Source organism: Bacillus sp. Xin1, assembly GCF_013314535.1.
Classification (GTDB): Bacteria; Bacillota; Bacilli; order Bacillales; family Bacillaceae_G; genus Bacillus_A.
Genome location: NZ_JABUAE010000002.1, coordinates 1 through 115,343 on the forward strand (window position 1 = coordinate 1; position 115,343 = coordinate 115,343).

Consider the following 115,343-nt stretch of genomic DNA (forward strand, 5'->3'; position numbering starts at 1 on the left):
ATTTGGCGGTTTTTTAATTTTGTCTAGCTTGAGGAGGCGACTGCTCTTTTTTTTGTAGTAATCCAGCTCCGGCTCCTAGCCCTTCGCGTCTAAGAACCTTCCCCACGAGAAGGCAAAAAGCGCCTTCTGTGGGAAAGAACCTTAGCCACCCAGGGCTAAGCAGTCGCCTCCGCTTTTTGTTATTACCTACGTTTTCTGCTTAGTCCCATTGCATTTTCTACTTTGCGTAGTTGTTTGAAGGCAACGCGGTTTGCTTTTTCGGCACCTTTGTCAAGGATTTCATCTAATTCAGGAGAATTGATGAGTTCGTTATATTTTTCTTGAATTGGACGAATTGCTTCTACGACTACTTGAGCTAAGTCGCCTTTAAAGTCGCCGTATCCTTTTCCTTCATATACAGCTACTATTTCTTCAATTGTTTTGCCTGAGAAGGAAGAGTAGATTGTTAATAGGTTGGAAATGCCAGGTTTGTTTTCTTTATCGTATTTTACAATGCCGTCAGAATCAGTTACGGCACTTTTAATTTTCTTTTCGATTGTTTTTGGATCGTCAAGCATGCTAATCATTGATTTTGGATTTGGATCAGATTTACTCATTTTTTTCGTAGGCTCTGTTAATGACATAACACGTGCGCCTACTTTTGGAATACGGATTTCTGGAATTGTAAATACTTCGCGGAAACGTTTGTTAAAACGCTCTGCTAAATCGCGTGTTAATTCCATATGTTGTTTTTGATCGTCACCAACTGGCACAATCTCAGTGTTGTACAGTAAGATGTCAGCTGCCATTAATGGTGGATACGTAAGTAATCCAGCTGGAACAGATTCTTTGCCAGATGATTTGTCTTTGTATTGCGTCATGCGCTCTAATTCTCCAACATATGCGATAGATTGCATAATCCATCCAAGCTGAGCGTGTGCAGGCACCTCTGATTGTACAAATAAAGTTGCCTTTTCAGGATCAATACCGCAAGCTACATACAGTGCAGCTAGGCTACGAATATTTTTACGAAGTTGTACAGGATCTTGAGCTACTGTAATGGCATGTTGGTTTACGATGCAGAAATAACAATCATGTTCGTTTTGTAATTCTGTAAATTGTTTCATTGCTCCTAAATAGTTTCCAAGCGTAATTGTTCCGCTCGGCTGAATACCAGAAAAAATAACTGACATCGGTAATTCCTCCTTGAAATTTGTATGTATTGGTGAAGGGTGAGGGAAGTGGATCAATATGAGCCGCTTCCGCTTTTTTAATACAAAAAAGCCCATTCATCCCCAATGTATCTAGGGACGAATGGACCGCGGTACCACCCTAATTATTTCACAAATCGTGAAATCTCTTTTATCCATTATAACGTCTGGATGTAACGCCAAAGCCTACTTCTTTCGGTTCGGTTTGGTGCTCAAAAGCCCATTCCATACTGTACAATTACTTGTTCGCACCGACCACAAGCTCTCTGAAATTGCTGCAATATGTACTCTTCTTTTTCATCGCATACATATGAATTTATTGTAAGCTAGTTCGTATTTCGAACGAGCTACTTGCGCTTTTTATGTAATCCAACCCCAGTGGCAAGAATACTCGGTGGCTTCGCGCCTTTCTGCGAGGCAAAGAGCGCCTCTACGTTAGGAGCTCCATCCTCCTCGCATTCTGAGCGAGCCACTTGCGCTTGTTTATAACAAAATGTTTTGCAAGTAATTATATCATATGGAAAATTGTTTGCAAACTACATCAAAATAGTAAAGCTAATGATTGTAGAGGCGATGCCTAGAAGGACACCTGTCATGCAGATTGGGTATGTCCAGGCGAAAGAGTACGTTTTATAGATGCGTTCTTTTTTATCTACTGCTGGTTCTTCTCCTTCAATTAAAGACTCTACTTTTTTATTTGTTCCAAACACTCTTTGGAAAGCGTACATCGTTATATTGAAAAATCCCCTTTGAAATAGAAATAAAAAACCGCCTAAAATAATAAAAAATAACGCAATATAAAACATAATATTGACAAAATTCAACAAATAATGCGTTGAAGCCAGGAATGCTCCGATGATAGAAGCGATTATTGCCAATAATAGTAATATGCTAGTGCGAAAATAAATTCTATTCAAAATGTTCACCTCCGTCAAAATATTACTAGAATTATTATACTATAAAAGTTATAATAAGTACTAGAAATAATTTTTTGAAAATTATACGCAATTATGTATTTTATTTCAATATGATGGGAGCAATGTTAAGTTAACCCTTTACAAAAAATAAAAAAAATAAATAATTTATTAAAAATTTTAACAAAAAAACAAAAAACTATATTCACAATCGTCGTATTATATGTATAATGAAAATTGTAGAAACTTGGAGATTATTCTTTCAATTCTATCTTTTAACAAGTGAGAGTACAGGAAGTGCAAATAGGGGAGGCAGTACAACATGAAGAAAAAGATACCGCTATTACTTGCATCGACATTGACGGTCAGTATGCTTGGCGCTTGCAGCTTGCAGCTATCAACAAGAAGATACGAAAGCAAGTGTAAAAGGATCAAGTAGCTCAGGTAAGCAAGTGCTAAATTTACCTGAAACTGCTGAAATTCCGACAATGGATACAACGTTATCAACAGATGCAGCATCTTCCAATATAATGAATAACACAATGGAAGGATTATATCGCCTTGGGAAAGACGATAAACTCGTTCCAGGTGTGGCAAAGTCTTACGAGAAAACGGAAGATGGCAAGAAATATGTATTTAAATTACGCGATGATGCGAAGTGGTCTAATGGGGAACCTGTAACAGCTAAAGATTTCGTCTATTCTTGGAGACGAGCTGTTGATTCAAATACAGGTGCGAAATTTGCTTACATATTATTCGATGTAAAGAATGCCGAAAAAATTAATAAAAAAGAGTTGCCAGTCGAAGAACTTGGCGTAAAAGCAATTGATGATTACACACTAGAAGTGGAGTTAGACAACCCTGTTCCTTACTTTGTTAGCTTAACAGTATATCCAACATTCTATCCATTAAATGAAAAGTTCGTAAAAGAACAAGGAGATAAATTTGGATTAGAATCTAATACGACGCTCTATAACGGTCCATTTGTTTTAAATGAGTGGAAACATGAACAAAGTTTCCAGCTTAAGAAAAATGAGACATACTGGGACAATAAAGTAGTGAAGCTTGAAGAAGTAAACTTCAATATTGTAAAGGATCGTTCAACTGCAATAAACTTATATGAGACAAAAGCAATTGATCGTGTCGTATTGACATCAGAATTTGTAGATAAATACAAAAAAGATTCTGATTTTAAGACAATTAAGAAACCTTCCGCGCAGTTTATTCGTTTAAATGAAAAGAACAAGTTCTTAGCAAATAAGAACATCCGTAAAGCAATATCGATGGCCTTTGAACGTGAAAACATCGGAAAAGTTATTTTAAATGATGGTTCACAGGGGATATACGGTTTTGTTCCGAATGGTTTAGCGAAAGGGCCAAGTGGAAAAGACTTCCGCGAAGAAAATGGTAAGCTTATAAAAGAAGATATAAAAGAGGCTCAAAAATATTGGGAAGCTGGTAAAAAAGAACTTGGTGTTGATAAAGTAGATCTAGAGTTGCTGAACTTTGATACAGATGATGCTAAGAAAATTGGCGAGTATTTAAAAGGGCAGTTTGAAAAGAATTTACCAGGCTTAACAATTTCAATGAAAATGCAGCCATTTGCACAAAAATTAAAACTTGAAGCAAGTGGAGATTATGCAATGTCATATGCAGGATGGAGTCCAGATTATATGGATCCAATGTCATTTCTAGATATGTATACAACAGGAAATGCACAAAACAAAGTCAACTATGCAAATCCAGCTTATGATGAATTAATTAAGAAAGCAAAAGTGGAGACAGATGTACAAGCTCGTTGGGATACACTGCTAAAAGCAGAAAAACAACTGCTTGAAGATGCAGCAATTGCTCCAGTATATCAACCAGGAAAAGCATATTTACAACGCAGCTCGATTACAGGGCTGTTAGAACATAAATATGGTGGCGAATTTAGCTACAAATGGGTTGAAGTCAAAAAATAAAAATGGTTTCCATCATGAATAAGGGTATATGCCTATGATGGGCATATACTCTTATTTTAAAAAAATAAAAGTTAGAATATTTGAAACTATCTTATTGCTTTTGAGAAAATGGGGAGGTGCTTGACTATGGGACGTTATGCATTAAAACGTTTCGTGTATATGGCTTTGACATTATTTTTAATTACTACGCTGACATTCTTTTTAATGAAATTACTGCCGGGTTCTCCACTTAAGAACCAAGAGAAATTATCTCCGGCGCAAAAAGAAATCATCTTGGAGAAATATGGTTTGAATGATCCAGTACCAGTGCAATATGCACGCTACTTAGGAAACTTAGCAAAAGGTGATTTAGGAGTATCATTCCAGTACGATAACCGTCCTGTAACGGATATGATTGTCGATCGTATCGGACCATCAGCACAGCTTGGTTTACAGGCAATCATGTTAGGAACATTTATCGGTTTAATCTTAGGGATTATTGCAGCGCTTCGTAATAATACATGGGTCGATTATGGGGCAACCATTATTTCTGTACTCGGAATGTCGGTACCATCATTCGTATTCGCAGCATTACTACAATACTTTGTAGGGGTAAAACTTGGATGGTTCCCAGTAGCATTCTGGAAAGGACCTGAATTTACAGTCATGCCTACAGTTGCTTTGTCAATGGCTGTTACTGCAACAATCGCGCGTTTTGCTCGTGCAGAGTTAATCGAAGTTATGCAAGCTGATTACATTTTAACAGCAAAAGCAAAGGGAATTAGTCAAGGTGTTATTATTATAAAACACGCGCTTCGTAACGCATTGATTCCAGTTGTTACAATTTTAGGGCCAATGGTTGCAGGATTAATTACAGGGACACTAGTTATTGAGCAAATTTATGCTGTACCTGGACTTGGGGAACAATTCGTTAAATCGATCCAATTAAATGACTATACAGTTATTATGGGGACAACAATTTTCTATAGTGCAATCTTTATTTTAGTTATCTTTATCGTGGATATTCTATATGGAATTATTGATCCTCGTATTCGTTTAGCGGGAGGGAAAAAATGATGAAAGATTTACAAAAATTATCTCCAGATTTATTTCAACCAGCCAATCAAAGTAATGTTGATAATGAAGTCATTGCCCGTCCAAGCTTAACGTTTTGGCAAGATGTAAGAAGACGCTTGTTTCAACATAAAGGAGCAATGTTTGGTCTAATCCTATTGGTTTTGATTGCGCTTATGGCAATTTTTGGACCAATGATGAGTAAGTATTCTTATAAAGATCAAGATTTAGGCCGTGCAAAGATGCCGCCTAAAATTCCAGTATTAGAAAACATTCATTGGTTACCATTTGATGGTACAGATCAATATGGTGTTGATCAATATGAGAAACGTGATATTAAAGAGTATTTCTGGTTCGGTACAGATGATCTTGGTCGTGATCTTTGGACAAGAACATGGGAAGGTACACGCGTATCATTATATATCGCTCTTTTAGCAGCAGCAATTGACCTAGTAATTGGGGTTGCATACGGTGGTATTTCAGCGTTCTATGGCGGACGAGTAGATAACATTATGCAGCGTATTATGGAGATTATCAATGGTATTCCATATTTAATCATCGTTATTTTAATGGTAATCATTATGGATCCGGGTATTTTATCAATCACATTCGCGATGGCAATTACAGGTTGGATTGGAATGTCGCGGATTGTACGTGGACAAGTATTAAAATTAAAAACTCAAGAATATGTATTAGCATCTCGTACATTAGGTGCAACAAATACACAATTAATTGTGAAACACTTAATTCCGAACGTAATGGGACCAATTATCGTTATGACAATGTTTACAATTCCTACAGCGGTGTTTGGTGAAGCGTTCTTAAGTTTCATCGGGCTAGGTATTCAGCCACCAACTGCATCACTTGGGTCTCTTGTAAATGATGGATATAAGTCAATTCAAACGTATCCACATATGATGTTCATCCCTGCGGTTGTTATCAGTATGTTAATTTTAGCATTTAATTTAATGGCAGATGGATTACGCGATGCGTTAGATCCAAAAATGCGTAAGTAAACGAGAAAGGAGAAGTAAAAATGAAAACATTGTTAGAGGTAAAAGATTTACAAGTCTCCTTTGATACACATGCTGGTGAAGTACAAGCTGTTCGCGGAGTTACATTTGATTTGAAAAAGGGAGAAACATTAGCGATTGTAGGAGAATCTGGTTCTGGGAAATCAGTTACTTCGAAAGCGCTAATGGGATTAATCCCTAACCCTCCAGGACGTATTAAAAATGGAGAAATTGTATTTGATGGTCGTGATTTAACAAAATTAACGGAAAAAGAAATGCAGGCTGTGCGTGGGAAAGAAATTGCAATGATTTTCCAAGATCCGATGACATCATTGAACCCAACGATGACAATTGGTAATCAAATTATGGAAGGTCTTATTAAACACCAAGGCATGAGCAAAGCGGATGCTCGTAAAGTGGCTTTAGAGCTTCTTGACCTTGTTGGAATTCCAAACCCAGAAGCACGTTTAAAGCAATATCCGCACCAATTCTCTGGTGGTATGAGGCAGCGTGTTGTTATTGCGATGGCGCTAGCTTGTAATCCGAAATTATTGATTGCGGATGAGCCGACAACAGCACTTGACGTTACAATTCAAGCACAAATTTTAGAGCTTATGAAGGATATTCAACAGAAAACAGAAGCGGCGATTATTTTCATTACGCATGACTTAGGCGTAGTGGCAAACGTTGCTGATAGAGTTGCGGTTATGTATGCTGGTAAAGTTGTTGAGATTGGTACGGTTGATGAGATTTTCTACAACCCGAAACATCCATATACATGGGGATTAATCGCATCTATGCCAAGTTTAGATGGTTCAGAAGCAGAGTTGTACGCAATTCCTGGAACACCTCCAGATTTATTAAAACCGCCGAAAGGGGATGCATTTGCACCACGTAACCCACAGGCACTGAAAATTGACTTTGAAATGGAACCACCATTCTTTAAAGTAAGTGACACACATTATGCGGCAACATGGTTACTTCACGAGCAAGCTCCAGAAGTAGATCCGCCAGAAGTCGTTAAGAAACGAATTCTTCAAATGAAAGCAGGTGAACAACATGACTAAGCAACGTGAAAAATTAATTGAAGTTAAAAATGTGAAGCAGCACTTTAACGTGAGTGGTGGTGTTGTAAAAGCGGTTAACGATATTTCATTTGATATTTTCCGCGGTGAAACATTTGGACTTGTAGGAGAATCTGGTTGCGGAAAATCAACAACTGGAAGAACAATTATCAGGTTATACGATGCAACTGCTGGTGAAGTGTTGTTCGATGGTGAAAACGTACATGGTAAAAAATCACGTGGAGAATTAAAGAAATTTAATCGTAAGATGCAAATGATTTTCCAAGATCCATATGCATCATTAAATCCTCGTATGACAGTTGGAGATATTATTGCAGAAGGCATTGATATTCACGGTTTAGCAAAAAGCAAAAAAGAACGTATGGATCGTGTGCATGAATTATTAAACACAGTTGGTTTAAATAAAGAGCATGCGAACCGTTTCCCACATGAGTTCTCTGGTGGACAACGCCAACGTATCGGAATTGCTCGCGCACTTGCGGTAGAACCAGAATTTATTATTGCGGATGAACCGATTTCAGCACTTGACGTATCGATTCAAGCGCAAGTTGTAAACTTATTGAAACAACTGCAAAGAGAAAAAGGTTTAACATATTTATTCATCGCCCATGATTTATCCATGGTAAAATACATCAGTGATCGCATCGGTGTTATGTACCGCGGTCAAATTGTTGAATTAACAAGTAGTGATGAGTTATACGAGAATCCAATTCATCCGTATACAAAATCACTATTATCAGCAATTCCGCTTCCAGATCCAGATTACGAGCGCAATCGTAAGCGTATCGTATATGATCCATCTCAGCATCAATACGGAAATGAAGAGCCAAAGATGCGAGAAATTCGTCCAGGACATTTCGTTCTTTGTTCTGAAGCAGAATACAAGAAATATAAAGAAATCTACCAATAATAGAAAGAAGCGGCCGGAGAGGTCGCTTCTTTTCTATTTTTTTCTATTTATTGATAGAAAAACCTTTCTTTTTGGGAGGGAGAGGATCCGCCCAAGCATAGAAGTGGTCAGTGCCTTTTTTAGCGCTCTATGCCGAGTGAAAACAAAAGGAGAGAATAAGTGGAATCTACTATTGGTTTCAAATAGTAAATGAAATTTTATCGACGCAAACTCAAATATATCGACTGTTTCTCATAATATATCGGCGCAAATTGAAATATATCGAGGATTTGACAAGGGATATCGACGTTCCGACAAAGAACGACATAAAAAAACGGATTGGAGAAGGCTTTCTCCAATCCGTTTTCATTAATATTAAGCTTAAGCTGACTCTTCAGAAGTCTCCGGTTTAACAAGCGCATAATTTTCCCAGGCTCTGCTCTTCCAGCGGAAGAACATGATGATGGCACGCGTCCATTCATCAATAGCAATCGCTAACCATATACCTGGAAGTCCCATATCTAAATGAAAAACAAAAAAATAGCCGAGTGGTAAGCTCATTAAAACCATTGAGAATGCTCCAATTAAAACAGGATATTTCGCATCACCTGCTGCACGCAGTGAATTAATGATGACAATATTCATCGTCCGGCCAGTCTCTAACAGAATGCTTAATAAAAGAACAGTTGATCCTAAAGTGATAACGTGAGGATTATCTGTAAATAACCCCATTAACTGCGTGCGGAATGTCATGACAAGAATAACCATACATAACGTAACACTGATGGCCCACTTTACACTTTTCCACACGCGTACATATGCTTCGTCCTTCTCATTGCCGCCAACTAAACGACCGACAATGATCGCAGTCCCCATTCCAATCGCGATAGCGAATAGGAAAGTAAACATGGAAATGTTTGTTGCGTATTGTCTTGCAGCTAATGATTCTGCTCCTAAGTATGTTGCGTAATATAGGAAGACAATTTGACATGCTTGGTACATAACTTGTTCAAAAGCTGATGGGATACCAATTTTTAAGATCTTTCCTACATATTCTTTTGATAAAGTGAAGTAGTATTTTAATTTTACACGGTATTCCATGACGCGATATAGTAACCAGAAGAAAACAATGAGTGCGATAAGTCGGCTAAAAGCAGAGGAAATAGCAGCCCCTTGAACACCGAGTTCAGGCATGCCAAACTTTCCGAAAATAAGTATATAATTTCCGACAATGTGAAGAATATTCATTCCGAGTGAAATAAACATTGCTTGTTTCGTAAATCCATGTACACGGATAATTGCTGCTAATGAATTAATAATAGCTTGTAGAAAAATAGCTCCTCCAACAATGGATAAATAATTTTGTGCGTAGGTTAATACGTCACCTTGTAAATTCATCGCCATCATCATATGTTTTGAGAATAGAAGAAAAATAGCGCTTATGATGAGCCCAACTACTAAATTTAAGGTTACTGCTAGTGCTGATATTTTTGAAGCTTCCATATATCGTTTGGAACCAAGATATTGAGAAACAACAATCGCGGCACCGTTTCCGAGTACTTCTAGTACTAATATTGCGATATGAAGGTATTGATTCGCAGCTCCAACACCTGATACTGCGTCATCTGATAATGCACTTAGCATAAAAGTATCAGCAATCCCCATTAACATAAAAAGAAAAACTTCTAAAAAAATGGGCCATGTTAAGAAGAATAAATTTAACTTTTGTTCTTGTTCTTTTTTGGATGTGATCTCTGTCATATCATCCCTCACTTTTCCGATATCCATTTTGAAACAAAATGTATCTTAACACACTTTAGCAACACTTGCATTTATTTTGTAACGCGGTTAACAACTATTTATTAGAGTTGTATTTTTTAAATATATAAGTATGAATTAAAACCTTGACAGAGACCCTCTTTCTTTTAGGTGGGAGAGAGGATCCATCCAAACATAGAAGCGGTTAGATCCTTTTTTTGCCTCATGCCGCATGAAACGAAAAGGAGAAAAGGAGTGGTGTGAATTGACAATAAAGTTATTTAAAATACAAACTCAAATAAGCATAACCCCGTTCTAAATTTAGGACGGGGTTAAAATATAGTTATTAAACAGTATATGTGGGAGTCAAGAAAATAAGTTTCATAAATGCTTTCTAATCAAATAAGTGACTAATATTAATAATGTTTATGACCTTAGGTAATGCTGTTATACCAATATCCTTCTTCAACTATTCTGCCAGTTAGCTCAATAAGTCTCACTCCATTAAATGGTCTGATTATTGAATAGCATGATTGGCGTTTTTTAAATGTAGTGTTTTCAAAATAAACTATTATTATTAAACATAGAAGAATCCCCGGGTTTTGTTTTCAAAGCTGTGATTTGTTTGTTAGAAAATCGTGATAGTTTAATATAAGATGCAGGAGAAAACGATAGAGTCGCTACAGATTGATTTTATTTTAAAAGAGAATAATTATACAAAAGATATTATGTGATATAAAATTAATTATACTTTTATAATTTTGATAATTATAAAAATTGATAAATTTAGTATTTAAAGCACAAAAATACGCAATATAAAACGTTTACAGAAAATGAAATGTTAACAGAAAATTTTAATAAAATAGAAATATAAATATACAAAGAATATATTTATATGTATAATATGAATTATTAGAACATACATATATTTCTTTTTGTTTGAAAATGAAAGGGTTAACATTTTTGGGAGGGGTAGCAGAATGAAGAAAAAAGTACCAGTTTTTGTAGCATCGACATTGGCAATGAGCATGATGTTAGGGGCATGTAGTTATCAAAAAGATGAGCCAGGGGCGAAAGCAAAAGGGGAGAAAAATACAGGAAAACAAGTCATCAATATGACGGAAACACAAGAAATTCCAACGATGGATCCAGCGTTATCAGCTGATGCGGTATCATCACGCGTGATGAATAATACAATGGAAGGGCTATACCGTCTTGAAAAAGGAGATAAGCTCATTCCAGGTGTAGCGAAATCAAGCGAAAAATCAGCAGATGGTAAAAAGTATACGTTTAAATTACGCGAAGATGCGAAGTGGTCTAACGGAGACCCTTTAACAGCGAAAGACTTTGTATATGGATGGCAACGAGCGATTAATCCTGATAAAGCAGCGGTATCAGCATATATTATGTTTGATGTAAAGAACGCGCAAAAAATTAATAAAAAAGAAATGACGCCAGATCAACTAGGTATAAAAGCCATTGATGATTATACATTAGAAGTAGAACTTGAGCATCCAGTTCCTTATTTTGAAAACTTAATGATTTATCCTCTGTTTTATCCTGTAAATGAAAAGTATGCGAAAGAACAGGGAGACAAGTTTGGTTTAGAAGCAAATACAACATTATATAATGGACCGTTCGTATTAAGTGAGTGGAAGCATGAGACAAGTTTCCAAATTAAGAAAAACCCTTCATATTGGGACAATAAAACAGTGAAGGTAGAAGAAGTGAATTTTAATATTGTTAAAGACTTAGCAACAGCGATCAATCTATATGACACAAAAGCAATCGATCGTGTTACTTTGAGATCTGAGTTTGTTGATAAATATAAAGGGGACAAAGATTTTAAAACTGCACAGGAAGCTTCTGTATTCTTCCTTCGTTTCAATCAGAAAAACGAAGCTTTAGCAAATAAAAACATACGTAAAGCAATCTCTCTTGCTTTTGATCGTAAACCGCTTGTTGAAACGATTTTAAATAACGGCTCTACTGAAGCGACAGGATTAATTCCAAGTAAATTTATTACAGGACCAAATAAAAAGGACTTCCGAGCTGAAAATGGCGAGTTAGTAAAAGCAAATGCAAAAGAAGCCAAGAAATATTGGGAAGCAGGTAAAAAAGAATTAGGGAAAGACAAAATTGAAATTGAGTTATTAAATGAAGATGTAGATTTATCTAAGAAAACAGGAGAATATTTAAAAGGAGAACTAGAAAAGAACTTACCAGGTTTCACGCTGAAAATTAAGCAACAGCCATTTGCACAAAAGCTTAAACTTGAGGAAAACGGAGACTATGACATGACATTTGCTGGATGGAGCCCAGATTTCCCAGATCCAGTAACGTACCTTGATCTGTTTGTCACAGATGGTGCGCAAAATAAAATGAAATATTCTAATCCGAAATACGATGAAATTATTATGAAGGCGAAGACAGATGGTAGCGATGTAAAAGCGCGCTGGAATAGTTTACTGGAAGCAGAAAAACTGCTGATGGATGATGCGGCAATTGCGCCTGTATACCAACGTAGTGTGGCTTACTTACAAAGAGGAACGGTTAAAGATATTTATAAGCATAATTACGGCGGAGACTTAAGCTTCAAATGGGCATCAGTTGAATAATTATCAAAAAAAGAAGCAGGTATGTTCCTGCTTCTTTTTAATACGTACTTTTTTTATAAATCCCTTTTCCGCCAACTTGCTTCCAACCAGATTGCACTTCTGCACTTTTATTAACAAATTTCATTTTTTCTTTCCGGCCAAATAATTTTTCACCAATACCATTTGTAATGACGCCAATCAATGCTGTGATTCCAATGACGAGGGTAGCGACAATGGCAAAATCAATAAAAAAAGCAACCATATGGAATCCCCCTTTGCCTGTCTATATTTTTATTGTATGAGAAAAAAAGTTAAAAAGAAAGAAAAGTTAGAAAATAAATATTTTACTTGAAAATGGTATAGACAGTAACTGGGAGATTTGATAAAATGAAACGGGAACAAATGTTCTTTTTGAGGTAATGTATCAATGGATATGTCTTACATTTTACTGCGGTTTTGTGATGAAAAGGGTAAGAAAACGTTATCTTTAGCAACTGGTTGATTGGATGGACAGCTTCTATGAACATGTTAAGAAGTAGCAGGAAAGGTATATATGTTAATAAAACAGAAGGATTTGTTCCATGGAAAGTCCATGAAAATTTCAGCTTAATGAAAGATGAGTTTTCCTGTTGGAAAGGAAATTTACTGTATATTTCTTTCAGAATCTATTGTATAATGATTATAGAAGTTACTTATTTAAAGTAATTGTTGTTTAATAAGAGTTACTTGCTTAAAAGTTGTTGTTTACATGTAAGGCGATTTTTCATTTTGCTGTAAGACAAGTCATAGTGAAGAATTGCTGGAAAATAGAAATTTAAACTGTAATTAGTACAGAATTTGTACTCTTTAAGGAGAGTGAGTCTTGTATGGTAACACTATATAGTTCTCCAAGTTGTACGTCTTGTAGAAAGGCGAAATTATGGCTAGAGGAAAATCATATTCCTTATACAGAACGTAATATTTTCTCCGATCCATTAACGATTGAGGAAATTAAAGAAATTTTACGCATGACAGAAAGCGGAACGGATGAGATTATTTCAACTCGTTCAAAAGTTTTCCAAGAGTTGAATGTTAACTTAGAATCTTTACCACTTCAAGATTTATATAAGATGATTCGTGACTACCCAGGCATTTTACGTCGCCCGATTATGATTGACGAAAAACGCCTGCAAGTAGGTTATAACGAAGATGAAATTCGTCGCTTCTTACCACGTACAGTAAGAACCTTTCAATTACGTGAAGCACAGCGTCTAGTAAATTAACAATACAAGTTATGTATATGAAAACCTTCTACCTTACAGTAGAAGGTTTTCGCATATATATATTCATTACAGGGTTTGTGAGCTGGAAAGCCGACGCGCTTCAGCCGTGGGAGTGGTCAATTTGCATTCCCTAATCTGATATGCTGAACAATAAAACCAATAGCTAATACTGTGAAAATAAAGAGGAAGGGTATACTTGTTGTAAAGGTAGGGTTATGCTGGAAAAAGTTTGCAAGCCTCACTTCATGGGTGACCATTCTTCCGGCTGTGTAAGCAAGAATTGCTCCCCCGCAATAAATAAGAAAAGGAAACCGCTCCATAAATAGTAAGATGAGTTTGCTTCCCCAAATGATAATGGGAATGGAAATTAATAATCCGATGATGACGAGTGTGAAATTTCCATGAGCCGCTCCAGCGATCGCAAGGACATTATCAAAACCCATAACGAGATCGGCAAATACAATTGTACGAATTGCTTGAAATAATGTCGTCTTTCCTTGTATAGAAGAAAGATTATTGCTATTATCAGTAAGTAAATTTACGGCAATTAGTGTAAGTAAGATGCCGCCAATAAGTTGTAAGAAAGGAATGTCTAGTAAGTACACGGCCAGTATTGTAAGGAGAATTCGCAGTACGATTGCTAGGACCGTACCAATTAAAATAGCTTTATTCCGTTTAGATTCAGGTAAGTTTCGGCTTGCAAGCGCGATTACAATTGCATTATCACCGCCTAATACAACATCGATACCGACAATCATTAGTATAGATGTCAAAAAATCTAACTCCATCATTTTGCCTCCATTTATTCCGTTTTAATAAAGAGTACAGTTTGGATATATGTATGAAACGAAAAAGCTTGACCCGCTCTATTACAATTGTACGGTGCTAGGTGTAATTGTATGTCCAATTTTTTATTCCGCTATTTGCAAGATATAAGACTCCCACCTCAAAATTCAGCAGAAGTAAACAAGGCTGGTGTGGGCTGATTAAAGTTTCCCCGTATGAATGAGGAATGATGAAGTTTATCCCGCAAAACCCCCACTGATAGAAGTTTCACTTTATATCATGAGTGTATATAATGGAATATATAAGGGTAAGGAATTATAATGATTAGTGCAGGATAATCTAGGTGAATGACTGTTTTTGTAAAATAAAACAATTTTATTTCCATTCTGGAGAATCTTATCATAAAATGAAAGTACAAGAATCTATTGATTTGTCATATGAGTGGGGAGTCCCTTCATAACAATTCCAAATAGGAAGGGAGAGTTGGATTTTGGACATTGAAAGAATTAACGATCATACGATGAAATTTTTTATTACGTACGTTGATATAGAAGATAGAGGGTTTAATCGAGAAGAAATTTGGTACAATCGTGAACGAAGTGAACAATTGTTTTGGGAAATGATGGATGAAGCTCGTGATTACGATGATTTCTTTATTGATGGGCCATTATGGATTCAAGTACAAGCGATGGATAAAGGGATTGAAGTGCTTGTAACGAAAGCGCAGCTTTCAAAAGATGGACAAAAATTAGAATTACCAATAGGTCTAGATAAAATTATCGATATCCCTCTAGATGAGCGAATTGAATCGCTATTTCAACAAGAGTTAGAGGAAGAGGTAGAAGCGGGAACACCTTTTAACGAAGACGGAACGTTTGGCTTTTTAATTAAATTTGACGATTTTGAAGACGTTATTTCGTTAAGTCATCGTCTTGTATTTGAAGATATAAAAGATGAACTATATTCGTTTGAAGACCGCTATTATGTATATGTTGAATTTGACGAAGTGCTACACGATGAAGAAGAAATTGACCGTATTTTAAGTATTATTTTAGAATATGGAGAAGAATCTACTTTAACGGTTCACCGCGTGAGTGAATACGGCAAACAAGTTGTTAAAGAACATGCACTTGAGACGATTCGCAGTCATTTTCCTTCTAAGACGTAGGCCGATTTCAATATTATGAAATCGGCTTTTTATATGATGGGGCATGCTAATAGTGCGTGCGAAAGATAAAGTGAAACTTTAATCAGTGGGGGTTTTTCTCATTCCCCACTGATTATTAGTTGAACCAATCGGGCCTTTACGGGCAGTAATACTCCCACCTAACTTCTTTGCTTTCACCGAATTTTGAGGTGGGAGTATTACTGCCCGTTAGTGCGGAATAAAGGGAGAAGAGAAAGTATGGGATGTAGATGAAACTACATGAGTACCGGACTTTTTGAGCATCCTCTAATAGTAGAAAAGCTTTATAAGTGAGGGGGGTAGGAATGAAAAACACGCTAAAGTTACTTTTCTTTTTTCTAGGTCTATTCGCAGTGTTTGTTTCGTTACGAATGTTTATTGATGTAGCATTTTATTCGGATGTTATAGGCATAAAAGATATTTCATTTTTAGGAATTATAAGTATTGTATTTACTGTTTCTGCTTTTTTAATTGGTTGTGTTATTTTCTTGGAAAACAGGCATCCATCTAAAACGTTGACATGGTTAATCGTACTCGGTATCTTTCCTGTATTTGGCTTCTTTGCGTACTTATTGTTTGGACAAAATTTCCGCAGAAAACGAATGTTTCAAAAGAAGGCTCTTTTGGATGAACAAGCTTTCTTACAGTACAAAGGGCATGAAGATTACCAAGAACGCATTTTACAGAATCATAAACATCAAGAACTACTATTTCGTCTCGCAGATAGGTTGGGCGCCTTAAACATTTCATTTCAGACAGAAACGAAAGTGTTAACGAATGGTGATGAAACGTTTCAAGCCATTTTAGCAGGATTGCAAAAAGCGAAGCATCATATTCATATGGAATATTACATCGTACGTGACGATAAGCTTGGTATACAAATTAAAGAGATTTTAATTGAGAAGGCTAGGGAAGGGGTTACTGTCCGTTTTTTATATGATGCGGTTGGAAGCTTTAAGCTATCAAATGCTTATATTGATGAATTAAACGATGCAGGCGTCGAGATGATTCCGTTCTTTCCGGTAAGGTTTCCAATTTTAAACGATAAAATTAATTATCGAAATCACCGAAAAATTGTTGTCATTGATGGGAATGAAGGATTTGTAGGCGGACTTAATATTGGTGATGAGTATTTAGGAAAAAATAAATATTTTGGATTTTGGAGAGATACGCATTTATATTTACGAGGTGAGGCGGTTCAAAGCCTGCAGCTCATATTCCTGCAAGATTGGTTTTATATGACAGGGGAAGCGGTATTAGCACCTGAGTATTTACAAGCAGAAGCAGTAGATGGGGATCATTGGGGCGGTGTACAACTTATCGCAGGTGGGCCAGATAATAAATGGGAGACGATTAAGCATCTTTATTTTGCGATGATTGCTTCGGCAAGGAAGTCCATTTGGATTGCTACACCTTATTTTATTCCAGACGATGATATTTTATCTGCATTAAAAGTGGCAGCTCTTGCTGGTATTGATGTCCGTTTATTAATGCCGAGTAAACCGGATAAACGAACTGTGTTTTATGCATCAAGGTCTTATTTTCCGGAGTTATTAGATGCAGGGGCAAAGATATACGAATATGAAAAAGGTTTTTTGCACAGTAAGATTGTCATTGTTGATTCTGATTTAGCTTCAATTGGGACAGCTAATATGGATATGAGAAGTTTTCATTTGAATTTTGAAGTGAACGCCTTTTTATATGATACAAATAGTATTCGAAAGCTTGTTAAGGATTTTGAAGAGGATTTACAAGTATCAAGTGAAATCCATGTGGATCGCTTTCATAAGCGCCGTCTTCATAAGCGAATTGTGGAATCGGCATATCGTTTATTATCACCATTACTATAAAGAAGATGTTCTTACGAGGGCATCTTCTTTTTGCTTAGAAAGGAATTTGTAACAAATTGTAGAATAAAAAGCTGTATAGAAAGGATGTGGTATGATGTTTGTCGCAAGGAGAGAGAACGGTGAAAAGGTTCATCTTCTTCATAACCAAGATGAAAAGAATCTGCAAACTATGCGAAAGAGGGAACGCTTTTTTTGTCCAGTTTGCAAGCGAGAGGTACAACTCAAGTTAGGAAAGCAAAAGAAATGGCATTTTGCTCATAAACAAGTAAATCAGTGCTTCATTTCATCTGAGCCAGAATCTGCTTACCATATGCGCGGGAAGGAACAATTATATAGATGGCTTAGATCACAGGGGTTCCATGTAGAAATTGAACATTATCTTCCGGTGATTCGGCAAAGACCTGATCTCTTTATTGAAAGGAATGGGAGACAGATGGCAATTGAATATCAATGTGCTTCTTTATCTACCCAGCAATTATTAAAACGAACTTCTTCATATTGGAAGAAAGGGATACAAGTCATCTGGATATTAGGTGGAAATCAACTGAAAAGGCACTCTGCTCATTGGATTTCATTATCCTCGTTTCATTTTCTCTGCATACAATCTTATCCTCAGCCTTCGCTTCTCTTTTTCTGTCCAAATGAAAAGTCATTTATAAAATGCGAACTTCTTACTCCGTTCTCTACAAATGTTTATTTTTCTCATAGCATGTATCTTCCGCTGCGTACTGTTACTTTTGAGGAACTCTTTTGCCAAACACCAATTACGAAAGAACGATTAGAGCGGGAATGGCAAAATAAAAAGACCTACTTTCGAACGAATGTCCTTCCAATCTGGAATTATAGTCATAAATCACTTTTACACCTCTTATACCGATATCATCTTTCACCTTCTTGTTTTCCATCTGAAATTGGTGTCCCTCTCCCGTCTGCATTTGCATTTCAAACACATCCTTTTATATGGCAAGCTCTTCTTTGTATAGATTTCATTGGGAAATTTAAAACTGGAGAATACTTTTCATTACATGCTGTTTTTTCATATGTAAATAACAGGCGGAGTATTCAGCGGCGTACGTTACCGTATTTTCCGCAATATGTATGGCAATTTGCAATCGTAGAATATGTAACATTTTTATGTAAAGTAGGGATGGTTGAGAAATTAGACATGTATAAGTACCGAAAAACGAGGCAATTTACGATGCCGAAAACAGAAGGAGAAATAAAAGAGTATGATGCGATTTGTTTGTCGCATGCACTATCTTTGTTTGAAACAAAGTACAACATGGGAAAAGGAAAAGCGGATATATTGAACTACCCCCACTTACCGTCTAACGACGTTTGAAGTGGGGGATTCTTATCGTCTTCGACCAATTTCAGAAACCTAAGAACCCCATACGTTCAACGATATGAGTTAGCTATACAAGAATAGGGAAGCGTTCTTACTGAACTTCTCTAAATAGGCGTAAACTACACACCTACTGAGAGAAAAACCTCTTTCTTTCGTATAGAATAGAGCCTGACAGACACGTTGTAATGCATCTATTCCTTAGACATGAAGGCTGTTGCTCGATAGCCCGGCATCTGCTCTGGTGACGTGAATAAGGAGATAGTACAAGTGTCTGCGATCGTATTATGATAGTTTCATGATGATTTTTGCTTCAAAATCTGCCATTTCGTGACTATGGATCTGTTTTCCTGTAAATAACTTGTAAAACAGATGCGTACGAACTTTCAATATCTTGTTTAACGCACTCCATTGACTCCAATGGTGTGCGTTTTGATTTTTTATATAGGTTTGAAGTGCGGTCGGCAATTTTTCTTTATATCCTAAACCGCGACGGCCAATGGTATATGCAGCGGACTGGTGAATGGATATGCCTAATTTCCTCATATATTTCATCTTTCCAGAGATAGACGTATAAGCTGGATTTACTTGAAAGACAGCTACGCCCATTTTATCCGCACGGTTAACAATGGCACTTGTCATTTTTTGATACACAAACATACTCTTCATACGGTTCGCTTTCTTACTTCCGTAACGATCACCCGTCTTCGACTGGGTTGTATCGAGTTTTTCCATCACAATTGGTTTGTTATATTGCTTCGCTAAGTCTACTAAGCGAATAACTTCCGCTTCGATGATTTTCGTCACTTGCCCTGTTGATTTTCCCATAACCGAAAATTTGAGAGACCCACTTCCTTTGTAGTTCCCGTCTTTTGTAACATTCGCCCATGCAAAATGGTCTAGGTTACAATCCACACCAATGACACCGTCAGACTTACTATAATTCATGTGAGGGTTGCCTGGTACATTCACTAAACACTTCATAATATAATAATCCCCATGGTCTTCCACAGACCAAGCGATTGGTTTCCCATGCGCTTTCTTATCCTTACACTCCAATTGATTCGTAATGACCGTTTCAACCGTTTCTTGCCCGTATGGGAATGTAACACCAGAAAATTTTACGACCTTTCCTTCACTTGTTGTCATCCATAACTCATGATTCTCCAAAACATATTGAAATACAAAGTTTCCATGCTTCGCATCCTTACGACCAGATACAATCAATTGTTTGTTTCGCGCACGGGAAAACAACATTTTCCATTTATCATGGTTTTGAATCATCTCATCTTTTGTGAATTGAGAACGGAATAGCTTTTTGCTCCCAAACACTGCGCTTGGAATATGCACTTCATACGATGCAAGCTTTTGTTCTAAGCGATATTGTCGATGAGTCAAACGACCGATTTTCGCCTTCGTCCATTTGATTTGCACATCGAGATACTGCTGCTCAAATAGGTATTGGCTAAACCAAATCAACGTATCTTTTTTACGAGATACCGCAATAACCTTGTTTTTCTTCGAAAAGTGAGAGTTTTTCGGAAAAATGATTTTACCTTTGACACAACTTTGTTTGATTTTGCGGAGTTGTGTCAGTTTTGTGCGTTCTGTTTTCAGCTTCTTTTTGAGCTTATTCAACTTCTCTTGTGTTTGTTTCTTATACATCGTTTGTAACTCTGTTAAACCTGAAAACAAAGCTTTTGCCTCTTGTGCCGCGCTATTTGCATAGTAATCGTTTAATTGAAATTTCCGCTTGAGAACAAGATGAAGACTATCTGTATGCATCTTACGGTTCCAACGTTTTTCTCTTACGATTGTTTGAAACGCAAATCGTTTCGCGGTATTAAATGTTTCCAATGTTCGAGTTAACGTATCCACCGTTTCATGCGATAAATCCGTTTTATAGATTCGTTTTGAAAAATACGCCTTCTTCATCTGTTCTCACCTCGATTTGTTTGATAAGGTGATTATATAACAAATCGAAACATACGTTCCACCTAAAAGGTTGGTTTTACTTAAAAAAGAAAAAACCGATTCATCTCCCACCTTCACTTCGTTTAGAGGAGGGAGTCTTCTCGGTTAAATCATAAAAGAGTACATGGAAGGATTTACATAAAAAGAATCGAATTGTACTATTAGGTAGAGAATTAAAAGGAGGTATATTTTATGTCTGAACAAACAACAGCAAAAACATTGCCAGACCGCAGTGAGATTGAAGAAATGAACACATGGAGATTAGAAGACATTTTCCAAACAGATGAAGAATGGGAAAAAGAATTTCAAGCAGTGAAAGAGTTACTACCGAAGTTAGCTGAATTTAAAGGAAAACTTGGTGATTCTGCTGATTCATTATTAGAAGCTTTACAATATGAAGATGAAGTCTCAATGAGACTGGGAAAATTATATACATATGCTCATATGCGTTACGATCAGGATACAACAAATTCTGTTTATCAAGCGCTAAATGATCGAGCAACAAACTTATATTCGCAAGCCACTAGCGGCATGGCGTATATCGTTCCTGAAATTTTAACAATTTCAGAAGAAACATTACAATCATTCTTACAAGAAAATAAAGAATTAAGCGTATATGAACATGCATTAGAAGAAATTACACGTCAGCGTCCACACGTACTATCAGAAGCTGAAGAAGCATTGTTAGCTGAAGCGTCTGAGGTCTTGAGTGCATCAAGTAATACATTTGGTATGCTGAATAATGCGGACTTAAAATTCCCATCTATTAAAGATGAGAATGGGGAAGAAGTAGAAGTCACACATGGTCGTTATATCCAATTTTTGGAAAGTGATGATCGTCGTGTGCGCGAGGATGCATTCCGTGCGGTTTATGAAACGTATGGGAAATATAAAAATACATTTGCAAGCACACTTAGTGGTGCGGTGAAACGTAATAATTTCAACGCTCGTGTTCGTAAATATGATTCTGCACGTCAAGCTGCGTTAAGCAATAATAACATTCCTGAAACAGTATATGATCAACTTGTTGAGACAGTAAATGATAATTTACATTTATTGCATCGTTACATTGATATTCGTAAGCGTGCATTAGGTCTTGATGAACTGCATATGTATGACTTATACACACCGCTTGTACCAGAAGTGAAAATGAATGTGAAATATGAAGAAGCTCAAGAAATTTTATTAAAATCATTAAACGTTCTTGGTGATCAATATGTTGAAATTTTGAAAGAAGCATATGAAAATCGCTGGGTAGACGTGTATGAAAACAAAGGGAAACGAAGTGGAGCATATTCATCTGGTGCATATGGAACAAATCCGTATATTTTAATGAACTGGCATGATAATGTAAATAATTTATTTACCCTTGCACATGAGTTTGGGCATTCTGTGCATAGCTACTATACAAGAAAAACACAACCACATGTGTATGGTGACTATTCGATCTTTGTTGCTGAAGTTGCATCAACTTGTAATGAAGCAATTTTAAATGATTATTTATTAAAAACGACAGAAGATAAGAAAGAACGTTTATACTTATTAAATCATTATTTAGAAGGATTCCGCGGGACTGTATTCCGTCAAACGATGTTCGCTGAATTTGAACATATTATTCATAAAAAAGTACAAGAAGGCCATGCAGTTACGCCAGATATGTTAACTGAACTCTACTATGATTTAAATAAAAAATACTTTGGTGATGCTTTAGTCATCGATAAAGAGATTGGTTTAGAATGGTCTCGTATCCCGCACTTCTATTACAACTATTATGTATATCAATACGCAACAGGATTTAGTGCGGCAACAGCGTTATCAAAACAGATCTTAGAAGAAGGACAACCAGCAGTAGAGCGTTACATTAACGAATTCTTAAAAGCTGGAAGTTCTGATTATCCAATTGAAGTGCTGAAAAAGGCAGGAGTAGATATGGCATCGCCGGAGCCTGTTAAAGAGGCATTACAAGTATTTGAAGAGAAGTTAAATGAATTAGAGGCGCTATTATTTGAGGGTAAGTAATAGTGAAACAGGAGCCAGCAAGCTCCTGTTTTTTGTTGTTATTTGTCGTGAAATCGATATCTCTTGTCGAATCGCCGATATATATTGAGAAACGGTCGCTATATTTGAATTTGCGCCGATAAAATTTCATTTACCACTTTATAGAAACAACCTCTATTACGAAAACATCTGTTTTTTCTTCTCTTACTAGCCTGTTTTATAATGTTCCCTAAAAACCTTTGAATCGCTTTCTATGATTAAAATAAGAGAGGCTAATAACAATGATTGCGAATAAAAGCGGAAACGCAATAATCTTTGGAAATGCTTGTAATAGGGAAAGAATGTACAGGAAAAAAGAAATACAAATACAAAAAAGTAGAAAGAAGATATGCGTTTTTTTCATAAAATCCCTCCTAAAAAGCTTCTTTTTAAAGCTTATTCATGAATGAAAACGTTTAGAATGTGACAAAAATGTGAAATTCGACAAAAAGGGTTGTCATCTGATGTCGGACCATGTAATATAATAGGCGTGAACGAATTCACATACAAACATATACCCCTTTGTTTGAACGTGAAAATTTCTCCCATCCCCTTTAATATTTTTATAAGCCGTAAAGAAAAAGACCTGGTATTTATACCAGGTCTTTTTCCTTTGCAATCCATTTCCAAAAACGCTCACATTTTACTTCAATCATTCGTACTTTTCTTTTTAATGATAATTTTTTGAGCTCTCGTTCGATTTCTTGCTGCGGGCAGTCATAGATAAATGCAATTTCTTTAGAAGACATAAATTGCATCGTTTCTAGTAATACTTCTAGCGGTGGTAATGGTGCTGGCTCAATATCACATTTTACAATTTCTTTTAAGAGTTGCACGTATACATCATACGAATAAATGCCCGCAATCTTAATACCTTCCTCATCAGAATTGGCATGAAAGAATACAAGAGAAGGAATTTCGGTAATGTGCATTTCATTTGTGAATTTTAGATCACATTGGAATGCTTTTTTTGCACTGGTCGAATGCAAATCTTTTTTAAATTCTTCTACATCAATACCGCTTTGCTCTGCGCACGCAAGTAGTAATTCCAAATCTGGTTTTGATACATTTTCAAGAAAAATGTATTCTTGGAGTTTCCGCAAAAATTTTGAACCTGCTTTTCGGCCTTGTAACTCAGCTGCTTTAATTGCAATAGAAACTAAATAGGGTGAAGATGAGGCATCTTGCATATGCACTTTGCCATCGCATGAAAAACCTTGCAAACTTGTTGTTTTTTCCCACACAAATCGAATATTAGCAGGTTTATTCCATTTGTGTGGGGAGGCGATAGCCCCTTCCACTTTGCCGGTTAATATGTGCCGAATTGAAAAATATTTTCCATATTCGAGCCATAACTTCATTACGACTGGTTCGATTCCCCAGCAATCCATGCAAAGTGGATCAATAAACAAATAGGCTTCTACAGACTTAGGCTCGCACTTAGAAAGAGAAGGAATGCGCATATGCTTTGCTTCTTGTTTATCCATTACGCTTCACCTGTTTCGTTTGGAGTGTTGACCATATGCTGCGCAGTTAATCTTAAACGTTCAAAAACAAATTCTCGAATTTGCCCGTGTACCCCTGTATCTTCCATCGCTTGCTCCATACATGCTAACCAGGCTTTAGCTCGCTTTGGTGTAATCTCAAAAGGGAGATGGCGTGCTCTTAGCATCGGATGACCGTGTTCTTCTGTGTACAAACTTGGTCCACCTAAATATTGCGTTAGAAATTGCTTCTGTTTCCTGGCTGTTTCGGTCAAATCGTCTGGGAAGATGGGAGATAAGTCAGGGTGTTCACTGACATAGGAATAAAACGTATCGACTAATGTTGCAATGACTTGTTCACCGCCAATTGCTTCGAATGGTGTCATCGGTTGCTTGTTCATCCTTTATAAACCCCTTTTTCCATCAAATGTATATCTATTGTAGCAATGGATTGTCACGAAGAGCAACTAAACAGCTCTTGGACAACCTTTTGCTTGTTAAAATAAAGCGGAAGTTTCACTTTACCCCGCTCTAACAATCAGTAACCTTCCTGTCAATGAAGAAAAACAGAGAAGCAAGGAAGGACTGATTGTAAGAGCCCGATTGGTGAAGGCTAACCATCAGTAGGAAAAGCACCTACTGATGGAAGTTTCACTTTAGCTTGCTTCGTTTTGTTTTGCAAGGAAAAAGCGCTGTACTTTATTTTTTGTATGGCGAACAGGTATATGGTATTTGTTTAATAAATTGAGGAAATGGGCTTTACCAGCTTCCTCATCTTGTACTTCATATTCGAGTTCATAATCATCGTGATTGTAATAGAAACTATGATCAAATACAAGCGTGCCGCCTTCAAATGTAGTTTCTGCTCGCTCTGTTGTTAAGCTTCCCATATAAACTAAAGTAGAAACAGGAATTTGGAGCTTATGTAATTGATCTAGCACAGGGCCTGCAATAAGCTCATTTGTTTTCATCATTTGCCGTGCTTCTTCTTCTGTTACAGATTGATGAGTCTCCAGTAATCCAACTTCAGCTGGTTGTTTTAAAGTTAAAGTATAAGCTCCGCCTTTATGACGAATACGAAGAGCAGACCCTGCTTCTTTTAAAGAAAAATGAGGTGTTTCAAAATAATGATTTACTTGTTTTGCAAATGAATGGATAGAAAACGCATCACATAATGTTTGAAATTCTTCTTGCGTTACCATATTTTTAAATTCAATTTCAATTTCTTGTGTCATTGTATAGGCTCCTTCTTAAAGTAATTCTTTAGACATTATCGCTTTTTCACAAATTTGGTTCAATGTTTTATTTGTTTGCGTCTATGTTATGATACAATAATAGGGTGAAGTAAGACAGGAAGTTGATATGGAGGAGTTAGAGCATGCAAAATAAAATCCAAGTTAAGAGCGTAGAAGAAAGAGAAAATGCTCTTATTTTTTGTGCAGAAAATACTGAAATACAAGTGGAGGAGTTAAAGGCGCGTAATCACGTACTTGTAGACTCAGATCATTTATCATTTTTATATATTTTAGAAAACGAATCAGCTTTTATTTATGTAAGCATTCCGCATACATGCTGGGAAGCAATGAATGGTGCAATGAAGAGTGATAAAGCAATGTTCGTTCGCGTAAATAATACTGAAATTGAGTTAGAGCAATTGAAAGAAGAAGTGGAATATTTAATTGAAAATATTGAAGGGAATGCAAATTACGGAGAAGAACTTGTAACTGCTGTGGAAAAGGTATTTCTATAAGCAAATGGATTGACTTTGGTGGTGGTTGAAATGAATCGGAATTGGGAAGAATTTTTAGCGCCGTACCACCAAGCGGTGGCAGAGCTAAAAGTGAAGTTAAAAGGAATGCGTTCTCAGTTTACAATGTTAACAGAACACTCTCCGATCGAGTTTGTAACCGGCAGGGTAAAGTCAGTTGCAAGTATTATTGATAAGGCGGAAAAACGAAATGTACCGCTTGACAGGCTAGAAGAAGATATGCAGGATATCGCTGGCCTTCGGATGATGTGTCAATTTGTGGATGAGATTAAGCCTGTTGTTGAATACCTTCGAAAACGAAATGACTTTGAAATTGTGGAAGAACGAGATTATGTGACGCAAAAGAAAGAAAGTGGGTATCGTTCGTATCACGTTGTCGTTAGTTATCCCGTTCAAACAATCCGCGGGGAGAAGAAAGTATTAGTTGAAATTCAAATTCGAACGTTAGCAATGAATTTTTGGGCAACAATTGAGCATTCTTTAAATTACAAATATAGTGGACGTTTTCCAGAAGATATTAAAGTGCGTCTTCAACGTGCAGCAGAAGCGGCATTTTTATTAGATGAAGAAATGTCTTCGATTCGTCTTGAAATTCAAGAAGCACAAAAGATTTTTTCGCGCAAACAAGAAGCGAAAGAATCCGAATCATAAACTAAAGGGTGTTGGGCGATGAAATTTGCAATTATGTCAAAGGGAGATCAATCATCAGACGCACTTGCAAGTACAATGACAGACTACTTGCAGGATTTCGGGTTTACAATGGATGAAGCAAAACCAGATATTGTAATTTCTGTTGGGGGAGACGGGACGCTCTTATACGCGTTTCATCGCTATTATCATCGCTTAGATGAGACAGCGTTTGTTGGTGTGCATACAGGACATTTAGGTTTCTATGCAGATTGGTTGCCAACAGAAGTAGAAAAACTGGTGATTGCAATTGCGAAAACGCCGTTTCAAGTGGTGGAATACCCACTTTTAGAAGTTATTATTCGCTATGTGAATGGTAGTAAAGAATCACAGTATTTAGCAATGAATGAAGCGACCGTAAAAAGCTTAGAAGGAACATTAGTAACAGAGGTAGAAATTCGCGGAGAATATTTTGAAACATTCCGCGGGGACGGTCTTTGTATTTCTACTCCTTCTGGAAGTACGGCTTACAATAAAGCGCTAGGCGGAGCAATTATTCATCCTTCGATTGAAGCGATTCAAATTGCGGAAATGGCTTCAATCAATAACCGCGTGTTCCGTACAGTCGGTTCACCGCTCGTTTTACCAAAGCATCATACATGCGTTATAAAGCCGACGAAAAGAATGAACTTACAAATTACGGTCGATCATTTAACGATGGTTCATCAAGACGTAAAATCAATTCAATACCGCGTCGCAAACGAGAAGGTGAGATTCGTTCGTTTTCGTCCGTTCCCATTTTGGAAACGCGTTCGTGATTCGTTTGTTGCGGATGAATAGAGAGGGTTTATGCATGTGAGAAGATTTACATTAAAATGGTGTATGACAGAAGCAGAGAAGGGAATGCTCATTCGGGAGTTTTTAAAAACGAAAGGAATTTCTAAAGCTGCTTTGACAGATATAAAATTTCAAGGCGGAGCAATTGAAGTTGACGGTAAGCATGCGACAGTGCGGCACGTATTACAAGCTGGAGAAGAATTACAAATTTTCTTTCCACTTGAGGAAAGAAGTGAAGGAATGCTTGCTGAAGATATTCCTTTGAAAGTTGTATATGAAGATGACTCTGTACTCGTAATGAATAAAGCCCCATACATGTCAACGATTCCGTCTAGAGAACATCCAGCCGGAAGTGTTGCGAATGCGCTTTTATATCATTATGATAAGCAAAACCTTGCAAGTACAGTACATATTGTAACGCGGCTCGACCGTGATACGTCAGGACTGATGCTGATTGCGAAAAATCGTTTCATTCACCATCTTTTATCAAAACAGCATCAGCAAAAACAAGTGAAACGAACATATGAAGCAATTGTTCATGGACAGTTGGTAGAAAATTCAGGAATGATTGACGCACCAATTGGAAGAAAAAGCGACAGCATTATTGAGCGAACTGTATGTGAAGACGGCCAAAAAGCAGTTACGCATTTTCAGGTACTGGAGAGATTCTCTGATAAAACGCGAGTTTCACTGCAGTTAGACACAGGAAGAACACATCAAATTCGTGTACATATGGCATATTTGGGGCATCCACTGTTAGGAGATGACTTGTATGGAGGTAGTAAGTCCGAGATGAAACGACAAGCGCTTCATAGTACAAGTTTAACGTTTTATCATCCTATTTTAGAAAAAGAGATGACTTTTCATGTGGATGTGCCGGAAGATATGAAAGAAGTATTGAAATAAGCTGCTTTCATCAGTATTGAAGTAAACCAAAAAAAGTTAGACAGCTTCTAGGGCATAGGCCCGGTATTGCACCGGGCCCATGCCCTTTAATTTTGTCTTCATTCTTTTATGATTATAGTATCCTAGTAAAAATAAAAGTTATCGTTATTCCACATTGTATCCTCTCTATCAATGAAGCAAACAAGGCATACATATTCAATACATTGTTTTTATAACGAACTCTACATGGAATGTTACAACTTAATATGGAATATTATATTTGCATCAGATTATTAGGAGCATATAATGTTGTTTCACAACTGAAAGGAAATTGAAAAAAAACTGATACCTTTCTCATTAAAATTCAATCTTACTTAAAAAATGAAAGGAAAGTGAAATTTTCCAGAAGGAATTCTTTGCTAAAATAAAAGCATAAATACAAAAAAGTGTTGACACATGGAGAAAAATGTACTTTTTTTCAAGATATAGTGAGGGAAAAAAATGAGATTAGAAAAACAATTAATAAAGAAGATGTATTATGAAACATTCTTAATGGAGAATGAAACACATCCACCTCTTCAAGTACTTGGAGCAGCATATGTAAACGAACAAAAAAATGAGATTTCCGATGGGTCTTATATTCGTTTTGCACAAGGTGAATTTTATTATCATCATCAAGATTTTGAAACAGCTATTTTTAAATGGGAGAAAGTCAGTAATGAATTAGCACCATGGGCACAAAAAAATATTGCGGATGCTTACTTCGAACTTAACCAATTATCAGTTGCTGAAAATGTTTATACCTCGATTACTACTGATAACAAAATACTTATGACCGAAATTGTACTGCAATTGCTGTCTCTTTACATCGAGCAAAACAAACTTGATTCAGCTTTCGCTGTTATTAAAGAAGCGGTTTCTTTAAATCCCGATTATCCAAACGTCACAACAATTGCACGTTCCTTTTATGAAGAACAGCAAGATTTTGACAGTGCAGTAGAGCTTGCTGTGAATGAATTAATTCGAACAGAATCTTTCCTATGGTTTGAGGTTCTAAAAGAATATATCGATAAAGGATTTACTAAAAATATTTCACCAGACTATTTTTATCAAGTATTAGTTACATTAAATAATGTAGATCAAGTACAGTTTACGCAAATTGTTTCATCACTTTGGAACAGTTATAAAAATGAACAAAACTACTTATTATGGCTTAAAACAATAAATGAATTTTTCTTACATATCGAAATACATTCGTCCGATATATGGGACAAAATTTCTTCTCTATATGAAGAAACGTACTTTGAATTAATTCAAGGTCAATATATGCTAAGACAATTACACGATATCATTCCAAGCTTTTTAACAAATTGGTTAAAGGTAGCTAATCCGTCTCATTCTGTATTTCCATCTGCAGCAGTATTGGCATGGGATGAGATTTTCCCTTCCCAAATAGATTCAGCAAATATAGAACATGCGGAAAGCCTACTTTCATATTCTGTTAATCATGTGGATGGCCTAGAGTATAGCTTACATCTTTTTGAATCTATTACACAGTGGGCACAAAAACATGATTTAGAAATTGGTCATCGATTTAGATGGTTAGTTGGCGAGCTTGCAGATTTAGAAACAAATCGCCTTTTAGTAACTGGAACTTCAGGAAATGGAAAAGTCTCATTTATTAACTCTATACTAGGAGAAAATATATTAGAAAATTCAACCTCAAATGTAGTTGTCTTTAAAAATGACGCTCATACAGAAATTAACGCCATAACAGATTCAGCAATTACAACAACTGAGGATTTCTCTGATTTTCATAACATGCTGTCCTTGCACCGCCAAACATATAGAGATAGAGCATGTGTTGAATTTAAATTACCATGCAGATTTTTAAGTAAAAATAAACTTACATTCGTTGTTACACCTAGCTTTAATAGAAATAACGACACTAGAGGTGAGATATTCGAATATTTAAATTCTGTAGACGAATTATTATTCGTATTGAATGCGGATTCACCTTTTACTGACAAAGAACGTGACATTCTATTAAGTATTCAAGAACATACACCAAATCTACAAATTCATTTCTTATTAAATAAAATTGATAACATTTACAGTGAAGCAGAAGCAAAAAGAGTTATACATGATACGCAAGAGAGAATAAACGCATATTTCCCGCATGCGAGAATTTTCCCTTACTCTTCGTTATATACAAATAGCCAACAGCTAAACGATTTAACTGAGTTTATTCATTTTAACTTTAACCATAAAAATATCGATGCAGAACGTACTGAAAAGCTATTGTTTTTCATTCGAAAAACAATTACATATCTGTTGGATAAACGCGTTGAGATGGAAAACAGCATAGTGGATTCTATTAGTTGGAATGAAGATATGTTAGTTAAATTAAATGGTTGTATGAATAACCTTACTGCTTTTGAAAAGGAAAAAATGCATTTCATTACAGAATCATATCGTACAATGAAAAATGAAATTACGAATGATCTTACAGAACATATTCCGAAACTATTGCGGAGTTGTTCGGATTTAATTAGTGAAGAAAGCGATTTTGGGAACATTGATATTGAACTAAATACAGCGATGAACGAAAGAGTTCAAAAATATCTAGAACAAACTGTGTTACCTAATCTTGCTCGCTCTATGCAAAATTGGATTACAACTTCTAATAACGAGTTCCTTCAAAGTCAATCGTACTTAGAAGAAACCAGTGAAGGACTTAATTCTTTATATGGAGAAAATCGAATACAGTTAGAATGTGACTTTAAAGTGCTTGATGATTGGCGCAGAGATACAGATAGAATGACAACTAGAATACATATGGAAGAAGTAAATATCTTACGCCGATTTACACCAGCACAATTTTTACTGAAAAGCGCCGGTAAATTATTTGGAGTTCTTCCTAAAAATAAAGCTATGCTATATAACAAATACAAACAGTATTTAGAAAATGAAGATTATACCGATGTAACGGCTTCTATTGTGAACAAATTTTTCTTGCAATTTGAGCTGTTTGAAAAAGCACTAGAGCGGGATATTAGTATATTCTTTAGAAATCCGTTTGGCGCGTTGAAACAAGCTGTAGAAAACACTCATTTAGAAATAAAAGAAAAACAAGATACACTGCATAAAATGAAATCAAATCCTGAAGTTTATCATGATTCTATAACGCTCTTTGAATTGAGATTACGTCAATGTGAAGTAATCCTAAATATAGGTGAGGATAATTCCTATACAGGTGTAACTTTAGAAACAAACATAGAGTAAAGTGAAACTTTAATCAGTGGGGGTTTTCTTCATCCCCCACTGATTATTAGCCCTCACCAATCGGGCTTTTACAGGCAGTTGATCCCCACCTATCTTCCTCGTTTTTCTCTGAATCTTGAGGTGGGGTTCTTACTGCCCGTTAATGCGGGGTAAACGTAAAGTAACTCCAAAATCTACAATAAAAGTTGATTTTGGAGTTATTTTTTGTTTGCTTCACTTTTTTTCGGCACTCTGCATCTATATATATCCACTTTGATTTTTCGACATATAAGCTGTGGCTATGAAAACAAAAATAGGTCTTCATTCATTTCCTCTTTTTGTTTTCACACGGCATGGGGCTAAAAAAGGCACTGACCGCATCTATCCATGGCTAGATGCTCTCTCCCACCTAAAAAGAAAGGTTTTATATCGATTTTTTAATTTAGACTTATATAAGTCTAAATTAATTCTACACCTTCTTATTCAGTTGCTAAATCATCATTCAAATTGCCTTTGTAGGGCAATGTATTCTGTATGACTTTGTGCTGCGATGGGGTTATGGGAAAATATTTAGTTCAACTTATATAGATGAGGTCCGTTTAAAATCTCCATAATCAATGATAATGATTTTATCTTTTTCGGATAGCATCATATTATCCATATTTGGCTCGTTATACCAATATATATCTTCAGGTAGGATTCCGGTCTTTAGAAATTTGTTTTTTAATTGGGATAACTTTTCGGTATATATTTCATTTTCAGGAACTTCAAGTGAGAATTTTTTCATAATAATCCAACCGAATCCAAACTTTTTTACAGGACAAAGGTGTTCTCGTAACTCAGGAGGACAGTTTTTATATATTTCAAATTCGGTTTTATTGCTTCTAAGTCCCCATCTAGTGATGGCTATCTTTAATACATATTTATTGTTAAGATCATAGACAATCCTATTTTCCCCATATCCAATCATTTTGTATTTTAATTTTAAGATGTTTTGAGCTTTTTCAGCCTTCTGTTTTTTATCTCTACCCCGATAATGCTTCATTTGTGATAGCCATATATTAATAAATTGTATATCACGTAAACTTATCACTCTTCATTCTCCCCCTTTTTTTTACCTCTAATATTACAGTCTATGTGAATGACCCCTCCTTAACACTCTTACGAGTCGTTTGAAGAAGGGGCTTCCTGTTTCATAGAGCGTTGCTACTTGGGAATCCAAGCAGTCTTACATGCTCTCCGCAGGCTTTGTTTATACTGTTCGGACACAACCTTGCCCTACAGTTTCATTCTTCGATTGTTCTCACAAGTAATTGCTCTAATCCTTTCCGCAAAATGTTGAGACTTGCATTATAATCTCTGTCTAACACCGTTCCACACTTTGTACAAATATGTGTCCGAATCGAAAGTGATTTTTTCACACGATTCCCACAGCTAGAACAATCTTGTGATGTGTACGCCGGATCTATTTTCACAAGTAGGCCTCCGAATTTCTCACACTTATACAAAAGCATCTTACGAAAAGCTCCCCAGCCTGCATCAGAAATCGACTTCGAAACTTTTCGATTCCGAACCATCTTTCGAATATCAAGATCTTCTATACAAATGACCGCATACATTTGCGTGAGATGATAACTTAATTTGTGTAAGAAATCTTTTCTTTGATTCGCCACCTTTTCATGAAGAATCTGGATCCATTCCACTTGCTTCTTATAGTTCGCAGAGTCTTTCTTTTTCTTCGAAAGGTTATGTTGTGCTTTCTGCAGTTGTTTTTCTTTTTGCAAAAGAAATCTTGGATTTTCAAATACCGTACCATTTGAAAGAACAGCGTATTGATTCAGTCCTACATCTATACCAATTGCATTTTCCATATCAATAGAAGGAGGTACATCCTGTCTTTCGACACTAAAAATAGCGTACCATCTCTTCGATTGGCGTTTCAAAATCAACTGTTTAATTGTTCCTTCTATCGGCCGATGCAGATGAATCTCTATTTCTCCTAATTGTTTATTATATAAACTTCCGTTATCTGCAAATGACATCGCCAAGCGGTGTTTTCCATTTGGTTTGAATCCAAATTGAGGGAAAGTGAGACTATTATAGTCTTTATACTTTTTCAATTTTGGATAGTTTGCATCCCCACGAAAAAAGCCATCATAGGCCTTTTTGAGTCGTAAAAATACTTCTTGTAAGGGTTGTGATGGCATTTTTTTGAGAAAAGGATATCTCTTCTTATCGATGACTTGTTGCTTTTGCATGTCAGAACGTGTATAAGATTGTTTATTTTCTTTATATTTTCTCTGCTTATCTAAAAGAGCAGCGTTATAGGTTTGACGACAATATTGTAGCCAACGCTCTAATGTTTCTTTTTGTTCTTTCGTTGGAAACATTTCATACTTTTGGCTCAGCAACATTGTCATCACCTTCCTCTTTTTTTCCTTGTAGTGTTTCAGATTCCTTTAAAAACGAACGCGCGTTCCCTTATTGCTATTAGTATACATGAAGTTACAGAAAAAGGAAACAAAAACTTCGTGCTGTGCACGACCAACATCCTACCACTGGACTATGTCCCGAACGTGCTTGAGGAAGGGGATGAATGTTGGAGTACTGTTAAAAGAAAGTGGTCTTGACAGGGCGTTTTTATATAAATCGAATATACGTGGATTTTATCTCGCATTAACGGGCTGTAATACTCCCACCTCAAAACTTAAGAAAATGCGAAGAAGTTTAGGTGGGAGATAAACAGCCCATAAAAGCCCGATTGGTTCAACTAACAATCAGTGGGGGATGGAGAAAACCCCCACTGATTGAAGTTTCACTTTATCTGGAGTTCCGCTAATATTCCGGAATTTGCTGTTAGTACCCCGGGATGAAGAAAGAGAAAGAATCAGCAGTTCTTAATTATGTAATTTCGCGAAATTTCTCAGGAACAAACGGCATCGAAGAAGGAACAGAAACGGTCTCCATCTCTGGATAGCGCAGTCCTGTTAGTTTTCCGCCAAATACAGCCCCTGTATCGATATTCACCGTATGATTGACAAAACGAGGTTCTGCCACAGGCGTGTGCCCGTATACAATCCACGCTTCTCCTTCATAATGCTTTGCCCAGTCACGGCGAACAGGAGAACCATCAGGATGCTTTTCGCCAGTAATGTCACCATATAATACGAAAGTTTGGACCTTCTTATCTGTTCTTCCGATATAATCTTGGCGAATACCAGCGTGACAAACGATCAATTTTTTGTTATCAAGAACGTGATAGAGAGGCGATTGTTCGTAAAGATCAATAAATTTTTTCTGCACGATTTTTTGTTCACGAGTTTTTAGAGCTTCGTACTCAGCGACAGTCGTTTCTAATCCATGTGCAATTGTTACATTACGTCCGATGAAAAAACGATACAACTTATTACAATGATTTCCCGGAGCGTAATAAGCGACCTTTTTATCTATAACAAGATCCCACACAATTTCAATCATTCGAAGGGATGCCGGGCCACGATCTGTAATGTCGCCGACGAAAGCAAGCTGTCGTCCCCCAGGATGAACTGGAAGTCCACTTTCCCAGTTATAACCGAGCTGCGTTGTTAACGCTTGAAACTCTTCTAAACAGCCGTGTATGTCCCCGATAATGTCGTATTTCATTTTGTAACCTCCATCTCGAGTTTTTTCTTAGTATGTCTAAAGTGGATATAGAAAAAACCATATCTACTAGATATGGTTTAATCAAACATAAATGTTTTTGTTCGTGATCGTACGTTCAGTATGAAGCCAATCGCAATCATATAGGTTAGTAAGGAACTACCTCCATAACTCATAAGAGGAAGTGTAATCCCTGTAATCGGAAGTAATCCAATTGTCATCCCGATATTTTGGAATACTTGGAACGTAAACATTCCGATCGTTCCTGCACATAAATAGCTACCGAATGGATCATTACTTTCCAAAGCGATATGAATCATTCGGTAAATAAGAAGGAAGAACAGGGAAATAACAACACTTGCTCCTAAAAATCCGAATTGCTCGGCAATGTTTGTGAAAATGAAATCGGTATGCGGTTCTGGGAAGTATACTTGACCATTTTCCCACCCCTTACCACGCAATTCGCCTGATCCAGTTGCTAATACAGATTGCCTCAACTGATATCCTTGCGTTTCGTATTCATAAGGTGCTAACCAGCCGTAGAAACGATCTAATTGATATTCTTTTAGAATATGCTCTTTAAAGAATGCTGTATGCTCAAAATAAATATACGTTAGCGTAGAAGCAGCGGTTATAACCATACCAGCTAAACCGAAAATAAAGCGCCAGCGTACACCTGAAACTAAAATCATTGCTGCAATCATTGCTGAAATAACCATTGTATTTCCTAAATCAGGTTCTTTCGCAATTAAAAGTAGCGGTGGTAAACTTGCGCCGAATATTTTCCCGAGTAAAATTACATCCTCGCGTGGAGAGCGAAACGGATATTTTTCATTATGATTGACGATAATGCGGCCAATAACAATGATTAAAAATAATTTCATAATCTCGGAAGGCTGGAAGTTACCAAGGCCTGGCACACTATACCAAGCAGTAGCACCTTTGATTGTTACAGCTCCAGGAACTTTAAATTCAAGTCCAAGAAGTAAAACCATCGCAAATCCATATAAATACCAAGCAATTTGCTTATATCGGTCAAAATCAATAACCATAATTGCAACAACTGCTATGGACCCAATGACATACCATTGGATTTGTTTTGCTACAAAGTTTACTTTTTGCAGAGCTGGTGGTAAAGATGGTTGAGCACTTGCAATAGCAAAACAACTAACAATTGCAATTGCGAGTACAATCAGGATCAATATATAATCTATTCGATATTGGGAATTCTTGTCTTTCACCGTACGTAGTCCTTTCTATTACTCTTTGTGAAATGAAAAAAAGACGCTATTACCATATTAGCGGATTTTGAGTGGTTTGCAAATATGTTGTTTTGATTTTGGTTGTGAGATGTTAGATTCTATCAATATAAATAAAACCAAAAACCTTTCTTTTTTAGGTGGGAGAGAGGATCTGGCCGTACGTAGAAGCGGTCAGGGCCTATATTAACCCCGTGCCGAGTGAAAACAAAGGGAGAAAGTGAGAGTAGATCACTTTGCGCTTTCATAGCAGTAATTTTGATGTGTGAAACCCGAAAAGAATGATTGGTGATGGAAGTATGACTTTACATAAGTACAAAATAAAAAACTACTCTTTTGGGATGAGTGAGAGGATCCGTCCATGTGTAGAAACGGTCAGTGCCTTTTTTAGTCGGAGGGAGTAAGAGTGGCTTCCTTTTATTCTTCATAACCATGATTTATCCAGCAAGTACGTTTAAATAGAGGAAATAAAGATTGAGCTTTCGTAGTAGCAGGAAAGTGAAAGGACAAAAGAGAATTAAAGAACCAGTCATACTAATAATTTTATTTTGCCTTCTTTCGAATTTGTGATATGATATAAATATATTACCAGGTACTAATAACTGATGTTATTTAATAAATTTAGGGGGATAAACAAATGAATCTTCTCAACTTAAAAGGAAAAAACATTATCGTAATGGGCGTTGCGAACCAACGAAGCATCGCTTGGGGGATTGCTCGTTCATTACATGAAGCAGGAGCAAACTTAATTTTCACATATGCAGGTGAGCGTTTAGAAAAAAACGTACGCGATCTAGCGGAAACATTAGAAGGACAACAATCACTTGTTTTACCATGTGACGTAACAAACGATGAAGATATCGCGCGTTGTTTCCAATCGATTAAAGAAGAAGTTGGCGTTGTTCACGGATTAGCACACTGCATCGCATTCGCAAACCGTGATGACTTAAAAGGTGAATTCGTTGATACATCTCGCGATGGATTCTTATTAGCACAAAACATTAGCTCATTCTCATTAACAGCTGTAGCAAGAGCTGCGAAGCCATTAATGACAGAAGGCGGCAGCATCGTAACATTAACATACCTTGGCGGCGAGCGCGTAGTATCAAACTACAACGTAATGGGCGTTGCAAAAGCATCACTAGACGCAAGTGTAAGATACTTAGCAAATGACTTAGGACAACATAACATTCGCGTAAACTCTGTATCAGCAGGACCAATCCGTACACTATCAGCTAAAGGTGTTGGCGACTTCAACAGCATCCTAAAACAAATCGAAGAACGCGCACCACTTCGTCGTAACGTAACACAAGAAGAAGTTGGTAACACAGCGCTATTCTTATTCAGTGACTTAGCAAGCGGAGTTACTGGTGAGAACATTCATGTGGATTCTGGGTATCATATTTTAGGTTAATGAAGAGTTTTATTAAGCTGTAGGACAGGTATTAAAAATATGTTTGGTATTTTCTGAGTAAAAAAACACCAAACATATTTTTCAAACTAAGTTTGTAGCTATATAATATAAAGAGAAAACGTTATTCTTTTTGCAAAAATGTGCAGAAAGGATAGCGTTTTTTTATGCCTATTTTGATTTAAGACGAATTGTAATTTCTATTATGCTTGAGGTGGAAGAGCTAGTACTGAGGGAAAATAAAAAGAACTAATTGAATATAAAACTATAAATAATACAAAGAAATATTCAAGAACACACAAAGATTTTTTTGTGAATTTCACTTGTTAGAAGGGCGGAAGAAGGTCTCAGTTTTATGAGGAAAAAACTTTTACATATTAGGTGTTACCTAAAAGTGTGCTATGTCTGGTGCAATAATCGTTCAATTTTAACCAATCAAACTTGATAGCGTTTATTTATCATGTGTGTTTTTAGAGTTGGAAAAAATGTTTTTTAGATCAGGGGTATTGTTATACTATCTCATTTTTAATTCTTTTTACTTAAAATACAAAGTAATTTGTATAGTTCATGAAGTTAAGCAGAGACAGTAACACTTTCTATATCTTCACAACTTATGAATATAATATTAGTAGATGGTGGTGTTATTGAACTTTCTTCCTCTAATATAACTAGGCAAAGATCAGAATAAAACGAAATAAGAGAAGCGGGTCCAATAATTTGTCCTGATCTGGTTGTAATTGTAACAATAGTTCCTGGTGGCCAAATGTTAAATAAAAAACAAGCTATACCTTCGCAATTTGCCATTTTTTTCACCTACCTTAAATTTGCTATTTGAATACATATTTTCTAAATAAAGATATATTTAATATATGTAGAGGGAGATAAAATGTTTGGGTAAAGTAAATAAACATTAGTAGCCATCCGTCTTATGGTAGTGTTTTCTTGATGAGGGGAGCACGATTTCGCCTTATTATTTTATGTGAAAATAAAATGGTGTCATATTTTTATTTATGAAAATATACATTTATAAATTATGAAACAAACGAGTTGAGATGGTAAATTGAAAAGCTGGAATGAAGGAGGGGAGTATTTTTGGAGAAAGTCGGCACTCCAAAAAAGAAAGGCATTTTATTTGTAATGAATGCTATAGGCGGGGGAGTAGAGTACTATCAAAATGCGTATATTGAGGAGAATAAACATAAATATAGAATATATAAGATGACGTTTAGAGCTGGAATTTTTCGTATAGAAGATATAAATCGGGAAATCCCTCTATACGATGAGTTCCAGTTTCATAATTATGATGAAAAAAGCTTCCGATCACTACTCAAGTCAATAAATATTGAGTTAATTTATATCAATCATCTTATTAAATTTCCTATATTTGATTTTATAAAATTTATTCAATGTTCTGGAATTAATTATATTTTTTTCATACATGATTTTTTTTGTATATGCCCTCTCGTTAATTTGATTAAAAGGAATGGTCCTTACTGCAATAATGAAACAGATGTGAATATATGTACGGCGTGTTTGAGTGGGGGGAGGGAAACAGATATTCAAACTTGGAGAAAAAAATTTGAATCTTTTTTATCAAATGCTCAGAAGGTAATCGCTCCAAGTAACAGTACAAAAGAAATTGTAAAAAAACATTTCCCTAACATTGATATAGATGTACAGGAACATTCTTTATCTCCTAATATCCACTATACATATGCTCCTGAATTTGCAAGTGAAAAAAAGCTTAATGTCGCCTTCGTAGGAAATATACATAAAAATAAAGGATCGCACATTTTATATAAACTTAAAATGGAGATTGAAAGAGGGAAGCGACCTTTTTGTATAAAGGTAATTGGGTTAACAGACAGGCATAAAAGAAGATTTGTCAGCCCAAGCGGACATTTTGCTGTAACAGGACCATATGATAATAAGGAAATTTCTAATATTTTAGCAACACATAAAATAGCTATCGTTATAACTTCTTCTATATGTCCAGAGACATTTTCTTATACAACCAATGAGGCTATGTTTTCAGGGTATCCGGTTATTGCATTTGATATGGGAGCCCCAGCGGAGCAAATAAGAAAATATAGAGGAGGATGGATTCTGAAAGAAGTGAGTAGCCAGAGGATTTTGCAATTATTACAAAAACTTTCAACAAATCGTGGTGAAATTTTAGAAAAAGCGTGTAATTTATCGGTAGCTTGTCAAAATAAAAAGACTTTCTAATTTTTTATCGATGAAAAGAAGGGAAGGGTTAAAATGGTAATTGTGACGCTTAAAGATTTGTAGAACAGTGTAGATAAAGAGTTTTTTAGAGACTTTTTCAATCATATAAAATGAAAGGAGGGCTATTTGACAAAACATGATAATAGCCCCCAATAGGAAAAGATTCATGTGAAAAATTTATTTGTAGAGAAAATTTTTTTATTAAATGAAATCCCAACTTACAGGAGTTCCTTTAGCAACATCTTTTTTCACTTTCTTTCCTAGCAAAATAGGAAGGTATTTTGGTGCCAAACCATATCCAGGTCGAATGGCTTTTATATTCTCTGTTGTTAAAAGATCTCCAGCTTTCATATCTTGTGCAACATATAGAGAACGACGAAACTTTAATGAGCTTTTTTCCATCTCAGTCGGTCCATAATAAACCTTCCCTAGTGCCTGCCATGCTCGTTCTGTTTCCATAACAAGAGATTTTAGTTCGTCTGCTTCCATTGAAAACGCGGAGTCTACTCCTCCATCAGCCCTAGATAAAGTGAAATGTTTTTCAATTACAGTTGCTCCCAGTGCAACACTTGCGACTGCAGTACCTACTCCTAATGTATGATCTGATAAACCTACTTCACATTGGAATAATTCCCTCATATGAGGAATTGTATAAATATTAGTGTTTTCCGGGGAAGCAGGATACGTACTTGTACATTTCAACAAAATAAGGTCTTTACAGCCTGCTGATTTGGCAGCTTTGACAGTCTCATCTAATTCTGAAATTGTAGCCATACCTGTGGAGATAATAAGCGGTTTGCCAGTAGAGGCAGCTTTACAGATTAGAGGGATATCAGTATTTTCAAAAGAAGCAATTTTATAACAAGGAACATTTAGGGATTCTAGAAAATCAACTGCTGTTTCATCAAATGGGGTGCTAAATGGGGTTATACCTAGTTCTTTACATTTATTAAAAATCGGTTTATGCCATTCCCAAGGTGTGTAAGCTTGCTGATATAGTTTATAAAGCGTGTTTCCTTTCCATAAACTGTCTGCATCTTCTATTTTAAAATCTTTATTATCTATATCGAGTGTCATAGTATCAGCTGTATACGTTTGAATTTTTAGAGCATGTGCACCAGCTTTTGTTGCAGCTTCAACGATTTGTAATGCACGTTCCAATGACTGATTATGGTTTCCAGACATTTCGGCAATGATAAATGGTTGTTGATTACGACCTATTTTTCTTCCATTAATCTCAACATCTTTCATTCTATCTTCTCCTTTCTAACCGTTCATTTTTGCTTTACCTATTATATCTTTCACTGACGTATCCCATCCATCAGTAAGGAAATTCAAATACTTTTCTTTATCTTTTAATCTATGATAACTGCCGCCAGGAGGTTGTGGTTTCCTCGTAACTTTTCCAGAACGAATTAACTCCCAATTCTCAATAAAAAGTCGTTCTATTTCTTGGCATAGTCTATCATAAGAGGTTTTTAATGTATCTCTTTCCTTGTAAGGAACTTTCGATTGAGCGATAATATCTCCTGTATCTAAGCCATTATTTACATAATGAATTGTAACCCCTTTAGGTGTATCTTCAAGAAAACTCCATAAATTGGGATCAGCACCCTTATTCCAGGGAAGATAAGATATATGCAAGTTAATAATCTTGTTATTAAATTTCTCTATAATCGAAGGAGGAATTATATATCTATATCCATAGCTGACAATAAAATCAATATGAGTAAGAATAGGTAAGTGAATGTCTATTCTATTTTCATAGAAAATAACACGATCTCCATATGATTTAAGAAAACTGTACAAGTTATTACATTTAGATCCTAATAATAGAATGTTCATAATATCTTCCTTAATATTTAATATTGTAAAATTTCCGATACTACACGTGTTTTCCCAAAACCATCTACAATTTCTAATGCCTTTTTAGAAGAGACCTCTAAATCAAGGTTTCCGCTTCTAACAATCTCAATAGCATTACAAATATCTTTCTCGTAGATTTTTTCTGAGTTTCCGATATAAAAATCAATACCTAAATTTCCAACTGCTTTACATATTTCAATTTGATTATATGCCACTGAGATTAATAGTGCAGGTAACCCTAAACAATATCTTTCCCAAGTTGTCGAACCTCCAGCACATATTGCCAGATCTGCTTCATTCATTAATCGGGACATATAATCAATATTATAATGGAAGGTCATATTTGAATGTTTTTTGCATAAATTTTGGATGAAGTCTTTTTGAGGATTTGCTTGACCGACAACTACATGAATAAGAAACTGTGTACAGTCTAGTGCTTCTAGAGCTTTGATTACTTTGGATGTTTCACTAGTGGGATCACTTCCACCAAAAAATATGAGTACTGTTTTAAGATTACCAGTTCTTTTTCTTACATTTTTCCGTTCCTTTAAAAATTCTGTCCTTAGCAGTGCGTATTTGGGACCTAATAATTTTATACAATTTTTAGGGAGTAATTTTGTATATCTTTGGTCTATATTTGTATAATAATTTTGATCGAGCAGTACATCACACATATGTAATCTATCTGCTAAATCATCTATAACCATTATATATTGGGTGAATTCCTTCAATTTTTCTTCCCATTTTTTATCTAAAGCGTAATGGTCTACAATAAGCCAATCCACAGGAGAAATGTTCTGACTTATAATATTTATTGTTTGTTGTGCGTCTATTTCCCAACTAGTTTGAAGCCAGTGAGCATGAGCGGTATTACAATTATTATTCACTAGTTTCATTTTCGGTAACATATATACTGTGTATCCTTTAGATTTTATAAAGTTACACATATGGCCATTTAATTCCCTAGATATAAAAGCTACCTGATGTCCTAGATTTTTTAATTCCTTTGCTAAGGTTAAACAGCGCATAACATGACCTGTTCCAATTTCTATAGAAGCATCTACTCGAATGAATATGTTCATCTGATTTACATACCTATCTTCTTTTGTTCTATATGACTATTAATATAAAACAAATCTGGTTCTTGTTTTAATAAATTTAAAATATCGCTGAAAGAAAACTGATTATTAATTGGATATAATCTGGTAATAATGTTTTTAATAAGAATAAAGTCTTCTTTTGTGTCGACAGTCCAGCGATGTTTACTTTCATCTAAGTCATGATGGACATTTAACAGTTTGAATTTCCCAGGGTTGTTATATATATAAGCAGTCACATGCTCACGGTATGATGGCTCATTGGCTTCTTCATATGTTCGTTTTAAAATTCGATAGGGGATAACCTCTGTGTCTAGGCCTCTCGGATACGTACGGGTTAGTGTATTAGATATATAATCATATTTATTTTGCTGTTTTAAATAGCAATTAACTACTTTATCAATAATATTAGGATCGATAATGGGACAATCTGAAGTTAATCGAACTACAACATCCACAGAAAATTTCGTTGCAGTTTCATAATAGCGTGATAATACATCATCTTCTGATCCACGATAATAAGGAACAGAAAGTTGCCTACAAAGCTCAATGATTGGATTATCATTGAGCTTTGTAGTAGTAGCTACAATAATTTGGTCAATTGTTTTTGCTTTTTTTACTCGTTCAATTTGATATTCTAGTAGTGTTTTATCAAGAACTTTCTTCAGGATTTTCCCTGGAAGCCTAGTTGAGCCCATTCGGGCTTGAATAATAGCGGCAACTTTCATTTCATCACCTTTTTATTCATTTATTTTTTATAAAAATTTATGACTTTTTTAACTGCATGAATGACATCATTAGCGTCTTGTTCACTCATTTCTGAAAATAATGGTAGAGTAATGATACTTTCATATAATTTTTCAGCATGGGGACAAATTCCTTTTTGATAACCTAATTTTTGATAGTAGGGTTGTAAATGAACCGGAATGTAGTGAACATTGACACCAATATTTTCTTGCTGTAACGCTTGAAAGATTTCTTTTCGGTCAACTTTCAGCATTGGTAAATTTAACTGAATGATATACAAATGCCAACTTGAATTAACATGTTCTAATTGTTTTGGTAGAATAATTTCGGGTAAATCTTTTAGCTCCGTATCATACATTGCTACATATTGTTTTCTTTTAGCAATAAAAGAATCTAATTTTTGCAGTTGCGATAATCCAAGAGCTGCTTGGATATCTGTCATCCGATAGTTATAGCCAAGAAATTGCATTTCATAGTACCAAGGACCATGATTCTCAGTTAAATTATTAGGATAACGAGTGATTCCATGTGTTCGAAACTGTAGAAGTTTTTGATAGTAGTCCTCATTATTTGTTGTAATGATTCCACCTTCGCCTGTTGTAATATGTTTGACGGGGTGAAAACTGAACATGGTCATATCGCTAATTGAACCAATTTTTTTCTTTTTATAAGTAGCGCCTAATGCATGAGCTGCATCTTCGATTACTGTTAGATTATATTCTCGAGCAATTTTTGAAATTTCTTCAAGTTCAACTGGTTGTCCAGTAAAATGTACAGGTATAATTGCTTTTGTCTTATTTGTAATCTTATCTTTTATTAAATTAGGATCAATGTTGTAAGTATCGGAGTTTATATCTGTAAATACCGGCACGCCACCTTGATAGAGGACACAGTTAGAACTGGCAGCGAACGTCATCGAAGTGGTGATAACTTCATCATCAGTGGAGATTCCCGCTGCAAAGCAAGCTCCATGCAAGGCGGCTGTTCCACTTGAAAATGCTACGGCATATTTGGCACCTACATATGCTGCCACTTGATCTTCAAATTGTTTTATTGTTGGACCGGTTGTAATAAAATCACTTTTTAAAATGTTTATTACTGCTTGGATATCATCTTCATCTATGGATTGCTTGCCGTATGGCAAATAATGATCCCGTACGGGGTGTCCTCCATGAAGCGCTAAAAGATGTTTCATGATCATTAATACTCCCTTATAGATTGTTTTCATTCATTTTAGTCATTTTTTTTCTTATTCATTAATGAATTTTTTTAACTCTTCCCTTGTTAACCAATGATCATTTTTGTCGCTTGTATAACTAAAACCTTCTGGAAGCGGTTTGCCTTCACCTATATTTGCTTTATCCCACCAAGTGAATTCTGGTTGAATGATATAGTAATTTTCAAATTCTAAAGTATGACGGGCATCATCTTCAGTTATCATAGCCTCATGAAGTTTCTCCCCTGGACGGATGCCTATAAACTCAATTTTACATTCAGGTGCAATTACTTTTGCCAAGTCTGTTACTTTCATGCTAGGGATTTTAGGAATAAAAATTTCTCCGCCCTTCATTCGCTGAAGGTTATCAAGAACAAATTGCACGCCTTGATCAAGTGTTATCCAAAATCGGGTCATACGTTTATCTGTAATAGGGATCTTCCCAGTATTTTTTATACTTTTAAAAAATGGCACTACACTGCCTCTGCTGCCTACTACATTTCCGTAACGTACAACTGAAAATCTTGTATTCTTGCTCCCTACATAAGCATTTGCTGCCACAAAAAGTTTATCTGATGCTAATTTTGTTGCACCGTATAAGTTAATTGGAGAAGCAGCTTTATCTGTACTTAAAGCAATGACACGTTGCACTCCACAATCTATAGAAGCTTCAATGATATTCTGAGCACCATAGATATTTGTTTTAATAGCTTCAAACGGATTGTACTCACATGCACCTACATGCTTCAGAGCAGCTGCATGAACTACAATATCGACCCCAGCAAATGCCCGGTATAAACGAGCTTTATCACGTACATCCCCAATAAAAAAACGAATACGCGAATCGGTATACTCTTGAGCCATTTCGTATTGTTTCAACTCATCACGACTAAAAACAATGATCTTGCTTACACCAAGTTCTAGGGCTTTTTTTATAAATCTTTTTCCGAAGGAGCCTGTTCCACCAGTAACTAAAATTGTTTTTCCTGTTAAATTCATTTTATTCACAGCCTTTTTTATTGAATACATTTTCTCTATCTATTACTATGAATATTTCGTGGAAACGTTTGGGTATCATCTCCATATTTTCTTATGGTTTTATCGAAATAGTAAATAAGCCTAGATTGTAATTTACTTGTAATTGTGCCTTACCGTTCTTTTATTTCATGGTTCAGGAAATGATAAATCTGTTTAATAGCTTCTTTTATATTATGGAAATGCTAGAAATCAAAATCTTCGTTTTTAGATATAAGCGGTACCTTCAAATTTTCTAATCTAAAAGTGTTACATGTTCATAAGCTGTTCAAGCAAATAGAGGGGATTATGTCTTTAATATAGAGCATAATGCATCATCTTTTTTCAAGATAGGCTGTGTAACTATACAAAAAACAAAACAAAACATAGCATGATAAAAGTAAAAGCCTAAGTCCGATTTCTATTGTTCAATCGCATAGTTTATAGGAATCGTTAGTAATGAATAAAAACATAGATCGTGTATAATTAGTCGACTATAAAACTCAAATAATAATAATATATCTTCATTAATAAAAAACACTTAATTCAATGAACTTTGAAATAGGCGTTAGATAGTGCTATTAAATAATTTGCAAAAAAGTATATATATCTTTTAATTTTAATAGTTAAATATATTTGTTTTTTGAATTGTAGAATTAATTATATAAGCGAGGGTGAACAATGTGTTGCAAGGATTTTTAAATTTTAAAGGGCAAGAAATGATACTGACAAAGGGTTTATTTAAAAATATTAAAAATAATTTCACCTATGAGTTTTGGGTAAATCCTCAAAAGGAACTTAGCTTAAATTGGGAATCAGATGAAGGAAAGTATAGCATTTCCGGTCAAAGATTCATTATTAGCCCGGGGAAAACTGCAATTGAGCAAAAAGATGAATCGGGTACGGGAATATCAGTTGGAACGAATGGGATAACAGTATATGAACTTAGTGGCAATGATGCATTTGCTCTACTCACATATAAGATAAAAATAGACGATTGGATTCATATAGCTATTGTTTATGAAAATAAAACTCCAAACTTATATGTGAATGGAAGTTTTGTGAAAAAAGGATTAAAAAGTACGAAGAATAATATCTTTGCATCAGGAAATATTGGAGGATGTGAAGAATGCGGATACTTTGAAGGGCAAGTAAATCATCTGAGGATTTGGGAGTATTCAAAAAACGAAAAAGAGATTAAGTTGTATATGGATAAATATTCAAATGGTGACGAACAAGGATTGATTTTAAATTTGAACTATGAAAAGCCAACGGATATCCAATCTATTTCAAACATAAGCGAAGAAGCTGATGAACCCTCTTTTTTAAAGGATTCTATTCTTGATCAATTTAGTTTAGAAACATTTAATGAAATAAATTATGTTGAATATAAGAATAACTTACCTCAGGATACTGAAGTAGATGTGATTATACCAATATATAATGGTTATGAATTTACGAAGAGATGTATAGAAAGTATATATGAAAATGCTGATCTTCAATTTAATTTATTTTTAATTAATGATGCTAGTACAGATGAACGAATATATCATTTTTTGGAGAATTTGAAATCAAATAAATCACATCAAAATTTAAAAAGGTTAGTGGTTATACACAATGATAAAAACCTGGGATACGTACAGAGTATTAATAAAGGATTACTTTTAACAACGAATCACCCCATTTTATTAAATAGTGATACAGAAATTCCACCTCATTGTTTTCGGCGTTTAATTAACCCTATTCTAGTAAATAATAAAATCTCATCAGTTACTCCTTTCTCAAATAGTGCTACGATTTGTTCCTATCCAAATTTTCTTCAAGATAATGAATTACTGTACGATATGAATACAAATGAAGTCGATTCATATTTTTCAAAATATATCATTAACAAAGGGATAGTAATTCCAACAGGTGTAGGCTTCTGCATGGCATTAAATAGAAATGTTATTCATGATATCGGAATCTTTGATGATGAGGTTTTTGGTAAAGGATATGGCGAGGAAAACGATTGGTGCATGAGAGCTCAGCATAAAGGATATCAAAATATATTGATCCCAAATGTGTTCATTTATCATAAACATGGTGTCAGTTTTAATCAAATAGATGGCAGTAAACAAGAGTTAATGTCAAGTAATTTAAAAAAATTACTTAACCGATACCCCGATTATAATAAAAGAATACAAGAATTTATAAGGCGCGATCCAATGAAAAATATAAGAGAATTTATGAAAAGTGTAATGGTCGCCGATAAATATTCTTCTAAAAAGGGGAGATTATTTATCGACCACGGCTTAGGTGGCGGTGCTTCAATCTATCAAACTAACTATATAAAAACATTAGAAGATAATGAGAGGATATACACGTTAACACCTGGGACAGATTATGTAATTTTAACTGATCATAATCATTCTGAACCAATAACTTATAATCTTCAATTAAGTAAACTAAATGAAATGAATTTTAAAAAATTATTAAGTGCTTTAAGAATTGATCTTATTTTTATTAATCATTTATTTAAGTATCCAATAAAAAAAATGTTCAGTTTAATACAACACTCACTGGTGGATTATTATTTTTTTGTTCATGATTTTTATTGTATTTGTCCAAGTTACAATTTAATTAATCACGAAAAGAAATATTGTAATGCTGAAACAAACCCAGAAATCTGTCAGGGGTGTATTGCAAAGTTATATCCAAAAGAAACTATTAACATTGAAGATTGGAGAAAAGCGTTTCATTCTTTTTTGATAGGGGCCAAAAGGGTGATAACACCTAGTTATAACACGAAAGAAATTCTTTTAAAATATTATAAAGATATCCAGATAGAAGTAAGAGAACATTCCATTGATTCAAAAGTAGCCTACACTTTTAATGAGGATTTTTTAAATAAACAAAATTTAAATATTGCTTTTGTGGGGGCAATCGATTTGCCGAAAGGGTCAGGCATTATATATGAATTAAAGGATTTAATTGTTGAAGAAAATTTGCCAATAAACATAAAGGTGATTGGTATAACAAATATTCATTTTAACCCGTATAAAAGTGATGAGGGGAAGTTTGAAGTAACAGGAAGATATGAAGTTAATAATTTATCAGAAATATTGGCTGAGAAAGAAATAGCATTGGTGATTACTCCCTCAGTTTGTCCTGAAACGTATTCGTATACAACAAGTGAAGCGATGTTATCGGGATATCCTATTATTACATTTAATTTGGGTGCTCCTGCTGAAAGAGTGAAAAGGTACCAAGGTGGATGGGTTATTGATAACATAAATAGTACTGAAATATTAAACTTATTAAAAAGATTATTAAAAAACAGAGAAGAAATTAATGAGAAAGCGACAAATTTAAAGGATTTTCAAAAAAGTGATGAATGATAGTAAATATTAATGGATTCAGTAGGTTTATTCCACTATTTGTGGGCAGTAAGACCCCGCCTCAAAATTCCGCAAAAGCAAAGAAATTAGGTGTGAGCTGCCCGTAAAAACCTGATTGGTGAGGGCCAGTAAACAGTAAGGGATGAAGGAGGCCTTCATTAATTAAAGTTTCACTTATAAGAAAAAATACTATTCGCTACTAAAGGCAAGATTATTTTTGATTGAAACAATAAGAAGGGGTGATGTTTATGTCGCAAAAGTTTCTTTACTTGCCAATCGAATCAAAAACAAGGGAATTCGACGCAAAATTACTCTTAACCTATTATGCAATTAAAGAGAATTATCGGATTGTTCTAGGAACACATACGCCTATTCTCGCTCATTTAGAGTTATTACCTAAGGGGATTATTTGTTCAAAGGGAACTCCTTATGGTGATGCAAGGAAAGAATATATGGATCACGCATACAAACTAGGCTATTCTATCGTCGAATTAGATGAAGAAGAAGGATTATTCCTTAATAGCAATAATTATAGTCGTCTTGGAAAAGATGACAAGTATGTCAAAATACTCGAGCATGTATATTGCTGGGGAGATGCTCATAAAGAAATAGTTACAAATACTTTTCCTGAATTTAAGCAGAAATTTCATTTAACTGGCCATCCGCGTTTCGATCTACTCAAGAAAAAGTACCGGGATTTATATAGTGATGAAGTTAAAATGATTGAACAAAAGTTTGGAGATTTTATTTTAGTGAATACAAGATTTACTCAATATAATCACTTTTTAAGAGGATTTAATCCTAACGAACGTTATATAAAGAAGGTATATGAACATTTCATCCAATTAATTAAAGAATTAAGTGGGAAATATCCAAATCTTAATATTGTTGTTCGTCCTCATATTCATGAAAATGTGGATAGTTATCGAAAAGAATTGTCGAATTATAAAAATGTATTTGTGGCCCATGATGGTAATGTTGTGATGTGGATTTTAGCTTCAAAAGTTGTAATACACAATCGTTGTACGACAGGTATTGAAGCTTTGTTACTTGATAAACCAGTCATTGCTTATATGCCAATTGATTATGAAAGAGAGAAAAAATATTTACCTAATGCGGTTACCTATAAATCAGTGAATAGTAGTGAAGTATTCAACTTAATCGATTTTTGTTTATCTAAAGGAGAAAAAGGTGAAGGAAAAAAAATTCTATCCAAAAATTATTATGGGGCTATGGATGAAGAAAACTATGCGTATAAGAATATTATTAGTTTATTAGACAAAATCAATTCAACAGGTGAAAGTTCCATCCAGGAGTCTTCAGTAAGAGCGCTCTCTACAATAAAAGGGGATCATACGTTAACTTCAGAAGAAGAAATAAAAAGTTTCTTCAAAAAACTGGATTTAATAGAAATAAATAAAAATGAAGTGAGTGTTCGAACATTAGCTCCTGATTTATTTGAAATAACATCTTCAAAAAGTTGAGTTCTTGTTTTCTGCGAGGCTTAAGGTAAATTCCTTAGTTAAGTACCCCCTTGTTATCAAGAGGGGTATTGTTTTATATAATGAAAAATTAATTTTCAAAGAGTGTGTTTTTTATAGTAAATTAACGCAGCATTTTGTTTTGAAATCATTGTTATGGAAAAAATAACTATTGTTACTTCGCTGTGTTCTCTTCAAAGGCATTTAAGTAGATAGAGGTATCCAAGAAAAGAATAAAAAATTTTATTCATTCGGTGTCACATGCGTAGCAAGAAACGTATTTATGAAAAGATGAAGAATAAAAATGAGCCTTAAAGAATTGTATTAATACTGCGAATAATTTCCATTGGTACAATGTGGGATTTGAGGGTAGAGACAGAAGGGGACCTTTGGATGCATGGATATTTTTCTGCTCTTACTTAAAACATCAGGCTATGTTCTAGACTTTTATAGAGGGAAAGGAGCAACCTTATGAAAGGCATTATTTTAGCTGGAGGTACAGGATCACGATTATACCCTATCACTAGGGTGACTAATAAACACTTGCTGCCTGTAGGACGTTATCCAATGATTTATCACTCAGTTTTTAAATTAAAAGAATGCGGGATTACAGACATTATTGTCGTAACAGGAAAAGAGCATATGGGAAATGTAGTTAATTTCTTAGGGAGCGGAACTGATTTTGGTGTTTCATTTACTTATAGAGTACAAGAAAAAGCAGGAGGAATTGCACAGGCTTTAGGGTTATGTGAGACATTTATCGGTAATAATAGAATGCTTGTTATTCTAGGTGATAATATATTTTCTGATACATTACTTCATTATGTAAAAGGATATCAGAAGCAAAAAGCAGGAGCGAAAATTCTTTTGAAGGAAGTTGATGACCCAAAAAGATTCGGAGTTCCTGAAATACAGGGGGATTATATTGTAAATATAGAGGAAAAGCCAAAGAAGCCGAAAAGTCCTTATGCAGTAACAGGAATTTATATGTATGACGCAGATGTATTTGGGATGGTTAAAAAGTTAAAGCCATCTAAACGCGGTGAATTAGAAATAACGGATTTAAACAATGAGTATATTAAAAGAGGAACGTTAACTTATGATGTATTAAAGGGTTGGTGGACTGATGCTGGAACCCATGATTCCCTCCATAGGGCAAATACGCTGGCAAAAGATTTATATTTTGGGAATGGATTTGACAGTACACCTTAAGAGTTTAGATATAAAAAGAAATGCATTTTGTAATTATCCTGGAAGTGATATCTATTTCATAGGAAATAAATCCTGATATTGTTATACATTGTGTTGTTTATGTCGCTATTTTAGGGCAGTAAGATCCCCACCTCAAAGTTTAGTAAAAGCAAAGAAGATAGGTGGGGGATCAACTGTCAGTACCAGCCCGATTGATGAGGGCTAATAATCAGTGGGGATATAGAAAACCCCCACTAATTTAAGTTTCACTTTATTTTTTAAATAAATTATGTTTACGATAGAATACGATTTTTATGCTTGAATAATATTCATCATTTCTTTTACCCTTTGACCAAATGTGTGCTGCTTTATCGCTCGTTTTTGAGCTTTTTGAGCAATAACCTGCCTTTTTTCTTTATTATTCATATAGGTAACCACTTTACATAGACAATCTTCATAATCCCGGTAAGATACCATTTCTTCTTCAGTAAAGAAAGAACGAAGGTTAGGTTTTTCCTCTATTAGTTGAAAAGCTCCACATGCCGCAATATCAAACGTTCGGTTATTAATGCTTTCGCTAATAATTCCAGATGCGTTTTGATTATGCAAGAAATTGTGGCTTCGATGAGGGTTTAATACAATGCTGGCTCCGTTGTAAAAATAGGAAACCACTTTTGGATTCATCCATGTATCTTTAATCGTAACTCTAGGGCTGTTTCTCCAGAGTTTTTGTAGTCTATTACGCCAGCCTTTCCCAACTAAGCAGATGTGATAGTTTGTATTTTGTAAGAGAAAATGGATGAGGTGTATCCTTGTGGGATATGGATATCCTACAAGGAGCAAATCGCTTTTGTATGCGTGTCCCGCTAGTAGAGTTCTAAAAGTCGTAGAATCCGTTCCTAACGGTAAATGATAGGCATTTGGATGGACTAATTGATAGTGTTTTAAAGATCCTGTATCGATGGTAAAGATATAATCGAATCTATTAATCATTTGATAAGTCTTATCAAAATAATAAGGGTCCTCAGTCATCCAACATGCTAGCTTAATACCATTTTCTTTAAAATATTGAATAGCTTGTACAGAAAGATAGTCTCCTAATATAGTTAGAACCACTTGTGGTTGAAACGTGGCAACAATAGATTGCAGCTTTTCTATGGGTTCTAATGGATGAAAGGAGATCCATTCATAACCATTATCGTTTAGCCCAGCTTTCATACTGTGATCTAAATAATTGTAAATACCGTGATAACCAGAAGAAATATACAGTAACTTCATTATATATCACCAATTGTAACAATGATTTCTATTCTTCTGTTGTAATGATGCTTTCAACATTATTACAACTAATTTTTATAATGTTCGTCGCACTTGGAGATGGTAAATCTTCTTCTTCTAATGTAACTATGCCAGTCCAGTTATTAAAGTCTATAAGTTTGGCTGGTCCATAAACAAAACCAGATTTACCTACGACCGTTATAATAGTTCCAAGTGGTATGTTGGCAAACTGGCGACAAATGCTACTTTTACATAGTAAGAAAGCCATAGACAAATTCCCCTTTCTTTTTATCAATTAAGTTGATATTTAATAACACTTATAATATATGAAAATAGATAGATTTTGTGCGAAGAATGTTCCGATAAATACACCCTTTTATATCAATTTAAATATCTAATTTGAGTAATAAATGCCATTTTAAAAATCCAGTAACCGACTGAAAACAGTAGGCCTCTTTTTATGTGTGTACTACGTTAAATATTCCATGTCATTATGGAATCAGCAATGAAATGAACAGAAGAAATTAAAATTGTACAGGATTCAGCTAGTACCGTATGGTTATAAACGGCATATATAAGATGTTTAAAAAGTAAAATAAATAAAGAGATATGTTTATTTTGCTATTCGTGGAGTAAGTAAGGAACCGATTAAAGTTAAGATTAGATGAAAAGAGTTATTTTTACTGATGGTACAGAATCACGTCTATATCCCACGACAAAAGTAATAAGGAATCATTTACTTTCTGGCAATCAATTAGCAATAGCATATTAAAATAACGAAGAATATTAACCTATATATTTAATGGAGTGATGAAGTAGCAGAGAGGTTTATGACCCTCTTTGGCGTAGCAATGTACTCGTAAGAGAAATCCGATTCGGGAAGGAATTTGGTGAAAAAACTGAATAATGGAGGTGATAGCGAAAATGAACGTAATTGAAACTTTATTCGAGAATGTACACATTGTAGAGCCGGACGTATATAAGGATCATAGGGGTTTTTTTAAAGAAAGCTATAATAAAAAAGTCTTTGAGCAATTACAAGTGCCGTATCAATTCGTTCAGGACAATATATCAAAATCGGTGGAAGCAGGAACAATAAGAGGCTTGCATTTTCAAACAAATCCTAAAGCTCAAACGAAGCTTGTACAGGTGATGAAAGGAGTTATATTTGATGTTATCGTGGACTTGCGAAAAGAATCCCCGACATATAAGAAATGGCAAGGATTTATATTAAGTGAATATAATCATCGGCAGTTGCTTGTACCAAAAGGATATGCACATGGTTTTTGTACATTAGTCCCTAACACAATTGTCATGTATAAGGTCGATGAACATTACGATTTTCAATCTGATAGCGGGATACGCTGGAATGATGAAGAATTGCAAATTGATTGGCCGGTTAAGTATCCCGTTCTATCCGACAAAGACCAGGAATTGCCGTCTTTACAAGATGGTAATCATAATTTTCATTTTAGGGAGAAACGCACATGAATATTTTAGTAACAGGCGGAGCAGGTTTTATTGGTAGTAATTTTATAAGGTTTTTAGTTAAGAAGTACCCGCATTATAACATTATTAATTACGATGTATTGACTTATTGCGGAAATTTATTGAATTTAGAAGAGATAAAGGGTAGAAAGAATTACCGGTTTATTAAAGGCGATATTCAAAATAAAGAATTGCTTTATCATGTAATAGATCAATATGAAATTAACAGTATTATTAACTTTGCCGCAGAATCACATGTTGACCGCAGTATTGAAAATCCACAAATCTTTTATTCTACAAATATATTAGGAACAACAACATTGTTAGAAGTTGCTCTTGCAAATCAAATTGAAAAATTTATTCAAATTTCTACTGATGAAGTGTACGGTTCATTGGGGGAAACAGGAGTATTCACAGAGGATACGCCATTGAACCCTAACAGTCCTTACTCTTCTAGTAAAGCGAGTGCTGATTTAATCGCATTGGCTTACTGTAAAACGTATGATTTACATGTCAATATTACCCGTTGTTCTAATAATTATGGTCCTTATCAATATCCGGAGAAATTGATTCCTCTTATGGTTACAAATGCCTTGGAGACTAAACCGTTGCCTGTATACGGAACGGGCAGAAATGTTCGAGATTGGCTTCATGTATATGATCATTGTACTGCTATTGATTTAGTGCTGCATAAAGGGAAAAAAGGAGAAATATATAATATTGGAGGAAATAATGAAAAGCGCAACATTGAAATTGTAGAGCTCATTCTTGAACAGCTAGGCGCCTCTAAAGATCAAATTACATTTGTAAAGGATCGGCTAGGACATGATTGGCGCTACGCTATTAATGCTAAAAAAATCAAAAAAGAGCTTGGATGGAAGCCAGTATATACATTTGAAGCGGGCCTTCAGGAGGTTATTCAATGGTATAAACGGAATGAAACCTGGTGGAAGCCTCTAAAATACGGTACATCTTAGTAGAGGGAGAGAGTTATGAAGAAAGTAATAGCGATTACTGGGGCGAAGGGGCAATTAGGCAGACAGTTTGCTGAAGATTTACATGATTTAGGTTATCGAGTTTGTGCTTTAAGCAGGGAAGATATGGACATAACGGATTTTTCAAAAGTTGATCTCATTTTAAGAAAAATAAATCCTAATACTATTATTCATTGTGCTGCATACACAAAAGTAGATTTAGCTGAAGCTGAAAGAGATAAAGCATTTCTTGTAAATGCTCTTGGAACAAGAAATGTTGCTGTAGTAGCAGAGAAGATGGCAGCTAAACTTGTTTATATTAGCACGGATTATGTATTCGATGGAAAAAAAGACACCGGTTATGATGAGTTTGATACTCCTAATCCGATAAACGTGTATGGAGCCTCAAAATATGCAGGAGAAAACTTTGTTAAGAATTTTCATTCACGCCACTTTATTGTGCGTACTTCTTGGCTTTACGGCAAGTATGGAAATAACTTTGTTGAAACGATGTTGAAGCTTGCTAAAAATCAGCTTGGGATTAAAGTAGTGAATGATCAAACAGGATCTCCAACCCATGTAAAAGATTTAGTGCAATGTGTGAAAGAATTGATGGAGACAGAACTATATGGAACGTATCACGGATCTAATGCCGGGGCTTGTACGTGGTATGAGTTTGCTAAAGGGATATTTTCTTTATGTGATATCAAGGTCAATACGACACCTATTTCTACGAAAGGGTTTAGTACGGGTGCTTTACGTCCTGCCTATTCGGTTTTGGATTCTTATGCATTGCGATTAAATGGATTTCATGTAATGAAACCGTGGCGAGAAGGTTTGAAAGAATACCTTAAGGAGAAGGAAAGATTTAGAGGAAAATGATGCAGGGTATAAAAATATACTAGTTAATTTAGAAAAAGATGACTAGTTTTATATTATAAATGTGAAGTGTTAAATCTTATTATACTTTTTGTAAATAAGATAATGAAAAGAGCTCTGTAGAAAGAACGAGGAACTTATATAGTAAAGCTATCATAATATTTATTATGATAGCTTATAAGATAAGGGGGGGAAATAGAAAAAACGTAGTGGTTAATAGTAAGAATCGGGCAGCTGATGGATCATAAGTTTTCCTTCTATTACGCACATATCAAATTTCATAATCATATTATAAATATATTAAAAGGTGGGTAAGGAGATGGACTATATTGTATCCTTTTGCAATGGCAAATGTAATGTTTAATGGTATTCAACTTCAATTTATTACACATCAAGCAGATATTGTGATTAGTAATCTTTTAAGGGCAGGTATGACTTTTGAAACTCATGTATTAAACTACCTAAACTCTATTATGAAGCCAGGAAGTCATATTCTGGATGCAGGTGCGAATATTGGTGTAATTTCTATTCCTTTAGCGAAGCTTTCCCCTACAGTAACAATATATTGTTTTGAACCGGATCCAATAAATTATGCACTATTAAATATGAATATTGAACTAAATCATATAAAGAACATCTATACGTTTAACTACGCTTTAGGTAAAGAACAAAGATTTACAACTTTTTATAAAAATAATATGAATTATGGGGATCATCGTACTGCGCAACCATTAAATGGAGATTACGATATAGGATGCTTTAGCACTTCGTCAAATCGTGTTCATTCGGTAAATATTGTGGAATTTTTAAAACAATACTTGGACGAGCGTTCGCCTGAGTACTTTGATGTAGTGAAAATTGATACGCAAGGAAGTGACCTTGAAATTCTTGAATCGTGTTTGCCCCTTATGAAGGAGGGGACAACAGTTGTTATGGAATACTCTCCTTATCATTTACTTCGGAATGGAACTTCAAAAGAACAAGTAAGAAATATATTTGATTATTTTTCAAGTTTTGGGGTTGTAATGCCAAATCATCCCGATATGGCTGTTGCTTTAAATAAAAATGAAATATTAGAACATTTTGATACTCTTTCTGCAACAGGGAATTTTTATGAGGTTATACTAAGGGGAAAAAAGTAGATTGAATAAAAATCTAATCCCTTAATATTTCCAGCGTCTGAATATAGTACACTTGTTGCTAGATTATTTTAATTTGTAAACGCGCATGATGAAATAATTCTTTTATAATCCCATCCACCTCATTTTGAGAATTTAATTTTAGGTATACATTTATATCATTCTTAATAAGTTTCCTTATATTTTAATGAGGGGATGGAAATGTTAAAAACCTAAATGAGTAGTTCGCTACAAATTCTCGTAGTATATAAAAGTGAAGTGGTGAAATATCTCAAAATTATACTACAAAATTTATTTTAAATTTTCTTCAATTTCTTCCCAAGTCATATAAATGCGCACAATATCTTCTTCGATAAGTTCGCTTCCCATTTGAACTTCTATAAATTCTAAATCAGAAGTTGCTCTTAGTGCATGCCTAGTCCCCACAGGAATTTGAATTACATCTCCAGGTTTTACAGTTTTAAATGCCCCGTCAATAATGATTACGCCTTCACCTGAGATAATACTCCAAACTTCTTGGCGCTTACAATGCAATTGATAACTTAAATTCTTATCAGCAAGTATCTTAAGTCTTTTTGTAAGTACTTCATTTCCGTCTGGCAATTTACTATAGTCTAGAACACGGTACCATCCCCAGCGCCGCTCCTCGTACATAGGTCTCTGGTTGTAACATTCTATAAACTCTTTAATCTGTCCGCTTTGCAATTTGTCAGCTACTAAAATACCGTCAGGGCTTGTAACCACAATACTGTTAGAAAGACCGGTCACAATTACAGGCAAATTTAGTTCATTGATAAGATGTGTATTACAAGAGTTTTCGCTAATCATACCTTTTCCGACAATTGGTGTTTCTAGAATTTCTGACAAGGTACTCCATGTTCCAAGATCACGCCATGTACCTTTATATGGTATTGCAACAATATGAGAGCATTCTTCTACGATTTCATAATCAAAACTCCTCTTAGGAAGGTTGAAATACTGATTGGTAAGCTGTTTGTATTGTAGAGGCATTTTTTTATCAGCTAAATATTGGATTAAGAATCCTAGTTTGAAAGCAAATATTCCACAATTCCAAAGGGCGTTTTCATTTACTAATCTTTCTGCTGTATATTGATCAGGTTTTTCTATGAAATGATCAACCTCCATATATGAGGATGTTAAGGGAAGGGAAGGATTAATGTTAGGTATGATGTAGCCATATTGCTCAGATGGATATGAAGGTTGTACGCCTATTAATGCAAGAGAGGCTTCAGAATCTGTTAGAACATTTTCAAACTGCAGTAATGTTTTAAAAAAGGAATCTTCCACATAAGCATCAACAGGCATTATACAAACTATTTCGTCTAAACTAATATTAAGAACGGAGTGCAGATAAACAGATGCTAAAGAAATAGCAGGAAATGTGTCTCGACGATCTGGTTCAATGATTAGGGGAATAGTGTCGCTTAGTTGACTTTGAATGATATCTGTTTGAGACTTGTTTGTGGCAATATAGGTGAAATTTTCTAAACCAACTGAATGGATTTGTCGCCATATACGTTGTAGCATGGATTCTGGATTTCCATCCTCATCTCGAAGAACTTTCAAAAATTGCTTTGACCTGGAATCATTTGATAACGGCCAAAGTCGTTTTCCTGATCCTCCAGATAATAAAATCAGTTTCATATTTTACCGCCTTTCTCGTAATCTTACGCTCATATTAGGGAGCTCCCTCTCTCTGTTTTGCTTGTATATGTCAAGAACGTAGCATTGTATTTTATATTTGGTTTGTAATATATGATCTTAGGAGCCTATATAAATTTACTAAGCTGTCTAAATGGCCCCTTTATTAAAAATATTCAGCTTGGTGGAGATTGCTAGTATCTTTTATTTTCCGCTCCCGAGGCTTGTTTCAAATGATAATAGTTAATAAAAAGATCTTATTATCGTTTGATTTTTCTTGTAATTTTCCTGAAAAGTGCATTAAGGTATATGAGTTTCTGCTATTTAAGCTAAAGAGCCTCCAATTTCTGCAATAGGTTGAACGATTTATGTTCAGAAAGATTTTGAGTATCCCCTTGTATTCTTTAATGTAGAAAGTATCCCTTTTACATATAGTTACTACAATTATTTAATGCACTAGCGGAGAAAAATGTTATGGGCAGCAGCCTATCTTTATAGGACATGTCGTATTATGTATCTTTATTAAGGAATGTGTGCACTCGATTGTAGGCACAGCATATAAAGCATTATCTAGGGATTTGGAACAATATACTACATACATGAAATACGAAAAGATGAGGTATTGAATTCATAAGAAAAATTCAACTTTAAACGAGGAGTCCTAGAACTTTTGTTTAAAGTTGAATTTTTTCAAAAGATAAGCATTGTGTAATTAGGGGATAGATGAACAATTAAAAAATACAGAAAAGTTTAGTGTACCGAATTCGTATATACAAAATAAGTATTAAGAAAAGTGTAAAGTGTAACTAGAAATTTGAATAGTGTTTTTTTATCTATATATTTTCTGGTGAATAAAAAAGGATGATTGTCCCTTAAGATGAACAGAATTTAAACAGTAAGAAAACTTTATCTGCCTGTTCTAGAAAACTGAAAACACAGCATACCATGCTCAATTAGACAAATATGATCGCCTTCGTTTATATTCAAGCTATTAATAGCAATTGTTACATCGATTACAGGTGGATTACCATAGTCATGCCAACATATAATTCCGCCTTTTCGTATGACTTGACGTGCTAAAAGAGTGTCTAACATAACTCCTTCTAAAGAATGATCCCCATCGATGAAGATTAAGTCTGCTGTAGGAAGATCGGATGGTTTTATATCTCTTGAACCATTGGGTTTTATAATTAGCTCTACTCGAGGGTCATCTTTAACATACTCTCCAACAATTTGAGGGACTTCGTGTTGTTGGAGAGATAATGAAGTTTGAGAACCAGGGGCTAAGTCTATACCTATATATTTTTCAACCCAAGGGCTATTGTCCAAGATACATTTTGCAGTTTCTCCTCGCTGAATGCCGATTTCAATTACTGTTTTAGGTCGGAAAGTTCTTGAAAATGCTATTAATGGTTCAACATCGGCCCCTGTAAACAGAGGTGGTGGGCCATTGAATGTACCGCTTCCAAAAATTTTAAAAAAAGTTTCTCTATTTATTATACTCATATAATATACCTCCTTGTTGTGAAAAAATAAATAAGTGGAACTTGAGGTGATTTCTTTTTATATATTGTGTTCAAAAATTATGGTATATCTTTCTGCATATTGGACATACAATCATTAAAAAATTTGTACTTCAGGTTTAAAGAGCCGGGAAATGAAAGTGGATATACTTTTTATATACCATTTAATATTAATATATGAAAAAAGTGGGACAAGTGAAATATAAAATGTATGAAAATTTAAAAATGATTCCAACGTCTAAATTTTTCACTAGTTTAAAATACGTGGGCTTTAAGGAAGCTGCATAATTTGAAAATCTGTGTGTATTTTATTACTGTAGTATCATGTGGATAAGTCTATTTGCATATATTACATAAGACGATCTGTTAAATGATTTTTTTTGTTGTTTTTATTATAGGAGGGAGCAATATGGAAGACTCAATAGCTCATAAAACACTTCAATGGTGTCTTTCTCCCGTTCATGAAAATACTCATATTCCTAATTTGTTATATGTAATTTACAAAAATAGAGACGATTTGCAACAAACTTTTCCAGATCCATTACAAAGAGATCAAAGAGGATTATTGAAATGGGCTCAAACTCACTTAGCGCAGGAATATCCTATTGATGACGATCTATCGACCCGTTTTAAGATGATAAAAGATACTTCTGTATTTTCAAAATGGGATTCTTTTTTTCAATGGGCGTTAGCTCCAGTTCGTCATAATACATATATCCCTAATCTACTTTATGAAATCTATAAAAGTAGGTCTGATTTACAAAAAGCTTTTTCAGATCCACTGCAAAGGGATCAAATGGGATTATTGAAATGGGCGCAATATAATCTTGCTAATGAATATTATGAGGAAGAAGATTTTTTTTCAAGATTTAATATTATAAAATCAGAAGATTATTCACTAAAACAAGTGAATACACGAGTATCACCATATTTAAAAAAAGGCATTAATTTAGTAGGATTTGCTCGGCTTGAAGCTGGATTAGGAGAATCTTGTCGCTTAGCAGCAAGGTCTATTCAAAGTACAAATATTCCATTTGGTATCATTAATTATCCACTTCCATATCCATCAATGGATTTATCTTGGGTAGATAAGGAAATAAAGCTTCCTATCTATAATGTGAATATTTTTCATATGAATCCAGATGTACTTCCGACGGCTCACAGGAAGCTTGGGCATCGTTTTTTTAATGGGCGTTATAATATTGGCTATTGGCATTGGGAATTGCCAGAACTTCCAGAAGAATGGATTAGTAGTTTCAGACTTTTAGATGAAGTATGGGTTCCCTCGTCTTTTGTATTAGAGGCAGTATCGAAGAAAACCAACCTTCCTGTTATTCGTATTCCGCATTGTATTCAAGTCGAGTGCTCTAAAGGTATAGATCGAGGGTACTTTGGATTACCGATAGATCGATTTTTGTTTCTTGCTATGTATGATACTAGAAGTGTATCGCAACGAAAGAATCCACTTTCAGTTATTAAAGCATTTCAAGAGGCATTCTCTAAAGACGATGCTTCTGTGGGATTGGTATTGAAAGTGAATGGTTCACAGAATAATGCAGAAGAATTAAAACAGCTTCAGAATTTAATTCAAGATAATAGTAACATTTATCTTATTAATCAAACATTGAGCCGAGAAGAGATAAATGCGTTAATTCAAGCTGTTGATTGCATAGCCTCTTTACATCGTTCGGAAGGTTTTGGACTTGTACTAGCGGAGGGAATGTATTTAGGGAAGCCGGTAATTGGTACGAATTGGTCTGGAAATACGGATTTTATGAATAGCGAAAATTCTTGTATGGTTGATTATACACTTGTTAAAGTTGGAGAAGACTATGGTCCTTATAAACATGATCAAATCTGGGCAGAACCTGATATTGATCACGCAGTATATTATATGCGGAAACTTGTCTCAAATTCATTATGGTATAGCAATATTGCAGAAAAAGGGAAAGCAGACGTTCATAAAAATTTTTCAGCGCAAGTAGTAGGTGAAATGATTTATGGACGGCTTGAAAAGTTGAACTTAATTTAATAAGGGATTTTTGTAGCGATTTGAAACAAAAGTAAGTGTAAAGAGAAAGTTTTGTTTTGAGATATTTTAAAGTATTGTCTGGATAGAAATAGATGCAATGAATATAGGATGATTTCTAAAAAAGGAAATAATTTTTGGCGGGAGGAAAAATGGGGAAATTATGAGTAAACTAAAAATTGCTTTTTTTACACCGTTAAGGCCGTTAAAATCTGGTGTTTCAGATTATAGTGAAGAGCTTTTGATGCACTTAAAAGATTTTTTTGATATTGATATTGTTATCGGGAGTAATTATGTACCTGAAAATCCTTTATTAAAACACTTCTGTAATATCATTCCATATCCTCAATTCCAGTATGAACTTTATGATGAAATTGTTTACCAATTTGGTTGTAGTCTTTTTCATAGTTACATGCTTCCCTTTATACATTTGTATCCTGGGTTAACGGTGCTTCATGATATTAATCAACATCTTGTATATTATTCACTTGGTATGCATGAAGATAATTCAATTTACATTCAAGAGATGAAATATAATTACGGAGAGGTAGGAGAACAAGAAGCCATTGAAGTACTTGCTGGGAGGAAAAGTCCGGATGTTTACGGAAAACCGTTATTAAAGCGAATAATAGATAATTCAAAGGGGTTAATTGTTCATAGTCAATTTTCGAAGAATAAATTATTAACTGATTCTCCCGAGGAATCTGTATTTTGGCTTCCTATGGCGATGCCTCTAGATAAAACTCCTAATGATAATGTGAATATAATAAGAAATAAATTCTTTATACCAAATGCTGTTGTAATTTCTATTCCGGGTTTTGTAGCACCTACTAAAAGAATATATGAATTCATTCTGGCATATAAACAAGCAATGCCTCTACTTAGTGAGAATACCCTGGTGTTAATTATTGGTCCTCAATTTGATACAGCGTATACTACTGCAATAAATAATTTGATTATACAATTAGGTCTTTCACAACGGATTAGGTTCATGGGGGAAGTAAGTGAAGAAGATTTTTCAAAGTTAATTAGATTAAGTGATATTATTGTAAATCTTAGAAATCCGTCTGTCGGTGAGACTTCTTCTACAATTATTAGAGCAATGGCTGCAGGGAAACCAAGCATTGTAAGTAAGATAGGATTTTTTAATGAACTTCCTGATGAGGTATGTTTAAAAGTTAGAACTGACGAGCATGAAATTCAAGATATAAAAGAATCGTTAATTCATTTAGTGAATAACAAAAGTTTAAGAATTCAAATGGGGCACAGTGCTTCACGTCATTCTACGACTGTAGAAACACTTGCTGTGGGATACCGTGATATAATATTCTCTTTTTGCTTAAAAAATAAAGTGAGTAAAGGAGGGGGATTTATGGGACTATTTACTAAACTTCCATACTCGGATACTTTTAAATATGGTGACGGGAAACTTTTTTATAATCAAGTGCCGATTAATAATATATCAGAAAGATGCATCGAGGTACCAATAGGGATTGATTTTTTAATGAAGTATAAATTTAGTCGCGTACTTGAAGTTGGAAATGTACTACAGTCTTACTTGCAAGAATCTATTACAAGAGATATTGTTGATAAATTCGAAATTTCTCCAGGAGTTTTAAATGTGGATTTGATGGAATATAATCCAAAAGAAAAGTATGATGCAATTATAAGTGTATCAACTGTTGAACATATTGGACAATTAAAAGATCCAACTGGTTCTTATGGAGAAGAAGATATAAGTCGAGATAAAGAGGGACCTCTGAAAGCAATTATAAAGATTTATAACCTCTTAAAAAAGGATGGGCATGCATTAATAACAGTTCCCTTTGGAAAGTTGATGGATTTAGGATGGTTAATACAATTTGATGATCTTTATATGCAATTGTTGACTAAGAAATATAATATACCTGAAGATGAACTTACTATTAGATATTATAAAAAAATTGATATGGAGACGACCTGGACTAATCCACGACAAATATGGTCACCGTGCTTAAAAGATGAGCTAATTAATACTATTTTTTCATCTCCATTTCCTGGTTCAAATGGAATTGCTGTTTTAGAAATAAATAAGAAGCGTGATCAGGAAATATTTATTGATGATACAGTACTAAAATTTCATTCTCCCTATGTTATTACTTCCCTATATTTAAATTCTCCTAAACCATTTTATATTCCTACAAATTATGATTTGGAGGGGTGGATATCTGTTCAAGGTATTGGGGCAGTATTCTATGGTCCATACATTCATCTTGAAGCTGGTTCTTATTTATTTAATTTAGAATTAGAGATAGATCATCCTTGTGATTTTGTAATTGAGATAACTTCTAATTTAGGAACCACAAAACTATTAGAATATAAAGTTAACAAATCTATTATAATAACTGATAACTTACATCTAAATAATCCCGAATATAACGTTGAGATAAGGTTGATGAATAATGCTTTTCTGACTCAAGTTACTAGAGTGAAAGTGAAAACAATTACATTATCGAAAGTTAATGATGGTTAGGTTAAAATGTTAGCTCTTTCCAGTTTTTTCTTTGTAAAATAATAATCTCGACACATCTAAAATCTATTGATTAAGGCAATCGTGAAGTAGTGTAGCAAAGTTAATAAAAGGTTCGAATTGTCAAGGTAGCTTATACATTCATTTTTAGTATGTAGGTAGAATGAAGTAAGCTATTTACTCATATAATTAGTTTAATTCCATATCCATAAGTTGATTAACTTTGAGTGAAGTAGATGAAAATTCATCATGGAGGCTATCATAACGTTTTTTAATGGGGGTGTTGAAATTGAATATTGCATTTGATATGTCTTTTGTCAAAGAAGAAATTATGAATCGGGGAATTGGACGTTATTCAAAAAATATAATTCAGCACATTATTATGTTAAATGATAGTCATCATTTCTTTTATTTTTATCCAGACTATACGAAAGAAGACGCCTATTTAAAAGATGAACTTCAGCGGTTTATTGATGTTAATAAAATAGACGTCTTCCATATACTCAGTCCATACTATCCTCTTGAAACTCATCGTATTCTACATAGAGAGTGGTTTGGGACAACAAAAGTGGTAGCGACAGTATATGACTTAATTCCAATGTTGTATCCGAATTACTATCTCTCTGCCCCTGGGATGCAAGCAATCTATAACCAAGTAACAAGTTTTATTTGTTCTTGTGATCTTCTGTATGCCATTTCTGAAACGACTAAGACAGATGCTATACGTCTTTTGAAGATTGATCCTAATATGATTAAAGTTATTATGGGAGGGATCGATGAACAATTTAAAATCAATCCTACAGTAAATCAATCCTATTTTGCTATGAAATATGGGATTTCTAAGCCGTATATTATGAATATTGGAGGTGCAGATTTCCGTAAAAATCTTAATGGTTTAGTTGAAGGGTTTACCAGAGCCAAGATAGCATTAAACAATTCGATTCAACTTGTAATTGTGTATTCGGATAAACAGCAACTTTTAAATTCTGGAATGACAGCCTCTGTTTTCGATGATGTCATTTTTACTGGTTATGTCTCAGATGAAGATTTAGTCAAATTATATAATGGAGCTGAAATAGTAGCATTTCCTTCTTTCTATGAGGGACTTGGCTTTCCGGTGATAGAGGCAATGGCCTGTGGCACACCAGTCCTTACTTCAAACACATCCTCGCTTAGTGAAGTTTCTGGGGATGCTGCCTACCTAGTTGATCCTTACAATATTGATGAGATCAGTAAAGGTTTAATTGATTTAATAGAAAATCCAGAATTACGCACTTCACTTAGAGATAAAGGTCTTCTACAGTCAGCTAAATTTCAATGGCCATATGTTGCGAAACATACGTTAGAAGGGTATGAAAAGATGAACCAAAAATAAAAAGTTACTACGTTCTTTTCCCATAATCCATAAAATTTTTATATGTTTGATTAAAAAGTATAGAATCAATAGATTATTACTAAGGAACAATTAGCATAAAACAAAGTTTAAGAGGTGGGTTAAAATATAATTATGCTTTGCGGGTTATTCTTATTTTTCAAATAAGGTGCGCTTTAGATTTAGGTATCTGGAAATAGAATAAGATAAAACTTCAAGGAGAAGTGAGCGATGTTAAAGTCTAAAATAGTAGGTGAGTCTGATTATAACGAGTCATGGTTTACGAAAGCTTTAACAAAACTAAGGGAGCCTTTCTTTCTTTATATGGAACAAATGCCGTTACCTTTCAATAATACGATTTATCACCGGAAATTGTGGGAGTGGTGTTATATCTATCAGGCGCTGCTTGAAAGAAATATGCTTATCCCATTTAAAAAAGGTTTAGGTTTTGGAGTAGGAAAAGAACCACTGGCCTCTTTATTTGCCTTTCATGGATGTTACATTACAGCAACAGATTTGGATTATAGTCAAGCTGTTGTTCAAGGGTGGGTTGATACGAATCAGCATTCGCAGCAAATTATGGACCTTTGTCAGTATGAGTTGTGCGACCCTAATACACTCAGGCATTTAGCGAGTTTTGAAACTGTAGATATGAATTGTATTCCAGATCATTTAAACGACTTATATGATTTTACATGGTCTTCCTGTAGTTTTGAGCATTGTGGCTCAATTGAACTGGGTTTTCAATTTATCCTCAATCAGATGAAATGCCTTAAGCCTGGGGGAGTGGCTATTCATACAACAGAATACAACCTTAGTTCAAATGACGATACAATAGAATCTGGTATAACCGTCATTTTTCGGAAGAAGGACATAGAGCAAATGGTAGCTGCTTTAAGAGCTGAGGGGCATTTAGTTGATATTGACTATAGCATAGGATCAGGAAACATCGAATCATATGTGGATATTCCGCCGTATAAGCAAGATCCGCACTTACGGTTACAATTGGCACAATATGTATCTACTTCCATTGGGTTGATTATTCAAAAAGATAAATGAAAAAACATCCCGAACCTCTGCATGATAAGGAACGGGATGTTTTTTACATGAATTACGGTATACGTAATTGCAAAGTGTATGGATTAAGTTTGTTTATATTAAATCTTTACATTTTTGTTTTATAGGTAGATGTAAAGTAAATGAGGGCTTGCACATGCGAATCGCTATTAAACTGATAACCAATATTGATAAATATCTTGAAGGGAGTGGTGTATAGAAATTTTAGGCTCCCATTTAGTTAAATTTTTTATTTTTGTGTAATCGCCAATAAAATATGGAATATCAGAAGGTCTCATTTTATTAGGGTCAGTTTCTATAGCTATCTTTTTATTTGAAAAAGATAGCAAAATATTTAATATTTCTTGAATGGATGTACTTATTCCAGAACAAACATTATAAATTTCTCCCGCATATCCTTTTAAAGCAAGCATATAGTATGCCCTAACAATATCTCGCACATCTGTAAAATCCCGAAAAGATTCTAAATTACCAACTTTTATTTTATTATGGTTGGTATTGTTGTTTATTAAGGCAATCTGATGAGCAAAATCAGATGTAACAAAGCCTAGTTTTTGCCCAGGGCCAATATGGTTAAAGGGTCTAACATGTATAACATCTAAACCAAAGCCTTTATAATATTGTTTTACTAGCATACTAACAGCTGCTTTACTCGTTCCATAAGGGCTTAGTGGGTTTAGTAATGTTGTTTCAGAGATGGTATCATGTATACCAAGAGTAGCTTTTCCGTATTCTTCTGAAGAGCCAATAGTGATTACTCTTATTTCTTTATCTAGTTTTTTGACTGCTTCTAATAGGTTAATAGTTCCAAGGGTATTGGCTTCAATTGTCTTAGAAACATTCACCCAGGAGTCTCTTACATTGCTCATTCCTGCTAAATGAAATATATGAGTTGGTGAAATTTTTTTTAATAAACTTACAATTTCATCTTGCTCTTGTAAATCTAACTGATAAGTATGTTTATATAAATTTGATTGCCTTGAAGTTCCATAGACTTCAGCTCCTTCCGCTATTAGTCTGTTTTGCAGGTGGTGACCGACAAACCCTGTAATTCCTGTTATTAAAGCTATCATTTTAGCACACGATTTATTTCTAAATCATGATCTACCATCATTGTTACTAACTGTTTAAAGGATACCTTTGGTTTCCAATTTAATTGTTCCTTTGCTTTATTTGGAGAACCGAGTAATAGATCAACCTCAGCCGGACGCATAAATTTTTCATCTTGAACAACATAATCCTTCCAATTTAGTCCTGCATACTCAAATGCTATTTCAACAAATTCTTGTACGGTATGTGTTTCCCCCGTAGCTACAATATAATCATCCGGACTTTCATTTTGTAACATAAGCCACATTGCTTCCACATAATCACCAGCAAATCCCCAGTCACGTTTTGCATCTAAATTTCCTAAACGTAGTTCATTTTGTAATCCTAGTTTTATCTTAGCTACCCCGTCTGTTATTTTACGTGTTACAAATTCTAATCCACGTCTTGGTGATTCGTGATTAAATAAAATTCCTGAACAAGTAAACATATTATAGCTTTCACGATAATTTACTGTAATCCAATGACCATATACTTTTGCAACACCGTATGGACTTCTTGGATAAAAAGGGGTTTGCTCCGTTTGAGGAGTTTCGGCCACTTTTCCAAACATTTCACTGCTTGAAGCTTGATAAAAGCGGGCATCTGGTTTTATTAAGCGTACTGCTTCTAGCATGTTTATGACACCGAGTGCTGTTACATTGCTCGTATAAATAGATTGTGTCCAAGAGTCTCCTACAAATGATTGAGCGGCTAAGTTATACACTTCATCTGGCTCTGCAATTTTTACTGCATGAATTAAGGAAGACAAATCTGATAAATCTCCAGGGATAAGTTCAATTTCATCTAAAATGTTTGAAATATTGTTGTAGTTCGGTGTGGATGTTCTTCTTTTCAAACCGTACACTCGATAACCTTTACTTATTAATAACTCGGCGAGATAAGAGCCATCTTGCCCTGTAATACCGGTAATTAATGCTTTTTTCATGTTATCAACTCCAAGGTGCATTCTTTTCGTTGTTTATAGTATGCGGAATAACTAAAAAATGACAGTGAAAATAATGTGTTCATGCATCTCAATATTCTATATAAATAGGAATAACTATTAAATACTATGTGATGGAAGAATATAAATAAGGTAGGTATGTTGAGGGTATTCTTTGCCAAAGAAAAAATATATAAAGCTTGTATTACGCTGAATGACACGTTTTACAAGCTTTTTTATGGTTATATGTCCATAGGTATCCAAATTAACAGATACACATAATCTTTAATATAGCATTATTTTTTGGAAGTAATTTTTGTTTTTAGGATAGTTAGTTAAACGTGCAGTACAAATCACCCCAAATAGTTGGTTTTATTAATTCTCGGAGATGAGAATAGTCAGCCACTTGTACTACTGCTGTAGTAAAGTGATTGATATGATAAATTTTAGGATATATTGACTTTAGCAGCTCAAACAATTCCGATGGATCAAAGCCTCCAATCGAAGAAATAGATAATGGATTAAATTCTACTATTAAATCTGGTTTCCATTTATTGATTGTATTTAAAGCACCTTGTAACGCCTTAGTTTCAGAACCTTCAATATCCATTTTTATAAAATCGACATTTGTAATTTCAGCAGCTGGTATCCAATCATCTAATCTAACACAGGTGATAACTTGATTTGGCGTTACAGCAATCCCTGGTTCCTCAAACACAAATGACCAACCTCCACCGTCACTGTTGTTAAAAAACTCGATATTTGTATTTTTATCGTATACTCCTAAATTGATTGGCAAAATGTTTTTAATTTGATTTTCTTGTATCGTCTGCATCAAATAAGAAAAGTTAATGCTAGATGGTTCAAAGGAATAAACTAATCCATCTTTTGCTAAATAACTTAATGCAAGAGAAGTTAGCCCAATATTCGCACCGACATCTAGACAAATGCTGTTGGGCTTAATAATCCTTTTTAAGTGATTCATTATATGAACTTCGTAGTATCCATGTTGCTTTACAGCTTGGAATATACTCTTATCTTGTTCATTTCCGTAAAATACAAATGACTTTTGATCAAAAGGCAAATTTAAAATAGCTTTTTCCAAATAAATCAACTCCTATAAAATTTTTTAACTTATAGATTAGGGATATATTCCAATTTATAGGGAGGTCAATTGTTTAATTGTATAGATGATCATAGTTAAGGTGAATGGAGGTTATTGAATAATTCATCACATTCATATGTTATGAAAGAATTATCGGTAAGGTTTACACTTCATATTAAGTAAAATTAAGTTGTTTTAAGAAATTAACGGTAACAGTAGTAAGCGATTAAATCATGTCAGTGTAGATTTAAATCGTTTTGATTAGTAGTAGAGAGAAAATAGAACCAAGTGGTAAATACAAGTTTCAGGTTCATGTACTAAATATAGAGAGTCAACGGCTGATTATACCTTTGTAATCAGAATAATTATAAGTATCTATGGCAGAGTAAAGATTATTTATATGTATAACGTATTCAAGAGAATGGAGATTGTTCCCTAAATATATACCTTGTTTTCAATTTATTCCAGAACCAATACATACCCTAGAGATTCGGTAAGGTAATTATGATTTTCGTTAAACGATTATAAGAAAGAGAAATATGGAGGCTGAATACTAAAGGTTTGTATCGTTTATTAATAGAAAAAGCTAGGATTATAAATTAAAATATCACGATGCTTTAAATAAAGGGGAAATAATTCATTTTATTTTGGTTCTATTACAACAGATTATGGAATATATTAACATGGATGAATAAGTGCAGGAGGTATTCGATAAGTAAATAGATAATAAAGAATTTTCAGTACATATGATATTTAGAAATTAATAATTCTATGTTGATTGAAGTTGTAATTGATCTATTAAATGAGCGTAATACTTTTCTCTCCCGTTTCGTGTCAAAATTCTTATTCTAGTAATTACTATGAATAAAAAAGGGATGGAGTGAAATGGATGAAAGAAAACAATGAATATCCTAATCCTTCTCAAGTTACCCAAAACCCTCTATGTATACAGGAAAACTTCAAAAATCTCAGAGTCATATTCGTATCCTCTGAATACGATGTACCATATTGGCCATTAGAAAAGGGAATTATTGATAGTCTAAAAAAAACTGTTCGGGAATTACATGTAGTATCACCAAAGCAGGATTTAGTGCGAGTTGTACAAAAAATAAAACCAGATTTTGTACTTGTTTTTAGTGGGTTTAAGCTGCCTTTTTATCAAGTAGAAATGTTGAAGAGGCTTGGTATAAAAACAGCCGTCTGGATGACAGATGATCCGTATGTTATAGATCAGAGTAAAAAAATCGCACCTTATTACGATTTTGTTTTTACACAAGAAGTCAATTGTATTTCTTTTTATAAATCGATAGGTTGTCAAAATGTTCATCATTTACCCCTTGCTGCAGACCATAATGTATTTTATCCGAAAAATGTTGATGAAAAATATAAAACAGATATTTTGTTTATTGGAGTTGCATTTTCAAATCGTGTAACATTTTTTGATGAAATTTCCGACTATTTGGTAAGTAAAAACACGCTAATTTCTGGCGTCGGATGGAACAGTTTACAGAATTATCATTTGCTGCAGCAAAGAATCAATGCAAATCATTGGCTGTCTCCTGAAGAAACCGCGAGTTACTACAATGGAGCGAAAATTGTGCTCAATCTACATCGTTCACACGATGATCCAACTATTAATAAAAATCGCGAGAAGATAGAAGCATTATCTCTTAATCCTCGAACATTTGAAATATCTGCTTGCGGGGCTTTTCAACTAACTGATATTCGCCCAGATTTAAGTGGATTTTATCAACCTGGCTATGATATTGAAACATATTGTACAACTCAGGAATGTATACAAAAGATAGAATATTATTTGAGTAATGAAGAAGAAAGAAAAATGATAGCGGCAAGGGCTTTAAACAGGGTTCAAAATGAGCACACTTTTTCACATAGAATCTTAGAACTACTTAGCATAGTTTTTCCTGAAAAAGAGCTGAATGGGGAATGATAGTATATAGAATTGATATAGAGACATTATAGGTGAGGACATTTATGTACATTTTAAATATTATATTTTGTAGTAAAAGAGAAAGCAATGTATAGAAGATTCTCTATACATTGCTATTTTTGTGCGGGAGTAAATACTATTCAATTTCTAAGAATGCATAAGTGACAGCAGCTACTGTAGCAGCAAGAGCAGCAGTTTGGACAAGCTGAATTTGAACTACATCACCAGCGTTTAACGGTACATCAGGGACACGGATTGTGCCTCTTAGTAATGGCAGTGCAATGAGTGCTGCAATACTTAATGTCGGGTTTAGAGGAATTGTAGCAATAACCTGTGGAGTATCAGAGCCAACTCCTCCTGGAAATCTGACAACTTGAGCAGTAAGAGCGCCAAGTATAGTTGCGCTGGCACCAATTATTGAAAGTCCTGCAGTGATATCGAATATACCTGTTGTAGTTACCCCTACTCCGGTAAAGGCACCTGGTGGTGGTACGAGTGTTCCAGTTAATCCTGGTGGGGTAGGAGTTGCTGGTACTACAGAAATTGCATTTGGAAGAGGAGGTAAGAATCGGTCAAAAGCGATTGCGACTCTATTAATTCCTATTAATGGTAGTGCAGCTAGTGTGATTACTTGAGGTACTGTACCATCCTGGACTGCAAAAGCACTCTGGTCACCGGCAGGGCCAGGAAAAGGAACAGAGATAGGACCAGGAGTAGGGCATGGAACAGCGTCCGGAGACCGGAAAGCATGATGATTTGATCCACAATGATTAAACATATATTCACCTTCTTTTCTTATAGAGTACATTATATTTAATGCAAGTAGGTACAAATTTGAAATGGACAAATTCCTATTTTTTTTTGAATGGTGGAGATGTCTAATATATTTTAATCTGAAAATTCAAACTGTAAATAACAAATGTAATTTATCCCGCTATTTGTGGGCAATAACTGCCGATAAAAGTCTGACTGGTCGGACTGACCGTTAGTGGGGATGAAGAAGACACCCACTGATGAAAGTTTCACTTTATTGAACGGTTATTTCTTTTTCTATTTATTATATAAGTGCGAAAAGGTTGCTTTTTTTAGAGTGGTTATTTCAATGATAATCGTGTAGGGAAGTGTTATATTTTAAGATTTATAATATTACCAAATATGATAAGTGAGTTCATAAATAATATATATTTTAGAAGGTATATGAAACTGTATATTATGTCTGTATACAAAAAAAGAACGCAAATTTCCGTACCCGCTGAATATATATCTAACAGTAGGAGTTTGTAAGAACAGGAGGGAAAGGATTTGAAGCGGAAACCGAGCAACAAAAAAGATAAGCGGTCGATCATATATATTTCACAACCTACATTTGATGAGGCTAAATTGAACATGCAGAAGACATTTGTTATAAAGCCGGAAAAACAAGTAGAATCTGCACGGGAAGAGGAAATAGATACTAAGGAAGAAATAATAAACATAAAGAAAGAAGTGGATGTGAAAGCAGAAGCTAAAGCCATTGAAGAAGTAAAGGAAGAAGCGGATGTGAAAGCAGAAGCTAAAGTCATTGAAGAAGTAAAGGAAGAAGCGGATGTGAAAGCAGAAGCTAAAGTCATTGAAGAAGTAAAGGAAGAAGCGGATGCGAAAGCAGAAGCTAAAGTCATTGAAAAAGTAAAGAAAGAGGTAATAAACATAAAGGAAGAAGTGGATGCGAAAGCAGAAGCTGAAGTCATTGAAAAAGTAAAGAAAGAGGCACTAAACATAAAGGAAGAAGCGGATGCGAAAGTAGAAGCTAAAGTCATTGAAGAAGTAAAGGAAGAAGCGGATGTGAAAGCAGAAGCTAAAGTCATTGAAGAAGTAAAGAAAGAAGCGGATGTGAAAGCAGAAGCTGAAGTCATTGAGGAAGTAAAGGAAGAGGCAATAAACATAAAGGAAGAAGCGGAAATTACTCAAGAACTGCAAGGGGAGGAGAATTCACCAGAAACAGAAGTAATAGCTGTAAAAGAGAATAAAGTATTTGAAGGGCAAGCGTTAGATAAGGGAAAAGGTCAGGAAGCTGGCTTACCCAAAGGAGTGCGAAAAAGAAAACCCTTCAAGGAAATGAATAATGAAGAAAAAATCTACTATTTAATACATCAGCCTAAATATATTCCGAAAGTAAAGTGTCAAATTAACACAGTAGAAAAAAATTTGACGGGATATGTACTTTCTTATAAAGAAGGATATGTAGGAATCAAAATGATGGAGAAAACAAAAGAAGTTAAAGTTAAATTCGAAGATATCGTTCACATTAAAATGATGGGTTTATAGAAACAAATAAATATATAAAGGTGACAGATACTCTGTCACCTCATAGTTTTTTGGTTTTACAATAAAATTACACTCTGCTAACGAAAGTGTCACGGAAACATTGAATTGCACAGAAGCATCGTAAGTCAACTGTAATACAGAAGTTAGTAGATGCTAAACCAAAGAATTCTGTTGTTAGTCTAGGAGCAACTCCTGAACCTCCGCCAGTATCTCTGAACGTAATGCCGTTTTGATATTTACAAATTAAAGTTCTTGCGATTGCTTGGAAATCAGCCTGTGTTACTGGAAGTCCTGAAGTTGGTAAGAATAGTGATAATTCTCTTATAAGATCATCTAATGCACCAGGGCTAAGGTTTGAAACATCTGGTGTTAATACTCTAAAGACTGCACAACAATCGCAATCTACACTTTCTACGCGTAAAAATGGAGAAGGGATAGGGATAGGCAGTTCAAAAGCATCAGCTGTTATAGATCCTGTATTAATAATGTTAAAACAGCTTGCTGGTAGAAAAATGTCACCTTTTTTGTTAAATACTGCAACAGGGCGAGTGTTGGCTATTGGGGAAGTACCACCGCAGTTTGCGCCTAAAATTGGGTTTTCGCAACCAGTTGGGCAACCATCAAGTTGTACGTCTTGTAGTTCGTTGATAAAATTTACGACGTCACATACACAATTGGCATCATGACGATGCTTTTTGTCATCATTGCAGCTCATATTTTACACTCCTTATCATTGAGTTTTGATTTACATTAATAGGATATTGAAGCGGGGGTAAATCGGTTACTCCTCTTACTGAGTTTTTTTTTTATGGGTAAAAGTAATGTAAAGGTAGGAGAGGAAAATGTTATTTACAAGTTGGCTTGTGTTCTTTATTTTTGCATGTGCTGCCTTTCGGTTAACACGGCTTATTGTGTTTGATAAAATTACATCATTCTTACGGGCGCCTTTTATTGAAGAGGTACAAATTACAGAACCTGATGGAAATATTTCCACCTATATGAAAATTAAAGGAACAGGATTAAGAAAATGGATAGGGGAATTGTTAAGTTGTTATTGGTGTACAGGGATATGGGCGAGTGCATTTTTATTGTTATGTCATAATTGGATTCCAAAAATAATGGAGCCAATTATATTATTATTAGCGGTTGCGGGTGTCGCAGCAACTATTGAGACGATTGTTAGTCGTTTGATGGAAGAATAAGAAATGAGGGAACGAAACAGAGGGATTGTTCATATAGTAAATCGAGCGTAAAAAAATTGAGGAGATGTTTGCGATGACAAACTATCAGCAACCGGACCCATATCATAACATTCAATATTGGCATCAAATGCAGCAGCATATGAAGAATCAACAAGCACAAAAGCAACTAGAGCAGCATCAGCTGCTAGAACAACAAGGATATGTGAAAAAGAAAAACTGTAATTGTAGCGGAAAGAAACAAATCTTGCCAGATCAACACGGTCGAGGTTGAGTAAACACTCATGTTATCGTGAGTGTTTTTGTTTTGTATACAAATATTATATTTAGTAGAGGAGGAGTGAAGAAAAGGGGAGTCATAACCATTTTCAAACGTTAGGGGGCTATTGAATCATTTGTAATGTTGTTCTATAAGATATTTATGGAGAAGAGATTTGTACTTAAATATTTGGAGGGTGTATGGATAGAAGATTGTTAATAATTAGAAAGGAGGAAACCTCAATCAGCAGTTTGGAATATATATATCACGTAAACATTGAATACCGCAGAAGCAAGTTAAATCAACAGTGATATAAGAAGAGGTTGCGTGTAATGCAGCATCTGGTCTAGTTAGATACGTACAAATAGGGTTTAAATTAGAGCCTTCTCCCCGATTTGCGACAACAATCAATGGTTGAAGTACAGCGTAGCAAGAGTCGTCTATATTTTCGACGCGGAAAATGGCTGATTTACAGTTTGTAGTTATACTAGGTACATATGCTTCGAAAGGATTTCCGGATTTTGTGAACAAAACAAAAGGTCTTGTGTTTGCGGTTTTTGTCTCATAATGGGGATCAAGGAAGGGAATGTCATAATATAATGAAGGGGGAGTTGATGCACATTCTTGTAATTCATGTATAAATGAAACAACGTTACATACACAACCTGCATCATAATCTGAATCATGTGTATTGTTACAGTTGCAGCCCATATGATTCACTCCTTACTGTTTAAGTCTATGCTATATAGAATATGAGTCGAGAAGAGTTGATATTACGAGAGACAAAGCTTATTTCTTTTAGCTGGGTCCCGGTATTGTTTGAGAAAGATACAAAGAAGTCAGCACCATATGATGTTAAGGCGCTGACTTCTTCGGTAAATCTTTTCGAGCAATATATAAAAATCTCGATACATCTAATTTTTTCCCTCTAAAAAATTGCGGAGAGGAGATGTAAAGCTCTTCTTTTGCGCGAGTAATAGCGACATAGAGCAAACGTCGTTCTTCCTCTAACGCTTCAGAAGTGTCAGTCACACGGTCATTTGCATCTTTTAAAGAAGAAGAATGAGGGAGTATGCCGTCGCTTGCGCCAAGTAAAAAGACACATGGAAATTCCAATCCTTTTGCGTTATGAATGGACATAAGGGAAACGGCATCTTTTTCTTGCATTGTTTTTAATGCTTCCATTTCTTTTTGGCTTTGAATCGCTGTGCTGACAAATTCTAAATAAGCAGGGATATCTGTAAAGCGATTTGCTGATTCCATTAGTTCTTCGAGCATTTCTTCTTGTATGTCTTTATGCATCGTAAAGGAAGAACGGTCATTGCTTTGTAAGTACTCTAAGTATTTTCCTTTCCCCTTAATAATCTCTTTTAGTGCTTTTTTTGGTTCCAATTCTTTAATAAATTTAATGAAGTCAATTCGTTCGTTTATTTTTTTGACTTGAAATGGTTTTAAACTCGGATTCAGCAAGAGAAAATGAAGGAGGGAAGGGAATCTTCCTTCACCGTATTTCCACTGTTCACGCTCGATAAATGAGATGCATTCATCACGGCCGATATACATCGTTGGTAATATGCTTGAAAGCGATTCGATTCGAAACGGTTCATACGCTAGGCGCAGCTGATCGAGTACTGGTTTAATTAAAGAATGTTCATAGAATGATTGACTTGCGCCGTGTTTAATAAAAGGAACTTTATGAATCGTTAGCTGATCGAGTAAAGAACGGCTGACAGAGTGTGTACGATACAACAAACAAAAGTCTTTGTATGATCGTTCGCCGCTTGCTACTTTATCTTGGATGAGTTGTAGAATTTGATTTGCTTCATCAAGAGTAGTGGCAGGGCGTGCATAAAATGGCTGCACTCCTTCTTCATGAACGGAATATAATTCTTTTTTAAAACGTTCTTGATTCAGTTTAATGACTTCGTTTCCAAGTCCAACGATAAATGGATTCGAACGATAATTTGTATTTAAAGCAATAATGGTTGTATCTTCAAATTCTTTTGGAAAGGATAAGATAATTTGATGGCTTGCACCGCGCCAGCCGTATATGGCTTGATCGTCATCACCTGCGATAAATAAATTATTTCGCGGCGAAGCTAACAGTTTTACAATCTCATATTGTGCATACGACGTATCTTGAAATTCATCGACTTCGATGTAATGGAATCTATTTTGTAATTGCGTTAATAAAGGTGCGTTGTTTTCAAGCATGTAGAATGTTTCTAGTAAGATATCATCAAAGTCTATATATCCATATCTTTGTTTTACATCTTCATAACGTTCATACACTTCACGAAATTCTTGTTCCACTGGTGTTTTTGCTTGTACATCTTTTGGACGATTTAACTTATTTTTTTCGAGTGAAATCATGGCGAGCATTGTTTCTGCGTCATAATCATCTTTTAAACGCAATTCTTTCAAGATTTTCTTTATCATAATTTGTTTATGTTTTTCATTTGCTAAAATCTGCTGGTTATATCCTTGACTACGAAGCAATTTTAAAAAGACGGAATGGAATGTACCTGCGACAACATACTGGCTTGCGGCACGGTTCATCCCAGGTAAGCTTGCTACGCGGCTTCGAATTTCTTCAGCAGCTTTTTGTGTAAACGTAAGCAGTAAAATGTTGCGTGGATGAACATTTTTTACATTGATTAAATAGCCAACGCGCGTTGTTAAAACAGATGTTTTCCCGCTTCCAGCTCCCGCTAATGTAAGAACCGGACCTTCTGTTGTTCGCACTGCTTCTAATTGTTTTTCATTTAAATAAACGCCTTGCTGCTCTAGGGCGCGGAAATAAGCTGCATCGTTATCCTTCTCGACAATTAAATTGGCAGAAGTTTTTGGAATATGATACGTGGCCTGAGGAGCGCTAGCGTGCGTTAATGTTTTTTGCGAAAATTTTTCTTGAGTCATACATTCACCTTCAAAACTATAGCATCAACTTTTAACTTTAGCGGAAGAAAAAGAAAATAGCAATGTAAAAAACAGGAGGGGGTTACCTCCTGTTTAGAAAATCATAACTCTTTTATCATCACAACATGCGGTATATCTGCCTCCATAAATACATCAGAGGCAGTTTCATATCCAAGTTTTTTATAGAAGGATTCCGCATGTGTTTGCGCATGGAGCTTCAATTTTGGTAGCGACTCTTCCTTGGCATATGCTTCGAGTGAGTCCATAATGATTTTTCCGATACCTTTTTTACGATGAGAAGCGAGAACACATATACGCTCCATTTTCCCGATGCCATCCACAATACGAAAGCGACCTGCGCCGACTGGAATATCCCCATCATATATAACAACGTGTTTAGAGATTTCTTCAAATTGATCGTATTCTTCTTCAGCGGACACATGTTGTTCTTCAACAAAAACTTGTTTACGTACAGAGAATGCATCTCTTAGCTGTTCGTCTGTTTGTACGATTTGTGCTTGCAAATTAGTTGTTCTCCTTTCCAAGGTGGAATGTTTCGTATACTGTCCATGTTTCATTTTCTAATTGATATAGAAGGTGGAAACGGTCGATTGGTTGCTCGTAATAAAAGTCTTTCATACGTAAGCGACCTAATACATCAGCATGCTCTGCATCTGATAGATTTTGTCCAATTGTTAAATGTGGTACGAATGCGTATTCACGCTCTTGTGTAAAGAATCCTTTATGCATTTCTTCATTTAATAATGTAAGTTCAGGTGTTTTTTCTACTTTAAAATAAAGAACATTATTAACAGGTGCGAATGAGCTTACCTTTCCAACGTGAAGGGTAAACGGATTTGTTTTGTTTGCGATTGTATGCAGTTCTTGTACAATTTCTGCTAATTGCTCATCTGGTGCCTCAAAGGGTGCTTTTAATGTGATATGTGGCGGAACTAATGCATAATGCGGATCATAACGCTTACGCAGTCCGTTTGCTTTATCTTGAATCATTTTTGATGGAAAAATTACAATGCCTAGTTTCATCTTTATATTCCTCCCTTTGTAAGTCTAGTTAGATTTTGAGAAAACAAATCTCTTTTTTTATTATATCAAAGAATTCTGAATACTGCTTCTTATTATTTCATTGATAGAATATAAGAAAATGCTTTTGGCAAATCTGTTTGCCAATATTTCCAAGTATGATTTCCTTCAAATTCTTCGTAATGTGTGATGAAGTTTCTTTCTGTCAGCAATGCATGCAGCTCACGGTTTGGTTCTACAAAATCAGAAACTTGTCCATCTGTTCTTTTTACAGCAGTTTCTTCTGTCCCAATTACATGATAAACTTCCAATGCTTGCGGTTCTGTAAAGCCTTTTGCAAGGCTAAGCACTGTTTCATCGACAAATGGGGACTGCATAACGACTTTGCCAAATGTATGCGGATACATAAGTGCTGTCATAAAGGACACTGTACCGCCTAGAGAATCTCCGATTAATACACGACCTTTGCCCATTTGGTATGTTGGATAATTTTCATCGATATATGGAACGAGTTCGTGGGCAAGGAAACGAATATAGGCGCTGTTTTTCACATCGTTTGGAAAGTATTTTTCTTTACGATCGTGTACATTTTTATATGGAATACCGACAATAATAGTTCGGTCAATTTCTTCATTTTCACGAAGACGTTCAATTACACGGTGCGCTTTACCAAGCTGAAAATAATCTCTTCCATCCTGTGCAATGACAACTGTGTGCTTATGCAGCGGCGTATAATTAACTGGTAAATAGACGAGAAGTGTAATCTCTTCTTGAAGTGATGTACTGTAAAATGAAAGTTCTTCGATTCTCCCGATTGCTTGATTCATGTGTGATCCCCCTAAATAAAAATATGCTGTGCTTCTCGTTTTATATTTTACCATAATGATAAGAAGAATCTAAAAAATTAGTATTTATATGATGAAAGAAAAATCAATATAAAAGCTTTCGTTTTAGTTGGGAGAGAGGATCCGCCCATGCATAGAAGCGGTCAGGGCCTTTTTTAGCCCCATGCCATGTTAAAACAAAGGAAGAAAATGAGAGGAGATCTCCTTTTTCTTCATAGCCGTAATTTATATGTGAAATCTAAAAAAGGAGTTATCCAGCAAAAGCCCGATTGGTGATAGAAGGTTGATTTATATAAAAATAAATTGAAAACCTTTCTTTTTAAGTGAGAGAGAGGATTCGCTGATGGGTAGAAGCGGGTTCCACGTGCTAAATGAAAACAAAGCGAGAAAGAAAGTGCAGGTTCCCTTTTTCATAGCAACGATTTATATGTTGAAAGATTAAATTAGGTTTATATATAATGAAGTGGGGATTTTTACAGGGAGAGGGGTAAAACAACTTTGAAACAAGAAAAATCAATTGCACTACCGTTAGCAGTTTCCATTATAGCCATTTCATTTGCAGCTGTTTTCGTAAAGATGTCCTCAGCGCCATCTTCAATTTTAAGTATGTATCGGTTATGGATTATTGTAATCTTTATGCTTCCGATTGTTTGGAAAAAGCGTGAAGAGTTTCGCAGAATTGAAGGGCGAGATTGGCTGTTTTTGATAGGATCAGGGTTCTTTTTAGCACTGCATTTCCTTTTATGGTTTGCATCTTTAAAGTTTACAACTGTTGCAAGTTCAACCATTATTTTAGCGCTTCAGCCAATTGTATCATTAGTTGGAGGTTTTTTTCTGTTTAAGGAAAGAACCACTTATTCAGCGATTGCCACAATGGGGATTGCTATCCTTGGTGTAATGTGCATTGGATGGGGCGATTTAGGGTTAAGCAGAGAAGCGATATTTGGAGATATTTTATCCTTTTTAAGTGTCATTGTGGTTGTTGGTTATTTATTCATTGGGCAAACAACAGTAAAAAAAGTTTCACACTGGATTTATAGCTTTACCGTGTTTGCATTTGCGGGAATATTTATCGCTATTTATAACGTAATCATGAGTGTACCATTTACAGGATATTCTACATGGGACTGGTGGGTTTTCCTGTTGCTTGCGATTGTACCAACTGCTTCACATATGATTAATAACTGGCTATTAAATTATGTGAATGCGACAACGATTTCAATGAGTATTTTAGGAGAGCCTGTTGGAGCATCGATACTTGCGTTTTTCTTATTAGGTGAGAAATTGAATGGTATGCAAGTTATCGGTAGCGTTCTCGTATTATGTGGTGTGTTTATTTTCTTGCTGCAGCAGCAAAAAAGTGTGCAGAAAGAACGAGTGCAAAGTGCAGCATTTACGCAAGAGTTGTAGTGTTTTTATAGATTATTAGTAGGCTGTTAGGAGGAATCCTGGCAGCTTTTTTCTGTATAAATTGAAAAACTGATATGAATACAGCATCCATTTTATTAATTATGTTGGACAAGTTTGGACAAGCGTACAAGTTATTTATATCATTTTTTCATAATATAAATATGAAATATTATTAGGAAAGGGGAATGAATAATTGCCAACGTTTAGTAATGTCACGGTAACACAAAATTTAACAGTTAATGGAAATACTCAATTAGGTAATTCATCGTCAGACACAGTTAATGTAGCAGGAAGTGAAATGGTACAAGGGAATTTAACAGTTAATGGAAATACTCAATTAGGTAATTCATCATCAGACACAGTTAATGTAGCAGGAAGTGAAACGGTACAAGGGAATTTAACAGTCAATGGAAATACTCAATTAGGTAATTCATCGTTAGACACAGTTAATGTAGCAGGAAGTGAAACAGTACAAGGGAATTTAACGGTGAATGGGAATACACAGTTAGGCAATGCGTTGACAGATACTGTAACAGTAGCTGGAAATGCAACCATACAAGGTGATTTAACGGTCAATGGAAATTTAAATGCGGAAATAGTAATTGATACCTTAACAACCAGTGGTGATTTAACTGTGGGTGGTGCATTACGAGTGAATAGAGGTTTTGAAACAATCTCGAATACCCTTTTCTTAGGGACTAATAATGTATTCAATCGCTATGTTTATGTTGGTCAGCATTTAGAGGTAGTTCCAGAAAGTGACGTAATCGGTAGTGGAAGTCTCCGAGCAGGCACTTTGGATTTAGCTGGGTATTTAGGTGGACAGGTAGTGCCTACTGCGGCTTTAACTGTCGGACATGGCCATATCGAGATGAGGGGTGCTGGTCACGGGATAATACTAACAGCACCAAATAATACCCGTTGGCTATTAACGGTTGATAATAGTGGGAATCTTACAACAACACCTGCTAGTTGAAAATTGTAGTAGTAATGAGGTCATTTGTAGTACAAAAAGGATAGATAAGGCAAATATTTTTGCTTTATCTATCCTTCTCTTTTGCCACATAAGCTGTGTTGACCTATTCAATAAAAAATCAAGATTGTGAAGGACTGTACTTAAACGAACGGGTGCTTGTGCGGCCGAGCTTGGGTCGTGTCATATAACGGGTGGGATTCCCGTCGAGTAAGAACTAGCCATTCGCTCGTAGCGAGTCTTGGAGGGCTAATGATAACTCAATCAAAGATATAAGAAAAATTTCAAAAATAAAAAATCCACTAGCAGCTCCTGCACTGTCCTTTGATAGGCTTGAAATACTATATGGTTCTCAATTTGAAACAGAACTTATTTCTCTGCGCGATACGAAGCAATTCGTCTCTCTTACAAAAAGCACCCATCCACAAATTGAAGTAGCAAATGACATTATACATGAATGAGAAGAGTGGTCTCAAAGAGCCACTCTTCTTTTTATCTTTATAATAAAACAAAGGTTTTTACTTCGGATTTGTTATAAAAGGCTGAACATGAACAATACATAAATCCCTGAATTTCCCTTCGGCAGTAGTGACGATGACGACAGCCCGTCCGGCGTTCTTTCCAGTTATGATTGCTTTGTTTTGATCTGTACGAATTGTTATGACGTTAGGGTTCATATTTGTCCAAATGAGTTCTTGATTTGTTGCTTGAATTGGGAGAACAGAGGCTGATAATTCAGCGCTTTGCCCTACTTTTATTTTTAATTTGTCTTTTTGTATATGCACACCAATTACAGATACAACAGAAGGAGCGAGTGAAATGTGAGGTGAATTTGATTGTATGTTTGGACAAGAAGCATTTGTAATAAGTGATAGTTTTTTTGAGTTTTGGTGTTGTAGTGATGCCATCATTTTAAAGTCTCCTTTCTGTATAAGTGTTCATACTAATACTATAGCGAAGTAGTGTTATGATAAATTTAACGAAACATAAAGAAATTGTTAATTTCAAAGAGAAAATTGTAGAAAGGTACATAAAAAGAAAGGAACCCCCGCTTTTATGATGAAAGCGAAGGTTCCTTATTTTAAAAATATTATGCAGTTTTCTCAAACTCCTTGAACTGCTTTTCAACTTCTTTTGAAGGTTTTGTTAGTAAACTTACGATAATAATGGCTAGTAAGCTTATCGCAAATCCTGGAATCATTTCATATAGGAAATCTTTTAAAAACTTAAATTGTGTCCACGTAATAACAGTTACAGCCCCAGCAACCATTCCAGCTAGCGCGCCCCATTTTGTCATACGTTTCCAGTATAAGCTTAGTAAAATGACAGGGCCGAATGAAGAACCGAAGCCAGCCCAAGCGTAGCCAACAAGTGCTAGGATTGTGTCATTTTGTTTAAATGCTAATCCGCAACCAATAAGTGCGATAACAAGAACGGCCATACGACCAACAAATACAAGCTCACGATCAGATGCAGAACGTTTAAAGAATGTTCTATATATGTCCTCTGTTACTGCACTTGAAGTAACAAGAAGCTGAGAAGAGATTGTACTCATAATAGCCGCTAAAATAGCTGCTAATAAAAATCCAGTAATTAATGGGTGGAATAAAATGTTACCTAGTTCAACGAAAATTGTTTCTGGGTCAGAGAGCTTTAATCCCGCTTTTGAATAGTAAGCGATACCGATAAGACCAGTAAACATAGCTCCTACTACAGAGAAAATCATCCAGCCCATACCAATTCGACGTGCGCTTTTAATTTCTTTTACAGATGAGATAGCCATAAAGCGTACGATAATATGAGGTTGTCCAGCATAACCAAGACCCCATGCAAATAATGAAATAATACCTAATACGGATGTACCTTTAAAAATATCTAATAGTGCTGGGTCAATAGATTTAATTGTATCAAATGCTGGACCAAGGCCGTTTACATTCATAATTGTTACGACCGGAACAAGGATAAGAGCAACTACCATGATGATACCTTGAACGAAGTCTGTCCAACTTACAGCTAAGAAGCCGCCGAATAATGTGTAAGCTACAACAACGCCTCCAACAATAAGTAATCCAACATGATAATTTAGTCCAAATGAATTTTCGAATAGTACAGCACCTGAAACGAATCCTGAAGCTACATAAAATGTGAAAAAGATCATAATAACAAGTCCAGAAACGAGACGTAGCATATGAGAAGCATCATGGAAACGATGCTCTAAAAATTCTGGAATAGTAATAGAGTTGTTTGCAATTTCTGAGTAGGTACGTAAGCGAGGAGCGACATAGATCCAGTTTGCGTATGCGCCAAGTGTTAGGCCAATCGCAATCCAGCTACTACTTAATCCAACGCTAAACATTGCACCGGGTAATCCCATTAACAGCCAGCCGCTCATATCGGCTGCTCCAGCACTTAATGCTGTTACTGCGGGGCCTAGTGTACGCCCGCCAAGCATATAATCGGTTAAGTTGGATGTTTGTTTATAGGCGAAATAGCCAATGACTAACATCCCGAGCATGTAAATAGAGATCGAAGTTAAAATTAACATCTGCGTACTCATGTAGTTCCCCTTCCTTTTGTAATGTCTTTTGATGAACTTTGCATATTTATAATCTATCATGATTATTTCAGAAAATCCATATACAAATACGAATTTTCTGAAATGTAAGCGTTTTTTGACATCGTTTTATTTTTAGAATATATAATTTTCTGACAAAAAACCTACATTTTAATAGAGTATTTATTATATTTACATAAAAATAGGTTGTTTTGTCAATATAATATTGAATGAAGAAAAAAATAAAATTTTTTAAAAAGTATTGACTTATGAAAAAAGTAAGGACTATAATGAGTGCAACTTAAAAAAATGCAAGCGTTGATGAAGAAGAGTACATATTCTGAACATGTCAGAGAGCTGATGGTTGGTGCGAATCAGTATGGGATTAATATGGAATGGCCTTCGGAGCTTCCAGACCGAACCGAAAGAAGTAGGCTTTGGCGACATGATCTCATCGATACAAGAGACACGTATTATATTTTGATACGTTAAAGTGCGTTACTTTTGTAACGAATTAAGGTGGCACCACGGGAGTACCCGTCCTTTCTATAGGATGAGTACTCCCTTTTTGTGTATAAAAATAAATCAACTAAATAAATTAAATCGTTTAAGTAAGAAGAGTACGTATATTGGAGACGTTCCAGAGAGCTGGGGATAGGTGGGAGCCCGGTGCGGTGCCATATGCGGAATGGGCTTACGAGAGGTATGCTGAACCGAAAGAAGTAGGCAGCCCGGGTTCCGCCGTTACAAGGATAAGGTATATATTTGTACCTGAATAAAGCGGGATGCTTCTTGCATCCAAACGAGGTGGTACCACGGTAAATTTATCGTCCTCTACATATTTCGATATGTAGGGGACTTTTTTTATTTTAAATAGTGAGGTGGCAGTCATGATAACGAAAGAACAATTTAACATGCAACAAGGGAAAACATTTTTGGTCATTGATGAAGAAGAAGGAGATAGTGTGACGCCGATTGCTTTATATCGCCAAATGAAAGGTGAGAAAAAATTCTTACTTGAAAGCTCGCAGCTTCATCAAGATAAAGGACGTTATTCTTATTTAGGATGTAATCCATACGGAGAAGTCAAAAGTAGTGGCGCAGCTGCAAGGATTACGATAAATGGTAGAACAGAGCAGGTAGAAGAAAATGTATTACAAGTATTGAAACAAGTCATTGCTCCAACGAATGTCGAAAGTCCATTTCCGTTTTGCGGAGGAGCAGTTGGATATATTGGTTATGATGTCATTCGGCAATATGAAGATATTGGAGAAGAGCTATTTGATCCGGTTGATATTCCAGAAGTTCATGTATTATTGTACCGAGAATTTATTGTATACGATCATTTACGCCAAAAATTATCATTTGTATATGTATACAGAGAAGATGATACAGACTCCTTTGAAGAAGTGCATGAGAGACTGCAAGTATATAAACGAGATATCTTAAAGGCAGCGAAAGAACAAATATCAGAAGTACAGCCTTCTCTATCCTTTACTTCTTCTATAACAGAAGAAAAGTTTTGCGAAATGGTAGAGAAAGCAAAAAAGTATATTCGAAATGGTGATATTTTTCAAGTTGTATTATCTCAGCGATTGCAAAGTGAATTTATAGGTGATTCATTTGCTTTATACCGTAAACTTCGCATTGCGAATCCATCGCCATACATGTTTTATATTGATTTCCAAAACTATGTTGTACTTGGTTCTTCACCAGAAAGCTTACTTTCTGTACGAGATGATAAGGTGATGACAAATCCGATTGCAGGAACAAGACCACGCGGAAAAACAAAAGCGGAAGATGAAGAAATCGCGAAGGAGCTCTTAGCCAATGAGAAAGAACGTGCCGAACATATGATGCTTGTAGATTTAGGGCGAAATGATATCGGCCGGGTGAGTGAAGTCAGTTCAGTTAAGTTAGATAAGTATATGAAAGTCGAAAAGTATTCACATGTGATGCATATTGTATCCGAAGTTTCCGGAACATTGCGAAAACAGATGGATTGTTTTGACGCATTAGCGTATTGTTTGCCGGCTGGTACTGTATCTGGAGCACCGAAAATTAGGGCGATGGAAATTATAAATAGATTAGAAACGGAAAAAAGAAATGTATATGCCGGAGCAGTTGGATATATAGCTTTTTCTGGAAACCTTGATATGGCGCTTGCGATTCGCACAATGGTTGTCAAAGACGAGAAAGCATATGTGCAGGCAGGAGCTGGTATCGTCTATGATTCAGATCCAATTGCCGAGTATGAGGAGACGTTAAATAAAGCGAGAGCGCTACTGGAGGTAATGAAATGATTGTACTCATCGATAACTATGATTCGTTCACTTATAACTTGTATCAATTGTTAGGGGCATATGAAGAAGAGATTGTTGTACTGCGAAATGATAAAGTGACGATTCAAGAACTGGAAGGAATGAAACCAAAAGCAATTATTCTTTCACCGGGACCCGGAAAACCAGAAGATGCAGGAATTTGCATCCAGGTGATTCAGCATTTTTATAAACAAATTCCGATTCTTGGCATTTGTCTTGGACATCAAGCGATCATTTCAGCGTTTGGCGGTGAAATTGTAAGAGCAGAGAATATAAAACATGGGAAAACATCACGTGTAAAACATAATGGCACATCGATATTTTCCTATGTCACGCAACCGTTAACTGCGATGCGCTATCATTCACTCGTAGCGGCGAAGCAGACGATTCCAAAGTGTTTTGATGTATTAGCAACAGCGATGGATGATGGGGAAATCATGGCAGTTCGTCATAACTACTATCCACTATTTGGATTACAGTTTCATCCAGAGTCCATTGCGACGGAAGAGGGCGGAAAATTAATACGTGCATTTTTAGCCAATGTGAAAGAGGGGGAGCGAGTATGAACAGTTATCTTCGGAAATTAGTAGACGGACAGAATTTAACAGAACAGGAAATGTATGAAGCAGGTCTTGCACTCTTAAGTGAAGATATATTAGAAAGTGAAATTGCTGCATTCTTAGCATTGTTAAAGGCAAAGGGTGAAACAGCGGATGAAATATACGGCCTCGTTCGTGCACTTCGGGAAAAGGCATTACCATTTGCGAGTCATATAAAAGGAGCGATGGATAATTGCGGAACTGGCGGAGACGGTGCCCAAACATTTAATATTAGTACAACATCTGCTTTCGTACTTGCTGGAGCTGGTGTGAAGGTAGCGAAACATGGAAATCGCGCTGTTTCTAGTAAAACGGGGAGTGCGGATCTATTAGAAGAACTTGGGGTCAATATTGCATGCACGCCAAGAGAAATTGACTATTTATTAGAAAAAGTAGGCATAGCTTTTCTATTTGCGCCAGCAATGCATCCAGCACTTAAGCGCATTATGAAAATAAGAAAAGAGCTAAATGTACCGACCATTTTTAATCTTATTGGTCCGCTTACAAATCCGATTGATTTAGAAACGCAGTTTGTTGGCATATACAAACGAGATATGCTAATGCCAGTAGCTGAAGTATTGCAAAAGCTTGGTCGAAAACAAGCGCTTGTTGTAAATGGAAGTGGATTTTTAGATGAAGCCTCTCTCCAAGGAGAAAATCATGTAGTGATTTTAAAAGATAACAAGATTATAGAAGAGAGCATTACTCCAGAAACGTATGGATTTTCTCGGGTAAGCAATAAAGAAATCCGAGGCGGAAATGCAAAAGAAAATGCGCATATTACAATGCAAATACTAGAGGGGAAAAAGAGTGTATACCGTGATACGGTTTTACTCAATGCAGGTCTTGCCCTTTTTGCGAATGGAAAAGTAGAGACGATTGAAGAAGGCATCGGGTTAGCAGCTCATAGCATTGATTCAGGAAAAGCCCTGGCGAAACTAAATTTATTAATTGCAGCTAGTAATCAAAGATTAGAGAGGGTGAACTAAATGGGAACCATTTTAGACAAGATCGTTAAGCAGAAGAAAAAAGAAGTAGAAGAGTTATACAAAACATATACACCAGTGAAAGAAAAAAGACAGGTTTACTCACTTGTGGAAGCACTGAAACAATTTACAGTTATTGCAGAAGTGAAAAGAGCGTCGCCATCTAAAGGTAATATTAATTTACAGGTAGATGTCCCGAAACAAGTAAAAATGTATGAAGAGTTTGGTGCAGGAGCTGTTTCAGTTTTAACGGATGAACAATTTTTCAAAGGATCGATTCACGATTTAGAAACAGCGAGAGTGCATAGTAATATTCCGCTTCTATGTAAAGATTTTATCATCGATACGATTCAAATTGATCGGGCGTATGAAGCGGGAGCGGATCTCATTTTACTTATTGTCGCTGCGCTACCAGAAGAAAAACTACGAGAGTTATATGCATACGTGCAAAAAGTAGGACTAGAGGCAATTGTAGAAGTCCACAACGAGGCCGAATTAGAGGTGGCACTAGAACTAAACCCTCATGTGATTGGGATAAACAATAGGAATTTAAAAACATTTGAAGTGGATCTCAGCACAACTGAAAAGCTAGGGGAACGATTAAATAAGGAAAATAGACTTTGGATTAGTGAAAGTGGAATTCATACGAAAGAAGATATCATGCGTGTCAAGCAGGCTGGTGCAAAAGGTATTCTTGTTGGGGAAGCACTGATGACAGCACCTTCTGTCGGAGACTTTTTTCAATCACTGAAGGTGACAACATGAAGGTAAAGATTTGCGGCATTACTGATCTCGAGACAGCAAAACTTGCTTGTGAATATGGCGCAGATGCCATTGGATTTGTATTTGCGAAAAGCAAAAGGGAAATTACACCTGAAAAGGCAAAACAGATTATTGGTGAGCTTCCAGCTGACGTAATGAAAGTGGGCGTGTTTGTAAATGAATCGGTAGAAGTCATCCGGAAAATCGTAAATGATTGTGGTTTAACGCATGTGCAACTACATGGGGATGAAGGGAATCATCATGTTAGAAGATTGAATATTCCGTCTATAAAGGCGGTTGGTGTGAGTTCGAGTGAAGATATAGAACAATCAACAGGCTATGAAGCAGATTTTCTCTTATTTGATAGTCCGAAAGAAAAGTTTCATGGTGGAAATGGTAAAACATTTTCATGGCAGTTACTAGAGCATATGCCAAATGAAATTCGAAAAAAGTGCATGTTAGCTGGTGGATTACGCATTGAAAACATTAAAGAAGCAATTGAAATTGTTAAGCCGTATATGGTGGACGTCAGCAGCGGAGTAGAAACAGATGGAAAGAAAGATAGTGAGAAAATAAAACAATTTATTAGAAAAGCGAAGGAGTGTTAAACATGCAATATGCATATCCAGATGAAAAAGGTCACTACGGTATATACGGAGGACGCTATGTTCCAGAAACACTGATGCAGTCCGTTTTAGAATTAGAAGAAGCATATAAAGAAGCGATGCAAGATGAAGCATTTCAACAAGAATTAGAGCATTATTTACAAACGTATGTCGGAAGAGAAACACCGCTTTATTTTGCGGAGAATTTAACAAAGTATTGCGGCGGTGCAAAGATTTATTTAAAACGTGAAGATTTAAATCATACAGGTGCTCATAAAATTAACAATACAATTGGGCAAGCGCTTCTTGCAGTGCGAATGGGTAAGAAAAAGGTTGTAGCTGAAACAGGAGCTGGACAGCACGGAGTAGCAACCGCGACAGTGTGTGCCTTACTCGGTTTAGAGTGCGTCATTTTTATGGGAGAAGAAGATGTGAAACGTCAAAAGTTAAACGTCTTCAGAATGGAATTATTAGGAGCGAAAGTGGAAAGTGTTGCAGCAGGTAGTGGGACGTTAAAAGATGCAGTAAACGAAGCGCTTCGCTACTGGGTTGCACATGTGCACGATACGCACTATGTAATGGGATCTGTTCTTGGACCGCATCCATTCCCGCAAATTGTACGTGATTTTCAAAGTGTAATTGGGAAAGAAACGAAAAGGCAATATGAAGCATTAGAAGGAAAATTACCAGAAGCTGTTGTTGCTTGTATTGGCGGTGGAAGTAACGCAATGGGAATGTTTTATCCGTTTGTACACGATGAAGAAGTTGCTCTTTACGGAGTCGAAGCAGCAGGAAAAGGGGTTCATACAGAGAAACATGCAGCAACCTTAACAAAGGGAAGCGTTGGTGTCCTTCATGGTTCGATGATGTATCTCCTTCAAAATGAAGAAGGACAAATTCAGGAAGCACATTCTATTTCTGCAGGTCTAGATTATCCAGGAGTTGGGCCAGAACATAGTCTGCTAAAAGATATTGGCCGTGTTTCTTATCACTCGATTACAGATGATGAAGCGCTGGCTGCATTCCAGTTACTAACGAAAAAAGAAGGAATTATTCCGGCATTAGAAAGCTCGCATGCAGTGGCATATGCATTAAAACTTGCCCCTACAATGAAGCAAGATGAAGGGCTTGTCATTTGTTTATCAGGCCGCGGTGATAAAGATGTTGAAAGTATAAAACGTTATATGGAAGAGGTGTAGAAAATGGGAGTAGAAAGAATTACAGCAGCGTTTCAAAATGGTAAAAAAGCATTCATCCCGTATGTAATGGGGGGAGATGGTGGTTTACAAAAGTTACAAGAGCAAATTCGTTTTCTAGATGAAGCAGGAGCGAGCATTGTTGAAATTGGTATCCCTTTTTCTGATCCAGTTGCAGATGGGCCGACAATTCAAAGGGCGGGAAAACGAGCATTAGATAATGGAACAACGCTCGGAGGGATCTTTCAAGCATTAGCGGAAGTAAGACAAGAAGCACAAATTCCATTTGTACTTATGACATACTTGAATCCGATTTTAGCATTTGGAAAAGAACGTTTTATAGGAAGCTGTTTGGAAGCTGGCGTAGATGGAATTATCGTTCCTGATCTGCCATACGAAGAGCAAAATATTATTGCACCCCTCCTTCGTGATGCGAATATCGCACTCATTCCACTTGTTACGGTAACGAGTCCGGTTGAACGGATTGAAAAAATTACGAGGGAATCACAAGGCTTCGTCTATGCGGTAACAGTTGCAGGTGTCACAGGCGCAAGACAGGACTTTAAACAAGAGATTCATAGCTATTTGGAAAAGGTAAAAGCACATGTGCATCTCCCAGTAGTTGCTGGATTTGGGATTTCAACGACTGAGCATATAGAAGAGATGATTACTGTGTGTGATGGGGTTGTTGTAGGGAGTAAAGTAATTGAGTTGTTAGAAGCAGAAAAGAAAGAAGAGATTTGTGAGTTGATTGCTGCGGTGAAATAAGAATTGGTGGGGGTCTTACTGCCCGTAAAAGCCCGATTGGTTCAACTAATAATCAGTGGGGGATGAAGAAAACCCCCACTGATTAAAGTTTCACTTTATCAGCGATTCTTCAAATATATCGACAGTTTCTTCGATTATATCGGCGAAAATATATCGGCGATTCGACAAAGGATATCGACCAAACGACAAATGACGACAAAAAGAGACTCCCTGTAAAGGAGCCTCTTTTATTATTAACCTAATGGGTTTTCACCAAATCGTTTCCAAAGTTTTGGAAAACGTTTTGCTAATCCTTCTTCATCATCTTCATCCCAATCGAATTCAATGTCAGGCATAGATGAATCGTGTCCCTTTTCATCTAATAAAGAGTCAAATTTATCCCAAATATCGTCGTCCCATTCTATATCTCCCGTTTCTTTTAAAGAAAAAGCTTCAAGGGCTACGCTTAACATTTCTTCAAACTCTGGAATAATTTCTTCCTCTTCATAAAAAGAAGGAATTAAGTTTGCTAGATTATCAGGATTTTGCATGGCTGATTCAAACACTTCTTGTCCGCATGCAATGAGCCAGCCTCTGAAGTAATCAAAGGAATCATCAGAGCATCCACCTAGAATAATATACGCAGCTGCCCATAGAGAGGATGTATAAGATTCTTTGAAAGCAGTCTGAAAGTGGATTTCATAGTCTGCAATTTCACTTGTAGATCGCGAAGCTAATTGTTCAATTAGCCAATCGCTCGTTTCGTCTTTTTCCATCATTTCTGAAATGAGTTGCCAAAATTGTTCTTTATTCATTGTTAGCGCTCCTTTTAAAACGGTATTTGTTTGTAGTGTAACATTTTTTCAATCCTTCACTTGATAAAGAATGGTAAAAAACTGTTGTGAAATGAATTGAATATTTCGACATCTGTTATATAATAGTTACAATTGTATCTTATAAGAAATGAGATGATGGTATGGCTGTACTGTTAGCCCTTATTCCAATCATGATGATTTTTATTTGTTTATTTATTTTTAAGCAAACATCGCTGAAAGCATCGCTAATTTCCTATGCAGTATGCGGTGGAATCGTTTTACTCACGCCCATGTTTCGACTGCAAATCGGGGAGGTCATGCATGCAACTATTAAGGGCTGGTTAATTTGTTTTATTGTTGGCTATGTTTTGTTTTTTGGTATTTTTTTATTTCACCTCATGAACAAAATGGGGTATATCGATCAAGTGGCACGTTTTATCGAACAAGTTACTCATGATCGATTATTACAAATGCTCTTAATGTGTTTTGGAATTTGTCCACTTATTGAATCAGTGAGCGGATTTGGGATTGGTTTTATGGTGGCAGCTCCTATTTTTCTCTCGCTCGGTTATAAACCGTTTCAAGCGGTGTTACTCTCTTTTATCGGTTTATTGGCGAGTTCTTGGGGAGCGATGGCAACGGGAACGATTATTGGATCGCAGCTTATTAACATGCCATTAGTAAACTTAGGAACTAGTACAGCATTACTCAGTATTCCTTTTTTTGCATACTTTATTTTCCTTTCTTTGTATGTAGTTGGAGGTTGGCAAGCAATTAAGCAAAAGTGGAAGGAAGGAATGGGCTTTTTTCTTTTGTTTTCTATATCAATCTATCTTTCTAACGCATACGTAAGTGTTGAGTTAGCAGGGATTTTAAGTTCCATTGTAACAATTACATTTGGTTTTCTTATCATTAAAATGAAAGCGAAGCAAGGGAAGGAGGTTTTATCGGAGCATGCTGCAACGACGCAGCGAGAAGTTTCTATCGTGAAAATTATAAGCCCTTATTTATTTTTAACAGTTTGTATTTTGCTTTCTCGTCTCATTCCATCGCTACATAATATGCTCGGGTCTTATGCTGTTCTTGATTTACCGGCGTACTCTTACAAACTAGCATTACTATATTCACCTGGATTTTGGCTTGGGGTTACATGTTTATTTACCATCATTTTTTTCCGTATTCCTTCTATTATTATAAAACAATCTTTATCGCAAACGATTAAACAATGGATACCGTTTGCGATTACAACGACAATGTTCATTGCCATTTCAGAATTAATGGGCGCTGCTGGTATGCACACATTATTAGCGGAAGCAGCAGGAAATACATTTGGAACGTTATTTGTCTTTGTTGCCCCGTTCATCGGTGCAATTGGTGGTTTTTTAACGGGAAGTAACGCAGGATCAAATGCGATGTTTATTAAACTACAAATGCAAACCGCGCAGAATGTAGGGCTTCCGTGGCAATATGTGACGACTCTGCAAAATACAGCATCATCTGTAGCGACAATTGCTTGTCCATCACGAATTACACTTGGGGCTTACTTATGTAATATCCCGTTTCGTGAGAATGAACTACTAAAGAAGACAACGCTTATGATTTTCGGAGCGGTGTTGATTGTAGTGGTGGAAGTTGCCGGATGGTATGTATTGCAATGAAATCCTCTGTTTAAGGAGGATTTTTGTTTGTAAGTGGATAATGTATAAAAGAACAAGTGTTTCTATTTTATGAAGAGGAGATGATCCCATGCCCTTAAAAAACTACGGAGTCCTAAAAGGTATAGCATTGCAATCTATGATTGGAAAAGGGAAAACACCTCATTATCAAGTTCATTTGCAAGATGAATCAGGAGTAGACTATCGCATTGCAATTAATGTAAAATCACAAAGTTATCCATCCGAGGTATTATATTTTGCAAGTGAAAATATAAAATCAGAAGCGATTACGATTTTACCGACATTACCTTTTGGTTTTACTGAAATTAAAGACAATAAGCCAGAGATTGCACTAGATTATGTAAGAGGAAATCTATTTGATTCCAAGCAGATGATTCCTTTGCCACCAGAAAAGTCGGGAGCTAATAATGATTTAAATGAAAAAATCGAACATTATATAAAACGAGCAATAGAGGAAAAGGCAATTATTTATGCATTTGGAGAACGGTGGGGTCCAGAACATAATACACCTGACCGATATTTTCATTTTAAACCTGGTAACGGCATCCATGATATTCATATGAACCAAGGAAATGTGGAGGAGTGGGAGAATGATGATGGCGTGTGGCAAGATGGTGGCATATTCATCCACTTTGAGAAAGAGGAAAAGTGGATTGGAATTTTCCTTGCATTTCAATCGCAGTCTTGGTGTACGGATGAAGAGGGGCATGCTCGTATTCCTGTGGAGCAGTGTAATTATAAAGGGGGAAATTAAGCAAAACAGCTAGTTCATCTCGAACTAGCTGTTTTAATTTTGTAGAAAATATAGCTTATGAGTGTAGAGATACAAGAAAAGAGTATCGCTATGCTTGAAAAAGCAAGTACATCCATATTATATTTCACTACATTCCCTATCAACTGATTACTATCATAATGAAACAACGCTGCTATCGTATTGAATAGGAATAAGACGATAAATATAGTAATCACACCATCTAATGAACCTTCTATATCCGGTTTACTCAAGGCGATATGTGCAGAGATACAAATCGCGATGAAAAGAAACAGCCAAAAGGAAGGTGTAGAAAGGTTACTAATCGTAAAAAGACTTTTTAATAAGAGAAATGAGGATACAAAAATATTTTGCAGCATATCGATGTTGATAGAAGTAACTTGCGTATTTGTTTCAAGAGCACGTATAAAGACCGAATAAGATTGTGGTACGAAATAATACATCAAAAGGATTAATGCGGCCATTCCTGAAAAAATAGGAGCAATTCCGATGAAGAAATTTCCTATCCGTTGATAGATACTTCTTTGATTATATTGGTGCCTTACATAACCTAAATAACCGTTACTTGTATCGGTTGGAAAGAGCTGCATTGCTACGATTTGATGTCTGAATAGGACGCACATAACAGCATGTCCAAGTTCATGGATAGGGACACCGATCCATGCGGATAAAAGGAAGCCTTTCTTGCCAAAAGCTCTCGTCCAATATGTTCGTGTAAGAGATTCTAAATAACCTAATAGAAAACCAACCAAAATGATGATACCGATTAAAGAGAATAGTTGCACGAAACTAGTAATAAAGATTTGAAAAAGTGAGTGTACAAGTTCCATAGTTTTTGTCCAATCTATTATTTTTATCCCGCATTAACGGGCAGTAATACTCCCACCTCAAAATTCGGCAGGAGCAAAGAAGTTAGGTGGGAGATAAACTGCCCGTAAAAGCCCGATTGGTTCAACTAATAATCAGTGGGGGTGGAGAAACCCCCCACTGATTAAAGTTTCACTTTATGGTGTATAAGCTTTTTCATATTGTATATAGATAGAAAGGTTTTTGTCAAAATGTTACTAGAAAGAAGGGCGAGATTCTTGTAGTCATGTTTCCTCTCCTCGTACATATATTGAATTTGTAGCAGCTTAGAAGATACATGCTAAGGGGGAGATGATAAGATGACGTGTCCAAAATGTAACACCGAGCATACAAGCGAAGCGAAATTTTGTGGGAATTGCGGGCATGCACTAACAGAACAAGCCGCGGGACATCGTGAACAGCAAGCAGAACAGCAGTTGATTAGGTCAGCACCTACGCAGGCAGCAGGATCAAATGAAAAGGTAGAGCAAGCAAAGCAATTTGCGAGTGGCTATTTCCAGTTTTTTAAGAATGCATTGAAAGCTCCGTCAGCAATTATGAAAAGTGGACATATTGAGGTAAGGAATGGGATTGTAAGTCTTGTTCTTATTTGTTTTTTATTTGCTTGTCTGTTTTATCGAATGATGAGTCAGGCTACATCGGTTGCGACGAGATTCGCACCTGAAGTACCTGCACCTTCATTTTTTGGAGAATCTGTTAAAGTCTTTCTCTTTTTATTAATTTTGGTTCTTTTTGCTGGGTTTATTGTTTTTGTAAGTGGAAAGTTGATGAAATCATCTTTTTCTTTTTTGGAAACATTAGGTGTTTGGGGAACAGTATCGACACCAGTTGTCGCTGTGCTTGTTATCGCACTTTTATTTAGCTTTTTAACAATTTTTTTAGCAGCTTTCTTTTTAGGGATTGCTATATCGTGGATGGGCGTATGTATGATTGTTTCAATCGTAAAGTTAGACCGAGGTGGATTAGATCCAGTGTATACACTAATTGTTGCGAATATTTTGGTTTCAATTGCCATCTGGATTATCCTTTGGTCTTATATCCAAACAATCATTAATACCTTAACGGGAAGTTTCTCAGGCTTCTATTAAAAAGGTGGCTGAACGGATGAGCGTGTGTACAAAATGCGGTTCGCAATTAATGGATGGCGTGCAATTTTGTCAAAGCTGTGGAATGAGAAGAGCTGAATATGAACGGAGAGGAAACGAAGAGGTATCCCATGTACGAAGGAAGAGGAGCACAGGGAAAAAAATATGGATTGGGGTTATCATTCTTCTTATTCTCAGCTTAGGCGGGGCGTACATGTATGGGGCAAAGTATTATTCTGCAGAAGCGCAAATTGATAGAATGATTACGATCTTACAAGAAAGAGATGCAGAGAAATTCATTGATATTGTGACGACAGATGATCCGCAATTTGTAGTCGATAAAGAGAGTGTAGCACCATTGTTTTCTTATATAAAAGAATTCCCTGCCTATGTGAATGATTTAAAAGCTTCTATCCAACAACAAAGGAAGAAGCAAAGTGATGTAGAAAAAGTAGACTTTGTATTAACGAAGGATGGAAAATACTTATTTCTATTTGATCGATATAAATTGAAAGCAAAAACGTATTACGCATCGCTTCTTACAAATGAAAAAGATGCGTTGTTAAAAATAAATGGAAAAGAGTTAGATAAGACGACTGATAAAATGTTTGAAAAGCAATATGGGCCATTTTTTCCAGGGGTTCAAACGTTTCAATCAGAGTTTAAAAATGATTATGTGAAGCTAAAGCGTGAAGAAAAGGTCGTACTTATGAAGCAAAATCAAAATAATGTAACGGTTGATCTTTCGTTAAAAGGCCATTACATCACGATTCAAACAAATGTAGCAGGGGCGACATTATATGCCAATCAGAAACCAATTACGACGCTCACAGGGGAAGAATTTAAGTGGGGACCGGTAGCTACGGATGGGAGCGTCTCGATTTATTTAGAAAAAGAGGGCGCAAGCGGAAAAGAGAGAACAAAGGTGGAACCTATATCAACAAACCAATACTATACATTATCGTTTCAAAAAAAATCTGAAGAACAACCGAAATCTTCTTATTCACCACCAGTAACAACGAAGTATGTGTATAACGGATTTTTCTTTCCTGATAGTCATATTCGGAAGTTAACAAGTGCAGAGTTAAATTTCTTAACAAAAGAACAATTACGGATTGCGAGAAATGAAATATACGCTCGGCATGGGCATATTTTTCAAACGAAAGATATGCAGGCCTACTTTTTAAGTCAGTCCTGGTATCGGGAAAATCCGTATTATACAGGAGAGTTGAATGATGTCGAGATGTATAATGTTGAGCTTATAAAGTCAAAGGAATAGGTAGAAGAATTCACTTTTTATGTTGTAAAAATAAAAGGTACATCATCAATGATGGTGATGTACCTTTTTTATTATTTTTGTAGTGGTATAAGGGCAGCTTTAGCTGGTTCGCGTGAAAAAAAGATATGAAAGAGAAAGTTGACCCTACTCGATTTTCCAGTTGTACTAGCTTGGACATCGGATAAAGCACTGGAAGAAAGTATGGCTTCTGAATTCGGTGGAACTGTAATCTCGAGTCTACTGTTTAATTTTTCTGATACGACAACTTTTACTGCATCGTAAGAGAGGTTGATAATTTTAAGAATACCAAGTGGATAGACCGCCTCATCAGGCTGAGAGGTAGATGCAAATAGGGTGGATTTCCAAATTTCTTGAAAAAAGGTATCGCTATCAACTGCCCAAGCCTCTGCATCGTAGATTGTTGCATGAATACTGAATTCTTGTTCAAGTGGTTGAGCAATTTTGGATTCAGCAGGAGTAGAAATAAAATTACTACACATTGAGTCTGTTCACCTACTTTCCATTGTGACTGTTATAGCATATTAATAATCAGATTTATAAGACACGACGTTTTACCTATAATGTTCAAAGGATGTTTAAGGTATAAAACCATCCTTTTGAGTAGGCGAGAGTATCCGGCCATGCATAGAAATGGTCAGATCCTTTTTTATGCCCATGCTATATGAAACCAGAAGAAACAAATGAGTGTAAGGTTCTTTTTGTTTTCGAAGGCGAGATTGGCATGTTGGAAAACAAAAATGGATATATATGAAATGGTGTACGTTGTTATGTTTGGACGGAAGGGGATTCATTTGTAAACAAAAGGAAGAAGATATTATACTTTGTATATGATATTTATAGAGTATTTATGGTGAATTTGGAAAATGTAAACGATAGAGAGTGTACAAAGGAGTGGTTTGGTGAACTATGTAATTATTGGCGGGGATGCAGCTGGTATGAGCGCAGCAATGCAAATTGTGAGAAATGAAAAAGAAGCAAAGGTTGTTACACTAGAAAAAGGTGAAATATATTCATATGCACAGTGCGGACTTCCATATGTGATTAGCGGCGTGATCCCTTCTACTGAAAAATTAATTGCCAGAGATGTGAAGACATTTCGTGATAAGTATGGAATTGATGCGAAAACAAATCATGAAGTAACGAAAATTGATATTGAAAATAAAACTGTACATGGTATACATACAAAGACAAAGGAGTCATTTCAATATACATATGACCGCTTGTTAATTGCGACAGGAGTTAGGCCTGTTATGCCAGATTGGGAAGGTAAGGATTTGAAAGGGATTCATCTTCTAAAAACAATTCCAGATGCCCATAAAATATTGGAGACACTGCAGGAACAAAATGTTGAGCAAGTAACAATTATTGGCGGCGGGGCAATTGGTCTTGAAATGGCTGAAACATTTGTGGAGCTTGGGAAGCGTGTACGAATGATTGAAAGAAATAATCATATCGGCACGATTTATGATGCGGATATGGCCGCACATATACATGAAGAAGCGGCGAAACATCATATTGAAATTTTAACAAATGAAAATGTAAAAGCTTTTAAAGGAAATGAAAAAGTCGAATGGATTGAAACAGATAAAGGGACGTATAAAACGGATCTTGTCTTAGTCTCAGTTGGCGTGCAACCAAATACGGAATTTTTGAATGGAACTGGAATTCGTACGAACAACAAAGGGGCGATAGAAGTAAATGCTTATATGCAAACAAATGTCGAGGATGTTTATGCGGCAGGAGATTGTGCAACGCATTATCATGTTGTAAAGGAAATGCAAGACCATATCCCGCTCGGTACAACTGCGAATAAGCAGGGACGTCTTGCTGGACTAAATATGATTGATAAACGAAGAGCTTTTAAAGGAACTCTCGGTACAGGGATTATTAAATTTATGGGATTCACATTAGCGAGAACAGGTTTAAATGAAAAAGAAGCGAGTGGATTAAAGCTCCCTTATAAAACAGTAAAGGTAGATTCAACAAGTATGGCTGGTTATTATCCAAGTGCTACACCACTTTATGTGAAATTGTTGTATCGAGCTGATACAAAACAATTACTTGGTGGACAAGTAATCGGAGAAGAAGGCGTAGATAAACGAATTGATGTCATTGCGATGGCCTTATTCCATAAAATGAGTATCCATGATTTAGAGGATGTCGATTTAAGCTATGCTCCGCCATACAACAGTGTTTGGGATCCGATTCAACAAGCAGCGAGGCGAGCAGAATAGCGCTTCTTATAGGGGTGCTATTTTTTATACTGAAAAATTTATCCCGCATTAACGGGCAGTAATACTCCCACCTCAAAATTCGGCGGGAGCACAGAAGTTAGGTGGGAGATAAACTGCCCGTAAAAGCCCGATTGGTGAGGGCTAATAATCAGTGGGGGATGAAGAAAACCCCCACTGATTAAAGTTTCACTTTATGATATAATATTCACTCTTGAAAAATAGATGCCGCAAATATCGGAATACAAATCTTATTATAATGTAAATACATATGAGCAAGTAATGAATGATGCTGGAGGATAAGAAATGGCAATAAATATGAGAACAGTAGAAGAGTGGATTGAAGAATCAAATGCAAGACATGAAGAGGACTTTGGAGAGATTGTCCAAGAAGTAAAGGAATTATGCGTTGCGATTGATAACGCTACTTTAATTTACCCGAAACATGTATTTTGTTTTGGAAAGAAAGCTGAAGTGTTCTTCTTTTTCCAAGATCATGTTGTCATTGGTCAGGCGCAAGAAGAATATATTCAAGTTGAAAAGTTAAAGTATGAGAACATTACAGACATAAGCCTAAAAACAAATGATAAAAATACAACATTAGAGTTGAAATTCTCTAATGGAAATTTTATTATGCTAGATAGTTTAAATGATAATTGCGGAGCAAAGAATTGGCTATTTGCAAGGCAGATTAAGAGTATATTTAAATTGATTTAGTAGAAAAGATCCGCCCTTTGCTAGACGCAGAGGGCGGATCTTTTAGCTATGCAAATATCCTTTAAGCCAAGTGCGAGGTCGATAGAAACCAATCGGAATTTGAATGAGGGACGTTTTTTGCGTCGTATCAATTTCATACAGTTTGTCACATGAGTTTGCATCAAAACCTAAGAGTGGATGTCCTCCCATATCCATAGCTGAGGCTGCTAAGATGAGCTTTTGTACGAGTATGCCAGCTTCCATTTGTTGAATCCGGTATCCTCTATAACCTAAATCGTTTTTTAAATAATCTTTATTTCCTATTACGTGTAAACAGAGTGGCACTTGAAAGAGGTTTACATTATCCATTGTCATACCAGATTGTAAAGGTTGGCGCAAATCCCCGGGGCTAATTTCTTCTAATGTATGAGCACTACTGTCATAGGAATATGCCCCATTTGGCAAACCTTCTACGTTATAAAAGCATCCGCAGAGTGAGACGCGTGCTTTCGAATTGATATGTGTTCCGTCTAAATCATTTTGATAAGGAAAGGAAAGGCTTGCTTCTTGAAGTAAGGTAGCGAGCTGCGTTTCATTTATTTTTTGTAAGACAAAGTCTAGATCTGGTGAATAGCGTTTTTGACAAACGGATACAAAATCGTACGATAATCGCTGCACCTTAGGGAGCGTTAAAGTTTGTTTGTGATGTGAAGCAGTTGCGTCTTCTCCTACAGTTTGAAATTGTTCTGTTGATTCTAGCATGGAAGCTCTGTTCATTTTTGTTATCATCGGATACTCTATAACATTTTGTGAGCGAATAAAGTAATCATGCTGCAGAAGAGGGAGCTCTTGAGATAGTTCATGAGATGAGATGTTTTTTTCGAATGTATCCCCCTGGTAAAACCATTCTGCTGTAGGTTTACTAGATAACGGAATCACCGCGTATACACTTTCTTCTTGCTCAGATAATCCGAGTAAGTGATTTATGGCTCGATCAAGAAATTGAAAATATACACCAGACGTATAGCCGAATTGTTTCGTGACTTCTAGTAATTGACCGATGAGTACGCCGGCATCTAGACCTTGGAGCCGATAAGAAAAATTATTATATTTAAAGAAATTTTTCCAAAACATAGTTGATACGAAAGTGATGCCGAAACAAGCGGATAGATCACAGCGATTCCCGAGTGCCTGCGTCAAATAAGAGTCAAAATTTCCTTCCCGAAGCAAGACCAAACGATGATGTGCTACGTCGTAATGGTAGATGCCATAGGGGATCGTTTCTATCCTTAAATATATATACAATTCATTTGGATACAAAGCTCCTCCTGAAGGAACAAACCTTCGATATATATTCCTTGTTTTCTCTTGATCGAAATGGAAAGGGGATTGGCAAATTTGAGTCAAGCCGAATGTATACCAAAGAAAATGTCCTATTTTTTCTAGATCGGGTTCGGTAGGCATATTTTGATTTCGTAATGTTAATGGCACATCAAGAGAAAGAGGGACGATAGGTAAACCACGATATAGTTTATAAGGAAGCGGTGCATCTTCCCAGTTAACATTCTCATTTGCGGGCATAATTTCATCGATAGAAAAATGTAAATTGTGTAGAAATGCCTCTAATTCCATGAAATTTCCTCCTTACAAAGCGAATTACGGAAATGGATGGGGGTGCGGATTTAGTTCTTCAAACGCTAGCGGATTAGCTGTATAACCAAGTTCCATCGGTACGTTTAGTGCTCTTTGCAGTCCTGATGTGCGAGTAAGATGGTGACCAAATGTCATTGGTAGCATGCCAGGGATGAAGACTTTTACACAATGTAAGCCGTTTTTTCGGATAGCGGGAGCTGTTTGATCAACAACGACTACTTCAAGTCCTAAGGGAGCAAATCGATCTAGAAGGTGCTTGAGGTCTACAGTTAAGTCGGCATCACTAGATGGAAGGTGATTCATTTGGTCAAATGTTTGTAGAGGCTGGTTATTGTTTAATAGAAATTGAAGTCGTTCTTCTGCTTCTGGTAAACCGTATAACATACTATGATCTTCCATTTGTGTTACAAGATATGGATCATGTAAAAATTGTTCATATTTTTTCCGGTTTTCTTCAAATTTTTCATCCATTATAAGGAGCATACCAGCTAGCTCATGTATGGCATTTTTTACAGCTCGCACTGGTTCCATATGAGCTCCGCCAGCACAGATGAGGTTCATTCCAGTCTGTTTTGTATTTTTAGCAATTGCCCAGATACTTGGAATTCCATGTTCCATCGTTGCATCAAAAACATGTAAATCATAGCCTGTAACTGTGCGCATTCGTTCAATCATTAATTGTAATTCTGTATCATGAGCAGAAGCTAAATCAAGACGAGAGAGTGGCAATTGTGCATACCAAGTTAGTAAAAAGGCATCGCGTTCTACTATTTCTAAAATCCCATGAAAAATCGCTTCTTCTAAGCTTCCTCCAATGGCGCAGCCGTTAGAAGTTTCATAGACAAATCCGTCTTTGTGCCCTAAGCTGTAATATGCAACGGATTCTGGTATTAACACTGGGCGATTTTGTAATAAAGAATAGCCCCATACCCAATTTTGCGGATCATCAGGATGAAATGGCTTAAACGGGAAATTAGGCTGTTTATAATGTTCACTTGTATGTAGACCAAGTGTAACAGGATTGATTGCTTTGTCTTCTAAATCGTGATAACTCCCATGAATTTTTGTCCGTTTCCCGCGAGGAGCAATTCCGCAATATCGCTCCAATCCTTCTAAAATCGCTGTCGACTCGCTAATTATATAGGAATGTGTTCGGCCGGCAACTCCTTCGTTTCCCATAAGTAAGGGCATATTTACAATGACATCAGCGAATGGTAAACGGGAATTTTGCATTTTTCCGTTTAAAAGTCCGGTTCGATAGTCTAAATAATCTTTCGTTAAAAAAGTATTTAAATCATCTACGGAACGACAACGATAGCTGTCATTGCTCGTTTTGAAGCAAGGTTGTAGTAATAAATGAGCAGCTGATTCAGTATCATCAGGTAATGAGCTACACACTGGGCATAGAGGATCGGGGAGAAATGAATGACGTGAGCATTGAAATGTTTGCATGTTAAATAAAAGTAGCTCTTCTTGTAAAGTTGGATGATGCTTTGTCAATATTTTCTCCGTTTCTGCATGAATGAGGTGACTCATTTGTAAAATTCCGTTTTGTGTTGCATATATATCCCGCTCTACACTATCATTGCGTTCCGTTAAAAGTTTTCGCTGCAGTTCCCACATTTCTTTTCGATCATAACCAGCTACGAGCCGCCTAGCATCAGCGCAATGGGAGCATCCAGGTTGATCGGGCTTAATGTAAGGACCGATGATACCCTCACCAAATGAAATAAAGCTCCTAACCCAAGGGATGTTAGCGGATCGAAATATTTCTTCCGCTTTATGGTGAATAGAAGGAGAGTAACCATCGTGTAATACGAGAGCAAGGTGAATATTTTCAGGGAGCGTTTCTTCAAGAGTGTTTTGGCGAATAACAGAATAGTAAGTGGATAATTGTTGCTCTACATAATCTGCGAGTAGGCCGTTTCCTACAAGTAATATGTTCGTATCCATCAGTTTTCCTCCTCTTTTATGAGCACGCCAACGACACTACCCAAACCTTCTTGTAAAAAAGGTTCGATGGCTAAATCAAAGACGACGGGATAAAGGTTATTTTCTTTTAAATTTAGTAGGGCGGATTGTAAGGTTTCTAATTGAGGGAGCACTTCTTCGCTTTGTATTTCAACTCTAAATGTGTCTGTATCTTGCACGAAAATAGATGAATCCGATAATACATAGGAGTTAGGAGGGAGCTGTTGATTTTGCGCGTGCAGTAGTGCCTGCTGTAATGAGTTTCTTAGCGCTAATGTTACATTTAAATCGGTACCACCATACCACTGATTGTGCATGCGGGTCCAAACAACAGGGAATCCTAACACTTCTTCACCAATTCCAATTTGAGGTGTTTCGTACATTGTTGAGAGTGCATTGAAATAAAACTGGCAGTGTGTGTCATTGATTTCGGTTAACTGTAGAGGAAAAACGTTTTCTGTTTGGGTAAATTGTCGTTTGTGCAAGGTAGTTGTTAAGTAATTTTGTAATCCGCGATACACCCCTTCTAGCATTGTTTCCCCAGCTCCAATTCCCATGCAGTCGTCTTGCTCAACCATTTGTGATACATATGTTTCGATTCCGGTTAATCCTGCTTCTCGTCGTGCTTCGTCATGAGTTAACCCCCCGCAAATGATATCAGGTAGGAGCTCAGCTGGTCCGTTTGATAATGGATTGGCAACTTGAATACGGCATTGGGATAAAGGTAATTGTGTTAAATCTTGTTCTTCCCATATGTGAAAGATTCCAGATTTATTTGAAGTTAACTGGTCGAAAAAGTGAAATAGCTCATTCGAACGATTTTGATTAGAGTGTTGACCGAGTACATCATCAAGATTCTGGATGATGTCTCTATGCGAGCCTTCAGTCGTGATAAGTGGATGTTGAATGAAAGAATGCCATTCGCCTTCTAGTGTTTCGGAATCTAGTAAAAAGAATTGGTTCGTTTGTTCTCGTTTCGTAACCCCTGTAACGTTTTTGAACAACTCAAAAACAAGGATGTTTGCTAACATAGCCCCGGTGATTGACGAGAAAGGCTCTAACGGCCCATCTTTTTGCAGAGCTGGCTCATGGATACGTCGCCAAGCTGATTCCCAGCATACGTTAGAATCTGAAGTAACTACAGGGCCCGCTAATCCTACTTGTTGTAAATAAAGAGCTGGAAGAAAGTTTTTCTTTTCTTCTCTACAAATCTCATGAAGCATTTTTAACTTTTCAATATTACCACTTTCAGATACATATAGAATCCAATCAAATGATTGGAAAACCTCTCGTAAGGGCCAATCTACCGTTGTATCTATTTTTTGAACAAGTACATTTTGATCGGCAGTATAGGCCTTTTGTACAAGTTCAACAAGTCGCGCATCATCTGTTGCTTCGGGATCCGTAACGAGGCAATGGAACTCTGGTAAGCCAGATTCAAGCAAGGAAGAAACTAATGAAGTAAAGAAAGATCCAGATCCAATCGCTAAGACTTTAGCTTGTCGATACATTTGAAATTGTAGGCTACTAGATTGCGAAAAGTTCTCTAAAAATTCGATTTGTGATGCATATCTCTCAAGTAATGTCTTCTCTAATTGATGGGGAGCATCTTCGCTTACATCCCGAACAAAACCATTTTGGTGCAAAATCTCGCCAATTTCAAATACCCTATTTTGATAAGGAAGGGAGAGTCCATTTGTTAATTCTTCTAACGTGTGTTCTCCGTTAAACATAGGCATCAATTTTTCAATCCATTGGTAAATATCACTCCCTTGCATCCGGAATGAACTGGAGTTGTTTCTAAAATAAACACCCCCGTCTGGGTTGGGAATGAAAAATGTATCTTTGTTCATCTTTAGCTTTGTAGAAGCCTGCAGATTACTCATTTTATTCCTCCTTATCAGTCAGTTCGTTTTAAGCGCACATTATCAGTGTATGTACTTTGATTTGTCCCTTATGATAAGTTAGAAAAGGTTGCCCCTACAGTGGATGTTGCAGAGGCAATCTTTTTCCTTTAAGTAACTATGCTGCTTAGTGATTTTATCGGCCACCACCACCGCAATTTTGTCCACCGCAGTGATGTCCACCGCAGTGATGTCCGCCGCAGTGGTGTCCATTCCAGCAGTTATGTCCGTTCCAGCAGTGATGTCCACCGCAGTGATGTCCACCGCAGTGATGTCCACCACAGTTTTGCCCGCCGCAGTTTTGCCCGCCACAGTGATGTCCACCACAGTGATGTCCACCACAGTTTTGTCCGCCACAGTTTTGCCCGCCGCAGTTTTGCCCGCCACAGTGATGTCCACCACAGTTTTGTCCGCCACAGTTTTGTGGGCGCGGAATGTAATAGGACTGAGTTTGAGGGTTCCAAACAGTGATCTCACCTGTTTGAAAATCATTCAAGCCTAACGATTGAATTTCATTTTGGAAATGATACATGTTATCGCCTCCTAGTCATATATAGGGCTATTTAAAAGTAAAAAAGAGTGGAAGAAAGTGTACTTTTCTGTACACTCTCCACATCAACCTATGAATTCTGCCCTGCGGGTGTTACTAATTGCAAAACCTATTTAAGTATAGAAAGTGTTTTTCATTCATGAATGGAGGGAGTGTAGAAGTTGATTGATTATAACGGAAGCAGGAGAGAAGGGAGGATATAGTTTTATTTTTTATCCCGCTATTTTAGGGCAATAAGACTCCTACCTTAAAATTGAGTAAAAAGCAAGGAAGTTAGATGGGAGACGAGTTGCTCGTAAAAGCCCGATTGGTGAGGGCTAATAATCAGTGGGGGATGAAGAAAACCCCCACTGATTAAAGTTTCACTTTATAAAAAAAAGCTGTAGAAAGGTCGAATGTATCGACTATTTCTACAGCTTTGTATATTTAGAAAGTTAATCAACCTTCTAATAATAATGATTTTGGATCTTCAAGCATTTCTTTAACAGCTACAAGGAAGCTAACTGCTTCTTTACCATCGACGATGCGGTGGTCGTAAGATAGAGCAATGTACATCATCGGACGGTTTTCCATACGTTCTGCATCGATTGCAACTGGTCTTACTTGAATTTTATGCATTCCAAGAATACCTACTTGTGGGCTGTTTAGGATTGGTGTTGACATAAGGGAACCGAACACACCACCGTTTGTAATTGTAAATGTACCACCTTGTAGTTCTTTTAATGTAAGTTTGTTATCGCGTGCTTTTTTACCTAGTTCACGAATTTCACTTTCAATTTCAGCGAAGTTCAATTGGTTTGCATCGCGTACAACTGGAACAACTAGTCCATCTGGAGCTGCTACAGCGATTCCGATGTCATAGAATTTTTTAATGATAAGCTCGTCACCTTGGATTTCAGCATTTAATAATGGGAATTGTTTTAATGCTGCAACAACTGCTTTTGTGAAGAATGACATAAAGCCAAGACGAACATCGTGTTTTTTCTCAAATGCGTCTTTACGTTCTTTACGTAATTCCATGATTGCAGTCATATCAACTTCGTTAAATGTTGTTAACATTGCAGATGTTTGTTGAACTTCTACAAGACGTTTTGCAATTGTTTGACGGCGGCGGGACATTTTTACGCGCTCAACTGGTTTTTCGAACTCAGTTGTTGCTGCTGGTTTTGGACTTGTTTTTTCTTGTTTAGGCTCTGCTTTTGGTGCAGCAGCATGTGCTTGTACATCGTGTGGTCTCACGCGGCCAAGTGGATCTGTGCTGCGTACGTCATTTAAGTCGATTCCTAATTCACGTGCCATTTTTCTAGCAGCAGGTGATGCGATAGGACGATCAGTATTTGGCAGACCTTGTAAAGTAGTTGGTGCAGCACTTGGAGCCTCAGCTTTAGGTGCTTCAGTAACTTCTTGTTTAGGTTGTTCTGGTGCCGCTGGAGCAGGTGTACTTACTGCCGCGCCATTTGCATCTAAAATTGCAATGATGTCGCCAACTTCAACTGTATCCCCAGGCTCTCCTAATAGTTGTGATACAATACCTGAATCTTCTGCAATGATTTCTACATTGACTTTATCAGTCTCAAGCTCAACAACGCTGCCACCTTTCTCAACTTTGTCGCCTACGTTGATAAGCCATTGTGAGATAGTTCCTTCTGAAATAGATTCTGCAAGCTCAGGTACTTTAATTTCGATCATTTTAAATGTCCTCCCCTTATTTGCCTAACGGTGTGTTTTGTCTGCTTTTTTCTTCGGTAATCTCCATCTTTTTCAGCTTGATTGGGCAGAAATTCTTTACGACTGAGTAGGTAAGGAAATCTGCCCAAATGAGCTAGAGTAAATCACGATTGTTTTTAGTTACTATAAACTTCGATTTCTTGTTTGTCTTGACGGAAGTTATACTTTGTATCTAATGCGTGTGCAACGATAAGTTCTTGCTCAGCTTTGTGTGCGAATGGATCGCCACCAGATGGGCTAGAACGATCTGGGCGTCCAATATAACCTGTTTTCACTTTATCTCCAGCAAGTTCGAACAGAATTGGAGCCATGTAATGCCATGCGCCCATATTTCTTGGTTCTTCTTGTACCCAAATGATTTCTTCTAAGTTTTTAAAGCGTTTTATAATAGATTGAACTTTTTCAGCAGGGAATGGGTACAACTGCTCAATACGAACGATATGAACTTCATCTAAATTGTACTCATGTTTCCCAGATTCAATCTCTGCAGCTAAATCAATTGCCATTTTACCAGTTGTTAAAACAAGACGTTTTACTTTCGTTGGTTTCGTACCAAGGGTTGCTTGTTCTAGCGCAGGTTGGAAGCGTCCTTCACTTAACTCACTACCTGATGAAGTTGTAAGTGGATGACGCAATAAGCTTTTTGGTGTCATAATTACTAATGGTCGAACAGCTTCTGTACCAAGGACTGATGCTTGACGGCGCAAGATATGGAAATATTGTGCCGCACTTGTTAAGTTTGCAACAGTCCAGTTATTTTCTGCAGCTAGTTGTAAGAAACGTTCTGGACGTGCACTAGAGTGCTCTGGTCCTTGACCCTCATAACCATGAGGCAATAGAAGAACGAGACCGGATTTTTGTCCCCATTTTGCTCTTCCTGCTGAAATATACTGGTCAAATAATGCTTGTGCAGTATTTGAGAAGTCACCGTACTGCGCTTCCCACATAACTAAAGTTTCTGGAGCGAACACGTTATAGCCATATTCATAACCAACAACAGCAGCTTCAGATAACGGACTGTTATGAACTGAGAAAGATGCATTGATATTCGGTAATCGGTGCAACGGTGAATATGTTTCGTTTGTTTCTGTATCATGTAATACGATATGACGGTGTGCGAACGTACCACGTTGTGAATCTTGACCAGTTAAACGAATTGGCGTACCTTCTTGTAAAATAGAAGCGAATGCTAAAGACTCAGCAAGTGCCCATTCAATTTTACCGTTCTCTTCAAGAGCATCTTTGCGGCGCTCAAGAATCTTCTTCACTTTCGGATATACGTTAAAGCCTTCTGGCCAAGTTAAAAGTCCTTCGTTAATTGCGCGAAGTGTTTCAAGTGGAAGACCAGTATCAATCGGCTGAATTCCTTTCGCGACAACATCTGGAACTTTAACGTGAATTGCTGCGTCACTTGTATCTGCTGGTGGTACTTGTGCATATTCAGCTTTTAACTCTTCTTGTATAAACTGTGTAATTGTTTCAACCTCATCTGTATTTAGAACGCCAGCAGCTTCTAATTGGCTCGCATATAACGCTCTTACAGTTGGATGGTTTTTAATTTTCTTATAAACTTGTGGTTGCGTAACTGCTGGGTCATCCATTTCGTTATGTCCGTAACGACGGTAACCGATTAAATCGATTAAGAAGTCTTTTTTGAACAGCATACGATATTGAATTGCCAGATCAGCAGCTGCAAGACAAGCTTCAGGATCGTCAGCATTTACATGGACGATTGGAATATCGAAACCTTTTGCAAGGTCACTTGAATATTTTGTAGAACGAGAATCATAGCTATCTGTTGTAAAGCCAACTGAGTTATTTGCAATAATGTGAATCGTTCCACCTGTTTGGTATGCATTTAGTCTGCTTAAGTTTAAAGTCTCAGATACGATACCTTGACCAGGGAATGCAGCGTCACCGTGAACTAAAATTACGAATGATTTCGAAACGTCTTGTTCAGGATAACCAGCTTTTTTACGATTTTCTTGAGCTGCACGTGCATAACCTTCAACAACTGGATTAACAAACTCAAGGTGACTCGGGTTATTTGCTAATGTAACGCGTGTGCTAGCTTCTTCAGAGCCAACGACTTGTTCTCTACCTAAATGGTATTTCACATCGCCAGTCCAGCCAGCATTACGAGTTACACCTTCTATTGTTGCATGTTTAAATTCAGCAAACATGTGACTATATGGTTTTTCTAATACATGAGCGAGTACGCTAAGACGGCCACGGTGAGCCATACCGATCATAACGTCATTTACGCCGCCCTTAGCACCTTCAGAAATAATTTCATCAAGTACAGGTACAAGCATATCAACGCCTTCAATAGAGAAACGTTTTTGACCTACAAATGTTTTATGCAAAAATTGCTCGAAACCTTCAATCGCTGTTAAACGTTTTAAAAGAGCAATTCGTTTTTTATTTGGTAGTGGTTGACGCAAGGAATTTGATTCCACCATTTGATGCAACCACGCACGTTCTTCACGATCTTGTATATGAGAAAATTCATAGGCTAAAGATTTAGTATAAACATCTTTTAATCTATTAATTACATCAAGAGCTGTGTGAATACCATTTGGGGCATCTGGCCATACTGTTTTCGCTGGAATCGCTTTCAAATCTTCATCGTTCAATTCCCGCATTGCTTCATGAACAAGGGATTGTCCATCAGTAGGATCTTCCATCGGATTAATATGAGCCGATAGGTGTCCGAACGAACGGATACTTTCTACAACTTGCACCACTTTAAGAATTTTTTCAATGTTTCCTGTACCTTGAGGAGAAAAATTTGTTTCTTTGTTGTCCCCTGTTACGACATCAGCTTGGAATGAAGGAGCTCCAAAAGTTTCAAAAAGCTCTTGTAATTCCGGATCAACAGAACCTTCATTAGTCACGTAACGATCATACTGTTCAATAACATAGCCAAGGTTCGGACCATGGAATTTGGCCCAAGGGTTTGTCGCTGTATTCTTCCTCGTCATTTGTTTAAACCTCCCAATGCATATATTCCTTTTTTCATGTGAAAAGGATGCATTTCACTCTTTTCATAATTGATGAATCAGTAATGAATGTAAATGTTATCTTTACTCTTATGTTATTACAATAATTTACATAATACCAAACATTATTACTTATCCGTTTTGTAAAAAAACATTCACAATTACTTATCACCTAAGTTAATCTTTCATGTTATAAAGTAATTTTAGGGAAAAAATAGGTGATTTCATTTGATACATCCATCATTGGGAAAGATTATCCCGATGAAAGTCTAAAAGTAATTGTTAGAATTTTCCGCCAAAAACTCCTTTGAATTATGTATATTAAAATAATAAGCGCTTTCAAGAATATTATACAACAATATAACAGAATATAGTATAAAAAATAAAAAATTATGAATTTATCGTAAACTGTCTTTCAATAGTGTTAAATATTGAAAGAAAAAAAGAAAAATTTGCTTATAAGTGATGATTATGATTTAAAAATGGCTTATAAATCGTTAGTTTTTGCAAATATAGCAGAAAATTGCTTGAAAACGGTAGCTCATTTCATGCAAATAGGAAGAGAATTTGTATATGTGAAAATACAAAGTGCATATAGCTATACTAATTTTTCCTAATTAGAGAAGGATTAATATAACGAAATTTTTCGGTGTAAATGGAAAAGAAATAAAACCGTTTTTTTAGATGGAAGAGAGAATTTGTTCATACGTTTAGAGCCTTTTTCTGTCCCGTGCCAAGCAAAAACAAAGAGAAGGGGACAGGAATAAGGAAGAAACATAATATTTTATTTGTATTCATTCGTTATACTTTACCACTTTGGTTATAAAAATAGTCATTATAAGGAGGAGGGCGGGCGTTCCAGTAGATACGGAATCTAACTGTGGAGTATAGTGCAAAAAATTTACTCATATAAACTGCACCTTATGTAAAGGAAGTTTGACGTAAAGGTTCCTTTACCTTTATGCTGTATGTAAGTAAGGGGGGAGAAATTTCCTTGGAAAATAAAATGGTAGAATACCGAAAGAAATTTGGATTCTCTCAAGAGAAGTTAGCTGAA

93 protein-coding genes, 4 pseudogenes and 3 other annotated features (1 of these 100 running past the window's edge) are annotated in these 115,343 nt (G+C 35.9%); of the genes and pseudogenes, 51 read left to right on the plus strand and 46 right to left on the minus strand.

The features are described 5' to 3' along the window. Positions 1-182 precede the first annotated feature (182 nt). Positions 183-1,172, minus strand: coding sequence for a tryptophan--tRNA ligase (gene trpS, locus HRG09_RS03195; protein WP_174099322.1), 990 nt, complete (start codon positions 1,170-1,172; stop codon positions 183-185). A gap of 110 nt (positions 1,173-1,282) precedes the next feature. Next, positions 1,283-1,500, minus strand: a binding site (T-box leader). Positions 1,501-1,726: 226 nt separating this feature from the next. Continuing rightward, complete coding sequence (locus HRG09_RS03200; protein WP_375335746.1) at positions 1,727-2,062, minus strand: DUF3899 domain-containing protein; 336 nt, start codon at positions 2,060-2,062, stop codon at positions 1,727-1,729. Between the two features lie 155 nt (positions 2,063-2,217). Here HRG09_RS03200 and HRG09_RS29480 point away from each other — a divergent pair. From HRG09_RS29480 to HRG09_RS03225, 6 genes and pseudogenes are all read left to right on the plus strand, one after another. After that, a pseudogene (locus HRG09_RS29480) lies at positions 2,218-2,430 on the plus strand (hypothetical protein). After that, positions 2,427-4,068, plus strand: a pseudogene (locus HRG09_RS03205) (peptide ABC transporter substrate-binding protein). Before HRG09_RS29480 ends, HRG09_RS03205 begins: the two co-directional pseudogenes overlap by 4 nt. Before the next feature lie 126 nt (positions 4,069-4,194). Next, a complete protein-coding gene (gene opp3b, locus HRG09_RS03210) occupies positions 4,195-5,124 on the plus strand; it encodes an oligopeptide ABC transporter permease (RefSeq protein WP_174099324.1) in 930 nt (309 codons plus the stop codon). Further along, positions 5,121-6,137: an oligopeptide ABC transporter permease gene (gene opp3C / locus HRG09_RS03215; RefSeq protein WP_174099325.1), complete on the plus strand. Its 1,017-nt coding sequence runs from the start codon at positions 5,121-5,123 to the stop codon at positions 6,135-6,137. Before opp3b ends, opp3C begins: the two co-directional genes overlap by 4 nt. 20 nt (positions 6,138-6,157) lie before the next feature. After that, complete coding sequence (locus HRG09_RS03220; RefSeq protein ID WP_174099326.1) at positions 6,158-7,201, plus strand: ABC transporter ATP-binding protein; 1,044 nt, start codon at positions 6,158-6,160, stop codon at positions 7,199-7,201. Then, positions 7,194-8,129, plus strand: a complete 936-nt coding sequence (locus HRG09_RS03225; protein WP_174099327.1) for an ABC transporter ATP-binding protein — start codon at positions 7,194-7,196, stop codon at positions 8,127-8,129. The genes HRG09_RS03220 and HRG09_RS03225 overlap by 8 nt, the downstream gene beginning before the upstream one ends. 360 nt (positions 8,130-8,489) lie before the next feature. Here HRG09_RS03225 and HRG09_RS03230 read toward each other — a convergent pair whose 3' ends face one another. After that, positions 8,490-9,869: an MATE family efflux transporter gene (locus tag HRG09_RS03230; RefSeq protein ID WP_174099328.1), complete on the minus strand. Its 1,380-nt coding sequence runs from the start codon at positions 9,867-9,869 to the stop codon at positions 8,490-8,492. A gap of 977 nt (positions 9,870-10,846) precedes the next feature. On the opposite strand from HRG09_RS03230, the gene HRG09_RS03235 reads away from it, so the two are divergent. Continuing rightward, positions 10,847-12,484 (plus strand): peptide ABC transporter substrate-binding protein, encoded by a 1,638-nt coding sequence (locus HRG09_RS03235; RefSeq protein WP_174099329.1) that lies wholly within the window; start codon positions 10,847-10,849, stop codon positions 12,482-12,484. A 37-nt stretch (positions 12,485-12,521) separates the two neighbouring features. On the opposite strand, the gene HRG09_RS03240 is transcribed toward HRG09_RS03235, so the two are convergent. Then, complete coding sequence (locus tag HRG09_RS03240; protein ID WP_174099330.1) at positions 12,522-12,725, minus strand: hypothetical protein; 204 nt, start codon at positions 12,723-12,725, stop codon at positions 12,522-12,524. Positions 12,726-13,329: 604 nt separating this feature from the next. On the opposite strand from HRG09_RS03240, the gene spx reads away from it, so the two are divergent. Then, complete coding sequence (gene spx, locus HRG09_RS03245) at positions 13,330-13,725, plus strand: transcriptional regulator Spx (protein ID WP_000258267.1); 396 nt, start codon at positions 13,330-13,332, stop codon at positions 13,723-13,725. 116 nt (positions 13,726-13,841) lie between these two features. Here spx and HRG09_RS03250 read toward each other — a convergent pair whose 3' ends face one another. Continuing rightward, positions 13,842-14,513, minus strand: coding sequence for a TerC family protein (locus tag HRG09_RS03250; RefSeq protein WP_174099331.1), 672 nt, complete (start codon positions 14,511-14,513; stop codon positions 13,842-13,844). Positions 14,514-15,001: 488 nt separating this feature from the next. Between HRG09_RS03250 and mecA the strand changes: the two genes are divergently transcribed. From mecA to HRG09_RS03265, 3 genes are all read left to right on the plus strand, one after another. Continuing rightward, positions 15,002-15,679 (plus strand): adaptor protein MecA, encoded by a 678-nt coding sequence (gene mecA / locus HRG09_RS03255; RefSeq protein ID WP_174099332.1) that lies wholly within the window; start codon positions 15,002-15,004, stop codon positions 15,677-15,679. A 323-nt stretch (positions 15,680-16,002) separates the two neighbouring features. Beyond that, a complete protein-coding gene (gene cls, locus HRG09_RS03260; RefSeq protein ID WP_174099333.1) occupies positions 16,003-17,547 on the plus strand; it encodes a cardiolipin synthase in 1,545 nt (514 codons plus the stop codon). A gap of 94 nt (positions 17,548-17,641) precedes the next feature. Further along, positions 17,642-18,889: a competence protein CoiA gene (locus tag HRG09_RS03265; RefSeq protein ID WP_174099334.1), complete on the plus strand. Its 1,248-nt coding sequence runs from the start codon at positions 17,642-17,644 to the stop codon at positions 18,887-18,889. A gap of 288 nt (positions 18,890-19,177) precedes the next feature. Here the strand turns inward: HRG09_RS03265 and HRG09_RS03270 are convergent, their stop codons facing one another. Beyond that, positions 19,178-20,827: an IS200/IS605 family accessory protein TnpB-related protein gene (locus HRG09_RS03270; RefSeq protein ID WP_174099335.1), complete on the minus strand. Its 1,650-nt coding sequence runs from the start codon at positions 20,825-20,827 to the stop codon at positions 19,178-19,180. A gap of 231 nt (positions 20,828-21,058) precedes the next feature. Here HRG09_RS03270 and pepF point away from each other — a divergent pair, with 231 nt between their 5' ends. Beyond that, the gene (gene pepF, locus HRG09_RS03275) at positions 21,059-22,885 is read left to right on the plus strand and encodes an oligoendopeptidase F (RefSeq protein WP_174099336.1); all 1,827 of its coding nucleotides are present in this window, start codon (positions 21,059-21,061) and stop codon (positions 22,883-22,885) included. A gap of 611 nt (positions 22,886-23,496) precedes the next feature. Here pepF and HRG09_RS03280 read toward each other — a convergent pair. The 3 genes from HRG09_RS03280 to HRG09_RS03290 form a co-directional block, all read right to left on the minus strand. Further along, positions 23,497-24,390 (minus strand): ClpXP adapter SpxH family protein, encoded by an 894-nt coding sequence (locus tag HRG09_RS03280; RefSeq protein WP_174099337.1) that lies wholly within the window; start codon positions 24,388-24,390, stop codon positions 23,497-23,499. Then, positions 24,390-24,788: a globin domain-containing protein gene (locus tag HRG09_RS03285; RefSeq protein WP_174099338.1), complete on the minus strand. Its 399-nt coding sequence runs from the start codon at positions 24,786-24,788 to the stop codon at positions 24,390-24,392. Before HRG09_RS03285 ends, HRG09_RS03280 begins: the two co-directional genes overlap by 1 nt. A 255-nt stretch (positions 24,789-25,043) precedes the next feature. Continuing rightward, positions 25,044-25,622, minus strand: coding sequence for a CYTH domain-containing protein (locus HRG09_RS03290; RefSeq protein ID WP_174099339.1), 579 nt, complete (start codon positions 25,620-25,622; stop codon positions 25,044-25,046). A gap of 143 nt (positions 25,623-25,765) precedes the next feature. Between HRG09_RS03290 and HRG09_RS03295 the strand changes: the two genes are divergently transcribed. The 4 genes from HRG09_RS03295 to HRG09_RS03310 are packed head-to-tail and all read left to right on the plus strand — an operon-like array spanning position 25,766 to position 28,525. Beyond that, complete coding sequence (locus tag HRG09_RS03295; RefSeq protein ID WP_174099340.1) at positions 25,766-26,137, plus strand: UPF0738 family protein; 372 nt, start codon at positions 25,766-25,768, stop codon at positions 26,135-26,137. A 30-nt stretch (positions 26,138-26,167) separates the two neighbouring features. Then, entirely contained in the window at positions 26,168-26,806 is a 639-nt protein-coding gene (gene yjbM, locus HRG09_RS03300) for a GTP diphosphokinase (RefSeq protein WP_174099341.1), read from the plus strand. Between the two features lie 18 nt (positions 26,807-26,824). Continuing rightward, complete coding sequence (locus tag HRG09_RS03305; RefSeq protein ID WP_174099342.1) at positions 26,825-27,622, plus strand: NAD kinase; 798 nt, start codon at positions 26,825-26,827, stop codon at positions 27,620-27,622. 15 nt (positions 27,623-27,637) lie between these two features. Further along, on the plus strand, positions 27,638-28,525 hold the full coding sequence (locus tag HRG09_RS03310; RefSeq protein WP_174099343.1) for an RluA family pseudouridine synthase: 888 nt from the start codon (positions 27,638-27,640) through the stop codon (positions 28,523-28,525). A gap of 36 nt (positions 28,526-28,561) precedes the next feature. On the opposite strand, the pseudogene HRG09_RS03315 reads toward HRG09_RS03310, so the two are convergent. Next, positions 28,562-28,645, minus strand: a pseudogene (locus HRG09_RS03315) (IS3 family transposase); the annotation flags it as partial. A 360-nt stretch (positions 28,646-29,005) separates the two neighbouring features. Here HRG09_RS03315 and HRG09_RS03320 point away from each other — a divergent pair. Beyond that, entirely contained in the window at positions 29,006-31,789 is a 2,784-nt protein-coding gene (locus HRG09_RS03320) for a dynamin family protein (protein ID WP_174099344.1), read from the plus strand. Positions 31,790-32,348: 559 nt separating this feature from the next. Here the strand turns inward: HRG09_RS03320 and HRG09_RS03325 are convergent. The 4 genes from HRG09_RS03325 to HRG09_RS03340 form a co-directional block, all read right to left on the minus strand. Beyond that, entirely contained in the window at positions 32,349-32,861 is a 513-nt protein-coding gene (locus HRG09_RS03325) for a hypothetical protein (protein WP_309231952.1), read from the minus strand. Between the two features lie 193 nt (positions 32,862-33,054). Further along, positions 33,055-34,188, minus strand: coding sequence for an RNA-guided endonuclease InsQ/TnpB family protein (locus HRG09_RS03330; RefSeq protein WP_174099345.1), 1,134 nt, complete (start codon positions 34,186-34,188; stop codon positions 33,055-33,057). A 481-nt stretch (positions 34,189-34,669) separates the two neighbouring features. After that, the gene (prpE, locus tag HRG09_RS03335; RefSeq protein ID WP_174099346.1) at positions 34,670-35,410 is read right to left on the minus strand and encodes a bis(5'-nucleosyl)-tetraphosphatase PrpE; all 741 of its coding nucleotides are present in this window, start codon (positions 35,408-35,410) and stop codon (positions 34,670-34,672) included. A gap of 77 nt (positions 35,411-35,487) precedes the next feature. Further along, positions 35,488-36,648: an FtsW/RodA/SpoVE family cell cycle protein gene (locus HRG09_RS03340; protein ID WP_174099347.1), complete on the minus strand. Its 1,161-nt coding sequence runs from the start codon at positions 36,646-36,648 to the stop codon at positions 35,488-35,490. A gap of 655 nt (positions 36,649-37,303) precedes the next feature. Between HRG09_RS03340 and fabI the strand changes: the two genes are divergently transcribed. Continuing rightward, complete coding sequence (gene fabI, locus HRG09_RS03345; protein ID WP_174099348.1) at positions 37,304-38,080, plus strand: enoyl-ACP reductase FabI; 777 nt, start codon at positions 37,304-37,306, stop codon at positions 38,078-38,080. 570 nt (positions 38,081-38,650) lie between these two features. Here fabI and HRG09_RS03350 read toward each other — a convergent pair. Then, on the minus strand, positions 38,651-38,881 hold the full coding sequence (locus HRG09_RS03350; protein ID WP_174099349.1) for a CGEA protein: 231 nt from the start codon (positions 38,879-38,881) through the stop codon (positions 38,651-38,653). A 288-nt stretch (positions 38,882-39,169) separates the two neighbouring features. Here HRG09_RS03350 and HRG09_RS03355 point away from each other — a divergent pair, with 288 nt between their 5' ends. After that, positions 39,170-40,306, plus strand: a complete 1,137-nt coding sequence (locus HRG09_RS03355) for a glycosyltransferase (protein WP_254610015.1) — start codon at positions 39,170-39,172, stop codon at positions 40,304-40,306. A gap of 201 nt (positions 40,307-40,507) precedes the next feature. Here the strand turns inward: HRG09_RS03355 and pseI are convergent, their stop codons facing one another. From pseI to pseB, 6 genes are read right to left on the minus strand one after another with little or no spacing between them, the layout of a single operon-like run. Next, entirely contained in the window at positions 40,508-41,557 is a 1,050-nt protein-coding gene (gene pseI, locus HRG09_RS03360; RefSeq protein ID WP_174099350.1) for a pseudaminic acid synthase, read from the minus strand. A 15-nt stretch (positions 41,558-41,572) separates the two neighbouring features. Next, positions 41,573-42,151: a formyl transferase gene (locus HRG09_RS03365; RefSeq protein ID WP_174099351.1), complete on the minus strand. Its 579-nt coding sequence runs from the start codon at positions 42,149-42,151 to the stop codon at positions 41,573-41,575. A 17-nt stretch (positions 42,152-42,168) separates the two neighbouring features. Further along, on the minus strand, positions 42,169-43,254 hold the full coding sequence (pseG, locus tag HRG09_RS03370) for a UDP-2,4-diacetamido-2,4,6-trideoxy-beta-L-altropyranose hydrolase (RefSeq protein WP_174099352.1): 1,086 nt from the start codon (positions 43,252-43,254) through the stop codon (positions 42,169-42,171). A gap of 5 nt (positions 43,255-43,259) precedes the next feature. Then, positions 43,260-43,997: a cytidylyltransferase domain-containing protein gene (locus HRG09_RS03375; RefSeq protein WP_174099353.1), complete on the minus strand. Its 738-nt coding sequence runs from the start codon at positions 43,995-43,997 to the stop codon at positions 43,260-43,262. A gap of 20 nt (positions 43,998-44,017) precedes the next feature. Beyond that, the gene (pseC, locus tag HRG09_RS03380) at positions 44,018-45,211 is read right to left on the minus strand and encodes a UDP-4-amino-4,6-dideoxy-N-acetyl-beta-L-altrosamine transaminase (protein ID WP_217447906.1); all 1,194 of its coding nucleotides are present in this window, start codon (positions 45,209-45,211) and stop codon (positions 44,018-44,020) included. A gap of 54 nt (positions 45,212-45,265) precedes the next feature. Beyond that, positions 45,266-46,231: a UDP-N-acetylglucosamine 4,6-dehydratase (inverting) gene (gene pseB, locus HRG09_RS03385; RefSeq protein WP_174099354.1), complete on the minus strand. Its 966-nt coding sequence runs from the start codon at positions 46,229-46,231 to the stop codon at positions 45,266-45,268. Between the two features lie 698 nt (positions 46,232-46,929). Between pseB and HRG09_RS03390 the strand changes: the two genes are divergently transcribed. The 3 genes from HRG09_RS03390 (at position 46,930) to HRG09_RS03400 (ending at position 52,319) form a co-directional block, all read left to right on the plus strand. Further along, positions 46,930-49,626 carry a glycosyltransferase gene (locus HRG09_RS03390; protein ID WP_309231954.1) on the plus strand — a complete coding sequence of 899 codons (2,697 nt, stop codon included), beginning with the start codon at positions 46,930-46,932 and terminating at the stop codon, positions 49,624-49,626. 248 nt (positions 49,627-49,874) lie between these two features. After that, positions 49,875-51,110 carry a surface carbohydrate biosynthesis protein gene (locus HRG09_RS03395; protein WP_254610016.1) on the plus strand — a complete coding sequence of 412 codons (1,236 nt, stop codon included), beginning with the start codon at positions 49,875-49,877 and terminating at the stop codon, positions 51,108-51,110. A 468-nt stretch (positions 51,111-51,578) separates the two neighbouring features. Next, positions 51,579-52,319 carry a sugar phosphate nucleotidyltransferase gene (locus tag HRG09_RS03400; RefSeq protein WP_174099357.1) on the plus strand — a complete coding sequence of 247 codons (741 nt, stop codon included), beginning with the start codon at positions 51,579-51,581 and terminating at the stop codon, positions 52,317-52,319. 291 nt (positions 52,320-52,610) lie between these two features. On the opposite strand, the gene HRG09_RS03405 is transcribed toward HRG09_RS03400, so the two are convergent. Beyond that, positions 52,611-53,576 (minus strand): CgeB family protein, encoded by a 966-nt coding sequence (locus tag HRG09_RS03405; RefSeq protein ID WP_174099358.1) that lies wholly within the window; start codon positions 53,574-53,576, stop codon positions 52,611-52,613. A gap of 28 nt (positions 53,577-53,604) precedes the next feature. Further along, the gene (locus HRG09_RS03410; protein ID WP_174099359.1) at positions 53,605-53,844 is read right to left on the minus strand and encodes a CGEA protein; all 240 of its coding nucleotides are present in this window, start codon (positions 53,842-53,844) and stop codon (positions 53,605-53,607) included. Between the two features lie 656 nt (positions 53,845-54,500). Between HRG09_RS03410 and rfbC the strand changes: the two genes are divergently transcribed. The 4 genes from rfbC to HRG09_RS03430 all read left to right on the plus strand — a co-directional run bounded on the left by rfbC (position 54,501) and on the right by HRG09_RS03430 (position 58,059). Beyond that, positions 54,501-55,067, plus strand: a complete 567-nt coding sequence (gene rfbC, locus HRG09_RS03415) for a dTDP-4-dehydrorhamnose 3,5-epimerase (protein ID WP_174099360.1) — start codon at positions 54,501-54,503, stop codon at positions 55,065-55,067. Then, positions 55,064-56,041, plus strand: coding sequence for a dTDP-glucose 4,6-dehydratase (gene rfbB / locus HRG09_RS03420; RefSeq protein WP_174099361.1), 978 nt, complete (start codon positions 55,064-55,066; stop codon positions 56,039-56,041). The genes rfbC and rfbB overlap by 4 nt, the downstream gene beginning before the upstream one ends. 15 nt (positions 56,042-56,056) lie before the next feature. Beyond that, positions 56,057-56,920, plus strand: coding sequence for a dTDP-4-dehydrorhamnose reductase (rfbD, locus tag HRG09_RS03425; RefSeq protein ID WP_174099362.1), 864 nt, complete (start codon positions 56,057-56,059; stop codon positions 56,918-56,920). Between the two features lie 326 nt (positions 56,921-57,246). Next, positions 57,247-58,059 carry an FkbM family methyltransferase gene (locus HRG09_RS03430; RefSeq protein ID WP_174099363.1) on the plus strand — a complete coding sequence of 271 codons (813 nt, stop codon included), beginning with the start codon at positions 57,247-57,249 and terminating at the stop codon, positions 58,057-58,059. Positions 58,060-58,347: 288 nt separating this feature from the next. Here the strand turns inward: HRG09_RS03430 and HRG09_RS03435 are convergent, their stop codons facing one another. Both HRG09_RS03435 and HRG09_RS03440 read right to left on the minus strand, forming a co-directional pair. Continuing rightward, positions 58,348-59,721: a sugar phosphate nucleotidyltransferase gene (locus tag HRG09_RS03435; protein ID WP_174099364.1), complete on the minus strand. Its 1,374-nt coding sequence runs from the start codon at positions 59,719-59,721 to the stop codon at positions 58,348-58,350. A 903-nt stretch (positions 59,722-60,624) separates the two neighbouring features. Next, a complete protein-coding gene (locus HRG09_RS03440) occupies positions 60,625-61,224 on the minus strand; it encodes a class I SAM-dependent methyltransferase (protein WP_174099365.1) in 600 nt (199 codons plus the stop codon). A 426-nt stretch (positions 61,225-61,650) separates the two neighbouring features. On the opposite strand from HRG09_RS03440, the gene HRG09_RS03445 reads away from it, so the two are divergent. The 4 genes from HRG09_RS03445 to HRG09_RS03460 all read left to right on the plus strand — a co-directional run bounded on the left by HRG09_RS03445 (position 61,651) and on the right by HRG09_RS03460 (position 68,210). Then, positions 61,651-63,273, plus strand: coding sequence for a glycosyltransferase (locus tag HRG09_RS03445; RefSeq protein ID WP_254610017.1), 1,623 nt, complete (start codon positions 61,651-61,653; stop codon positions 63,271-63,273). A 160-nt stretch (positions 63,274-63,433) separates the two neighbouring features. Then, positions 63,434-65,782 (plus strand): glycosyltransferase, encoded by a 2,349-nt coding sequence (locus HRG09_RS03450; protein WP_174099366.1) that lies wholly within the window; start codon positions 63,434-63,436, stop codon positions 65,780-65,782. A gap of 286 nt (positions 65,783-66,068) precedes the next feature. Continuing rightward, entirely contained in the window at positions 66,069-67,154 is a 1,086-nt protein-coding gene (locus tag HRG09_RS03455) for a glycosyltransferase family 4 protein (protein ID WP_174099367.1), read from the plus strand. Between the two features lie 228 nt (positions 67,155-67,382). Beyond that, positions 67,383-68,210, plus strand: coding sequence for an SAM-dependent methyltransferase (locus tag HRG09_RS03460; RefSeq protein WP_174099368.1), 828 nt, complete (start codon positions 67,383-67,385; stop codon positions 68,208-68,210). Positions 68,211-68,377: 167 nt separating this feature from the next. Here the strand turns inward: HRG09_RS03460 and HRG09_RS03465 are convergent, their stop codons facing one another. The 3 genes from HRG09_RS03465 to HRG09_RS03475 all read right to left on the minus strand — a co-directional run bounded on the left by HRG09_RS03465 (position 68,378) and on the right by HRG09_RS03475 (position 71,365). After that, the gene (locus tag HRG09_RS03465; RefSeq protein ID WP_174099369.1) at positions 68,378-69,301 is read right to left on the minus strand and encodes a GDP-mannose 4,6-dehydratase; all 924 of its coding nucleotides are present in this window, start codon (positions 69,299-69,301) and stop codon (positions 68,378-68,380) included. Then, positions 69,298-70,263: a GDP-mannose 4,6-dehydratase gene (gene gmd / locus HRG09_RS03470; RefSeq protein WP_174099370.1), complete on the minus strand. Its 966-nt coding sequence runs from the start codon at positions 70,261-70,263 to the stop codon at positions 69,298-69,300. Before gmd ends, HRG09_RS03465 begins: the two co-directional genes overlap by 4 nt. A gap of 328 nt (positions 70,264-70,591) precedes the next feature. After that, positions 70,592-71,365, minus strand: a complete 774-nt coding sequence (locus tag HRG09_RS03475; RefSeq protein WP_174099371.1) for an FkbM family methyltransferase — start codon at positions 71,363-71,365, stop codon at positions 70,592-70,594. A gap of 889 nt (positions 71,366-72,254) precedes the next feature. Between HRG09_RS03475 and HRG09_RS03480 the strand changes: the two genes are divergently transcribed. Continuing rightward, positions 72,255-73,316, plus strand: coding sequence for a CgeB family protein (locus HRG09_RS03480; RefSeq protein WP_174099372.1), 1,062 nt, complete (start codon positions 72,255-72,257; stop codon positions 73,314-73,316). A gap of 136 nt (positions 73,317-73,452) precedes the next feature. On the opposite strand, the gene HRG09_RS03485 is transcribed toward HRG09_RS03480, so the two are convergent. After that, the gene (locus tag HRG09_RS03485; RefSeq protein ID WP_174099373.1) at positions 73,453-74,094 is read right to left on the minus strand and encodes a hypothetical protein; all 642 of its coding nucleotides are present in this window, start codon (positions 74,092-74,094) and stop codon (positions 73,453-73,455) included. Between the two features lie 524 nt (positions 74,095-74,618). Between HRG09_RS03485 and HRG09_RS03490 the strand changes: the two genes are divergently transcribed. Continuing rightward, positions 74,619-75,620 carry a CotO family spore coat protein gene (locus HRG09_RS03490; RefSeq protein ID WP_174099374.1) on the plus strand — a complete coding sequence of 334 codons (1,002 nt, stop codon included), beginning with the start codon at positions 74,619-74,621 and terminating at the stop codon, positions 75,618-75,620. Positions 75,621-75,687: 67 nt separating this feature from the next. Here the strand turns inward: HRG09_RS03490 and HRG09_RS03495 are convergent, their stop codons facing one another. Beyond that, positions 75,688-76,335, minus strand: coding sequence for a CotY/CotZ family spore coat protein (locus HRG09_RS03495; protein ID WP_174099375.1), 648 nt, complete (start codon positions 76,333-76,335; stop codon positions 75,688-75,690). A gap of 127 nt (positions 76,336-76,462) precedes the next feature. Here HRG09_RS03495 and HRG09_RS03500 point away from each other — a divergent pair, with 127 nt between their 5' ends. Next, positions 76,463-76,822 carry a DUF1360 domain-containing protein gene (locus HRG09_RS03500; protein ID WP_174099376.1) on the plus strand — a complete coding sequence of 120 codons (360 nt, stop codon included), beginning with the start codon at positions 76,463-76,465 and terminating at the stop codon, positions 76,820-76,822. Positions 76,823-76,886: 64 nt separating this feature from the next. Beyond that, positions 76,887-77,093, plus strand: a complete 207-nt coding sequence (locus tag HRG09_RS03505) for a cytochrome C oxidase subunit III (RefSeq protein WP_174099377.1) — start codon at positions 76,887-76,889, stop codon at positions 77,091-77,093. A gap of 228 nt (positions 77,094-77,321) precedes the next feature. On the opposite strand, the gene HRG09_RS03510 is transcribed toward HRG09_RS03505, so the two are convergent. From HRG09_RS03510 to HRG09_RS03530, 5 genes are all read right to left on the minus strand, one after another. Further along, on the minus strand, positions 77,322-77,789 hold the full coding sequence (locus HRG09_RS03510) for a CotY/CotZ family spore coat protein (protein WP_174099378.1): 468 nt from the start codon (positions 77,787-77,789) through the stop codon (positions 77,322-77,324). A gap of 144 nt (positions 77,790-77,933) precedes the next feature. After that, positions 77,934-79,997: an ATP-dependent helicase gene (locus HRG09_RS03515; RefSeq protein WP_174099379.1), complete on the minus strand. Its 2,064-nt coding sequence runs from the start codon at positions 79,995-79,997 to the stop codon at positions 77,934-77,936. A 101-nt stretch (positions 79,998-80,098) separates the two neighbouring features. Continuing rightward, positions 80,099-80,521 (minus strand): GNAT family N-acetyltransferase, encoded by a 423-nt coding sequence (locus tag HRG09_RS03520; RefSeq protein ID WP_174099380.1) that lies wholly within the window; start codon positions 80,519-80,521, stop codon positions 80,099-80,101. A 1-nt stretch (position 80,522) separates the two neighbouring features. Beyond that, a complete protein-coding gene (locus HRG09_RS03525; protein ID WP_174099381.1) occupies positions 80,523-81,041 on the minus strand; it encodes a YjcG family protein in 519 nt (172 codons plus the stop codon). Positions 81,042-81,133: 92 nt separating this feature from the next. Then, entirely contained in the window at positions 81,134-81,865 is a 732-nt protein-coding gene (locus HRG09_RS03530) for an alpha/beta hydrolase (protein WP_174099382.1), read from the minus strand. A gap of 516 nt (positions 81,866-82,381) precedes the next feature. Between HRG09_RS03530 and HRG09_RS03535 the strand changes: the two genes are divergently transcribed. From HRG09_RS03535 to HRG09_RS03545, 3 genes and pseudogenes are all read left to right on the plus strand, one after another. Continuing rightward, positions 82,382-83,293: a DMT family transporter gene (locus HRG09_RS03535; protein WP_174099383.1), complete on the plus strand. Its 912-nt coding sequence runs from the start codon at positions 82,382-82,384 to the stop codon at positions 83,291-83,293. Positions 83,294-83,591: 298 nt separating this feature from the next. After that, positions 83,592-84,269, plus strand: a complete 678-nt coding sequence (locus HRG09_RS03540) for a hypothetical protein (protein ID WP_217447907.1) — start codon at positions 83,592-83,594, stop codon at positions 84,267-84,269. 260 nt (positions 84,270-84,529) lie between these two features. Continuing rightward, positions 84,530-84,727: pseudogene (locus tag HRG09_RS03545) on the plus strand (PH domain-containing protein); the annotation flags it as partial. A 57-nt stretch (positions 84,728-84,784) separates the two neighbouring features. On the opposite strand, the gene HRG09_RS03550 reads toward HRG09_RS03545, so the two are convergent. Then, on the minus strand, positions 84,785-85,177 hold the full coding sequence (locus HRG09_RS03550; protein WP_174099385.1) for an Ig-like domain-containing protein: 393 nt from the start codon (positions 85,175-85,177) through the stop codon (positions 84,785-84,787). 179 nt (positions 85,178-85,356) lie between these two features. After that, positions 85,357-86,823: a sodium/proline symporter PutP gene (gene putP / locus HRG09_RS03555; protein ID WP_174099386.1), complete on the minus strand. Its 1,467-nt coding sequence runs from the start codon at positions 86,821-86,823 to the stop codon at positions 85,357-85,359. Between the two features lie 306 nt (positions 86,824-87,129). Then, positions 87,130-87,368: a binding site (T-box leader), on the plus strand. 49 nt (positions 87,369-87,417) lie between these two features. Next, positions 87,418-87,658, plus strand: a binding site (T-box leader). A 52-nt stretch (positions 87,659-87,710) separates the two neighbouring features. On the opposite strand from putP, the gene trpE reads away from it, so the two are divergent. From trpE to trpA, 7 genes are read left to right on the plus strand one after another with little or no spacing between them, the layout of a single operon-like run. Further along, complete coding sequence (gene trpE, locus HRG09_RS03560) at positions 87,711-89,123, plus strand: anthranilate synthase component I (protein WP_174099387.1); 1,413 nt, start codon at positions 87,711-87,713, stop codon at positions 89,121-89,123. Continuing rightward, positions 89,120-89,707 carry an aminodeoxychorismate/anthranilate synthase component II gene (locus tag HRG09_RS03565; RefSeq protein WP_174099388.1) on the plus strand — a complete coding sequence of 196 codons (588 nt, stop codon included), beginning with the start codon at positions 89,120-89,122 and terminating at the stop codon, positions 89,705-89,707. The genes trpE and HRG09_RS03565 overlap by 4 nt, the downstream gene beginning before the upstream one ends. Then, positions 89,704-90,729 (plus strand): anthranilate phosphoribosyltransferase, encoded by a 1,026-nt coding sequence (gene trpD / locus HRG09_RS03570; protein ID WP_174099389.1) that lies wholly within the window; start codon positions 89,704-89,706, stop codon positions 90,727-90,729. Before HRG09_RS03565 ends, trpD begins: the two co-directional genes overlap by 4 nt. Then, positions 90,730-91,491, plus strand: a complete 762-nt coding sequence (gene trpC, locus HRG09_RS03575) for an indole-3-glycerol phosphate synthase TrpC (protein ID WP_174099390.1) — start codon at positions 90,730-90,732, stop codon at positions 91,489-91,491. Next, positions 91,488-92,096, plus strand: a complete 609-nt coding sequence (locus HRG09_RS03580; protein ID WP_174099391.1) for a phosphoribosylanthranilate isomerase — start codon at positions 91,488-91,490, stop codon at positions 92,094-92,096. Before trpC ends, HRG09_RS03580 begins: the two co-directional genes overlap by 4 nt. Before the next feature lie 2 nt (positions 92,097-92,098). After that, positions 92,099-93,292, plus strand: a complete 1,194-nt coding sequence (trpB, locus tag HRG09_RS03585) for a tryptophan synthase subunit beta (RefSeq protein ID WP_174099392.1) — start codon at positions 92,099-92,101, stop codon at positions 93,290-93,292. 3 nt (positions 93,293-93,295) lie between these two features. Further along, positions 93,296-94,057, plus strand: a complete 762-nt coding sequence (trpA, locus tag HRG09_RS03590) for a tryptophan synthase subunit alpha (protein WP_174099393.1) — start codon at positions 93,296-93,298, stop codon at positions 94,055-94,057. A 233-nt stretch (positions 94,058-94,290) separates the two neighbouring features. Here the strand turns inward: trpA and HRG09_RS03595 are convergent, their stop codons facing one another. After that, entirely contained in the window at positions 94,291-94,851 is a 561-nt protein-coding gene (locus HRG09_RS03595) for a DUF4240 domain-containing protein (protein WP_174099394.1), read from the minus strand. Between the two features lie 161 nt (positions 94,852-95,012). Here HRG09_RS03595 and HRG09_RS03600 point away from each other — a divergent pair, with 161 nt between their 5' ends. Both HRG09_RS03600 and HRG09_RS03605 read left to right on the plus strand, forming a co-directional pair. Continuing rightward, positions 95,013-96,509, plus strand: coding sequence for an L-lactate permease (locus HRG09_RS03600; protein ID WP_174099395.1), 1,497 nt, complete (start codon positions 95,013-95,015; stop codon positions 96,507-96,509). Positions 96,510-96,597: 88 nt separating this feature from the next. Continuing rightward, a complete protein-coding gene (locus HRG09_RS03605; protein ID WP_174099396.1) occupies positions 96,598-97,281 on the plus strand; it encodes a DUF2278 family protein in 684 nt (227 codons plus the stop codon). Positions 97,282-97,295: 14 nt separating this feature from the next. On the opposite strand, the gene HRG09_RS03610 is transcribed toward HRG09_RS03605, so the two are convergent. After that, positions 97,296-98,129, minus strand: coding sequence for a hypothetical protein (locus tag HRG09_RS03610; protein WP_174099397.1), 834 nt, complete (start codon positions 98,127-98,129; stop codon positions 97,296-97,298). Between the two features lie 336 nt (positions 98,130-98,465). On the opposite strand from HRG09_RS03610, the gene HRG09_RS03615 reads away from it, so the two are divergent. Both HRG09_RS03615 and HRG09_RS03620 read left to right on the plus strand, forming a co-directional pair. Beyond that, positions 98,466-99,254 carry a zinc-ribbon domain-containing protein gene (locus HRG09_RS03615; RefSeq protein WP_174099398.1) on the plus strand — a complete coding sequence of 263 codons (789 nt, stop codon included), beginning with the start codon at positions 98,466-98,468 and terminating at the stop codon, positions 99,252-99,254. 16 nt (positions 99,255-99,270) lie between these two features. Further along, complete coding sequence (locus tag HRG09_RS03620; RefSeq protein ID WP_174099399.1) at positions 99,271-100,530, plus strand: TcaA 3rd/4th domain-containing protein; 1,260 nt, start codon at positions 99,271-99,273, stop codon at positions 100,528-100,530. A 71-nt stretch (positions 100,531-100,601) separates the two neighbouring features. Here the strand turns inward: HRG09_RS03620 and HRG09_RS03625 are convergent, their stop codons facing one another. Next, positions 100,602-101,030, minus strand: coding sequence for a hypothetical protein (locus HRG09_RS03625; protein WP_174099400.1), 429 nt, complete (start codon positions 101,028-101,030; stop codon positions 100,602-100,604). A gap of 420 nt (positions 101,031-101,450) precedes the next feature. On the opposite strand from HRG09_RS03625, the gene HRG09_RS03630 reads away from it, so the two are divergent. After that, positions 101,451-102,785, plus strand: a complete 1,335-nt coding sequence (locus tag HRG09_RS03630; protein ID WP_174099401.1) for an FAD-dependent oxidoreductase — start codon at positions 101,451-101,453, stop codon at positions 102,783-102,785. A 303-nt stretch (positions 102,786-103,088) separates the two neighbouring features. Continuing rightward, positions 103,089-103,499, plus strand: a complete 411-nt coding sequence (locus HRG09_RS03635) for a DUF3908 family protein (protein WP_174099402.1) — start codon at positions 103,089-103,091, stop codon at positions 103,497-103,499. 42 nt (positions 103,500-103,541) lie between these two features. Here the strand turns inward: HRG09_RS03635 and HRG09_RS03640 are convergent, their stop codons facing one another. The 6 genes from HRG09_RS03640 to HRG09_RS03670 all read right to left on the minus strand — a co-directional run bounded on the left by HRG09_RS03640 (position 103,542) and on the right by HRG09_RS03670 (position 114,268). Continuing rightward, positions 103,542-105,110 carry a SagB family peptide dehydrogenase gene (locus HRG09_RS03640; RefSeq protein ID WP_174099403.1) on the minus strand — a complete coding sequence of 523 codons (1,569 nt, stop codon included), beginning with the start codon at positions 105,108-105,110 and terminating at the stop codon, positions 103,542-103,544. Between the two features lie 24 nt (positions 105,111-105,134). Continuing rightward, positions 105,135-107,084 (minus strand): TOMM precursor leader peptide-binding protein, encoded by a 1,950-nt coding sequence (locus HRG09_RS03645; protein WP_174099404.1) that lies wholly within the window; start codon positions 107,082-107,084, stop codon positions 105,135-105,137. Further along, complete coding sequence (locus HRG09_RS03650; protein WP_174099405.1) at positions 107,084-108,988, minus strand: putative thiazole-containing bacteriocin maturation protein; 1,905 nt, start codon at positions 108,986-108,988, stop codon at positions 107,084-107,086. The genes HRG09_RS03645 and HRG09_RS03650 overlap by 1 nt, the downstream gene beginning before the upstream one ends. A gap of 154 nt (positions 108,989-109,142) precedes the next feature. Continuing rightward, entirely contained in the window at positions 109,143-109,538 is a 396-nt protein-coding gene (locus HRG09_RS29800; RefSeq protein ID WP_254610018.1) for a heterocycloanthracin/sonorensin family bacteriocin, read from the minus strand. A gap of 456 nt (positions 109,539-109,994) precedes the next feature. Then, on the minus strand, positions 109,995-111,245 hold the full coding sequence (gene odhB, locus HRG09_RS03665) for a 2-oxoglutarate dehydrogenase complex dihydrolipoyllysine-residue succinyltransferase (RefSeq protein ID WP_174099408.1): 1,251 nt from the start codon (positions 111,243-111,245) through the stop codon (positions 109,995-109,997). Positions 111,246-111,400: 155 nt separating this feature from the next. Further along, positions 111,401-114,268 carry a 2-oxoglutarate dehydrogenase E1 component gene (locus HRG09_RS03670; RefSeq protein ID WP_174099409.1) on the minus strand — a complete coding sequence of 956 codons (2,868 nt, stop codon included), beginning with the start codon at positions 114,266-114,268 and terminating at the stop codon, positions 111,401-111,403. 1,012 nt (positions 114,269-115,280) lie between these two features. On the opposite strand from HRG09_RS03670, the gene HRG09_RS03675 reads away from it, so the two are divergent. After that, positions 115,281-115,343: the start of a helix-turn-helix transcriptional regulator gene (locus HRG09_RS03675; RefSeq protein WP_174099410.1), read on the plus strand. 144 nt of this gene lie beyond the right edge of the window; 63 of the gene's 207 nt are visible here — the first part of the coding sequence; it begins with the start codon at positions 115,281-115,283; its stop codon lies beyond the right edge, outside the window.

Bases quoted from the DNA above. Each gene is read 5' to 3' on its own strand.
- trpS (WP_174099322.1), bottom strand. From the start codon at position 1,172: ATGTCAGTTATTTTTTCTGGTATTCAGCCGAGCGGAACAATTACGCTT.
- opp3b (WP_174099324.1), top strand. From the start codon at position 4,195: ATGGGACGTTATGCATTAAAACGTTTCGTGTATATGGCTTTGACATTA.
- opp3C (WP_174099325.1), top strand. From the start codon at position 5,121: ATGATGAAAGATTTACAAAAATTATCTCCAGATTTATTTCAACCAGCC.
- HRG09_RS03220 (WP_174099326.1), top strand. From the start codon at position 6,158: ATGAAAACATTGTTAGAGGTAAAAGATTTACAAGTCTCCTTTGATACA.
- HRG09_RS03225 (WP_174099327.1), top strand. From the start codon at position 7,194: ATGACTAAGCAACGTGAAAAATTAATTGAAGTTAAAAATGTGAAGCAG.
- HRG09_RS03230 (WP_174099328.1), bottom strand. From the start codon at position 9,869: ATGACAGAGATCACATCCAAAAAAGAACAAGAACAAAAGTTAAATTTA.
- HRG09_RS03235 (WP_174099329.1), top strand. From the start codon at position 10,847: ATGAAGAAAAAAGTACCAGTTTTTGTAGCATCGACATTGGCAATGAGC.
- HRG09_RS03240 (WP_174099330.1), bottom strand. From the start codon at position 12,725: ATGGTTGCTTTTTTTATTGATTTTGCCATTGTCGCTACCCTCGTCATT.
- spx (WP_000258267.1), top strand. From the start codon at position 13,330: ATGGTAACACTATATAGTTCTCCAAGTTGTACGTCTTGTAGAAAGGCG.
- HRG09_RS03250 (WP_174099331.1), bottom strand. From the start codon at position 14,513: ATGGAGTTAGATTTTTTGACATCTATACTAATGATTGTCGGTATCGAT.
- cls (WP_174099333.1), top strand. From the start codon at position 16,003: ATGAAAAACACGCTAAAGTTACTTTTCTTTTTTCTAGGTCTATTCGCA.
- HRG09_RS03265 (WP_174099334.1), top strand. From the start codon at position 17,642: ATGTTTGTCGCAAGGAGAGAGAACGGTGAAAAGGTTCATCTTCTTCAT.
- HRG09_RS03270 (WP_174099335.1), bottom strand. From the start codon at position 20,827: ATGAAGAAGGCGTATTTTTCAAAACGAATCTATAAAACGGATTTATCG.
- pepF (WP_174099336.1), top strand. From the start codon at position 21,059: ATGTCTGAACAAACAACAGCAAAAACATTGCCAGACCGCAGTGAGATT.
- HRG09_RS03280 (WP_174099337.1), bottom strand. From the start codon at position 24,390: ATGGATAAACAAGAAGCAAAGCATATGCGCATTCCTTCTCTTTCTAAG.
- HRG09_RS03285 (WP_174099338.1), bottom strand. From the start codon at position 24,788: ATGAACAAGCAACCGATGACACCATTCGAAGCAATTGGCGGTGAACAA.
- HRG09_RS03290 (WP_174099339.1), bottom strand. From the start codon at position 25,622: ATGACACAAGAAATTGAAATTGAATTTAAAAATATGGTAACGCAAGAA.
- HRG09_RS03295 (WP_174099340.1), top strand. From the start codon at position 25,766: ATGCAAAATAAAATCCAAGTTAAGAGCGTAGAAGAAAGAGAAAATGCT.
- yjbM (WP_174099341.1), top strand. From the start codon at position 26,168: ATGAATCGGAATTGGGAAGAATTTTTAGCGCCGTACCACCAAGCGGTG.
- HRG09_RS03305 (WP_174099342.1), top strand. From the start codon at position 26,825: ATGAAATTTGCAATTATGTCAAAGGGAGATCAATCATCAGACGCACTT.
- HRG09_RS03320 (WP_174099344.1), top strand. From the start codon at position 29,006: ATGAGATTAGAAAAACAATTAATAAAGAAGATGTATTATGAAACATTC.
- HRG09_RS03330 (WP_174099345.1), bottom strand. From the start codon at position 34,188: ATGACAATGTTGCTGAGCCAAAAGTATGAAATGTTTCCAACGAAAGAA.
- prpE (WP_174099346.1), bottom strand. From the start codon at position 35,410: ATGAAATACGACATTATCGGGGACATACACGGCTGTTTAGAAGAGTTT.
- fabI (WP_174099348.1), top strand. From the start codon at position 37,304: ATGAATCTTCTCAACTTAAAAGGAAAAAACATTATCGTAATGGGCGTT.
- HRG09_RS03350 (WP_174099349.1), bottom strand. From the start codon at position 38,881: ATGGCAAATTGCGAAGGTATAGCTTGTTTTTTATTTAACATTTGGCCA.
- pseI (WP_174099350.1), bottom strand. From the start codon at position 41,557: ATGAAAGATGTTGAGATTAATGGAAGAAAAATAGGTCGTAATCAACAA.
- HRG09_RS03365 (WP_174099351.1), bottom strand. From the start codon at position 42,151: ATGAACATTCTATTATTAGGATCTAAATGTAATAACTTGTACAGTTTT.
- pseG (WP_174099352.1), bottom strand. From the start codon at position 43,254: ATGAACATATTCATTCGAGTAGATGCTTCTATAGAAATTGGAACAGGT.
- HRG09_RS03375 (WP_174099353.1), bottom strand. From the start codon at position 43,997: ATGAAAGTTGCCGCTATTATTCAAGCCCGAATGGGCTCAACTAGGCTT.
- pseC (WP_217447906.1), bottom strand. From the start codon at position 45,211: ATGAAACATCTTTTAGCGCTTCATGGAGGACACCCCGTACGGGATCAT.
- pseB (WP_174099354.1), bottom strand. From the start codon at position 46,231: ATGAATTTAACAGGAAAAACAATTTTAGTTACTGGTGGAACAGGCTCC.
- HRG09_RS03395 (WP_254610016.1), top strand. From the start codon at position 49,875: ATGTCGCAAAAGTTTCTTTACTTGCCAATCGAATCAAAAACAAGGGAA.
- HRG09_RS03400 (WP_174099357.1), top strand. From the start codon at position 51,579: ATGAAAGGCATTATTTTAGCTGGAGGTACAGGATCACGATTATACCCT.
- HRG09_RS03405 (WP_174099358.1), bottom strand. From the start codon at position 53,576: ATGAAGTTACTGTATATTTCTTCTGGTTATCACGGTATTTACAATTAT.
- HRG09_RS03410 (WP_174099359.1), bottom strand. From the start codon at position 53,844: ATGGCTTTCTTACTATGTAAAAGTAGCATTTGTCGCCAGTTTGCCAAC.
- rfbC (WP_174099360.1), top strand. From the start codon at position 54,501: ATGAACGTAATTGAAACTTTATTCGAGAATGTACACATTGTAGAGCCG.
- rfbB (WP_174099361.1), top strand. From the start codon at position 55,064: ATGAATATTTTAGTAACAGGCGGAGCAGGTTTTATTGGTAGTAATTTT.
- rfbD (WP_174099362.1), top strand. From the start codon at position 56,057: ATGAAGAAAGTAATAGCGATTACTGGGGCGAAGGGGCAATTAGGCAGA.
- HRG09_RS03435 (WP_174099364.1), bottom strand. From the start codon at position 59,721: ATGAAACTGATTTTATTATCTGGAGGATCAGGAAAACGACTTTGGCCG.
- HRG09_RS03440 (WP_174099365.1), bottom strand. From the start codon at position 61,224: ATGAGTATAATAAATAGAGAAACTTTTTTTAAAATTTTTGGAAGCGGT.
- HRG09_RS03445 (WP_254610017.1), top strand. From the start codon at position 61,651: ATGGAAGACTCAATAGCTCATAAAACACTTCAATGGTGTCTTTCTCCC.
- HRG09_RS03450 (WP_174099366.1), top strand. From the start codon at position 63,434: ATGAGTAAACTAAAAATTGCTTTTTTTACACCGTTAAGGCCGTTAAAA.
- HRG09_RS03460 (WP_174099368.1), top strand. From the start codon at position 67,383: ATGTTAAAGTCTAAAATAGTAGGTGAGTCTGATTATAACGAGTCATGG.
- HRG09_RS03465 (WP_174099369.1), bottom strand. From the start codon at position 69,301: ATGATAGCTTTAATAACAGGAATTACAGGGTTTGTCGGTCACCACCTG.
- gmd (WP_174099370.1), bottom strand. From the start codon at position 70,263: ATGAAAAAAGCATTAATTACCGGTATTACAGGGCAAGATGGCTCTTAT.
- HRG09_RS03480 (WP_174099372.1), top strand. From the start codon at position 72,255: ATGAAAGAAAACAATGAATATCCTAATCCTTCTCAAGTTACCCAAAAC.
- HRG09_RS03485 (WP_174099373.1), bottom strand. From the start codon at position 74,094: ATGTTTAATCATTGTGGATCAAATCATCATGCTTTCCGGTCTCCGGAC.
- HRG09_RS03495 (WP_174099375.1), bottom strand. From the start codon at position 76,335: ATGAGCTGCAATGATGACAAAAAGCATCGTCATGATGCCAATTGTGTA.
- HRG09_RS03500 (WP_174099376.1), top strand. From the start codon at position 76,463: ATGTTATTTACAAGTTGGCTTGTGTTCTTTATTTTTGCATGTGCTGCC.
- HRG09_RS03505 (WP_174099377.1), top strand. From the start codon at position 76,887: ATGTTTGCGATGACAAACTATCAGCAACCGGACCCATATCATAACATT.
- HRG09_RS03510 (WP_174099378.1), bottom strand. From the start codon at position 77,789: ATGGGCTGCAACTGTAACAATACACATGATTCAGATTATGATGCAGGT.
- HRG09_RS03515 (WP_174099379.1), bottom strand. From the start codon at position 79,997: ATGACTCAAGAAAAATTTTCGCAAAAAACATTAACGCACGCTAGCGCT.
- HRG09_RS03525 (WP_174099381.1), bottom strand. From the start codon at position 81,041: ATGAAACTAGGCATTGTAATTTTTCCATCAAAAATGATTCAAGATAAA.
- HRG09_RS03530 (WP_174099382.1), bottom strand. From the start codon at position 81,865: ATGAATCAAGCAATCGGGAGAATCGAAGAACTTTCATTTTACAGTACA.
- HRG09_RS03540 (WP_217447907.1), top strand. From the start codon at position 83,592: ATGGTACAAGGGAATTTAACAGTTAATGGAAATACTCAATTAGGTAAT.
- HRG09_RS03550 (WP_174099385.1), bottom strand. From the start codon at position 85,177: ATGATGGCATCACTACAACACCAAAACTCAAAAAAACTATCACTTATT.
- putP (WP_174099386.1), bottom strand. From the start codon at position 86,823: ATGAGTACGCAGATGTTAATTTTAACTTCGATCTCTATTTACATGCTC.
- trpE (WP_174099387.1), top strand. From the start codon at position 87,711: ATGATAACGAAAGAACAATTTAACATGCAACAAGGGAAAACATTTTTG.
- HRG09_RS03565 (WP_174099388.1), top strand. From the start codon at position 89,120: ATGATTGTACTCATCGATAACTATGATTCGTTCACTTATAACTTGTAT.
- trpD (WP_174099389.1), top strand. From the start codon at position 89,704: ATGAACAGTTATCTTCGGAAATTAGTAGACGGACAGAATTTAACAGAA.
- trpC (WP_174099390.1), top strand. From the start codon at position 90,730: ATGGGAACCATTTTAGACAAGATCGTTAAGCAGAAGAAAAAAGAAGTA.
- HRG09_RS03580 (WP_174099391.1), top strand. From the start codon at position 91,488: ATGAAGGTAAAGATTTGCGGCATTACTGATCTCGAGACAGCAAAACTT.
- trpB (WP_174099392.1), top strand. From the start codon at position 92,099: ATGCAATATGCATATCCAGATGAAAAAGGTCACTACGGTATATACGGA.
- trpA (WP_174099393.1), top strand. From the start codon at position 93,296: ATGGGAGTAGAAAGAATTACAGCAGCGTTTCAAAATGGTAAAAAAGCA.
- HRG09_RS03595 (WP_174099394.1), bottom strand. From the start codon at position 94,851: ATGAATAAAGAACAATTTTGGCAACTCATTTCAGAAATGATGGAAAAA.
- HRG09_RS03600 (WP_174099395.1), top strand. From the start codon at position 95,013: ATGGCTGTACTGTTAGCCCTTATTCCAATCATGATGATTTTTATTTGT.
- HRG09_RS03605 (WP_174099396.1), top strand. From the start codon at position 96,598: ATGCCCTTAAAAAACTACGGAGTCCTAAAAGGTATAGCATTGCAATCT.
- HRG09_RS03610 (WP_174099397.1), bottom strand. From the start codon at position 98,129: ATGGAACTTGTACACTCACTTTTTCAAATCTTTATTACTAGTTTCGTG.
- HRG09_RS03615 (WP_174099398.1), top strand. From the start codon at position 98,466: ATGACGTGTCCAAAATGTAACACCGAGCATACAAGCGAAGCGAAATTT.
- HRG09_RS03620 (WP_174099399.1), top strand. From the start codon at position 99,271: ATGAGCGTGTGTACAAAATGCGGTTCGCAATTAATGGATGGCGTGCAA.
- HRG09_RS03625 (WP_174099400.1), bottom strand. From the start codon at position 101,030: ATGTGTAGTAATTTTATTTCTACTCCTGCTGAATCCAAAATTGCTCAA.
- HRG09_RS03635 (WP_174099402.1), top strand. From the start codon at position 103,089: ATGGCAATAAATATGAGAACAGTAGAAGAGTGGATTGAAGAATCAAAT.
- HRG09_RS03640 (WP_174099403.1), bottom strand. From the start codon at position 105,110: ATGGAATTAGAGGCATTTCTACACAATTTACATTTTTCTATCGATGAA.
- HRG09_RS03645 (WP_174099404.1), bottom strand. From the start codon at position 107,084: ATGGATACGAACATATTACTTGTAGGAAACGGCCTACTCGCAGATTAT.
- HRG09_RS03650 (WP_174099405.1), bottom strand. From the start codon at position 108,988: ATGAGTAATCTGCAGGCTTCTACAAAGCTAAAGATGAACAAAGATACA.
- HRG09_RS29800 (WP_254610018.1), bottom strand. From the start codon at position 109,538: ATGTATCATTTCCAAAATGAAATTCAATCGTTAGGCTTGAATGATTTT.
- odhB (WP_174099408.1), bottom strand. From the start codon at position 111,245: ATGATCGAAATTAAAGTACCTGAGCTTGCAGAATCTATTTCAGAAGGA.
- HRG09_RS03670 (WP_174099409.1), bottom strand. From the start codon at position 114,268: ATGACGAGGAAGAATACAGCGACAAACCCTTGGGCCAAATTCCATGGT.